The sequence below is a fragment of the Bacteroides sp. 44_46 genome (genome assembly GCF_001915465.1).
In the GTDB taxonomy this organism is placed as follows: domain Bacteria; phylum Bacteroidota; class Bacteroidia; order Bacteroidales; family Bacteroidaceae; genus Bacteroides; species Bacteroides clarus.
The window spans coordinates 57,672-173,014 of sequence record NZ_MNQO01000013.1 but is presented as its reverse complement, the minus strand read 5'-3'; the positions used below and the strand labels follow the sequence as shown (position 1 = coordinate 173,014).

Annotated in this window: 76 protein-coding genes and 1 tRNA gene (2 of these 77 cut by a window edge); 42 read left to right on the top strand and 35 right to left on the bottom strand. The window is 45.3% G+C overall.

Going from position 1 to position 115,343, the window contains the following annotated elements; genetic code table 11:
* Positions 1 to 423: the 3' portion of a dihydrofolate reductase gene (locus BHV73_RS05925; RefSeq protein WP_373129858.1), read on the top strand. 33 nt of this gene lie to the left of the window's left edge; the window shows 423 of its 456 coding nt (coding positions 34-456); its start codon lies beyond the left edge, outside the window; it ends in the stop codon at positions 421 to 423.
* 2 nt (positions 424 to 425) lie between these two features.
* Here BHV73_RS05925 and BHV73_RS05920 read toward each other — a convergent pair whose 3' ends face one another.
* Positions 426 to 902 (bottom strand): Lrp/AsnC family transcriptional regulator, encoded by a 477-nt coding sequence (locus BHV73_RS05920; RefSeq protein WP_009123202.1) that lies wholly within the window; start codon positions 900 to 902, stop codon positions 426 to 428.
* Between the two features lie 189 nt (positions 903 to 1,091).
* Here BHV73_RS05920 and BHV73_RS05915 point away from each other — a divergent pair, with 189 nt between their 5' ends.
* On the top strand, positions 1,092 to 2,369 hold the full coding sequence (locus BHV73_RS05915; RefSeq protein ID WP_087412722.1) for an IgA Peptidase M64: 1,278 nt from the start codon (positions 1,092 to 1,094) through the stop codon (positions 2,367 to 2,369).
* Between the two features lie 29 nt (positions 2,370 to 2,398).
* Complete coding sequence (locus tag BHV73_RS05910; RefSeq protein ID WP_087412658.1) at positions 2,399 to 2,932, top strand: GNAT family N-acetyltransferase; 534 nt, start codon at positions 2,399 to 2,401, stop codon at positions 2,930 to 2,932.
* A gap of 56 nt (positions 2,933 to 2,988) precedes the next feature.
* Here the strand turns inward: BHV73_RS05910 and BHV73_RS05905 are convergent, their stop codons facing one another.
* The 9 genes from BHV73_RS05905 to BHV73_RS05865 all read right to left on the bottom strand — a co-directional run bounded on the left by BHV73_RS05905 (position 2,989) and on the right by BHV73_RS05865 (position 8,917).
* The gene (locus tag BHV73_RS05905; RefSeq protein ID WP_018666314.1) at positions 2,989 to 3,453 is read right to left on the bottom strand and encodes an ExbD/TolR family protein; all 465 of its coding nucleotides are present in this window, start codon (positions 3,451 to 3,453) and stop codon (positions 2,989 to 2,991) included.
* The gene (locus BHV73_RS05900; protein WP_022218969.1) at positions 3,453 to 4,046 is read right to left on the bottom strand and encodes an ExbD/TolR family protein; all 594 of its coding nucleotides are present in this window, start codon (positions 4,044 to 4,046) and stop codon (positions 3,453 to 3,455) included. The genes BHV73_RS05905 and BHV73_RS05900 overlap by 1 nt, the downstream gene beginning before the upstream one ends.
* 15 nt (positions 4,047 to 4,061) lie before the next feature.
* Complete coding sequence (locus tag BHV73_RS05895) at positions 4,062 to 4,544, bottom strand: hypothetical protein (protein ID WP_022218968.1); 483 nt, start codon at positions 4,542 to 4,544, stop codon at positions 4,062 to 4,064.
* Between the two features lie 12 nt (positions 4,545 to 4,556).
* Positions 4,557 to 5,336, bottom strand: a complete 780-nt coding sequence (locus BHV73_RS05890) for a MotA/TolQ/ExbB proton channel family protein (RefSeq protein WP_286737353.1) — start codon at positions 5,334 to 5,336, stop codon at positions 4,557 to 4,559.
* 79 nt (positions 5,337 to 5,415) lie between these two features.
* Positions 5,416 to 5,503, bottom strand: a tRNA-Ser gene (locus BHV73_RS05885).
* 162 nt (positions 5,504 to 5,665) lie between these two features.
* On the bottom strand, positions 5,666 to 6,445 hold the full coding sequence (locus BHV73_RS05880; protein ID WP_087412656.1) for a TatD family hydrolase: 780 nt from the start codon (positions 6,443 to 6,445) through the stop codon (positions 5,666 to 5,668).
* Positions 6,442 to 7,155 carry a hypothetical protein gene (locus BHV73_RS05875; protein WP_022219504.1) on the bottom strand — a complete coding sequence of 238 codons (714 nt, stop codon included), beginning with the start codon at positions 7,153 to 7,155 and terminating at the stop codon, positions 6,442 to 6,444. Before BHV73_RS05875 ends, BHV73_RS05880 begins: the two co-directional genes overlap by 4 nt.
* A gap of 22 nt (positions 7,156 to 7,177) precedes the next feature.
* Positions 7,178 to 8,152, bottom strand: a complete 975-nt coding sequence (locus tag BHV73_RS05870; RefSeq protein ID WP_087412655.1) for a polyprenyl synthetase family protein — start codon at positions 8,150 to 8,152, stop codon at positions 7,178 to 7,180.
* A 78-nt stretch (positions 8,153 to 8,230) separates the two neighbouring features.
* Positions 8,231 to 8,917, bottom strand: a complete 687-nt coding sequence (locus BHV73_RS05865) for an energy transducer TonB (protein ID WP_009123193.1) — start codon at positions 8,915 to 8,917, stop codon at positions 8,231 to 8,233.
* Between the two features lie 267 nt (positions 8,918 to 9,184).
* Between BHV73_RS05865 and cmk the strand changes: the two genes are divergently transcribed.
* The 3 genes from cmk (at position 9,185) to pfkA (ending at position 11,801) form a co-directional block, all read left to right on the top strand.
* Positions 9,185 to 9,874 carry a (d)CMP kinase gene (cmk, locus tag BHV73_RS05860; RefSeq protein WP_009123192.1) on the top strand — a complete coding sequence of 230 codons (690 nt, stop codon included), beginning with the start codon at positions 9,185 to 9,187 and terminating at the stop codon, positions 9,872 to 9,874.
* Positions 9,875 to 9,890: 16 nt separating this feature from the next.
* Positions 9,891 to 10,754, top strand: a complete 864-nt coding sequence (locus BHV73_RS05855) for a 4-hydroxy-3-methylbut-2-enyl diphosphate reductase (RefSeq protein WP_195620772.1) — start codon at positions 9,891 to 9,893, stop codon at positions 10,752 to 10,754.
* 66 nt (positions 10,755 to 10,820) lie between these two features.
* Positions 10,821 to 11,801 carry a 6-phosphofructokinase gene (gene pfkA / locus BHV73_RS05850; RefSeq protein ID WP_009123190.1) on the top strand — a complete coding sequence of 327 codons (981 nt, stop codon included), beginning with the start codon at positions 10,821 to 10,823 and terminating at the stop codon, positions 11,799 to 11,801.
* A gap of 58 nt (positions 11,802 to 11,859) precedes the next feature.
* Here pfkA and BHV73_RS05845 read toward each other — a convergent pair whose 3' ends face one another.
* From BHV73_RS05845 to BHV73_RS05830, 4 genes are read right to left on the bottom strand one after another with little or no spacing between them, the layout of a single operon-like run.
* Positions 11,860 to 12,699, bottom strand: a complete 840-nt coding sequence (locus BHV73_RS05845) for an SDR family oxidoreductase (RefSeq protein ID WP_195501303.1) — start codon at positions 12,697 to 12,699, stop codon at positions 11,860 to 11,862.
* A gap of 47 nt (positions 12,700 to 12,746) precedes the next feature.
* Positions 12,747 to 13,973 carry an NADH:flavin oxidoreductase gene (locus BHV73_RS05840; protein ID WP_286737352.1) on the bottom strand — a complete coding sequence of 409 codons (1,227 nt, stop codon included), beginning with the start codon at positions 13,971 to 13,973 and terminating at the stop codon, positions 12,747 to 12,749.
* Between the two features lie 12 nt (positions 13,974 to 13,985).
* Positions 13,986 to 14,759, bottom strand: coding sequence for a DUF1295 domain-containing protein (locus BHV73_RS05835; RefSeq protein ID WP_087412650.1), 774 nt, complete (start codon positions 14,757 to 14,759; stop codon positions 13,986 to 13,988).
* A 60-nt stretch (positions 14,760 to 14,819) separates the two neighbouring features.
* The gene (locus tag BHV73_RS05830; protein WP_087412649.1) at positions 14,820 to 15,203 is read right to left on the bottom strand and encodes a DUF4469 domain-containing protein; all 384 of its coding nucleotides are present in this window, start codon (positions 15,201 to 15,203) and stop codon (positions 14,820 to 14,822) included.
* 532 nt (positions 15,204 to 15,735) lie between these two features.
* Here BHV73_RS05830 and BHV73_RS05825 point away from each other — a divergent pair.
* Together BHV73_RS05825 and BHV73_RS05820 are read left to right on the top strand one after the other, a co-directional pair.
* Entirely contained in the window at positions 15,736 to 16,695 is a 960-nt protein-coding gene (locus BHV73_RS05825) for a hypothetical protein (RefSeq protein ID WP_009123184.1), read from the top strand.
* 247 nt (positions 16,696 to 16,942) lie between these two features.
* Complete coding sequence (locus BHV73_RS05820) at positions 16,943 to 17,905, top strand: hypothetical protein (RefSeq protein ID WP_087412648.1); 963 nt, start codon at positions 16,943 to 16,945, stop codon at positions 17,903 to 17,905.
* An 82-nt stretch (positions 17,906 to 17,987) separates the two neighbouring features.
* On the opposite strand, the gene BHV73_RS05815 is transcribed toward BHV73_RS05820, so the two are convergent.
* The 9 genes from BHV73_RS05815 to BHV73_RS05775 all read right to left on the bottom strand — a co-directional run bounded on the left by BHV73_RS05815 (position 17,988) and on the right by BHV73_RS05775 (position 32,616).
* On the bottom strand, positions 17,988 to 18,947 hold the full coding sequence (locus BHV73_RS05815; protein ID WP_162609566.1) for a FimB/Mfa2 family fimbrial subunit: 960 nt from the start codon (positions 18,945 to 18,947) through the stop codon (positions 17,988 to 17,990).
* A 130-nt stretch (positions 18,948 to 19,077) separates the two neighbouring features.
* Entirely contained in the window at positions 19,078 to 20,691 is a 1,614-nt protein-coding gene (locus tag BHV73_RS05810; protein ID WP_022219515.1) for an Mfa1 family fimbria major subunit, read from the bottom strand.
* 42 nt (positions 20,692 to 20,733) lie between these two features.
* Complete coding sequence (locus tag BHV73_RS05805) at positions 20,734 to 22,242, bottom strand: DUF3868 domain-containing protein (RefSeq protein WP_087412646.1); 1,509 nt, start codon at positions 22,240 to 22,242, stop codon at positions 20,734 to 20,736.
* A gap of 9 nt (positions 22,243 to 22,251) precedes the next feature.
* Positions 22,252 to 22,824 carry a DUF3575 domain-containing protein gene (locus tag BHV73_RS05800; protein WP_087412645.1) on the bottom strand — a complete coding sequence of 191 codons (573 nt, stop codon included), beginning with the start codon at positions 22,822 to 22,824 and terminating at the stop codon, positions 22,252 to 22,254.
* Between the two features lie 16 nt (positions 22,825 to 22,840).
* A complete protein-coding gene (locus tag BHV73_RS05795) occupies positions 22,841 to 24,682 on the bottom strand; it encodes a DUF4906 domain-containing protein (protein ID WP_164470625.1) in 1,842 nt (613 codons plus the stop codon).
* Positions 24,679 to 27,438 (bottom strand): fibrobacter succinogenes major paralogous domain-containing protein, encoded by a 2,760-nt coding sequence (locus BHV73_RS05790; RefSeq protein WP_286737351.1) that lies wholly within the window; start codon positions 27,436 to 27,438, stop codon positions 24,679 to 24,681. The genes BHV73_RS05795 and BHV73_RS05790 overlap by 4 nt, the downstream gene beginning before the upstream one ends.
* 420 nt (positions 27,439 to 27,858) lie before the next feature.
* Positions 27,859 to 29,202 (bottom strand): citrate/2-methylcitrate synthase, encoded by a 1,344-nt coding sequence (locus BHV73_RS05785; RefSeq protein ID WP_087412643.1) that lies wholly within the window; start codon positions 29,200 to 29,202, stop codon positions 27,859 to 27,861.
* 18 nt (positions 29,203 to 29,220) lie between these two features.
* Positions 29,221 to 30,369, bottom strand: a complete 1,149-nt coding sequence (gene icd, locus BHV73_RS05780) for an NADP-dependent isocitrate dehydrogenase (RefSeq protein WP_087412642.1) — start codon at positions 30,367 to 30,369, stop codon at positions 29,221 to 29,223.
* Positions 30,370 to 30,372: 3 nt separating this feature from the next.
* A complete protein-coding gene (locus tag BHV73_RS05775) occupies positions 30,373 to 32,616 on the bottom strand; it encodes an aconitate hydratase (RefSeq protein ID WP_087412641.1) in 2,244 nt (747 codons plus the stop codon).
* Between the two features lie 135 nt (positions 32,617 to 32,751).
* Here BHV73_RS05775 and BHV73_RS05770 point away from each other — a divergent pair, with 135 nt between their 5' ends.
* Complete coding sequence (locus BHV73_RS05770) at positions 32,752 to 34,647, top strand: AAA domain-containing protein (RefSeq protein WP_087412640.1); 1,896 nt, start codon at positions 32,752 to 32,754, stop codon at positions 34,645 to 34,647.
* A 64-nt stretch (positions 34,648 to 34,711) separates the two neighbouring features.
* On the opposite strand, the gene ilvC is transcribed toward BHV73_RS05770, so the two are convergent.
* From ilvC to ilvD, 5 genes are all read right to left on the bottom strand, one after another.
* Entirely contained in the window at positions 34,712 to 35,755 is a 1,044-nt protein-coding gene (gene ilvC / locus BHV73_RS05765; protein ID WP_009123170.1) for a ketol-acid reductoisomerase, read from the bottom strand.
* A gap of 51 nt (positions 35,756 to 35,806) precedes the next feature.
* Positions 35,807 to 36,556 carry an acyl-[acyl-carrier-protein] thioesterase gene (locus BHV73_RS05760; RefSeq protein WP_087412639.1) on the bottom strand — a complete coding sequence of 250 codons (750 nt, stop codon included), beginning with the start codon at positions 36,554 to 36,556 and terminating at the stop codon, positions 35,807 to 35,809.
* Positions 36,556 to 37,116 (bottom strand): acetolactate synthase small subunit, encoded by a 561-nt coding sequence (gene ilvN, locus BHV73_RS05755; protein ID WP_009123168.1) that lies wholly within the window; start codon positions 37,114 to 37,116, stop codon positions 36,556 to 36,558. The genes BHV73_RS05760 and ilvN overlap by 1 nt, the downstream gene beginning before the upstream one ends.
* Before the next feature lie 126 nt (positions 37,117 to 37,242).
* Complete coding sequence (gene ilvB, locus BHV73_RS05750) at positions 37,243 to 38,937, bottom strand: biosynthetic-type acetolactate synthase large subunit (protein ID WP_087412638.1); 1,695 nt, start codon at positions 38,935 to 38,937, stop codon at positions 37,243 to 37,245.
* Between the two features lie 37 nt (positions 38,938 to 38,974).
* Complete coding sequence (gene ilvD, locus BHV73_RS05745; protein ID WP_087412637.1) at positions 38,975 to 40,777, bottom strand: dihydroxy-acid dehydratase; 1,803 nt, start codon at positions 40,775 to 40,777, stop codon at positions 38,975 to 38,977.
* Between the two features lie 502 nt (positions 40,778 to 41,279).
* On the opposite strand from ilvD, the gene BHV73_RS05740 reads away from it, so the two are divergent.
* Positions 41,280 to 41,858 (top strand): FKBP-type peptidyl-prolyl cis-trans isomerase, encoded by a 579-nt coding sequence (locus tag BHV73_RS05740; RefSeq protein ID WP_087412636.1) that lies wholly within the window; start codon positions 41,280 to 41,282, stop codon positions 41,856 to 41,858.
* Between the two features lie 86 nt (positions 41,859 to 41,944).
* Here the strand turns inward: BHV73_RS05740 and BHV73_RS05735 are convergent, their stop codons facing one another.
* Positions 41,945 to 43,228 (bottom strand): L-cysteine desulfidase family protein, encoded by a 1,284-nt coding sequence (locus BHV73_RS05735; RefSeq protein WP_087412635.1) that lies wholly within the window; start codon positions 43,226 to 43,228, stop codon positions 41,945 to 41,947.
* A gap of 169 nt (positions 43,229 to 43,397) precedes the next feature.
* Here BHV73_RS05735 and BHV73_RS05730 point away from each other — a divergent pair, with 169 nt between their 5' ends.
* Together BHV73_RS05730 and BHV73_RS05725 are read left to right on the top strand one after the other, a co-directional pair.
* Entirely contained in the window at positions 43,398 to 44,537 is a 1,140-nt protein-coding gene (locus tag BHV73_RS05730) for a PCMD domain-containing protein (RefSeq protein ID WP_087412634.1), read from the top strand.
* 8 nt (positions 44,538 to 44,545) lie between these two features.
* On the top strand, positions 44,546 to 45,331 hold the full coding sequence (locus tag BHV73_RS05725; RefSeq protein ID WP_009123162.1) for a porin family protein: 786 nt from the start codon (positions 44,546 to 44,548) through the stop codon (positions 45,329 to 45,331).
* A 146-nt stretch (positions 45,332 to 45,477) separates the two neighbouring features.
* Here the strand turns inward: BHV73_RS05725 and BHV73_RS05720 are convergent, their stop codons facing one another.
* Positions 45,478 to 47,013, bottom strand: a complete 1,536-nt coding sequence (locus BHV73_RS05720) for a PCMD domain-containing protein (RefSeq protein ID WP_195620760.1) — start codon at positions 47,011 to 47,013, stop codon at positions 45,478 to 45,480.
* A gap of 371 nt (positions 47,014 to 47,384) precedes the next feature.
* Between BHV73_RS05720 and aroC the strand changes: the two genes are divergently transcribed.
* Genes aroC through BHV73_RS05700 form a run of 4 tightly spaced genes read left to right on the top strand, consistent with a single transcriptional unit; the run spans position 47,385 to position 51,484 of the window.
* The gene (gene aroC, locus BHV73_RS05715; RefSeq protein ID WP_009123159.1) at positions 47,385 to 48,461 is read left to right on the top strand and encodes a chorismate synthase; all 1,077 of its coding nucleotides are present in this window, start codon (positions 47,385 to 47,387) and stop codon (positions 48,459 to 48,461) included.
* Between the two features lie 20 nt (positions 48,462 to 48,481).
* Positions 48,482 to 49,834: a dipeptidase gene (locus tag BHV73_RS05710; protein WP_195620756.1), complete on the top strand. Its 1,353-nt coding sequence runs from the start codon at positions 48,482 to 48,484 to the stop codon at positions 49,832 to 49,834.
* A 1-nt stretch (position 49,835) separates the two neighbouring features.
* Positions 49,836 to 50,915, top strand: coding sequence for an anhydro-N-acetylmuramic acid kinase (locus BHV73_RS05705; protein ID WP_195620755.1), 1,080 nt, complete (start codon positions 49,836 to 49,838; stop codon positions 50,913 to 50,915).
* 5 nt (positions 50,916 to 50,920) lie between these two features.
* Positions 50,921 to 51,484, top strand: coding sequence for an NUDIX hydrolase (locus BHV73_RS05700; protein WP_195620753.1), 564 nt, complete (start codon positions 50,921 to 50,923; stop codon positions 51,482 to 51,484).
* A 13-nt stretch (positions 51,485 to 51,497) separates the two neighbouring features.
* On the opposite strand, the gene BHV73_RS05695 is transcribed toward BHV73_RS05700, so the two are convergent.
* On the bottom strand, positions 51,498 to 53,657 hold the full coding sequence (locus BHV73_RS05695; protein ID WP_195620752.1) for a DNA topoisomerase 3: 2,160 nt from the start codon (positions 53,655 to 53,657) through the stop codon (positions 51,498 to 51,500).
* A 338-nt stretch (positions 53,658 to 53,995) separates the two neighbouring features.
* Between BHV73_RS05695 and BHV73_RS05690 the strand changes: the two genes are divergently transcribed.
* The 24 genes from BHV73_RS05690 to BHV73_RS05575 all read left to right on the top strand — a co-directional run bounded on the left by BHV73_RS05690 (position 53,996) and on the right by BHV73_RS05575 (position 107,798).
* Entirely contained in the window at positions 53,996 to 55,399 is a 1,404-nt protein-coding gene (locus BHV73_RS05690; protein WP_195620751.1) for a sulfatase family protein, read from the top strand.
* A 98-nt stretch (positions 55,400 to 55,497) separates the two neighbouring features.
* On the top strand, positions 55,498 to 58,128 hold the full coding sequence (locus BHV73_RS05685) for a DUF4962 domain-containing protein (RefSeq protein ID WP_286737348.1): 2,631 nt from the start codon (positions 55,498 to 55,500) through the stop codon (positions 58,126 to 58,128).
* Between the two features lie 282 nt (positions 58,129 to 58,410).
* Complete coding sequence (locus BHV73_RS05680) at positions 58,411 to 61,611, top strand: SusC/RagA family TonB-linked outer membrane protein (protein WP_286737346.1); 3,201 nt, start codon at positions 58,411 to 58,413, stop codon at positions 61,609 to 61,611.
* A gap of 23 nt (positions 61,612 to 61,634) precedes the next feature.
* Positions 61,635 to 63,299 carry a RagB/SusD family nutrient uptake outer membrane protein gene (locus BHV73_RS05675; protein WP_187366653.1) on the top strand — a complete coding sequence of 555 codons (1,665 nt, stop codon included), beginning with the start codon at positions 61,635 to 61,637 and terminating at the stop codon, positions 63,297 to 63,299.
* A gap of 65 nt (positions 63,300 to 63,364) precedes the next feature.
* Positions 63,365 to 65,914: a DUF4962 domain-containing protein gene (locus tag BHV73_RS05670; RefSeq protein WP_009123148.1), complete on the top strand. Its 2,550-nt coding sequence runs from the start codon at positions 63,365 to 63,367 to the stop codon at positions 65,912 to 65,914.
* Between the two features lie 290 nt (positions 65,915 to 66,204).
* Positions 66,205 to 66,948: a DUF3575 domain-containing protein gene (locus BHV73_RS05665; protein WP_009123146.1), complete on the top strand. Its 744-nt coding sequence runs from the start codon at positions 66,205 to 66,207 to the stop codon at positions 66,946 to 66,948.
* A gap of 12 nt (positions 66,949 to 66,960) precedes the next feature.
* Positions 66,961 to 68,016, top strand: coding sequence for a DUF6562 domain-containing protein (locus tag BHV73_RS05660; RefSeq protein WP_009123145.1), 1,056 nt, complete (start codon positions 66,961 to 66,963; stop codon positions 68,014 to 68,016).
* A 51-nt stretch (positions 68,017 to 68,067) separates the two neighbouring features.
* Positions 68,068 to 69,807 (top strand): DUF6562 domain-containing protein, encoded by a 1,740-nt coding sequence (locus BHV73_RS05655; protein WP_009123144.1) that lies wholly within the window; start codon positions 68,068 to 68,070, stop codon positions 69,805 to 69,807.
* A 208-nt stretch (positions 69,808 to 70,015) separates the two neighbouring features.
* A complete protein-coding gene (locus BHV73_RS05650) occupies positions 70,016 to 72,604 on the top strand; it encodes a DUF4962 domain-containing protein (RefSeq protein ID WP_009123143.1) in 2,589 nt (862 codons plus the stop codon).
* Positions 72,605 to 72,743: 139 nt separating this feature from the next.
* Positions 72,744 to 75,749 (top strand): polysaccharide lyase family 8 super-sandwich domain-containing protein, encoded by a 3,006-nt coding sequence (locus BHV73_RS05645; RefSeq protein ID WP_009123142.1) that lies wholly within the window; start codon positions 72,744 to 72,746, stop codon positions 75,747 to 75,749.
* Positions 75,750 to 75,777: 28 nt separating this feature from the next.
* The gene (locus BHV73_RS05640; protein WP_286737345.1) at positions 75,778 to 77,187 is read left to right on the top strand and encodes a sulfatase family protein; all 1,410 of its coding nucleotides are present in this window, start codon (positions 75,778 to 75,780) and stop codon (positions 77,185 to 77,187) included.
* 33 nt (positions 77,188 to 77,220) lie between these two features.
* Positions 77,221 to 78,441 (top strand): glycoside hydrolase family 88 protein, encoded by a 1,221-nt coding sequence (locus BHV73_RS05635; RefSeq protein ID WP_286737344.1) that lies wholly within the window; start codon positions 77,221 to 77,223, stop codon positions 78,439 to 78,441.
* A 210-nt stretch (positions 78,442 to 78,651) separates the two neighbouring features.
* Positions 78,652 to 82,698: a hybrid sensor histidine kinase/response regulator transcription factor gene (locus tag BHV73_RS05630; RefSeq protein ID WP_286737343.1), complete on the top strand. Its 4,047-nt coding sequence runs from the start codon at positions 78,652 to 78,654 to the stop codon at positions 82,696 to 82,698.
* A 36-nt stretch (positions 82,699 to 82,734) separates the two neighbouring features.
* A complete protein-coding gene (locus tag BHV73_RS05625; protein WP_009123138.1) occupies positions 82,735 to 86,766 on the top strand; it encodes a hybrid sensor histidine kinase/response regulator transcription factor in 4,032 nt (1,343 codons plus the stop codon).
* Between the two features lie 140 nt (positions 86,767 to 86,906).
* The gene (locus BHV73_RS05620) at positions 86,907 to 89,675 is read left to right on the top strand and encodes a glycoside hydrolase family 95 protein (RefSeq protein WP_009123137.1); all 2,769 of its coding nucleotides are present in this window, start codon (positions 86,907 to 86,909) and stop codon (positions 89,673 to 89,675) included.
* Between the two features lie 46 nt (positions 89,676 to 89,721).
* The gene (locus BHV73_RS05615) at positions 89,722 to 92,229 is read left to right on the top strand and encodes a DUF4962 domain-containing protein (RefSeq protein WP_009123136.1); all 2,508 of its coding nucleotides are present in this window, start codon (positions 89,722 to 89,724) and stop codon (positions 92,227 to 92,229) included.
* A gap of 168 nt (positions 92,230 to 92,397) precedes the next feature.
* On the top strand, positions 92,398 to 95,457 hold the full coding sequence (locus BHV73_RS05610; protein WP_009123135.1) for a SusC/RagA family TonB-linked outer membrane protein: 3,060 nt from the start codon (positions 92,398 to 92,400) through the stop codon (positions 95,455 to 95,457).
* A 12-nt stretch (positions 95,458 to 95,469) separates the two neighbouring features.
* Positions 95,470 to 97,071: a SusD/RagB family nutrient-binding outer membrane lipoprotein gene (locus BHV73_RS05605; protein WP_009123134.1), complete on the top strand. Its 1,602-nt coding sequence runs from the start codon at positions 95,470 to 95,472 to the stop codon at positions 97,069 to 97,071.
* Between the two features lie 117 nt (positions 97,072 to 97,188).
* On the top strand, positions 97,189 to 98,853 hold the full coding sequence (locus BHV73_RS05600) for an alpha-L-fucosidase (protein ID WP_009123133.1): 1,665 nt from the start codon (positions 97,189 to 97,191) through the stop codon (positions 98,851 to 98,853).
* 12 nt (positions 98,854 to 98,865) lie between these two features.
* Positions 98,866 to 101,157 (top strand): alpha-galactosidase, encoded by a 2,292-nt coding sequence (locus tag BHV73_RS05595; RefSeq protein ID WP_009123132.1) that lies wholly within the window; start codon positions 98,866 to 98,868, stop codon positions 101,155 to 101,157.
* 192 nt (positions 101,158 to 101,349) lie between these two features.
* Complete coding sequence (locus tag BHV73_RS05590) at positions 101,350 to 103,581, top strand: glycosyl hydrolase family 95 catalytic domain-containing protein (RefSeq protein WP_009123131.1); 2,232 nt, start codon at positions 101,350 to 101,352, stop codon at positions 103,579 to 103,581.
* 4 nt (positions 103,582 to 103,585) lie between these two features.
* Positions 103,586 to 104,278 (top strand): DUF6250 domain-containing protein, encoded by a 693-nt coding sequence (locus BHV73_RS05585; RefSeq protein ID WP_039951099.1) that lies wholly within the window; start codon positions 103,586 to 103,588, stop codon positions 104,276 to 104,278.
* 213 nt (positions 104,279 to 104,491) lie between these two features.
* Positions 104,492 to 105,760 (top strand): DUF4995 domain-containing protein, encoded by a 1,269-nt coding sequence (locus BHV73_RS05580; RefSeq protein ID WP_009123129.1) that lies wholly within the window; start codon positions 104,492 to 104,494, stop codon positions 105,758 to 105,760.
* 97 nt (positions 105,761 to 105,857) lie between these two features.
* On the top strand, positions 105,858 to 107,798 hold the full coding sequence (locus BHV73_RS05575) for a heparinase II/III domain-containing protein (protein WP_118468011.1): 1,941 nt from the start codon (positions 105,858 to 105,860) through the stop codon (positions 107,796 to 107,798).
* Positions 107,799 to 108,022: 224 nt separating this feature from the next.
* Here the strand turns inward: BHV73_RS05575 and scpA are convergent, their stop codons facing one another.
* Together scpA and mutA are read right to left on the bottom strand one after the other, a co-directional pair.
* The gene (scpA, locus tag BHV73_RS05570; protein WP_009123127.1) at positions 108,023 to 110,170 is read right to left on the bottom strand and encodes a methylmalonyl-CoA mutase; all 2,148 of its coding nucleotides are present in this window, start codon (positions 110,168 to 110,170) and stop codon (positions 108,023 to 108,025) included.
* Positions 110,171 to 110,254: 84 nt separating this feature from the next.
* Positions 110,255 to 112,156, bottom strand: a complete 1,902-nt coding sequence (mutA, locus tag BHV73_RS05565; RefSeq protein ID WP_286737340.1) for a methylmalonyl-CoA mutase small subunit — start codon at positions 112,154 to 112,156, stop codon at positions 110,255 to 110,257.
* 22 nt (positions 112,157 to 112,178) lie between these two features.
* Between mutA and BHV73_RS05560 the strand changes: the two genes are divergently transcribed.
* Both BHV73_RS05560 and BHV73_RS05555 read left to right on the top strand, forming a co-directional pair.
* Positions 112,179 to 112,403: a hypothetical protein gene (locus BHV73_RS05560; RefSeq protein WP_281960322.1), complete on the top strand. Its 225-nt coding sequence runs from the start codon at positions 112,179 to 112,181 to the stop codon at positions 112,401 to 112,403.
* Between the two features lie 21 nt (positions 112,404 to 112,424).
* Entirely contained in the window at positions 112,425 to 114,086 is a 1,662-nt protein-coding gene (locus BHV73_RS05555; RefSeq protein WP_009123124.1) for a putative transporter, read from the top strand.
* A gap of 171 nt (positions 114,087 to 114,257) precedes the next feature.
* Here the strand turns inward: BHV73_RS05555 and BHV73_RS05550 are convergent, their stop codons facing one another.
* Entirely contained in the window at positions 114,258 to 114,887 is a 630-nt protein-coding gene (locus BHV73_RS05550) for a cytidylate kinase-like family protein (RefSeq protein ID WP_286737338.1), read from the bottom strand.
* Positions 114,888 to 114,969: 82 nt separating this feature from the next.
* A protein-coding gene (locus BHV73_RS05545; protein WP_286737337.1) for a sulfatase family protein crosses the window boundary here: on the bottom strand, positions 114,970 to 115,343 show its 3' portion. The gene runs 1,231 nt beyond the window's last position; 374 of the gene's 1,605 nt are visible here — the last part of the coding sequence; the start codon falls outside the window, past its right edge; its stop codon occupies positions 114,970 to 114,972.

The following is a 115,343-nucleotide window of genomic DNA, read 5'->3' as shown; positions in this document are numbered from 1 at the left end:
TGGCTCCCCAATGACCTGAAACGCTTCAAAGCGCTTACCACGGGAAATACAATCATCATGGGACGAAAAACGTTTGAGTCACTCCCCAAAGGCGCCTTGCCAAACCGCCGCAATATCGTCTTGTCTACGCATCCCGACACCCAATGCCCGGGAGCAGAAGTGTTCCCCTCTCTTGAGGAAGCCTTGAAAAACTGCGAGCAGGATGAGCAAGTCTATATCATGGGCGGAGCCAGCGTGTACCGTCAGGCGCTCCCTCTGGCAGATGCACTCTGTCTTACTGAAATAGATGCTGAAGCTCCCCGGGCGGACGCTTACTTCCCGGACGTAGACCTCGAAATCTGGCAAGAAAAAAGCAGGGATGCTCATCCGATAGACGAGAAGCATCCCTGCCCTTATGCTTTTGTCGATTATATCCGCCGATAGGACTATTCTTCCTCATCGTCTATTACTATCGGCATCTGACGTTTAATCGCTTCATGGAATGAAATCAGCGTTTCCGTACGTGATAATCCCAACGGTTGCAGCTTATCATGAATAATGCTCAACAGGTGATGATTATTCCGTGCATACAGTTTAATAAACATATCGTACTTACCTGTAGTAAAGTGGCACTCCACGATTTCGGGAATAGCCTCCAACGCTTTTGTCACGGCATCAAAAGTAGCGGGATCTTTTAAATAGATTCCGATATATGCACAAGTTTCATATCCTATCTTCTCCGGATCTATAACGTATTCCGAGCCTTTCAATATTCCCAGATTGGTGAGTTTCTGGATGCGCTGGTGAATAGCCGCTCCAGAGACATTGCAGGCTCTGGCTACTTCAAGGAAAGGAATGCGCGCATTATCGGCGATCAACTGCAGTATTTGCTCGTCTAAAGTATCCAATTGATGATGTCCCATTTCTAATCTCAATAATTAATTAAATGAATGATTTCACCGTATTCCGCTACGGCAATGTGCAAAGTTAGCCATTTTTTCTCCAATAAAAATACGAATTATAACTTTTCTTGCTAAAAAGAGAATAATCGCATATACCGGGTTATACAGACAAAAATCGTATCTTTGTGAAATGATTAAATTATAATGGATATGAAAAAGTATATTGTACTCTTACTCTGTTTAATAACTGTCGTGCCCATTTATGCACAGGTCTTCACCGCCCTTTTTGCAGATAAAACTCTTCGTATAGATTATATCTTTAACGGCAATGCATCCGAACAAAGTATCTGCCTGGACGGATTATCTTCTCTTCCCGCCTGGGCAGGACGAAAGCATCATCTGGCAGAGCTTCCATTGCAAGGCAACGGAAAGATTGTTATGCGTAATATAGCCGATGGAAAGATTATTTATACCACATCCTTCTCTTCGCTCTTTCAGGAATGGCTGGAAACCGATGAAGCCAAAAGTATAACCAAGGGATTTGAAAATACGTTCCTTCTTCCCTATCCGCTTCAGCCGGTGGAAATAGAAATAACCCTACTCGACCCACGCCGTAATGTTCGTGCCTCTATGAAGCACATTGTGCGCCCGGATGATGTTTTAATAGCGCAAAAAGGTATCTCGCATATCACTCCGCACAAGTATCTGCTACAAAATGGCAACCCGGGAAAATGTATTGACGTAGCCATTCTTGCAGAGGGATATACTCCTCAAGAAATGCAGACATTCTATGAAGACGCCGGCATTGCCTGTGAAAGTCTTTTTGCGCATGAGCCTTTCAAATCTATGAAAGAGCGGTTCAATATCGTAGCTGTAGCCAGCTCTTCCATCGACAGCGGAGTCAGCGTACCAAGGCTGAACGAATGGAAACACACCGCCTTCGGTTCTCATTTCAGTACGTTCTATTCCGATCGTTATTTAACTACATCGCGCGTAAAAACAATTCATGATGCTTTAGCCGGAATACCCTATGAACACATTATCATATTGGCTAACACAAAAGAATATGGCGGTGGCGGTATCTATAACTCATATACCCTCACTACGGCCCATCATCCGATGTTCCGCCCGGTAGTGGTACATGAATTCGGACATAGCTTCGGCGGACTTGCCGATGAATACTTCTATGACAATGATGTTATGACAGATACTTATCCTCTGGATGTAGAACCATGGGAACAAAATATCAGTACGCAAGTGAATTTTACATCAAAATGGAAGGATATGCTTGCCAAAGATACTCCCATCCCTACTCCAACCGGTAACAGTGAGAAATATCCGATTGGAGTGTATGAGGGTGGCGGCTATTCGGCAAAGGGCATTTACCGTCCTGCCGATGATTGCCGCATGCGTACCAACGAATACCCTGCTTTCTGTCCCGTGTGCCAACGTGCCCTGCGTAGAATAATCGAATTTTATACCGAATAACAATAATCAAACTTCAAAAGACTGACCCTATGATTAAATTTCAACGTATCGCAACTTCGGATACAGCCTTGTATGATTACATGGAAAAACTGATGACAACCTCTTTTCCTCCGGAAGAATATCGCTCATTGGCAGAACTACGTAATTATACAGATGCCAAACCGCATTTTTATTGCAATATCATTCTCCATGATGACAATCCAATCGGTTTGATTACATACTGGGATTTCGGACATTTCTATTATGTAGAGCACTTTGCTATCGATCCGTCCCAACGCAATGGCGGTCATGGCAAGAATGTTCTAAGCCATTTGTGCCAACAGATAAATAAACCTATCATTTTGGAAGTAGAGGCACCGGAAGAGGAAATGGCAATACGCCGTATTAATTTCTATAAACGGCATGGTTTTACCTTATGGGAGAAACCGTATATGCAACCTCCCTATAAACCCGGAGATGGCTATCTTCCCATGCTGTTAATGGCTTATGGCAGTCTGGAGTGCGAAAAGGATTTTGAATACGTAAAAGAACGTATTTATCGGGAAGTATACAATGTACAGTAAAAAATAAAGGCCGCTTGCTACAAGCGGCCTTTATTTATATAGTCTGAATTAACTTCTTACTGACGCGGTTGCGCAGAATAGTTAATCTTCAATGCATAAGCTTTACGAAGAGCCTCTTTGATATCTGTTACGATACCCATCTTTGTATCTTGGTCAACTTTCAAAGACACTGTCATTTGCGGCTGATCCTCTTCTTTCATACTGGCACGTTCACCAATAATATAGTCTTGGATAGCAGCAACTTCAGCATAGCTGTCATTCAACTGGATACGGCTTTCATTACCTAATTTCTTGCGGAATTCAGCAGTAGGTTTTCCTACATAGATAAACGTAACCAAAGACTTCTTTTCAAGTTTTTCCAATTCTGTACCTTGCGGAACCTTAAACTCAACCTTTAATGTTACCTCACGCATAGTTGTTACAATCATAAAGAAGAACAACAGAGTGAAGATAAGGTCAGGCAGAGAAGAAGTGTTCAACGCAGGCATTCCGCGCTTTCCGGTTTTATTAAATTTTCCCATTACTTCTTTTCTCCGTACTTTTTAGGTTCTGCCTCAGAAATCTTCTGAGGATAAATATCACGAATTGCTTCTTGTTGTGCCTCGTCTAAATCCGCATATTTCTTCTGCCATTTTTCCTGAGCCAATTCGTCGCGCAATTCATTGTACGCCGCAACCAACTCATTCTGCACAGCTATATACGTTTTATAAGAGGTACCGCGGTCACATCGCAAAGATACTACATGCTTTTCCGTAACCATCATATTGCCAAAGAACGGCACATCTTTAGCGTGCTTTTCAGGCTTTGTTTCATCGTTATACGGATTAGCAATAAATTCTTTTGCCTTTTGACGCAATTGGTCTACACCAATATAATCGTTACCACACATCAACTGGTCATTCATATTAACAAAGACCTGCAGAACGTTGCGTTCTTTCAACTTAACATCGTCATTGTTTTTCTGATTCTGCTCCGGTGGTGGCGGCAAACGTCTTGCCAAACCACGGTCAGTATCCATTGACGTTGTAATCAAGAAGAAAATGAGCAACAAGAAAGCAATGTCCGCTGTAGAACTAGAGTTGATTTCAGGTACTTCTCTTTTCTTTTTAGCCATCTCAGTTTCCTTTTATTATTTAAACTTTTTAGCTATACCAAAGCCAAATATCAACAGAATCATTGCACCCATCATAATATAGATAGTGTACAAGAACATATCTGTCAACTTCAACCAGAACGGAACATTTTCTGCACCATCATAGCCAGGCATTACCAAAGGTTGATCGCTTCCCATAGCCCATGATATAACCAATACCACGATAATGAGAATCAAGCCTAACAATGATTTAATTGCAGTCATAGGAGAATCAATGAATCCTGTTACAAATTGATAAATAGCAGCTGCGATTGTAATAATAACAGCTATTCCAAACAGGATATACATCCAGTATATCAAAGCATCTGTTTGTGCAGGCTCCTCCATTGCAGTATCTGCGACCAAACGCTGATCAAGCGGGGTTTCTCCACCAAAGAAGAACATACCCAGAATGACCAATGTAATGGCAAGCATCACATACAGTACAGTACCTGAAACTTTTTGAATTCTTACTTTCATATCGCAGATAAATTATTTTTTGTATTTCAAATCATATTTAATAACCATATCCAACAAAGTGATAGAAGAGTCTTCCATATCGCTGGTCAAAGCTTCAATCTTAGACAGAATATAGTTATAGAATACCTGCAAAATCAAGGCAACGATCAAACCGAAGATAGTTGTAATCAAGGCAACTTTCATACCACCTGCTACAACCGTCGGAGAGATATCACCTACTTGTTGGATTTTGTCGAATGCCTGCACCATACCGATTACAGTACCCAAGAATCCTAATGACGGAGCCATTGCGATGAACAGTGTAATCCAAGAACATCCTTTTTCCAAGTAACCGGCTTGTACACCACCATAAGAAACAACTGATTTTTCAACAACGTCGATACCTTGATCAATTCTCATCAAACCTTGGTAGTAGATGGAAGCGATAGGACCTCTTGTGTTACGTGCGATGTCTTTAGCAGCTTCAACATCACCTTTTTCCAAAGCAGCTTCAACAGCAGCAATGAACTTTTTAGTATTGATTTCAGCCAAGCTCAGATAAATGATACGTTCAATACAGAAAGCAAGACCGATGACCAATGCTATGGCAACGAAACTCATAAAGAAAGCAGAACCTTCAATAAACTTTGTTTTCAACTCTTTGTGGATACCACCTTCTGCCTCTTCAATAGTAGCAGGAGCTGCAGCTTCGTCAGCAGGAGCTGCTTGTGCTGCAGGAGCAGCTTGTTCAAGTTGAGTTGAGCCAAATGTTAAGACTCCCATCACAGCAACAATTGCAAATAACTTTTTCATTGTGTGTCTAATTTTTAAGATTAATTAATTAAATTACTTATTATGTTTATTTATTGTTTTTCTCTTATCTTAAATCTTGCGGAGAGACGGGGATTCGAACCCCGGATACCCTTTAGGAGTATACACGCTTTCCAGGCGTGCCTCTTCAACCACTCGAGCATCTCTCCAATCTACGCCTTCCTTGAAATCGGGTGCAAATTACAAAAAAAATGCGAACCACAAGCGTTTTCAGCTACAAATGTATTCTTTTTTTTGTTCTTCCACAGCATTCTCAAAGTTTTATCCTCAATAAAATCTCAAAATTAATAAACTTTAAAATCTTTGGAACGTTATTTGAGTATTCCAAACACTTTTAAGGCATTTTCAGAAGTGATACAACCTACTTCCTCAGGCGACTTACCGTATATTTCCGCTACTTTTAACAGAGTATCCTTTACATTTGCGCTCTCGTTTCTCTTCCCCCGATTCGGCACAGGAGTAAGATAGGGAGAATCGGTTTCGAGAACAATCCGTTCCAAAGGAATATTTCGCAAAACTTCCGGTAAGCCCGATTTTTTGAATGTTACCACACCATTGATACCAATAAAGAAATTAGAAAACTCCAATATTCGAAGGGCCTCCTCCAATGTTCCCGTAAAGCTATGAAAGACGCCTGCCAAAGGAGAGGCCTTATAAGGTTTCAACACATTATATATATAATCGAATGCCTCACGACAATGAATGACTATAGGTAACTTATACTCCAAGGCCCATTGTATCTGCTGCTCAAAAACGATTTGTTGTTCCTTCAAAAATGTTTTATCCCAATACAGATCCATTCCGATTTCACCAATTGCCACATAGTCATTCGGCATTACCAAATATTCGGACACAACGGCCAATTCTTTCTCATAATCGGCATTCACAGATGTCGGATGCAATCCCATCATCGGGTAGCAATAACCTTTATAGTCCGAACAAACACGAAGCATCGGCTCTATGGTCGTACTATCGATATTAGGCATAAAGATATGACTTACTCCCGCTGCCTGAGCACGCTCCATTACTTGCGGCAAATCAGATTGAAATTCTTCCAGGAAAAGGTGGGAATGTGAATCTACTAACCTCATTTCGCTATCTCTTCTTTCGTTTTTTCACCGGTACGGTAATAATAAATCAAACCATAGCCGCGACACAAATCCAAGCGTTTTTCATTCGGCATCACCTCGGCATACTTCCGTTCTACCTGATTCCAGATATCTAAAATCAGAGTATCGGCCTCGTCTCGCATGGAAGCAAGAGTTTCCAGACTGCGAGCTGTCAAAGCCTGCAAATTCTTCTGTTTCTCATAACTCTCCATAAAAATATCATAATGAACTCTGACTTTAGCAATGGTAGGATTATAGATAGGAATCCCCCCTTGAGAAGTACGTCTATTCTCACCGTCAACGACCTTACGTCCCCATTCCGCCAAAGCTGTCTCTGTAGATAAATCCGGAACATTATGATTTTTAATATCCAATCCGTAATATTCTTTATGAGCGGTACGCACTTCCGAACGAATCACGGCCAGGTTCAGGACTTGAATGAAATGCGAAATATAAAGACGGGCAATCTTTACATTCGACTGATGCTTACGTCCCGCTTTTGCCTGACGTTCAAAACATTCCGCATAATAAGCCTGTGCAGCTTCAAATTTCATCAAGAAGTTCCGGGCATCCGTAAGAGTCTTTAAAGACACTGCCAAATCATATACGTTATATATATCACCTTTCGCAACTACGGCCTTTAACGCCCGTATTCTTGCTTGGTCTGTATTTGGTAATCTCCTATAAGGCATTTGCTAATCGGATTAATATCAGTTACACTTCCCGGTACATCAGCTCTTTTATAAGCTTCTCAAGCTCTTTTTTCTTTTCATCCGCTACATTCACAGCCACCAGACTATCCATCGCCCTATTGCTGTATTCCGTTATTTTATTCTCACAAAGAGTTTTAACCCCTATCTGATTATACAAATCGGTTACAGCTGTAATCTTCTCGGCCGGATTAAAATCCACAACAGTTATCCAGTGTTGTAACCGGCTTGCCTGCTCCTGACTCGCATGCTCCAAAGCTTTAATCAACATATAGGTTTTCTTATTACACAGAATATCTCCACCGATATTTTTCCCAAAGACAGCAGCATCACCGTACACATCCAACAAGTCATCTTTCAGCTGAAAAGCCACTCCCGTATTCATTCCGAAATCATACAAACGTGCCGCGTCATCCGCAGAAGCTCCTCCCAACAATGCACCGATTTTCAAGCTCGCAGCCAACAACACGGATGTTTTCAGGCGAATCATCTCCAGATATTCCTCCTCTTTTACATCATTCCGTTGTTCAAACTCCATATCCATTTGCTGTCCTTCGCATATTTCAAGAGCAGTCAGACTGAATAAATCCATTACTTCTTTCAAATGCTCTACCGGACACTGCGCCATGAACTGATAGGCCAATACCAACATTGCATCCCCCGAAAGAATAGCCGCATTATCATTCCATACCTTATGTACGGTTTCTTTTCCACGACGTTTATCGGCACGATCCATCAAGTCATCATGTAGCAATGTATAATTATGATATACTTCAATACCTGTTGCCGATGAGAATGCAGGTTCAACATTTTCTTTATAAAGATTATAAGCCATCAACATCAGTACGGGACGAATTCTTTTCCCACCCATTGACAAAACATAGGTGATAGGATCATACAAGCCCTTCGGGGTGCGAACAAATCGCAAATCCGCAATATGAGAATTTATTTTTTCGAGAAGCTCGGAAGCTGTAAACATAAGTATTTCAATTTAGGAGTGGTGGAGAATGAAAAGAGGCTGCTTTTAGGCAGCCTCTTTACGCTATAAATAATTTTATTACTGCAATCGGAACATTACAGGCACCGTATACTTCACACGTACTGCCTTACCACGTTGCATACCCGGTTTCCATTTCGGCATTGAGCTAATCACGCGGATAGCTTCCTTATCCAAATACGGGTCAACACCTCTAAGCACTTTAGCATCTACGATACTACCGTCTCTGTTAACAACGAACTGTACGGTCACACGGCCTTGAGTTCCGTTTTCCTGAGCGATAGTAGGATATTTGATGTTCTTGCTCAAATACTGCATCAAGCCAGCCATGCCACCGTTAGGGAATTCCGGCATCTGCTCTACTACCTCGAAGATAGTCTGTTCTTCCGGTTCTTCCTCTTCAACAGCTACGGGAACATACTTGATTTCTACAGCCTGATTGGTTTCCTCGGATGTAGCGATAGTAGTTTCTTCCACATCGGCATCATCATCCACGATTGTCAAAGTTTCTGCAATCGAAGGAGCTTCGGGAGGGGGAGGAGCTACCTGCTCGGGTTGTTCCGTAATAGGAATGATTTCCTCTTCAAATACAAGGTCGGTAATAGCCTGGCTCGTATCAATCTTGATATCACGTTTGGTCCATTCGAATGCGATGAACATAAACGCGAGCACAATCACGTAACCGACGAGCAGCCAAGTTGACTTTTTGTTCTCCAAGTCTGCCTTAGGTGTCTTTTTAATTTCCATAATTTATAATATAATTTTAGTGTTTCTCATTTGTGGCAAATATAGTACTTTTCCCACGATTGTTCTTGCTTAGCTGTGTTTTTTTACACAATAAGCAGTGCATTTTCATTTTTTTAATTCTTCAAAAGCCCTCATCAGCTTTTGTGCCACAAATGTAACGAGATATTTTAAAAATACCGTATCTTTGGCAAGAATTTTAGATGAAACATTCAAAATTTTCTATAAGGAAGAGTTTTTCTATATAAATATAGTATAAAATCATTTCATATGAAAAAGATAACAATCGCAATCGACGGCTTTTCATCATGCGGAAAAAGTACCATGGCCAAAGACCTTGCCCGTGAAATAGGTTATATTTACATAGACAGCGGAGCCATGTATCGTGCCGTTACTTTATATAGTATAGAGAACGGTATATTCACAGGTAACGACATCGATACGGAGAAACTGAAAAAGCAAATTAAGGATATTCATATATCTTTCCAACTGAACCCGGAGACGGGACGCCCGGACACATATCTGAACGGAGCCAATGTAGAAAAAAAGATTCGTACAATGGAAGTGTCTTCCCGCGTCAGCCCCATTGCCGCTCTCGACTTTGTACGTGAAGCGATGGTGGCCCGGCAGCAGGCGATGGGAAAAGCCAAAGGTATTGTAATGGACGGCCGCGACATCGGCACAACCGTATTTCCGGATGCCGAACTTAAGATTTTTGTAACGGCCTCCCCCGAAATCCGTGCACAGCGCAGATACGATGAGCTAAAAGCCAAAGGAGAAGAGGCAGGTTTCGATGAAATTCTGGAAAATGTGAGACAACGGGATTATATAGACCAGAATAGAGAAGTAAGTCCGCTTCGCAAAGCCGATGACGCGCTGTTGCTGGACAATAGTCACATGACCATTTCTCAACAAAAAGAATGGCTGGCCGAGCAATTCGACAAGGTTTGCAAATCATAATCCTAAAACCTGCAATATGGCAAAAGTTGAAATAGATGAAGGTTCCGGTTTCTGCTTCGGAGTAGTTACCGCAATCAATAAAGCGGAAGAAGAATTGGCCAAAGGCGGAACATTATACTGTTTGGGAGACATTGTACATAACAGCCGTGAAGTGGAACGTTTGAAAGCAATGGGGCTGATCACCATCAACCATGAGGAGTTCAATCACCTGCACGACGCTAAAGTATTATTACGGGCACATGGTGAGCCCCCCGAAACCTACATAACCGCTAAACGTAACAATATTGAAATAATCGACGCCACCTGTCCGGTAGTTCTTCGCTTGCAAAAGAAAATCAAGCAGGAGTACACTCAGGAAGATTATGAAGAAAAACAAATCGTCATATACGGGAAAAACGGGCATGCCGAGGTACTGGGATTGGTAGGGCAAACCACAGGGAAAGCAATCGTTATCGAAAAACTTGAAGAAGCCAAAAGCTTAAATTTCAGCAAGAGCATCCGTCTTTATTCCCAAACCACCAAATCACTGGATGAGTTCCAAAAGATAGTGGAATATATAAAGGAACATATATCTCCGGACGTTACTTTCGAATATTACGATACCATATGCAGGCAAGTTGCCAACCGCATTCCTCATATCCGAAAATTCGCCGCTTCCCACGACTTGGTGTTTTTTGTCAGCGGAAAGAAAAGTTCCAATGGAAAAATCCTGTTCAACGAATGCAGGAAAGTCAATCCGAACTCACATCTGATTGACAGTGCAGAAGAGATAGACAACCAGTTACTCATTGGTGCAGAGTCCATTGGCATCTGTGGAGCGACTTCCACGCCCAAATGGTTAATGGAAGAAATATCCAAGGCAATAAAATCACGAATTTAAAAAGCTTTTGTTATCTTTGCCAGCAGATTTTCAAGGTAATTATTAACACTAAACAAGGAGATTGTTATGGGAACAATTAAGTGTATCGGTATTTTAACATCGGGCGGTGACGCTCCGGGAATGAATGCGGCGATTCGTGCGGTGACACGCGCAGCTATTTACAACGGACTTCAAGTAAAAGGCATATATAGAGGTTACAAAGGTTTGGTAACCGGTGAAATCAAAGAATTCAAGAGCCAGAATGTAAGCAATATCATCCAATTGGGCGGTACTATTCTGAAAACAGCGCGTTGCAAGGAATTCACCACTCCCGAAGGACGTCAGATTGCATACGACAACATGAAGAAAGAAGGCATTGACGCCTTGGTAGTTATCGGTGGAGACGGTTCTTTGACAGGCGCACGTATCTTCGCGCAGGAATTCGACGTACCATGCATCGGCTTGCCGGGAACTATCGACAACGACCTTTACGGCACAGATACAACCATCGGCTATGACACCGCCTTGAATACGATTCTGGGTGCTGTGGACAAGATTCGCGATACGGCAACTTCACACGAACGTCTTTTCTTCGTTGAAGTTATGGGACGTGACGCCGGTTTCCTCGCCCTGAACGGCGCTATCGCATCCGGAGCAGAGGCAGCCATTATCCCGGAATTCAGCACCGAAGTAGACCAACTGGAAGAGTTCATCAAGAACGGTTTCCGCAAATCCAAGAACAGCAGTATCGTACTCGTTGCCGAAAGCGAATTAACCGGCGGCGCCATGCACTATGCCGAACGTGTGAAAAACGAATATCCTCAATACGACGTACGTGTTACAATTCTCGGCCATCTACAACGTGGCGGCAGTCCTACGGCGCACGACCGTATCCTTGCCAGCCGTTTGGGTGCGGCGGCAGTAGATGCCATTATGGAAGGACAGCGCAATGTCATGATAGGTATAGACCATGATGAAGTGGTTTATGTACCTTTCACAAAAGCCATCAAGAACGACAAGCCTATCAAAAAAGACTTGGTCAATGTATTGAGAGCACTTTCCATTTGACAAAGACCTGTAAAATATAATGCAAAAGGCGCAAGATTCCACTCTCGCGCCTTTTGCATTATAACCACTTCTCCACAATCCTCTCCGTACTGTCCCACAACTCCTGCATCTGCACATGGTCGGTGAACTTTCCGGAAAGCGGTTTCGGACGGCAACTTACATTCAGAGTACCCGTACGTTTTCCCGCATCCTCATCCAGCAGCAGATGAACAGCCGTTGCGGCCCCTTTCCCGGGAGTACGGATGAAAGGACGGAAAAGAATATCCGTCAACGGGTCGAACCACATGTGCATCGTTATGATATTGGTGGAAACAATGCCCGGGTCAGCCGCATTAACCACAATGCCTTTTTCTTTAAGACGGGCAGCCAGATTAAGAGTAAACAAAGTCAGCGCCAGTTTCGTATTACTGTACACAGGAATACGCCAGAAGCCTCCTTTCCTTCCCCGAAGAAAGAAATCGGGAAAGTCGAGACATCCGACAGCATAGGTACAAGATACCATATTAACGATACGGCTTCCCTCTCCCATCAGAGGAAGAAGCTTGCGTGTCAATAAATAAGGAGCGACATAATTAACGCTTACCGTACGTTCCAAACCATCCTCCGTGATACGGCGGCACGTTTCCATCGTCCCCGCATTATTCATCAGCAGACTGACAGCATCGCCACGTTTCAAAACGGTTTCGGCAAAAGCCGCCACAGACGCAAGCGAAGACAAGTCTACGCCCAATACCTCAAGATGCGGATTACCTGTATCTCGCACCAACATTTCCCTCACCTTCTCCGCCTTTTCCGGACGGTAACAAGCCATAATAATCTTATATCCGGCCTTAGCCACAGCGCGCGTTATTTCCGTTCCCATACCGCCGTCTGCACCGGTTATGATAGCAAGTTTCACGTTTATCTGTTACAAATTATAAATTACAAAATCCAAGAAGACGGTAATCACCCTTTCGCTTCTATTCTCTCAATCTCCCGCTTCAAGCAAGCCGGAAGCTCCTCGCCCAAATGCTGATGACAAGCCATTTCAATGGAGTACATCCGTGCTATACAATAGTTGCTATGCCTGCAATTACAGCGCACGTTCTCCTCATCACGCATACGGTTCACAAAGCCCGGTTCATTAAGTAGCGCACGCGCCATTTGTACGGCATCAAAACCATCGTCCAAAACCTCGTCTATTTTGGAACGCGACACCAGTCCGCCTACGTATATCAACGGCATCTTCAACTCCGCACGGAACTTCAAGGCATCTTCCAGGAAATAGGCTTCTTTAAACGGCACAGCGGGTATCATCCACTTACCTGCCATGCGTACTCCGTACTTCAACCACCAGCACGTCATATAATGCGTCATGCTGCGAATCGGCATTTCCCCACGCATCACATACATAGGGGCTTTGCTTACAAACCCGCCGCTCAGCACCAGCCCGTGCGCTCCCGACTGTTCGAGACGCTTGGCCACCTGCATCGTTTCGTCCATCTCCATGCCACCCCGGAATCCGTCACGCATGTTCATCTTCACAAGTACCGCCATATCACTGCCGGCAGCCTTCATCACCTCCTCCATTACCATATCCATAAAACGCATACGGTTCTGCAACGAACCGCCGAATTCATCTTTACGATGATTGGTAGAGGGTGAAAGGAACTGGCTGATAAGATAACCATGCCCCGCATGGATTTCCACAGCATCAAACCCCGCCTCACGCGCCAGATTCACCGAACGCCCGTAGGCACGCGCCATCTCCGGCAATTCATCGGCACGCAGCCCTCGTACAAAAGTGGGTGAATACAGGTTAAAGCCACCGCTTGCACCGACAGGAGTACATCCGCAAATACTTTTATGCGACATATTCCCGCAATGCCCCAACTGAATGCCGGCAGCAGCGCCCTCCGCGTGTATCGTATCAGTCAGCTCGCGAAGTCCCGGAATGATTTCAGGACGCATCCACAACTGGCGGTCAAAAGAAAGGCCGCTCCGGGTAACGGCGGCATAAGCCACGGTAGTCATACCGATACCGCCCGCCGCGACCGAGCGATGATAGTCGAGCAGCATATCCGAAGGCGCATTGCCCGGACACATACTCTCAAAAGCGGCCGAACGGATGGTACGGTTGCGTAAAGTCAGCGGTCCGAAAGTGACCGGTGTGAATAATTTTGAGTTTCCCATTATTCCTTATCTTTAATATACAAAAGGTATAATACGTTTTCTTTTTCCTACGGCCTCAACACCAAATTCCGCACGATAGTGTTTATTAATCGCATCTGCGCGGGGTACCAAATTGGCAAATGTCCACCACACAAAAACCCAGGCAGCCGGAGAAGCCGTCAGCACTGCAAATCCCACCCATTCCACCAACTCACCGAAATAGTTGGCGGACGTGATATATCGATAAAGACCTTTATTCGGAAGATAATGTCTGGTATCCCCGGGCTTACGCAAATGGCGTATCACATAATCGGAATGCAGGTTTATCCCCATTCCTATAAAAAACAGCAATAATCCCCCAATCCCCCGAAAAGAAAGGAAATAGTGCCAGCCGGCAGCATATTGCTGCCCTGCCACGGTGAAATAGAAAATGCCGCCCGCCTGCATTATCCCGTTCAGCAGATTAAAAACAATACCCATCGCCATGATGGCGACCGGCATGCGGGACTTACCTTTTAATAATAGCGGAAAGATAAACGAACGCTGAAAATAGTGCAGTAAAAATAACAACAGAAAAATAAATTCCGGTACGGCAGTACCCGTTCCACTATACGCCCAAAGAATCAACATCACAAAGAAAACGGGAGACTCCATCAATATCCAGGCTGACTTGTTATCAATAGATACACCCCACGAAGCTGTACGAAACATTCCATAACCGGCCTTAATGAAATAAAGCGCAATAAAAACGAAAAGAGCCGTTAAGCCCATCGCACATAGGAACACTTGAAATGTTTGTTGACTCATATTATTCAATTTAAGTGCAACAAATATACGGAAAACTCACGAAACCGGTATCAATGCCGTTCAAATAATCTTATTGCGGTAATATCTAATCGAATAATCAACATCACCCTCCCTGCAAACTCTCCATACCACCGGAAAAACATAAACAAGCACCAGCTTCCCCGCCTCATATACTTGTAACACCGGAGAATATGTACCCGGATCCAAATTGGGAAGAACTACCAACAATTGCGTATCCGTATATTTACAGACATGACTGATTTGTATCAGACAACCGCTATTTTCAAGCGGGGCAAGTCCTAACACAGTTTCCTCCAAAGCGGATAAACGCAAATTCTCACCGGTCACTACAATAGGCGCACTCGGGGTAATAGTACCGTCGTGAGAACCTGTCAAAGGATCATATATATCTTTTATAAACGGTGTATTCAGCATCTTCTCCATATTTACCACACTCTTTAATGATATTTTCCATGCCCATCCCACCTATACGGTCTTCCGGGCTGCATGGCAAAATTACTCCACAGCCGATAAAGTTCCATGGCTAAAAGAATGTCTTTCCAGCCTCTCTTTTTTCTGATAGCGAACATTCCATGAATATTGATTCCGGAGTTCATTAATTCGTCAGACTTAATAGATATGTTGCATATTTCGAAACAAGACTGATGAGATAAGTGTTAAATAGATAAATCATATATGATTCTCCGCAATAAATACCCCTTGAACGAGAAAAAGGCAGATGGAAGATAAGATACACTTACGGCTGAGATATTATTAGAAGCCTTACAATATGATATTAAAAGCCTTATAATATAGTATTGAAAGCCTTTTAATATCAATCTAAAAGCCTTTTAACAGTCAATCACCATAGGGAAGAGCTTGGCAGATGCAGCAAAGGAAACATCCTAAATCATACCAGTTCTCATCCAGAGGTATAAACAGGGATAATCATATAAATATATAACTCACAAAAATCATGATTACAGACGAGCTAAGCACAGGAATCATTGAAGCTGTCAAAACCAAACTTCCGCAAAAAGATAATTTGGCAAACACTTTAATGGATATTCTTTATATAGGGAAAGAAGCCACCTATCGCCGTTTAAGAGGCGAAGTACCCTTTACGTTGGCCGAAGCGGCTATCCTATCAAGGAAATTAGGTATATCCCTGGATACTATTATAGGAACGAGTTTCCGGGAAAATGCCGTATTCGACATGAATATCGTAGACTATCAGAACCCTTTCGAGACTTATTTCACAATTCTCGACCGATACGTGAAACTGTTCCATACCATAAAAGGGGATACGAGTTCGGAAATGGGAACTTCATCGAACATCATTCCACTGACTCTTTCAATGAAGCACGATATACTTTCCAAATTCAGGCTATTCAAATGGATGTACCAAAACGAAAGCATGAGATGCAAGCATTTCGATGAACTGGAAATACCCCAAAAGCTCATCAACGTACAAAGAGAATTTACCCGAATGACATCTCACATACATTCCAGAGATTACATCTGGGATAAAATGATTTTCAGTAATCTGGTAAACGATATTCAGTATTTCTCGGATATCCATTTACTGTCAGAGGAAAATAAAGACAACATCAAAGAAGAGACGCTTTTATTGATTGACGAACTGGAGGAACTCGCCGGCCGGGGAAAATCCGAGACCGGTAATGATATAAGAATCTATATATCCAATATAAACTTTGAAGCGACTTACAGTTATCTGGAAACAACTTCCATGCACTTAAGTATGATTAGAGTATATGCCATCAATTCTATCACAACGCAAGACAATGAAATGTTCGGCGATTTCAAAGAATGGATTCAATCATTAAAGAAGTTCTCCACCCTGATATCGGAAAGCGGTGAGATGCAGCGTATCCTGTTTTTTAAAAAGCAAAGGGAAATTATCAACGCGCTTTAATTCCCTGTTTGCCGAAATCTGAAAAACCAAACCTCAAATGTGTCTGATAATGAAAGACAGATAGAATTTCTACCTGTCTTTTTCATTCGACAATGTTTTATCCTTCCAATCCTTTCAAATAGAAAAAGACACCATCCTCCATACATGATATAGTTCACCAATGTTTCATCATCTAATTCTATATTTGCAGATACCACAAATCTTTATGCCAAGTCTCGAATTAATAACTAAATATGGGAAGTGAATTATGAATAAGAACTATATTGTAACAAACCTGATTGATGAAATGAAAGAGAGAATGCCCCACGGACAGAATTTGGCCAATTATCTGGCAGATACCCTATGTATGGGAAAAGAGTCCGTTTACCGCAGGCTGCGCGGAGAAGTCGCGTTCACTTTCGATGAGATAGCAATGATTTCCTGTAATTTCGGGATTTCCATCGACCAGATAATAGGAAATCACCTTCCTAACCGCGCCACATTCGATGTAAACCTGTTACTCTCACCGGACCTGTTTAAGAGCTATAATGAAATTATAGAACATTACCTGCAGGTTTTCAACTTCGTAAAAGGAGATAGCAGTACCGAAATATATACAGCTTCCAACACGATTCCTTTCACTCTCTACTCTTCCTATGAATATCTTTCCAAATTCAGGTTATGCCGCTGGATGTATCAGTATGAAAAGATAAAAACGCCGAATACCTTAGCGGAAATGCAGGTTCAGGAAAAAATCGTGGCCGCTCATAATGAGTTAAGCAACAGCATGAAAAGATGCGGAAAGACCTATTTCATATGGGATACGGACATATTCCATTCACTCGTGAAAGAAATAAAGTACTTTGCCGAACTAAACCTAATCTCAGCCAATGACGGCATCCATCTAAAGGAGGAACTGTTACAGTTGCTCACCGAACTGGAAAGGCTGTCCGTCAAGGGACAATTCAACAACGGTCATGAAGCCTCCATCTATTTATCAAATATAAATTTTGAGGCAACATACAGCTATATAACGAAAAAAGATTTCCAAATCAGTCTCTTCAGAGTATATTCCATCAATTTCATGGATTCGCAAAATCCGCATATCTGCCAAATGCAAAAGGACTGGATACAATCTTTGAAAAGGCATTCCACACTTATTTCTGGAAGCGGAGAAGCACAACGCATCGCTTTCCTTGAAAGGCAAAGGAGGATAATCGAAACTTTATAGCTGCACTCGAATAAACGTTCAAAAGGGTAAACCGGGATATGCCGGTTTACCCTTTTGAACAATAAGTCATCTTATCCCGTATCTACATCTCTTCCTCCGGCTGAATATAATGAGTCCAGCCATTGATATTAATTTGGACGGCATGCCATGGTTCGGAAAAGAAAAAGACTATTTTATACTCATCCTGACGGTCAAGATATTCTTGCACTCCCCAATTGTTGCCTTCCATATCCGTCATTGCCAGATAATCAATCAGATTTATGTTAAACACCTTTTTCCTTGTATTTTTTTCAGTCACGACAAAACGGGTCTGACGATCCGACATCAATCGCATTGTATTCAACTCAACAGCGGCCGCCGAAGGGTTTCTTTGCTCCATATGATACGGACGGAAACTCAGGACATCATCATCCAACAATGAATTATCATGTCCCAAATGCCCGTTGGATTCTATGATTTCGTAATCATAATCCTCCACATTCAGTTTCCAGCTATCATCCGAGTACCCCTGGAATATAAACCTTACTTTATTGGTATCCTTTATCAAATTAATAGTCTCCACCTGATTATCTGTTCCTGTAAACGCAATATTATGAATCTCACCATACCAAAGCGGCTCCAACTCATGCAGAACAATCAAGGATTCTTCCCGTTTTAATTGTAATCTCAACTCTGTAATAGAAGAAACTCCCGGAATCAAAGAAACGATATCATACGAATCACGTGCGCCTGCCCATGCCATAAATTGGTACTCACCGACAGACAGTTCTACTTCCATCCGGTAATTACCCGTTGACAGAGCATCACCTTCTTCCATCTGCTTAAATAAGAACAACCCCTCTTTGTCAAACACATAAAGCTCCACTTTATCCACCTGCGTATGAAACGCATCTGTAAAAAGCATATTATAATCATATTTGAATTTGACAAACAAACGGCATTCCGGCAAATGTTCATTGAAGCTATTGCAAGAAGTTATCATCCACGAAGTAACGATAAGCATCCCGGTAACCATGTAACGCACAAGTATTCCCTGTTTCATATTTTCCTTTTTTACCATTTTCAAATTTCTTGAGAATCTTCCGAGAACCTTCCCATCAAGATAAAAGTATGGGAGAAGTTCTCTCCTCCCTACCTTTATACAGTATGAAGATTGCTTTACCAAGCTGTCGTCACAGTTCCTCTGTCTGAGTATACCAAGTCCAAGGATTCACATTAATCTTGATTGACAGCCAACCGTCCTCGTCTTCATCTTCCTCACCCGGATCCGGTTTGGGCACGTCGGGATAGCCAGGATTATTGAATTTGTTGACATTAATATCGTAAACCGAGTTACGGACAACGCCAAACTCTCCCAGCTCATTCACCGCCAGGTCGGTGTCATCATGCTTAATCATAATCTTATAATAATTGAAGGCATTTTTATAATACGTAAGGCTGCCTACAGTTTTTCCTCTGTCCTCAACGCCAATAACCGAAGCCCTTTTTCCGGTAAACTTATTCACCAAGTCTCCTATTTCAGTATCATCAGCGGCATCCGGCAAAGTAACCTCACCGACATTTACTCCATCCGCTCCTAAATACTTGTTATATGCAGTAGTAAGAGGAGTAGTTATCGAGGTTGGAACAGCCTTGCTATATTTATATTTCAATTCGGCTTCAATCCATTCCGTTAAAGTGGCAAAAGTGTAGTAACCGCCATCAATCAGCATCCAGTCTCCCGTTGCATCCTGGACATCGGTGTCCGTCATATCAGCTTTCTTATATTTCTTAGGTATAAACTTGGCTCTCAACAATACGTGGGTGGTATAAGCATGTACATTTCCTGCTTTATCCTGGGTATTTTCAAGACAGTATTCACTGGTGTTCGATACATTCCAAGTACCGGGGTCGGTAGTAATGTAAGTATAATCCACTCCGGAATGCGGAGCGTCATAATTAGGGTCTTTCCTATAAGAACCTTTTTTATACTGGTCGAACGGCGCACGGAAACCACCGGCCGGATTCAGTTCAAACCAAGTGGAGATTCTTTCCGATGTCGGATAAAACTTCGTATTGGTAGCGTTCAAAAGCCAACCTTCATTTTCGATGGAAGCCACATCACTTGCTTTAGTGATGTAAACACGGACTTTTGCAACCACACGGTCTATATTAATAACCAACGGATTGGCTACCGCTCCCGTCGCATTTTTATAGAGGGTCAGGTCTACCGGGTCGCCCAATCCCGGTTCTTCGGTCTTGGAAGGTTCCAAACCTCCTTTGGCATTAGACATCATAAAACCATCGGTAAAGCTTAAAACTCCGTTCCCGGTGCTAAGAACGAGCGCATCGTTAACCGTAGCGTAAGGAGTACCACCGCTCCAGCCGCTTGGCGCCCTGTCTTTAAACTCTTTGGAAGCGTTGGCTACAATCAAAACACGTTTGGAAGCAGCCGGAACTTTGAATGCTTCCCCGGCATTTCCGGTGGGCTGTCCCGAAGCGTTTGCTCCCGCCTGCGACAAAGTAAGTTCAATATCGGCAGTCACGGTAGGGCTTGCTCCTGATGTGAAAAATATGGCTCTAACAGATTTAATCTCTGTTTCGGCAGGTGTACCATTTTCATGGTCGGGTATGTGCAATCCACGAGTAGACGCCAAAGACGGCGGTCTGACATTCAATGCCACCCATGCATCACCGGTCGGTTCAGTAATGATTCCATTGTCTACATCCGCTACAAAATCATCATTACTACATGCAGCAAATGCCATCGATGCAAGTGCTAACAAAAAATAATTTCTTTTTCTCATTTCTTCTACATTTTAATTAATACTGTTCAATCTACGTTTATTCTATCTGTTCCCTCTCCGGGATTCAATTTCAATGGCATTAGCCTTTTTCTCCGCCAATTCCTTTAAATTCTCTTCGGCTATCGCCATTCCCAGCTTTACAGCTGTCCTTAAATGTTTCTCCGCCTGTTCATAATCTCCTTTCAATAATGCAAGTACTCCCACGGCATTGTTATACTCCGGTAAATACTTATCCGATTTCACTTTTTTCAAATAACGCTCCGCGGAAAGCATATCACCACGCAGAAGGCATGCAGAAGCCGCGTTGATATTGGCAACTTCATCTTCCGGATATAGCCTTACAGCCGTTTCAAAGACCTCTATAAATTCCTGCGAACCTTTAGGGTAACTATCAGCTACCAAGAACAATTCATTCAGACTCAGATTCTGCGGACGTTTTTTTATCATATCTTTCGCTTCATCCATACTGAAATTCCTAATATCATAATTCACTTTACAAATGGCTACACGAAGTCCCGGAAATATGTTCTTCAGGAGATACCGATAGGGTACTCCACCGTGCAGCCGCATCAATTTCGTTTCCCGCCCTTCTTCGACAGACGTATTCTTTATAATCTCCAGCACCTCATCCTTATAATCCATGTCAATGGTATGGAGCGCTTTGACCAAACCCTCCCAGTTTTCACCGCCAAAAACGATATGATACAGATTTCGTGGAAAATCATATCGGGCAGTCAGATAACGGCGTAATGCCATCGCCCGTCCCTCGGATAACCGCTTGTTTACAGCCAATGTCCCTTCAGGAGAAGCATAGCCGATTATCTCCAAACGCTGTACTTCAATACTTTTATCCGATTTCAAGTCATCAATTGCCGTATGAATCTTAGTCAGTTCCACAGGATTATTCATATATTCGGGACGGATGTCCACTTTGTTCACCTCAAAATCCAAGAAACACTCTACTTGTATTTCTCTGTTTTTCACTTTCTCCGTTACCGGTTCCACATAAGTCAAATGAGGAACTACAACATACGGAGTCAACAAACGCTCAAGCACAACTTTATCGGTAACCGTCTGCATATTCATAAATACTGTTTCTCCGCAACCGCATTCTTCACTCCGGATGTCAAGGCGGGCGTCAGCCATCCAGGGTTCATAAGGTATCGCGCATAGGTAGCGAAGCGTATCGTTTCGTATTCCATAGCCCCTTTGCACAGCATAAGGTTTCTTTAAGTCTGTGCTTTTTTTAGCCGATATGGCGAGTGTACGCTCATAGGCCAAAAACTCATTCCGCCCTTTAAAAGAGACTTCCGGAAGATTACAAGTATCCGACGAAGAAATCAACCGGGGGGTAAAATTCACACTGCGCACGGATTTCACTTTCATACCATCCGTAATGAAATTCATTTCTATATGAAGAAAATCGCCATGCTGCTCAAACCTCACCGGTTCTATATTTATAGTTCCACTGTAAGGACGTTTCTGAGCTGCAGCTTGGCTCAAGCATAAAGCAAAGAATACGAATAGGATAAATTGTATATTTCTCTTCATTTTTCTATTCTATTTAATTACATAAATCAATGCCACACTTGCCTTGGTAGGCCCGAAATAATTTTTATTGCCATCTTTCAACTTCGTGCCACATGTAGCACACGGATATTTTTCGTATACAATATGCGCATATCCCAACCCCAAAGAAGCCTCTATACTCCAACGTTTCTTCAATATCCAAGAATGTCCTATCGAGATACCGCCACCGTACAAATGTCCCTGGTAACGGTTACGCTGCATATTCTTGCTTATGAAAGACCAGTCCGGCCAGCCACCGACATTGAAATCGGCATAATGCCCGTGTAGTCCTACAAAGGTGCGGTTGAAACGTTCACAAAACCAATAACGGGCTTCCGGTTGTATCCCCCAATGCCGCAGGCGTCTACCGCTATCCGGCTTCCACGGATTATAATTAACCGGCACTTCTAATGTCCATTTACGTCCCAAGCCTATCTCTACTCCCAAATTCAGAGTTCCGGTAAAATCATATAGAAGATTACTCTTCAAAGCAATTTTCTGCGCTTTACCCTCCGAGATAAAGCATCCCGACATCAACAATATGAATATCAATACTTTCTTCATTTATATTTTTATTAGGTTATGAAATGCTTTTCCCTAATTGGGTGACACTTACTTTAATCCGTTGAGTAACATGGCTTCCAACCGATCCGTCAGGGTCTCTTATTGTAACCAAGTATATAATACCCGTTCGCGGCGCAGAAGCTACATTGGGTAATATTTCAATATGTATCTTCCCGTCATCCACCGTTATACTTTCCGTATCATCCCTTACTGCTCCGGTGGAAGGACGGAGTTTTATCCAAGCCGGCGGATTATCACTACCCTTCTCCACAAAGGCTGAAAGACAATAATAATTCATTTCATGCACGGCAACATCCGTATTTCCGGTCGGCATATATTTCAAGGTCATTCCCCCTGCCGGAAGGGCATCCCTTTGTCTGATATGAACGGATTTTACAAGATTACCCAACTTAAGCGTTATATATGCGTTATCTCTTCTCACACCTTGATAGTATTGGGTATCTTCATACCATTTTAACCAATTGGAAACATATACTTCCACTGCCGTTTTACGCGGATCGGTTGTTTCTTGATTCACGATAGGTATAAGCCCGTCAATCGGTTTTCTCAAGCCGAATACACCGCCGGCCAGCATATTCTCATTATCACGAATTGTTTTTGCCTCCGGAAAATCAGTTTTACAATCAGTGATAAACTCGAAGGCCTCATGGTCTTTATTCTCATCCGTATAGGCAATGAACACAGAATTGCTTACTCCCAAATAGTAATCGTTATTGGCAACTACCTCATACGTATTACTATCATCTATCAAGATGCTATAATCAATATCGACATTGGATGCTTTCGATGCCTTGGCATCCGCTACCGTATCATATCCCGGTCCGTTCACTGTATTAATTGTGAATGCATAAGCATGATTACGCAGTATATCCAGCATATGTTTGCCGCTACCGATCAATGCCATTTTATAATAGTAATCTTTACCTTCGTAAGTCCCTTGAAGAATGAGATAAGTATTATTTTGCATACCTGACTCGTACAAATAAACAGGACTGTTTTCCGTATGTTGCCAATCGTTAACCGTTTCCGGCGTTATCAAAGGAGCCGAGTAGCCGGCATCAGCTCTGTATTCGGTCAGATTAGAAGTATTGTCCATTATAGAATTTCCCCAATTATGAAGTTGCCCTTGTCGGGGAACATTGACCACTGCGGTAATTCCTTTCAGTTCAAAATTAACGGCCTTATTGGTAACTGTCATTTTAGCGATAGAACGAACAAGCAATAACGGACTTCCGTCAGCATTGCCTATTTGGGTCGTATTATCCACTCGGTCTACTTCCAGTAAATAGCTCATCGGAATAGTTGCGCCACTATAATTAAACGGCATAACCGCAAGCGCAGGAGTTATCAATGGTTCTGTCAGCAGATTCTCACAAACCTCAGACAAGGTCACAACACCCGGCTTCATCTTTCCTAACAGTTTTTCCATATTAAACTCATAACCGTTCACCGCATCACCATAATAAAACTCCACCTGGGGATTAGCCAATATCAATAGTTGATATTTACTATCATCAGCTTGTTTCGTCAGGAGTACATATCTTTTCTTTATCATCTCAAAAGCTTGTACTACTTCTATCAGCCGGGCATTTCCGCCTGCTCCCTTAAACACAAATACCCACGGGGTTTTGCCAACGGTTTCCTCATCTTCCAATCCTCTTGTCGCCGGAAGTCGATATGAGTTGACACGGGTAAAGATTTCAATCTGTACCTTTTCTTCCGCAACTGTCTCCCCTTCCGGGTTCTCCACCAAAAGCGTCTCATGTTCACATGATGCCGTCAGCATGAGAAAAGTCAAACTGAACAAACGGATTATATGTATTATAACTTTCTTCATCTTTTTACACATCGAATTGAATGAGCAAACTGATTTATAACCGATTTGGCCTGGGTAGCCACATAATTGAACTCCATAGTCCAAATATTAGCATAAGGCGTACCTATCGTATTACCTTCATTATCTTTTCCCACCCATCCCGGAGCTACCGAAGAAGACCAGTAATAACCTGTTTCACCGGCAAACTCCAAACTGCCGTCATCATGCCATCTTCTTCCTGCCGATGGAAAAAACAATGACGCATCAGTTGCCGAATTGACGATAAGCGTTCCGCCATAAGCCGCATCTGCACTATTCAGAGCCACTCCCTTATATCGGGTAACAGTACCGTTCGCCCTATCCAGCCCATCTATCATTGCTTCCGTTTTTATAGGACGTCTGTCAAAAAAACCATCCGCATAGAATCCATACATCACTTCATTCAGGATTTTAGGGACGTACAGTTCCGTCTTTACAGTCGGATCGATAGGCTGATATACAGTCGTAGGGCTTCCGTCTCCCTTCATCGGCTCATTAAACAAAGACATTCTCCATTCGGACTGATACACTTGATCGTAGCCAAAACTATTAGTTGCGATTTTATTTATCGGACCATCTGTGGGGCGATAATACCCCGGAGGGCATATTTCCAACGAATCTTTATACTTGAATCCTGTAGCAGGATCCCAAAGAGGCGGACTATCCGTATAGAATTTCGGCCAATCGGGTATGCTCCAACCGGATGATACGTTCTTATTCGTAGGATGATAGGCTCTATTAGCCAATCGGGTATGTCCTTTGGCAAGCCCCCATTGAAAATGTGCGCCGGCTTGAGTGGGATAATCCACAAACGCCACTTCATTTCCGAGATTGGATATATCGACTCCATACCATTCGGCAATACTGCCCGGGTTGTTTTTATATGCTTTAGCCGTCAAGTTATATGGAGAAAACTTTCTTCCGAAAGAACTCCCCGAACTTCCGCTTCGCATCAGATAATCCGGAGCCTCCCCCTGACGTACATAGACTTTAGTCTTGTAGGTAAGAAAGTTTCCACTATCGTCATTACCCTCATAGGTAAGTTCTACGACTCCGTATCTCGGTTTATCGATATCGGTATTCCTGCTTTTGAGTCCTATCCGGAAATAAATTCTCCCTTTTCCATGTACAAAGTCTCCGGTTTCACCTCTATATTCATTGGGAATAACCGGATATTTCTCCGGGTCGCCCGGTAGAGCCGTACCTATACCCGGATCAAAACTGGGTGTAGAGCTCAATACAATAAAATCCTTATAAGCGTCAGGAACTTTTGCCGTCCACTGATGCCAATATGTATATCTCAGGCCGCTAATCACTCTCTCTCCCGTTTCATTATTCTTATAGAAAGCGCCTACATAAGGCTGGGACCAGGGATATTTCTCCGAGTTTGCAATAAAATCAAAGCGTTTCCTCTCTTGCTTTACATGTACGGTAACAGTCTTTAAAAGCTTATTCTTTCCATCATAATCTTCCGCAGCCATCAACGTTATTTCATAAGTTTCCTCCCCTATTTCATTAGGCCAGTCCAACAGAATGTCCATATAACCTGCTCCCGTTTGAGGATTGTATAAGAATCTCTCGTCATTATTCACATTCCAACTTTGAGATGCCAATGCATTAAATACTACATTCGTATCTTCCTGCCGATTGGAGCTTCTCACTTTTACGGTTTCCAGAACTCTCACTACCGGCATATTTGACCAAAATGAAATACGTGCCCCATTAAAATCGGTTATGCTGACTTCCGTATGCGAAACATTCAACATCCTATTTCCCGCTATCTCCCAATCATTGGCGATGTAATCCCATTCGGAGGCTTTTATATTCACTTCAAGCGGTTCCTTGATAATCGCTGTCAAATCCAGTTTGGTATTGAGCGGCAATCTGTAATCAAGTGGTTCTTTACTAATCTTCAACTCACAAGAAGGGCTGTAATTGTCCCCCATATCAATAATAAAGTTCACAGCCTTTCCCTTATCATCCTGTTCCATCAGTCCACTGGAAGGCAGTATGATACGATTCACTTTCTTAGCCCAATTGGCTCCCTCTGTAACAGGTACAGCATCCGAAAAATAATTTCCATCTTCATTTTTAGTAAATGCGCGTATTACTGTCCGTTCAATTGCAGGACCGCTATATCCGGCAGTGAGAGGAACTGAATTCGGTACATTACTGAAAATGATACCATTAAATGTTTCATCGAAATTATCTGCAGATTCCACTGTAACATCGACCCGCACTCCAAGTCTGTCAAGAGCCAGTTCCAATACGGAAAATTCCGTTCCATCACTCAACCGGATTCCTTTTCTACCGGACAAGACAGTTACATTTTTAAGTTCCTGTATCATTGGAATTATCTGTTCCGAAGAGAAATACTCCGCTGGATAAGCAATCCTATCCAAATCAGCATATTTCTCAATACCGTTCAAGGTATTCACAATATCCTGATGTAAAGGCTCGTTTACCAAAAATACAAAATCGTAGACTCCCGGAGAAACCGCATGATGAACGATATCACCCAACCATGCATTATAACGAATATTAGTAGTAAGATTACCTGTGGAACGTTCAAAGGATAAGATACGGAGAAAACGGACTACATTATCATCCGCTTCACCCGAATGTGTAGTATTCATAAGTTCCATCCCTCTCACAGAAATAGATGAGACGTCTATACCATGAGTATGTATTTCATCTATGCAGGAGGACAAAGCCGCCAGCAATAAAATGAATATCACACTCTTATTTATTATAGATTTCTGTACCATCATAGTTCAACATATTTTGTGACATGAGACCAACTCGAATCTCATATCACAAATATCGTTGAATTAAAGAAGAGAATGAATTATATCCATTTCTGATATAGACAATGGAAATATGGATAGACAACTAATTATACTATTACCGCAAGAAGATGTCTTGAATATAGAAAAGAACAGATAGCAAATAGGAAATATTGCATTATCTGCACCAATCGGAAACAAAAGTTTTGATAATCGAAACCGAAGGCTTATAATTTACAAACAAAATACACTAACTTTCCGCCTTATACTTTCTACGGGGAACTTGTCAATTATACCACTGACAAATTCCCCGTAGGAAAAAAGAAATGAAATACATAACCATCTTCAAATGATTACGAACACTGTTATTCTCTAACGTTTCTTGATAGGAATATAAGTCACATCATCCAATACATTCTTGTACGCCGGGCGGATGATACGTTTACCCTCGAAGTTCAGTTCCTCATTGCGGTGTGCACACCAACCTACGATACGAGCCATAGCAAACAGCGGTGTAAAGATTTCCTGCGGCAAACCAATCATCTCATATACAAAGCCGGAATAGAAATCAACATTGCTCGAAACGGTCTTTCCGTTATTCTTCACACGTCCAAAGACTTCGATAGCACGTTCTTCCAGCAGTTCCAGGAACGCGAACTCACGTTCCTTGCCTTTCTCGCGAGCAAGGTCGCGGGCAAGTTCCTTCAACAGTATGGCACGCGGATCGGAAATGGTATAAACGGCATGACCGATACCATATATCAGCCCCGTCTTGTTGTAAACCTCCTTGTTCAACATACGGGTAAAGTAAGTATCAATCTCATCCACATTTGTCCAATCCTGAATGTTCTCCTGCAAATGGTGGAACATATCGGCAACCTGAATATTGGCACCGCCGTGAAGCGGCCCTTTCAAAGAACCGATACCCGCTGCAATAGAAGAATAAGTATCCGTTCCGGTAGAAGAAGTTACACGTACAGTAAATGTAGAGTTGTTACCGCCGCCATGCTCTGCCTGCAACACCAGCAACAGGTCGAGAGTACGAGCATCCAGTTCCGTATAATCCTTTTTCAGCATATACAAGAAGTTTTCTGCGAGAGAAAGATTTTCCTGTGGATGACGGATGTGCAACGAACGACCATGAGTGGCATGGCGAAGCATATTGAAGGCGTAGGCTATGATAGTTGGGAACTTTGAAATCAGTTCGATGCTTTGGCGCATCAGGTTATCTCGGGAAGTATCATCGGCATTCGGGTCGAAACGATACATCTCAAGCACACTACGTGCCAGAATGTTCATAATATTGTTTCCCTCGAGTTCAATGATATTCATCTTCGTTTTCTGTTCCAACGGCATATTATCGTTTATCAGTTCGCGAAAGGAAATCAACTCTTCCTTATCGGGAAGACGACCGGAAAGCAACAGATAGGCTACCTCTTCAAAGCCAAAACGTTTTTCTTTAAGAATGGCATGCGCCAAATCCTCAAGGTCGTAACCACGATAGAATAATTTACCCGGAATAGGCTTTAACCCACCGCCCGGAATACGTTCGTAGCCTACTACATCACCAATTTTGGTCAATCCGACCAATACCCCCGTTCCATCCTCATTACGCAAGCCGCGTTTTACATCAAACTTCTTGAACAGTTCGTTCTCAATCCTGGTCGCTTCTTTCAGGTCCTCAGAGAGCTTGTAAATCAAATATTCCTTCTTCATAATTATGTATGTTTTATATTATTTTTCGATTCTTTCCACAATTTCCCGTGTAAAAGCAGATGTAGACAATGAGACACCACCCTGCATAAAGCGAGCTAAATCGGCAGTGGCACGACCTTCCGTAAAACTATTCTCCAATGCTTTCTCTATTAGCAAAGCCGCTTCTTTCCAGCCCAGATGTTCAAGCATCATCACCGCTGAAAGAATGATAGAACATGGATTTACAACATCTTTTCCGGCAATATTTGGAGCCGTACCATGAGTAGCTTCAAAAATAGCGTGACCTGTCTTATAATTGATATTGGCGCCCGGAGCGATACCGATACCGCCCACCATGGCAGCCAGTTGGTCGGAAACGTAATCGCCGTTCAGGTTCAGTGTTGCAATGACCGAGTATTCTTCGGGAATAAGCAGCGTATTCTGCAAAAAGGCATCAGCTATACAATCTTTGATAACAAGACGCCCGTCCTCTATTTCTTTGCCAAATTCACGTTCCGCCACTTCGTACCCCCATTTCTTGAAACCGCCTTCGGTGAATTTCATAATGTTGCCTTTGTGCACCAATGTCACAGAAGGCAGATTTTTTTCGAGTGCGTACAGGCAAGCTGCGCGTACCAACCGCTCCGTACCTTCTTTAGACACAGGTTTTACACCAAAAGAAGAAGTTTCGGGAAAACGTACTTTAGTCACACCCATTTCATCATGCAAGAAACGGTAGAACTTATCGGCTTCCAGTGTTCCGGCTTCCCATTCGATACCTGCATAAATATCTTCCGTATTCTCACGAAATACACACATATTTACCTTCTGCGGTTCTTTCACCGGAGAGACTACGCCTTTATACCAACGCACAGGACGCAAACAAACATACAAATCGAGCGTTTGGCGTAATGCCACGTTCAGCGAACGGATGCCTCCGCCGATAGGGGTAGTCAGCGGACCTTTAATACCAACCTTATAAGTTCGGAATGCTTCCATCGTTTCTTCCGGTAACCAGGAACCTGTTTCATTAAATGCCCGCTCACCCGCCAACACTTCTTTCCATTCGATACTCCGGCTGTCTCCATAAGCTTTTTTCAGAGCTGTATTCACAACAGCCTGCATAGACGGGGTTATCTCCGCCCCTACTCCGTCACCTGTAATAAAAGGTACAGTAATCTTTTCCATATTCTATCGTGCATTTAATGCAGAACCGGCACGAAACCAGCCTATCTGCTGTTCATTATACGTATGTTGTACTTCAAAACTTTCTTGACTTCCGTCCTCGTGACGGAGTACCACCGTCAAGTTGCGTTCCGGAGCAAAATCTTTCAAGCCCACAACAGACAGTAAATCATGCTCCTGAATCTTATCATAATCCGCCTTATCGATAAAAGTCAGTGCCAGCATGCCTTGTTTCTTCAAATTCGTCTCGTGAATACGCGCGAAGCTTTTAGCCAAGATAGTACGTACATTCAGAAAACGAGGTTCCATAGCAGCATGCTCACGACTGGAACCCTCACCATAGTTTTCTTCGGCAACGACAATGGAAGGAATCCCTTCCGATTTATACAATTTAGCCGTACCGGAAACTGTTCCGTATGTGTTTGTAGAGCGGTTCCATACTTTATTTGTTTCTCCATTGAAAGCATTGACGGCACCCATTAACATATTATCCGAGATATTCTCCAAGTGTCCGCGAAAACGGAGCCACGGACCTGCCATTGATATATGATCGGTAGTACACTTGCCCTGCGTCTTAATCAACAGAGGCATATTCAGTAAGTCTGCGCCATCCCAGGCAGGGAAAGGAGTAAGGAGTTGTAAGCGCTGTGACTGAGGCTCTACCACAATATCCGCCTTTACATTGGAAGGTGCGGTATATCCCTCACTTCCTGCCGTAAACCCCTTTGGAGGCAGTTCTTCGCCTACGGGTTCGGAGAGCTTAACCCTTTCACCGTCGGCATTCACCAATGTATCTTTCAGCGGATTAAAACACAAATCCCCGGCAATGGTCAATGCCATGGTCAGTTCGGGAGAGGCTACAAACGCATATGTATTCGGATTACCGTCCGCCCGTTTGGCAAAATTCCGATTGAAAGAAGTTACGATAGAATTCTTGCGGGTAGGATCATCAGTCACACGCTTCCACTGTCCGATACAAGGTCCGCAGGCATTTGCCATAATTGTAGCGCCTATTTTTTCAAAAGCGTCAATCATACCGTCACGCTCTGCTGTCGCACGTATGCGTTCCGAACCCGGATTGACAATCAAAGGAGCGGCCACATGTAAATGTTTCGCCGTTACCTGACGCGCCAAAGATACCGCACGACTCAAATCCTGATAAGATGAATTGGTACAGGAACCAATGAGCCCCACTTCCATCTTACGAGGATAACCGTTCTTTAAAACTTTCTCGGAAAATTCAGAAATAGGCGTAGCCGCATCCGGAGTAAACGGTCCGTTGATATAAGGTTCCAATGTAGAAAGGTCTATGTCGATAATACGGTCATAGTACTTCTCCGGATTTGCAACCACCTCGTCATCGGCACGAAGCCCTGCGGCAACGGCAGTAGCCATATCCGCCACTTCCGCACGTCCGGTAGCTTTCAGATAAGCAGTCATACGCTCGTCATAAGGAAAAAGAGAGGTAGTGGCACCTACTTCCGCACCCATATTACAAATCGTAGCCTTTCCGGTAGCCGAAAGCGAAGCGGTACCCGGCCCGAAATATTCGATAATGGCATTCGTTCCGCCTTTGACTGTCAGAATTCCCGCCAACTTCAGAATAACATCTTTAGGAGCCGCCCATCCGTTTAATGTTCCTGTAAGACGGACACCGATCAAGCGGGGCATTTTCAGTTCCCATTCCATACCGGTCATTACATCCACCGCATCAGCACCGCCTACACCGATAGCCACCATACCCAAACCGCCGGCATTCGGAGTATGAGAATCGGTACCTACCATCATACCACCGGGAAAAGCATAGTTTTCCAACACAACTTGATGAATGATACCTGCTCCGGGTTGCCAGAAACCGATACCGTAACGGGAAGAAACATCCCGAAGGAACTTATACACTTCCTCGTTCGTTTTGGTTGCAGTGGCAATATCTTCTTTTGCCCCTTTGTAAGCCTGAATCAAATGGTCACAATGTACGGTCGAAGGAACCGCCGCCTCATCACGACCGGCATTCATAAACTGCAATAAAGCCATCTGCGCAGTTGCATCCTGCATAGCCACACGGTCGGGACGAAAGTTTACATAGTCTTCGCCGCGTTTATAGTTCTTCACATGCTGCTCATCATACAAATGAGCATACAAAATTTTTTCCGCTAAAGTCAACGGACGTTGCAATATAGTCCGAATACGTTCTATTTTCCTCTCATAAAGTGCATAAAACATTTTGAGCATTGTTAAATCATATACCATAACCACTCTTATTTTTTAGTTTTTCAATATTGTAAAGATTACAAATTAATATAATAAACAAATTAAAATAAGGAAAAGTTTAACAAAATAAAGCATTTCTTCCCCTAAAGACTGAGATTTATTACCTTTGCAGATATGAAAGAACAAGATACAAACAGTCCCATTATACATCTCCAACGGCAGCAGCTCCTGCTACGTATGGAATACGAATACGAAAAAGAAGAATTCAAACGACAAACAGAGAATATGGGTGTCGCCCGAAAAATCAAACGGGGACTTTGCTGGTATCCTGCCTCACCGGGTCGAAGTTACTATAATTCGTTGAATCAATTAGTAATAGAAATTACACATATCGAGAATACCGATATAGAACATAACTTTGAATTCGGACGTCCCGTCTGTTTCTTCCGCCAATCCGCCGATGGAAAAATCACTTACTTTAATTTTACAGCCACCGTCAGTTATGCAGACGAGGCACACATGGTAGTGATTATGCCCGGTGCGGGAACTATCATGGATATACAATCCGCCGATAATCTCGGAGTTCAGCTTTATTTCGACGAAACCTCTTACCGCACGATGTTCGAAGCGCTGGAAGATGTCCTTCGTGCAAAAGGCAATCGTCTTGCAGAATTGCGGGATATTCTGTTGGGTACGGTCAGAGCCGGATTCCGTGAACTTTACCCGGAACGTTTCCCTTGGTTGAATTCTACTCAAGAAACTGCCGTAAACAAAGTATTATGCGCTCGCGATACAGCCATCGTACACGGTCCCCCGGGAACAGGAAAAACCACTACGCTTGTAGAAGCTATCTACGAAACTCTACATCGTGAACCTCAAGTATTGGTATGCGCCCAAAGCAATATGGCTGTCGATTGGATTTCCGAAAAGTTGGTGGACAGAGGCGTAAACGTTCTACGAATCGGCAGCCCCACACGTGTCAATGACAAAATGCTGTCTTTTACGTACGAACGCCGTTTTGAAAACCATCCGCTTTATCCTGAATTATGGAGTATCCGTAAAGAACTACGGCAATTGGGCGGTAAAGCCCGCCACGGCAGTTACGATGAACGCGAAGGAATACGCAGCCGCATGAGCCGTCTGCGCGACCGTGCCACAACACTGGAAATACAAATCAATGCCGAACTGTTCGATAGCGCCCATGTCATCGCTTCTACGCTTGTAAGCAGCAATCATCGCCTTTTAAACGGGCGCCGTTTCGGTACACTGTTCATTGATGAAGCCGCCCAGGCTTTGGAAGCCGCTTGTTGGATAGCCATCCGTAAGGCAGACCGGGTAGTGTTGGCAGGAGACCACTGCCAGCTCCCTCCTACCATCAAATGTTATGAAGCCGCACGTAGTGGACTGGAACAAACTTTAATGGAAAAGGTGGTAGCCAACAAACCGTCTGTCGTATCTTTACTGAAAGTGCAGTATCGCATGCATGAGGATATCATGCGTTTCTCCTCAGATTGGTTTTATGACGAAGCACTGGAAGCGGCTCCCGAAATACGCCACCGGGGAATATTAGATTGGGACACACCCATTACTTGGCTTGACACCTCCGAAATGGATTTCAAGGAAGAATTTGTCGGAGAAACATTCGGACGTATCAACAAAGAGGAAGCCCACTTATTACTAAAAGAACTGGAAGCTTACATTCAACGAATAGGCGGTAGCCGCATTCTCGAGGAGCGAATCGACTTCGGACTAATCTCGCCCTACAAGGCACAAGTACAATACTTGCGGGGAAAAATAAAAAGTAGCGCTTCATTACGTCCTTACCGCAGTTTGATAACAGTCAATACCGTTGACGGGTTTCAAGGGCAGGAACGTGACGTTATCTTTATCAGTTTGGTACGTGCCAATGAAGAAGGACAAATCGGTTTCCTGAACGATTTACGCAGAATGAATGTAGCAATAACAAGGGCGCGCATGAAGTTGGTTATCCTGGGAGAAGTAACGACGCTAAGCCACCACACTTTCTATAAGAGGCTGCTTGAATATGTAAGAACTATTAATGACAAGTAATGAAAAAACCTCTCTCAACATAAATTGAAAGAGGTTTTTATTATTCTCTGATTTATATCAGGAATCAGTTATTTTCCGGACGGAGTTTACGAACCGTTACAGCAGTCTGCCACATTTCACTTTCACGCAACGCTTTTAGTTCTTCGTTCAGTTTCTCACGATAATCAGGCTTAGAGTTACTGTCGATAGAAATCTGAGCTTCGTTACCGGACTTAACGCTCTGATACAATTTCTGTACAACCGGTTTGATAGCATCGTGGAACGGAGTCATCCAATCCAACGCACCGCGTTGAGCTGTAGTAGAACAGTTGGCGTACATCCAGTCCATACCGTTCTTTGCAAACAACGGCATCAATGACTGAGTCAGTTCTTCAACCGTTTCATTGAAAGCTTCCGACGGAGTATGGCCGTTTTCACGCAAAACCTCGTATTGAGCCAACAGTAATCCCTGGATAGCGCCCATCAAAGAGCCGCGTTCACCTGTCAAGTCTGAAGTAGCTTCACGGATGAAAGTAGTTTCAAACAAATAACCGGAACCGATACCGATACCCAACGCAAGCGTTCTGTCCAAAGCCTTGCCGGTAGCATCCTGATAGATAGCGTAAGAAGAATTCAAGCCGCGGCCTTCGAGGAACATTGTACGCAATGACGTACCCGAACCTTTAGGAGCAACCATGATAACATCGATATCCGTAGGAGGAACTACACCGGTACGATCGCTCCATGTAATAGCGAAACCATGAGAGAAGTAAAGAGCCTTTCCGGGTGTCAGGAACGGTTTCATGGTAGGCCATACGGACATTACGGCTGCATCAGACAAAAGACACATAATAATAGTACCTTTTTGGCAAGCATCTTCAATGCTGAACAGAGTTTCACCCGGAACCCATCCGTCTGCAACAGCTTTTTCATAAGTCTTACCCTGACGCTGGCCTACGATTACATTGAAACCATTGTCGCGCAGGTTACAAGCCTGACCGGGACCTTGTACACCGTAACCGATAACTGCGATTGTTTCATCCTTTAAAATCTCACGTGCTTTTTCCAAAGGAAATTCTTCGCGGGTCATTACATTTTCAATAACACCGCCAAAATTCAATTGTGCCATTTTTTGTTTTAATTTTTATTTATGGCTTACGCCAACTAATTGATTAATAAATTATTTTCCTACAAATATCACTTTAGAACGACAAACCACTTCGTTACCATTCTTTCTAACTTCCACATCATACGTGCCGTCACCGACATAATCCTTATAAAAAGTAAGCTCGTCATCGTAATAACTCTCGGCTACATACGCCATTTCAAAACGACGGATACGGCTCTCCTTATACAACTCTATCGGAAATAAATCAAGAATATGCTCGATATAACGGATGCTGTTTACGTGCCCGTTAATATCAATATCGCTATATCTGGCATTCAGGGAAGAAGCCGGTTCCATAGAAGTCACTTTTATGCGCGAAGGTTTTTCGATGGGGCAAGGTTCGTCGCACACATAGTCCACGATACTGCCGCCATGCAAAGCCAGCAAATCGGCAGGCTTACGGGTATTGAGACTAATCATCGCCCATACGGAACGAGCATACCCTATTTTCTTTCCATCTTTATTGATAATGGCAAAGTTACGGTCGGTAAAGAGGCGGTATACATTCTCCACCCAAGTCTGGATAGAGAAATCCTCGTATTGATACGGCATCTCGTCCAACTCGATAGCCAAACGCGACAGCACCCACGTATAATTATCCTCATTCAAGGTTGCGATACCGAAACCGCGTTCCGTAGCATGAAACCCTGCACAATTCAACAGATGGTTACCAAGCACACCCATTGTCAGGCGCCCGGTAAAGTCCACATGAAACGGTTCCGCAACAAACCTATAAGTTCCTATTTTGTTATTCTCACTCATTATTCTTGTTGTTCTTTACTCCGGCGATATTTCGCTTCACGATCCGCCAAATATTCATTTACACGTTCAAAGCAACTTGTTGTGATAGCCACACGGCCGGAACGTACAAACTGGAGCACACACTCCAACGCACGCAGCTCCTCATAGAGATTGGTTATCTCTTCACTCATGCCGTTCTTCTCTACAATAGAGAATACGGAATTTACCTCCACGATACGCGCATTGTATTTACGGATAATTTTAGATACTTCCGGCTTCTCCTCCAAGGTGGGAGTCGTTATCTTGTAAAGCGCGATCTCATGCTGATAGATTTCATCATCCGTAAAATAGTGCGCCTGCAGCACATCTATCTTTTTGGTGATTTGTTTTGTCACCTTCTCGATAGTATCCTTGTCCGTCCAAGCTGTAATGGTATATTTATGTACCCCCTTGATGGAGGATGCCGAAACGTTCAAACTCTCGATATTGATTTGTCGACGGGTAAATACCGCCGTTACCTGATTCAGCAAACCTGCAAAGTTCTCCGAATGAACGATAATTGTATATAATGTCTTGTCCATACCTTTTTTAATTAAGAATGAAAAATGAAGAATTACATTTTGTATATATCTCCTTAATGAAGAATGTAGAATAAAAGAGAAACATCCCGGAATTCTTCATTCTTAATTCTCAATTCTTCATTTATATTAGCATTCCAGCAACATCTGATTCACAGAGCCACCCGGAGGTGTCATCGGCATAACATTTCCTTCTTCTTCTACGCAAGCTTCCAACAGGAACGGGCCGTCTGCCGCAATCATCTCATCAATGGCTTTCATCAGCTCTTCGCGGGTAAATACCCGACGTGCCGGAATTTCGTATGCGGAAGCGATCTTCATATAGTCAGGGTTTATCATTGGAGTAAATGAATAACGGTGATTGAAGAACATAGCCTGCCATTGACGAACATTACCGAGGAAGTTATTGTTCAGCAAAATCATCTTAACGGGAGCTTTCTGCTCCATTACCGTACCCAGTTCCTGCAAGTTCATCTGCAAACCGCCATCACCCATAAAGACGCAAACCGTACGGTCGGGGCGTCCGAAAGTTGCACCGATAGCGGCAGGAAGACCGAAGCCCATTGTGCCCAAACCACCGGAAGTGACAATACTGCGTTCCCTGCTATATTTAAAATAACGAGCGGACATCATCTGGTTCTGGCCTACATCCGTTACCAAAACAGCCTCGTTATTCGTGGCCTCACTAACGGCACGCACTACTTCTCCCATGCTCAATGTATCACCTGTCGGATGCAGCTCGGGACGGATTACTTTCTCCTCCTCCATCTGTTCGTAGGGCAGGAAACTTTCCAACCACTCTTTATGTTCGGCAGGTTTCAGCAATTCGGTTACTGCGGCAAGAGTATCTTTACAGTCACCCAATACAGCCACATCCGTTTTTACATTCTTATCTATCTCCGCAGGATCGATATCGAAATGAATTACTTTTGCTTGTGACGCATAAGTAGATATTTTACCCGTAACACGGTCATCAAAGCGCATACCCACCGCAATCAGCACATCGCATTTATTGGTATTGATATTCGGACCCAGATTACCGTGCATGCCCAACATACCTTTATTCAATGGATGGTCCGTAGGTAATGCGGAAAGTCCCAGCAAAGTGCAACCGGCAGGCATACCCGCTTTTTCAATGAAAGCGCGTAATTCGTTCTGCGCATTGCCGAGCTCTACACCTTGTCCCACCAACACCAACGGACGCTCCGCCTCATTTATCAAATCTGCAGCCTGTTGTATGGCTTCCTGTTCCATTTCGGGTACCGGAAGATAACTGCGTACATAATCCACTTTGGTAGGAGTATATTCCGTCTTATCCACTTGGGCATTTTTGGCAAAGTCCAGTACAACCGGACCGGGACGTCCGCTCTGTGCAATATAGAAAGCGCGGGCCACAGCCCATGCAACGTCTTCCGCACGACGAATCTGGTAACTCCACTTCGTGATAGGTTGTGTAATGCCTACCAAATCCACCTCTTGAAAGGCGTCTGTTCCGAGAAATCCCGTAGCGACCTGTCCGGCAATGACAACGATCGGTGTACTGTCTATCATGGCATCCGCAATACCTGTAATGGTATTTGTTGCGCCCGGACCGCTGGTGACCAGACATACGCCGACCTCACCCGATACACGTGCAAAGCCTTGTGCTGCATGAGTAGCCCCCTGTTCATGGCGAACAAGGATATGATTCAGATTCTCTCGGTGGTCGTATAAGGCATCGAATACCGGCATGATGCTGCCACCCGGATAACCGAAAATGGTCTTTACTCCCTGATGTTCCAGAGAGCGCATCAACGCTTCTGCGCCTGTTATTAAGTTTTCCATATCTATTTATTATTGTTTTCGGGCACGGATTCCTAAATTATTCTATCAGCCTTACAGCCCCTTTATCTGCCGAACTTACCATACTGGCATACGCTTTCAACGCTTTCGACACTTGGCGGTCTCGGGTTACCGGTGTCATAGGACGGGCAGCCAACTCTTCATCCGTCAGCTTCACATTAATAGAGCGGTTCGGTATATCTATTTCGATGATGTCACCGTCCTGAATCTTACCGATATTACCACCCGCAGCAGCTTCAGGAGAGATATGTCCGATGCTCAGCCCGGAAGTACCGCCACTAAAGCGTCCGTCGGTAATCAACGCGCACTCCTTACCTAAATGACGGGATTTGATATAAGAAGTAGGATAAAGCATTTCCTGCATACCCGGACCGCCTTTCGGACCTTCATGAGTGATAACGACAACATCGCCGCTGACAACCTTTCCACCCAAAATACCGTCACAGGCAGCTTCCTGTGAATCAAAAACTTTGGCAGGACCGGTAAACTTCCATATACTTTCGTCCACTCCGGCAGTCTTGACCACGCAACCGTCCTGCGCTATATTTCCTTTCAGTACAGCCAATCCGCCGTCCTTGCTATAAGCATGCTGCAGGTCACGGATACAACCTTCGGCACGGTCTGTGTCCAATTCCTTATAATAAGCATCCTGCGAACCGAGTACCAGATTGAACTTTCCGGCAGCGGCACTGGAATATTTCTTGATTGCTTCCTTACAAACATTCAGGCCGGTGATGCAATACCGGTCTATTTCCTCAGCCAACGTCATTCCGTCTACACGGCGTACATTCGTATCCACCAAGCCGCCTTTGGCAAGTTCGCCCATAATGGCAACGATACCGCCTGCACGATTTACATCCTGTACATGATATTTCTGGGTATTGGGAGCTACTTTACACAAGCAAGGAGTCTTACGAGACAACATATCGATATCATCCATTGTGAAATCCGCTCCGGCTTCATGGGCTACCGCCAGCAAATGAAGCACCGTATTGGTAGAACCGCCCATTGCAATATCCAATGTCATGGCATTCAGAAAAGCTTCACGAGTGGCAATGCTGCGGGGAAGTACGCTTTCATCTCCTTCCTCGTAATACTTATAAGCGTTTTCAACAATCAGTTTGGCGGCATCTTTAAACAGTTCCTTACGATTTTCATGAGTAGCCACAATCGTACCATTACCCGGAAGCGCCAACCCGATAGCTTCGTTCAGACAGTTCATGGAATTGGCGGTAAACATACCCGAGCAACATCCGCAAGTGGGACAAGCGTGCTGTTCAATCTTGGCAACCTCATTGTCACTCACGCTCTCATCAGCCGACTTAATCATAGCATCAATCAAATCGAGGTGCTGTCCGTTCCATTCTCCGGCTTCCATAGGACCTCCGGAAACGAATACCGTAGGGATGTTCAGCCTCATCGCAGCCATGAGCATACCCGGAGTAATCTTGTCGCAATTGCTGATGCAGACCATGGCATCCGCCTTATGCGCATTCACCATATACTCCACACTATCGGCTATAATATCGCGTGAAGGCAATGAATACAGCATACCGTCATGCCCCATCGCAATACCGTCATCAATGGCAATCGTATTGAATTCGGCGGCAAAGCAACCTTGCTTTTCTATCTCTGCCTTTACAAACTGGCCTATTTCATGCAGATGCACATGCCCCGGTACAAACTGGGTAAAAGAATTGACTATCGCGATTATGGGCTTACCCATCTGTTCTTTCTTCATACCGTTGGCTACCCACAATGCGCGGGCACCTGCCATACGGCGACCTTGTGTACTGAACGAACTGCGTAACTGATGTTTCATCTTATCTGTCTCCTTTTATGAAAAAAGCCTTTCTCACCGTAATGAGAAAGGCTTATTATAAATATCTTTACCGTACGAATACATACACAACCTTTCTCACGCTCTTGATGCCACCACCACGACGCGAATAATATGCAGGACTGCCAGGTTAATAGATGTATGCAAATTCATAACTAAAGTATCTTTATTGTTCTTTTATTTGTTATTTCATATAAATATGCTGCAAAGGTAAGTGCTTTTTTATAAACTCCAAACAAATTGAAGAAAAAAAAGATATAAACATGAATAATCGTAAGGAAACCGTGCCTTAAAATCTTATTTTATCACTTATTAGTTTCAGATAAAACCATTCGGACGCTTTCAGAGGAAGGTATGAATCAATTACAAAGCACTTAATAATCTGAAAATTACCGGGACGCTTCCCCCTCTCGAAGCAAAATATTCGTATCTTTGCACACTGTAAAGACAAAAACAGTATTTACCAATAGAAATAACAAAATTAATGGAAACAGTAGAAAACAAGTACATCACCTTAGCATATAAGTTGTACACAATCGAAAACGGAGAAAAAGAATTCACAGAAGAAGCTCCTGCAGAACATCCGTTTCAATTCATCTCCGGTTTAGGCCTGACATTGGAGTCTTTCGAGAACCAAGTGAAAGATTTGAAGAAAGGCGACAAGTTCGACTTTACAATCAAAGCCGAAGAGGCTTACGGCGAATATGACGACGAGCACGTTATCGATCTCCCGAAGAATATTTTCGAGATAGAAGGTAAGTTCGATAGCGAACGTGTAGTAGAAGGCGCTGTAATTCCTTTGATGACCTCAGAAGGTCAACGCATCAACGGAAGTGTAGTAGAAGTAAAAGACGATGTAGTAGTAATGGACATGAATCATCCCTTGGCAGGTTGCGACTTGAACTTTGTAGGTGAAATCACAGAAAACCGTCCGGCTACCAACGATGAATTGTCAGAAATGGCACGCATGATGAGTGGCGGCGGATGCAGTGGCGGATGCGACTGTGGAGACTGCGGCGGCGGATGCGGCGACCATGAATGTGGAGACGGATGCGGCCATTGATAAATTGAGAATTGAGAATTAAAAATTGAGAAATAAATGCTGCGCTATATGCTGCATAGTATTTCTCAATTTTTAATTCTCAATTCTCAATTTTTATTCGTCATTATCTCCAATACCAGTCTATCCGTTTCATCCATTCCTTTAGAACCTATCTTTGTCAGGTTACGGATACTTTGGTCTACATCTTCATCAATAATTCCTTCAACGGAAGTGACACAACGATTTTCCATTGCCATGATGGCGGAAAGAACGGCGGTAGAAACACCGGTAGTTACTTTCAAAGCGCAACTGGGCTTGGCGCCGTCACAAATCATTCCGGTAAGGTTGGCAATCATATTCTGAACAGCAAAGGCTACCTGTTCGTAAGTACCGCCCATCAGCCAGGTAATACCGCAACTGGAGCCTGTGGCAGCTACCACGCAACCGCACAGGGCGGACAGGCGTCCCAGACTTTGTTTGATATAAATCACGGTCAGATGACTAAGCATCAGGGCGCGAATCAGTTCTTCTTCCGATTTACCGTTCTCCTCGGCATAGACAAGAACGGGTAATGTAGCGGAGATACCCTGATTTCCACTTCCCGAATTACTCATTACCGGTATCATGGCACCTGCCATACGGGCATCGCATGCACCGGACGTATACGAGAGGATATGGGAGAACACGCTATCACCCAATATCTTATGTTCATAAGTACCACGCAGCATCCTGCCCAGTCCGTGACCGTAATTCCCGTCGAAAGACCGTTCGGCAGCGGCTTTATTCAAACGGGCAGTCTCGAGAATGAAGCGAATTTCGTCCAATGGAGCATTCATGGCAAAGTCGTACACTTTTCTCAAGGTCAAATCTACGGTTTGCTCTTCCGTCTCTCCGCAACTTGTATTTTGCTTGTTTAAAAAGACATCATCGTTACGGGCTATATATATAAAGGTGGTATGACCTCCGGCTATAATGGCGGTAGCCTTGTTACCCGCTGCCTCGCAACAGACTTCGATATAGAGTTTCTCCGTGATATCCTCTTTCAGGGATATATTGATACGCTTTTCACCGATAAACCGCTTTCCCTCGTTCACGGCATCAGGGTTACTGTCTTTCAGCACTTCCAGTTGATATTCCGATTTACCGATTAACGCTCCCAAAGCTACGGCGATAGGCAACCCGATCATGCCCGTACCGGGAATCCCGACACCCATTGCGTTTTTCAGAATATTGGCGCTCAACAGGACATCTATCTTTTCCGGCTTTGCGCCCAAGGTTTCGGTTGCTTTTGCCACACATAAAGCAACGGCGATAGGTTCCGTACATCCAATGGCAGGAACTACCTCACGCTGCACCAAGGCAATAATCTGTTTCCTTTCTGTTTCAGTCATATTATAGACATATATTTTATTCGATATTTATGCAAAGATAGACGGAATAACAAATAAATAACAGACTTTATCGCACTTTTTTCATCTTGAATCTGTTATTACAAAATAATAGCGTATTTTTGCAACTCACTAAACTATATCAAATTATCAACTTTCAAAAAAGAAGTATATGAACTTTAAGAAGTGGACTACTGCCCTCATGCTTGCCTTAGCCGTCTCGTCCTGTATACAGGATGAAGCGCTTAACTCCGAAGCAGCCATTGATGCCTGTACGGGCGCGGATGTACAATTAGCTCACATCAACAGTGACTCGAAAGAAATAAATATATATGTGCACAAAGGAGCGAATTTATCGAAACAACAACTGTCGTTTACATTGCCTGCCGGTGCGACGCTCAGCGCAGACCAACATTATCCGGACGACATAATGAATACCTATGACTTCAGCAACGAGTCGCGCTCACGTACCTTTACCGTAACTTCCGAAGACGGCGAATGGCACTCTACTTATACCGTAAAGATTATACCGACCGAGGTTCCCGGTTCTTTTCATTTTGAGGAATTACTTCCATCGAACAATACCGAATACGATATTCTTTATGAGTTCGAACCCGGAACTTCAACCAGCGTGTCACGCGTTCTGCAATGGTCAAGCGGCAACCCCGGTTTCAAACTAACCAGCATGGCCGACGGCCGTACCGGTTATCCTACCCAGCAAATCACCGATGGCTATCGCGGCAAAGGATTAAAGCTGACAACCTGCGACACCGGCAGTTTCGGTGCCATGGTGAAAATGTATATCGCGGCAGGGAACCTGTTTATCGGTTCTTTCGACCTGGCGAATGCTTTAAAAGACCCATTACGCGCCACTAAATTCGGTATACAATATTATAAGCGTCCCGTATCTTTAAAAGGCTACTATAAGTTCAAAGCCGGAGAGGTTTATACCGATGAAGGCGTCGTCCAGAAAGACAAAAAAGACCGTTTCGATATTTATGCCATACTATATGAAGCTGATGATAACACTTTCATGCTGGATGGCGGTAACAGCTTAGATTTGACTTCCGGCAAACTCGTGTCTATCGCCCGTATCAAAGAAGCAGATGCTAAAGAAACCGATACATGGACAGCATTCGACTTGCCTTTTGAAGCGGTAAACGGTAAAAGTATCGATACCGGCAAATTGCAGAATGGTAAATACAAATTAAGTATTGTCCTTTCTTCCAGCGTAGACGGCGCTTACTTCAAAGGAGCTGTTGGCAGTACATTGTATGTAGACGAATTAGAACTTATAAGCCAAGACAACTAATATACAGTATGAAAAAGTATCATTTTATTTGCATCATAGCCGTTCTGCTGGCAATGGTTACCGGCGTACAGGCACAAGAAGAAAGAAACAAAAGTCTTATCAACTCCTATCTGCATGGTTGGGAATACGGTATAAAGGCCGGATTCAACATCGGCGGTACATCCCCCATCCCTCTGCCTAAAGAGATACGTAAAATAGACAGTTACGCACCGGGTATAGCCATTGCCATCGAGGGTAATGCCACCAAGTGGTTTGACAAAGACAAGAAGTGGGGACTTACATTAGGCCTGCGGTTAGAGAATAAAAATATGACTACCGAAGCCACCGTAAAGAACTACGGTATGAAAATCATCAACACCAACGGTGGAGAATTGGCAGGTCTTTGGACAGGCGGTGTCAAGACCAAAGTGAAGAACTCTTATCTGACGATTCCTATTTTGGCAAACTACCATATCAGCAAACGCTGGATATTGTCCGCCGGTCCCTATTTCTCCTATCTGCTGGAAGGTAACTTCTCCGGACACGTTTACGAAGGACATCTGCGTACTCCCGACCAAACAGGTTCAAAAGTGGAATTCACAGGTGAAAGTATTGCGACTTATGACTTCTCCAATGATTTAAGAAAATTTCAATGGGGCTTACAACTCGGTGGAGAATGGAAAGCATTCAAACACCTTACCGTCCATGCCGACCTGACATGGGGATTGAATAATATCTTCCAGAAAGATTTTGATACGATAACGTTTAACATGTACCCCATTTATCTGAATTTAGGATTCGGATATGCATTCTAAACAAGAATTTCTTATTTTCCTCATTACTCGTCACTTTTCATAATAACATATTTTAAAAAGGAATTATCGAGTAATAACAATCATAAGTAAAGGGGCTGTCCAAAAAGTCGGATAGCCCCTTTTCAAATATCTAAATTATAATATTATCATTCACCGATAATTTCTAACTCATCTACAATAAGAGTACTATTTACAGCACCCTTAAATTTATCACCATCTTTACTTGAAGAACACACAATAGCTATCATATACTCTTTTCCTTCTTCATAAGATTTACCATCAAGATACTTAAACGGAATATTAAAAGAAGTCCACTCAGCCTTTTCAGAACCATCTTGTAGTAAAGCAACAGCAACACGGCGTTCTGATTCATTTATATCCACCCCGGTCAGAGGAATATTGCTACCATTCTCGTCTTTTTGTACCTCATATAATACCGCCTGAATAGAACATTCATCAATAACATCCAAGTTGTCTTTTACATTTTCTTTATCAGAGCCATCTATATAGTTGTCCCCTGCTTTATAAGTATATACTCCCTTAAAAAACAAAGGTTTTTGAGCATATGGAATACCAAACTTTATCAGTAACAGCGGATTTGACAGAGCTGTCATAAAATCAAATTCAAAACTACCTGTAAATAAAGAGCCTGACGTAATAGGGGCTACTCCATCCATATACGTCCTTGAATCCAAGGTTATTAGCTTAGCGGCATGTCCTTCAAATCCATTTACCTCCTCCACAACAGGAAAGCCTAATTTCGGTTCTCCTCCATTAAAAAAGCCAGCTCCCCCATTTGAAGTAGCTAATCCTTCTTCAGATGGAGTAGGATAAACTATTTGTCCTAAAAATAAGTCCGTTGTCCAAGAGTTTAAATTATACTTTATAGCTGTCAACTTTACTTTAACTGGAGTTTTCACAACATACTCTACCGCAGTGCCATCTTCTGCCGTCACAGTAATAGTTACATCCTGTGAAAGATTCATAGTCTTACCACTTTCAACTGAAGCAGTTGCTTTATCAGAAACAATGAAAGTAGGAACTAAAGTTTTCAATACATTCGCATCAGCTTCTACCGCAGCCTCATCTACTCTAAATGTAATTGTATTATCATCATTAATGACAGGTTGTTCAATAACAATCGCATTTGCTTCATTAGACATATCAAAAGAGAAAGTTTTAATCTTAGCCTCACTGCTTTCAGAACCTGTCAAGCGAGTACCTTCGTATATAACTTTTACACTCTGCTTCAAACCGCCTACAGTAGCATCAATATCCATATCAACCTTTACAGCACCGTTTGTAACAGTACCTTTGGCATTAATTGTACAAGACAAGGCATCAACCTTTAATTCCTGAGTACCGGTAAATGTATAAGTATCACCATTTTGAGACAAAGCGCAATTCTTCAATTCCACATCTCCGATAGCAATTCCCATAAAGCTAAAATCAGCCAAAGAAAGATTTATAGCGGAAGGACTTGCCTTTTCAATCTTAATCTTTTGGGGCTCGGAGGGCATCGTAGTTCCCTCTACTGTCACAGTAAGGGATCCTTTATAATTACCTGCTATTTCGCTTTCGATGACTTTAGAGTAATCCGGTGCGTCATCATCGTCGCTACAAGCAGTAAACAAACTCATTGAACAGATCAATGCAAATAAATAAAACAAATTTTTCTTCATACTAAGTACTTGTTTAGTTAATAAATTCCCCATATAGTTAGGGGATACATAATACTCTCTTTTTTATCAAGGGCACAAAATAACAGTTTTTAAAACCTTTAAACAAGGTCTTTTCTATAAAATAGATGTTCCTTTTTTCAGATAGGAACAATTATAAAGTTTCTTCACATTCTTAAATACTTCTATGTATTTTAAGGCGGAATCCATGCTTTGAACCGATAATCGGCGTAACCAAAAGCCCGGAAATAAAAGATTTATTGTCATTTTTGAAACGTTTTACAAAAAAAATTGTTACCTTTAAAAAGTCAAAGCCTCTTATAGCAAGGCAAATTGGCGCATTAACCTCATTATAAACTCTTAAAGCAATTGATATGTTCAACTCATTCGGCAATATTCTCCGTCTTACCAGTTTCGGAGAATCACATGGTAAAGGCATAGGCGGCGTAATAGATGGATTCCCCGCAGGAATTACCATCGATATGGACTTCGTGCAATCGGAGCTCGACCGTCGCCGTCCGGGACAATCACGTATCACTACCTCACGAAAAGAATCTGATAAAGTAGAATTCCTATCCGGCATTTTCGAAGGTAAATCTACCGGATGCCCCATCGGATTCATCGTATGGAACGAGAACCAGCACTCTAACGATTATAACAATCTGAAAGAAGTATACCGTCCCTCGCACGCCGACTATACATATAATGTAAAATACGGAATACGCGACCACCGTGGCGGCGGACGTTCATCGGCGCGCGAGACCATTTCGCGTGTTGTAGCGGGAGCTTTGGCCAAGTTGGCTTTGAAACAGCTTGGCATCCGCATCACAGCATATACTTCACAGGTAGGCCCCATCAAGCTGGAAGAAAACTATACCGCTTACGATCTCGACCTGATTGAAACCAATCCGGTACGCTGCCCCGACCCGGAGAAAGCGAAAGAAATGGAAGAGCTTATCTTCAAGATAAAGGGCGAAGGCGATACCATTGGCGGCGTGGTGACTTGCGTAATCAAAGGATGCCCCATCGGACTGGGACAACCCATTTACGGTAAACTGCAATCAGCCCTTGCTGCCGGCATGCTCAGTATCAATGCCGCAAAGGCATTTGAATACGGCGAAGGATTCAAGGGTTTGAAGATGAAAGGTTCCGAACAAAACGACGTGTTCTTTAATAACAACGGACGCATCGAAACGCATACCAACCACTCCGGCGGTATTCAAGGCGGCATCAGTAACGGACAGGACATCTACTTCCGCGTAGCTTTCAAGCCTGTGGCCACCGTACTCATGGAGCAGCATACCGTAAATATGAACGGCATAGACACCACACTCAAAGCCCGCGGACGCCACGACCCCTGTGTACTGCCCCGTGCCGTGCCTATCGTAGAAGCCATGGCCGCCATGACCCTGCTCGATTTCTACTTGATTGACCGTACTACGCAATTATAATAAATACCGCTTTACATTATATGGAAATAAAGAAATATATTGCAGAGAACGAGTCCAGGATGTTGGAAGACCTGTTCAGCCTTATCCGTATTCCCAGTATCAGTGCCAAACCCGAACATCACGACGATATGCTGGCATGCGCAGAACGCTGGGCCCAACTGCTGCTCGCAGCGGGCGCGGACGAAGTGTTGGTAATGCCTTCTGCGGGCAATCCTATCGTATTCGGACAGAAGATTGTAGACCCGGAAGCTAAAACAGTATTAATATACGCACATTACGACGTGATGCCCGCCGAACCGCTGGAGCTTTGGAAAAGCAACCCCTTTGAACCGGAAGTACGTGACGGCCATATCTGGGCACGTGGCGCGGACGATGATAAAGGACAGTCTTTCATTCAGGTAAAAGCGTTTGAATATCTGGTAAAGAACAACCTGCTGACACACAACGTAAAGTTTATCTTTGAAGGAGAGGAAGAGATTGGTTCACCCAGCCTCGAGGGCTTCTGCCAAGAGCATAAAGAGCTGTTGAAAGCCGATGTAATCCTCGTTTCCGACACCAGTATGCTGGGCGCAGACCTCCCCTCACTGACTACCGGCCTGCGCGGACTTGCCTATTGGGAAATAGAAGTGACCGGCCCGAACCGCGACCTGCACTCCGGACACTTCGGCGGTGCGGTAGCCAATCCCATCAATGTACTTTGCCGGATGATAAGCAAAGTAACGGACGCCGACGGACGCATCACCGTTCCCGGCTTCTACGATGATGTGGAAGAAGTACCGCAGGCAGAACGTGAAATGATAGCGCGCATCCCGTTCGACGAGGAGAAATACAAAAAAGCCATCGGCGTAAACGCCCTTTTCGGAGAAAAAGGGTACAGCACGCTGGAGCGTAACAGTTGCCGTCCGTCTTTCGATGTATGCGGCATCTGGGGCGGCTATACGGGCGAAGGTTCCAAAACCGTACTCCCTTCCAAAGCCTATGCCAAAGTATCGTGCCGGCTGGTTCCGCATCAGGATCACCATAAGATTTCGCAACTGTTTGCCGATTATATCATGGCTATCGCTCCCGACACCGTACATGTAAAAGTCACTCCCATGCATGGCGGACAAGGCTATGTATGCCCCATCACGCTCCCCGCATACCAGGCGGCGGAGAAAGGCTTCACCAAAGCTTTCGGCAAGAAACCGTTGGCAGTACGTCGCGGCGGCAGTATTCCTATCATCTCCACATTCGAGCAGGTATTGGGAATTAAAACCATACTGATGGGCTTCGGTCTGGAATCCAACGCCATTCACTCTCCCAACGAAAATATCCCGTTGGATATTCTGCGCAAAGGCATTGAAGCAGTTGTTGAATTTCATCTGAACTATTGATATGGACGACTTTCAGATACAAGCTATCGGTCTTATGTCCGGCACGTCGCTCGACGGGCTGGACGTTTGCTGTTGTACCTTCCGCCGTAAAGCGGGCAAATGGTCATTTCACATCGACTGCGCCAAAGGTTACGGTTATCCGGAAGAACTGAAATATAAACTGGGTACAGGCGCGCAAAATATGAGCGCGCTTGAATTCATCACCTTTCACAGCGCCTATGGCTCATTTCTCGGGAAGCGCGTCAACGAGTTCATGCAGGAGTTCGGCGTACGGCCGGACATCATCGCATCGCACGGGCATACCATCTTCCACGAACCGCAAAAGAAAATCATGTACCAGATTGGAGACGGTGCGGCCATTGCCGCCGAAACCCGTATTCCCACGGTATCCGACTTCCGCAGGCTGGACATCATGCTGGGCGGGCAAGGCGCCCCGCTCGTACCCATCGGCGACCGCCTGCTCTTCGCCGACTATGACTACTGCCTGAACATCGGAGGATTTTCCAATATCTCGTTCGAGCAAGACGGCAAACGTATCGCTTTCGACATAAGCCCGGTGAATTACGTAATCAACCACTATTGCCGCCAAATCGGTCTGGAGTTCGACCGTGACGGAGAGATTGCCCGCCGTGGCGCTATCTGCCGACCGTTGCTGGACGAACTGAACGGAATGGAATTCTACCACCAGTCCGGCCCTAAATCATTGGGACGTGAGTGGGTGGAAACACAAGTCTACCCCATGCTGGAACGATACGGACTGAGTGTGGAAGACAAGCTGCGTACTTTCTACGAGCACGCCGCTTTCCAGATATTCCGCATCATCAACGCCAATCCGTCTTCAGCGGGTAATGGCAAACTGCTGATTACAGGCGGCGGAGCATTCAATAAATTCCTCGTAGAACGGATTGAAGCCTTATGCCCCTGCCAAATCGTAATCCCCGGCCGACAGATTATAGAATATAAAGAAGCATTGATATTCGCCTTTCTCGGTGCGCTCTACATGGCAGACGAACCTGGCTGCCTTGCATCCGTCACCGGAGCGTCGATGGACAATATAGGCGGAATGTTATTCAAAGTATAAAAATCATGAAACCTATGAACGATTCCGACAGCCCCTGGGAAATCATTTCCAGCGAGTACCTGCATAAAGCCCCGTGGCTCACCGTACGCAAAGACCATGTAGTCTTGCCGAACGGTAATCATATCCCTTCCTATTACATATTGGAATATCCCGATTGGGTAAATACCATCGCCATCACGTGCGACGGGCAATTCGTTTTTATCCGCCAATACCGACATGGCCTGCAAGAGACATCCTATGAACTTTGTGCCGGCGTATGTGAGGAAGAAGATGCCTCTCCGCTGATTTCCGCACAGCGGGAGCTGCTTGAAGAAACCGGCTACGGCAACGGTACGTGGCAGGAATACATGCAAATCTCCCCCAACCCGAGTACCCATACCAATATTACGTATTGCTTTTTGGCTACCGATGTGGAAAAGATTTCGGAGCAGCATTTGGAAGATACGGAAAGCCTCAGCGTACATCTGCTTACGCTTGCAGAAGTAAAGGAACTGCTGCAAAAAGGAGAGATAAAGCAAGCGCTGATGGCCGCTCCATTGTGGAAATATATAGCCGAGAAAGGACTATAATCCGGCTACCGCTCTACTCAAACGGCTTGCGGAATGTACAGCCGCCTTTCCATTCGGAACAGCCGTAAGCCGTTTTTCCTTTAATAATCGTTCCTTTTCCGCAAAGCGGACAAGGTGTGCCAACCAATGCATCGGCAGGCTGATTCTCACCGGCCGTTTGCTCCGTTTTCTTTGCCGCGGACTTTCGCGGCGCTCTTTTCTTTGGCTCTTTTTTCGGTTTACCGGAAGCGGAAGCCGATGCGGCAGATGTCTTTTCGCCCTTTTCCGACACAGGGGCTTGTATGCTGATATGGCGGTTGCTGTTATCGGAGAGGACGCTCATCACAATCTCCGATACCATTTGCTTCAGTTCTTCCAGAAACTGCGAAGCGTTGTAGGTACGCTTTTCTATTTCACGCAATTTCTTTTCCCACATACCGGTCAGCTCGGCAGATTTCAACAGTTCCTCGTGAATAATCTGAATCAGCTCCACACCCGTAGGGGTGGCTATCAGGTTCTTTTTCTCCTTACGGATATAGTTACGCTTGAAGAGCGTTTCGATAATGGCGGCACGCGTGGAAGGACGGCCGATGCCGTTTTCTTTCAAAGCGTCGCGCAGTTCGTCGTTATCCACCAGTTTACCGGCGGTTTCCATGGCGCGCAGCAAGGTAGCCTCGGTATAAGGGCGTGGCGGTTGCGTCCACTTTTCGTACAAATCCGGCAGATGAGGGCCGCTCTCTCCCACCACAAACGCAGGGAGCACGTTTTCATCTTCTCCGCCTTTCTCCTCTTTTTCTTCTTGCGAGCGTTCCGAGAGCGTACCGAACACCACACGCCAGCCGGGCTCCAATATCTGCTTACCCGAAACTTTGAACTCAATCTGTTCCACCTCACCTATTACGGCAGTCGTCGCAAACAGGCAGTCCGGATAGAATACGGCAATGAAACGGCGTGCAATCAGGTCGAATACGCGACGTTCCATATCCGTCAGGTTCTGAGGGGGCTGGCCGGTAGGAATGATGGCATGGTGGTCTGTAACCTTCGAATTGTCGAACACTTTCTTCGACTTCGGCAGCGTAGCTCCATCCAGCGGGGCGGTCAATGTCTGATAATCACGCAAACCTTTCAGTATGCCGGGGCATTTGGGATAGATGTCGTCACTGAGGAAAGTAGTATCGACACGCGGGTAGGTCGTTACTTTCTTCTCGTAAAGCGACTGTATGGTTTTCAACGTTTCGTCGGCGGAGAAAGCAAACTTCTTGTTGCACTCCACCTGCAGGGACGTCAGGTCGAACAAACGGGGCGGAGCCTCTTTGCCGTTCTTACGGGTGACGTTCGTTATGGTAAAAGGAGAATCCTTTATCTGCTCCAGCAGAGCCATTCCGCGCTCCCGGTCGGTGATGGGTTCTATCCCCCGGTTTTCTTCGGGTTTTGCGGTTTTGGCGGCGGTTCCCTCTTTCTGCTTTTCCGCTTCCAATACCAGTTCTTCATCACTTTTGCGGAGAATGGCGGAGAAAGTGGTATCCCGATACACTGTCTTCAGCTCCCAGTATTGTTTGGGAACAAAATTCTGTATTTCGAGCTGACGGTTTACGATTAGCGCAAGCGTAGGCGTCTGTACACGTCCGATAGAAAGCACCTGCCGGTTCTGACCGTACTTCATGGTGTACAGACGGGTGGCATTCATACCCAGCAGCCAGTCGCCGATGGCACGCGAAAGCCCTGCCTCGTACAACGGCTGGAAATCGGACGCATCCCTCAGCTTGGCAAATCCCTCGCGGATGGCTTCTTCCGTCAGCGAGGAAATCCACAGACGCTTCACCGGACAACGCGCACCGGCTTTCTGCATCACCCAACGCTGAATCAGCTCTCCCTCTTGTCCGGCATCACCGCAGTTTATAATCATGTCGGCATGCTGCATGAGGTTCTCAATCACGTGAAACTGGCGTTCGTACGTAGGGTTACTGATAAGCTTGATACCGAAACGGGGCGGAACCATAGGCAGGCTGCCCAAGCTCCACGATTTCCAGTTGGGCGTGTATTCGTGCGGCTCCTTAAGGGTGCAGAGGTGGCCGAACGTCCAGGTCACCTGGTATCCGTTTCCTTCGATGTATCCGTCTCTCTTATCTTTCGCTCCGAGTACATCGGCTATGTCACGCGCCACAGAAGGCTTTTCGGCAATACAAACTATCATTCACTTTTCTTTTTAGGTGCGGCAAAGATAATGCAAACCGAGAGCAGAAGCAAATGAAATCATCCCGCGGGACAAATAAATTCGTCTCACGAGATAAATAAATCCATCCCGTGAGATGAATAAAACCGTCCCGCAAGACGAAAAAAACCATCTCACGAGACGGATTCAAGCGGTTGTAAGAGCATTTAGCACAAATTTAAAAGCTGACTGTACAAAATTGACAATCAAATAAACATTCCGCATCATAAAAAAAACATTAGAGTTCGCAGATACATGGAAAAAGGCGTAATTTAGCAATCGAGGAAACAATCTCCGAAATCAATTATAAAACTAATAATATGGTAAAACAAATCTCAATGAAGCACATAGCCTGCCTATCCCTGCTCAGCTCATCAATGGCATACGCTGCCGAACGTCCCAACATCATTTACATCTTTACCGACCAGCATACGGCAAACGCCATGAGCTGCGCCGGAAATCCGGATTTGCACACGCCCAACCTGGACAGACTGGCTGCCGCCGGCATCATGTTCCAGAACGCTTACTGTACCGCACCGCTGAGCGGTCCTTCACGCGGCTCCATGTTTACGGGGCATTATCCCGATGCGGTAGGTTTGTCGGTTAACGGCTCTCCGCTTCCCGACTCTCTCAAGACACAGACACTGGGTACGCTCGTCAAAAATGCCGGATACGAGTGTGCATACGGCGGCAAATGGCATGTGCCCGAACTCGATATTCCCGACAAGCAATACGGTTTCGACCAGATATACAAGCACAGCGACGACGGACTGGCCGAAGCTTGCGTGAAATTCCTGTCCAAGAAGCACAACAAGCCCTTCTTCCTGGTAGCGTCGTACGATAACCCGCACAACATCTGCGAATATGCGCGCAGCCAGAACCTGCCTTACGGCAATACAGACACACCGGAACTGCGTAACTGTCCGGGACTTCCGCCCAACTTCGCCAAGAATCCGTACGACGCCGATGTCATCGAAAACGAAAGAGCCAACAACTTCAACGTGTACCCCACCGCTACCTTTACTCCCGAAGACTGGCGTATGTACCGCTATACATACTACCGCCTGGTAGAGAAAGTAGACCATGAAATCGGTAAGATTGTCGATGCCATCGACAAAAACAACCTGTGGGAAAATACCGTCGTTATCTTCTCCAGCGACCACGGAGACGGCATAGGCGCTCACCATTGGAATCAGAAATCGGCCTTATACGAAGAAGTGGTCAACATTCCGTTTATCGTAACCCTGCCCGGCAAGAAGCACGCAGGCGGGAAGTTGCCGCAACTTATCAGCAACGGCGTCGACTTCTTCGCCACCATCTGCGACTGGACAGGAGCCAAACTACCCAAAAGCGCTGCCGGAAAATCATTCCGCAAAATAGCCGAAGAAGGTAATCCGCAAGCTCCCCATCAGGATTACGTCATTACCGAAACACGTTTCGACGGAAGCAAAACACGAGGCTGGATGGTACGTACCGAGCGCTACAAATATGTACTGTACGATAAGGGAAGACACCGCGAACAGTTGTTCGACATGAAGAACGACAGAGGCGAAACAAGAAACCTGATGATGGAAAACGCTTACGAGAAAGTGGCGCAGCAACATCGTGACATTCTCGAGAAGTATATGAATACGTATAAAATCAGACCGACACGTCCCAAATTGCATGACGTACCGGGAAAGGTGCTTCCCAAAACGGCCAATTACCAGACGGCGTATAAATAACGGTTCGTATGGCGAGACACGGAGACACAGCGTTTTCCCTGAATGACAGAGAACATACATTTTCTTTCACTCATCTCATTTTTGCAATACCCGATTATATGAACAAGACTCTATCCATTACTCTCCTCTCCTTTCTGCCCCTCTGCGCACAGGCGCAAACTGCCGGAAAGGCCACAATCAAGCTCTCCGACACGACGCTGATGCACGAAATGCGCGCAACTCCCTCACCGCTGAACGGCGCTACGGTCAGTGATCGCGCCGTATCTTTTCAATGGCCGTTGCCCGCAAGCCTCAACATTCTGCGAAGCGGGTTGGACGGCGCGGAAGAGAATACCCCCAAAAAGGAAATAGACAAGAGTAAATTGCGCTACTTCCTGCGTTACTCACAAAGCCCGGCATTCGGACAGGAAAATACCGTGCAAGCGGAAACACGCTGGCCTTTCTTCAATCCCGAACAAGATTTGGCTCCAGGTACATGGTACTGGCAATACGGCTACGTTACGGACGGAAAGACCGAATGGAGCGATACGTTACAGTTTACGGTAGAAGCCAATCCGCATAAATTCTGTCCACCCGCTCTGAAAGTCGTACTTAAAAACCTGCCCGCACACCATCCCCGCGTATGGCTTGACAAGGATGAATGGGACGGTTTCATAAAGCGCAGCGAGGGAAAGATTGAACGCAAGACTTACCTCAAACGTGCCGACAAGGTACTCGCTACGCCGATGAAGTCCGTAAACGACATCAATTCGGACTTGGCGAAGGGACTGACCAACGAAGTGCAGAAGAACGCCATGCTCACTCGTGAAAGCCGCCGCATCATCGACAGCGAAGAAGCCAACACAGACGTACTGATTCGCGCCTATCTACTCACCAAAGACCGCCGCTACGCCGATGAAGCCGTGAAGCGTGTCAAGGAAATGGCTACGTGGGGAGACAACAAGAATGTGGTGGGCGACTTCAACGAAGCTACCTTGCTGTCTCTCTGCTCCATGGCATACGATGCGCTGTATGATGTTTTGGACGATGCCACACGCCAGTTTCTGCTGAATGAAATAAAAGATTTCGGCAGCAGCATGTACAAGCATGACATCAACCGTCTGGAAAATCACATTGCCGACAACCATGTGTGGCAAATGACTTTCCGTATCCTGACCATGGCAGCCTTTACCATTTACGGTGAATTGCCCGAAGCCGACGAGTGGACGGACTACTGCTATAACCTGTGGCTCGCCCGTTTCCCCGGTCTGAACAAGGACGGAGCCTGGCACAACGGCGATTCATATTTCCATGTCAATCTCCGTACACTCGTAGAAGTGCCTTATTTCTATACCCGTCTTACCGGTTATAACTACTTCTCCGATCCGTGGTATCAGGGAAATGCGCTGTATGTCATCTACCAGCAACCGCCATTCTCCAAATCGGGCGGTAACGGCAGTTCGCATCAGAACATCCTGACTCCAGGCGGTACGCGTGTAGGCTACGCCGACGCTTTGGCACGTATGACGGGAAATACGTATGCCGCAGACTATGTGCGCCATATCAGCGCCCGCCAGCCCGATATACTCGAACAAGGAAGCACCTCGAAAGCCGGTGGCCTCGCATGGTTCCGCCTGCAATGCGACAAACCTTTGCCAAACGGACCGGGCTTGAAAGACCTGCCCATGGGACATGTATTCCCGCAAAGCGGCCTGGCTTCGTTCTCCACCGATTTGGACGACACCGGCAAAAGCGCCATGCTCAGTTTCCGCAGCAGCCCTTACGGCAGTACTTCGCACGCCATAGCCAACCAGAATGCCTTCAATACTTTCTGGAACGGTCAGTCGCTCTTTTACAGCAGCGGACATCACATCAGTTTCACCGATAAGCACAGCATTTATTGCCATCGCGGTACCCGCGCCCACAATACTATCTTGGTAAATGGCATGGGACAACGTATAGGAACGGAAGGTTACGGCTGGATTCCACGCTACTATGTCAGTGACAATATCAGCTATGTAGCGGGGGATGCTTCCAATGCTTACGGAAAGGTTATCTCTCCGCTATGGCTGCTGCGCGGCAAGCAAAGTAACCTGGAATATTCTCCGGAAAACGGTTGGGACGATACAGGACTGAAAACGTTCCGCCGCCACATCGTAACGCTGGGCAAAAGCGGGTATTCTTTCATATACGATGAACTGGAAGCTGCCGAGCCCGTAACTTGGAGTTACTTGCTGCATACTGTCACCAATCCGATGAATGTAGATAAAACCAAAGAGTATGTACACGTACAGGCCACCAGCAAAGACGGCGTATCGGACGCTTATCTCTTTTCGGCCGGAACCGTAAAGACGGATACCACCGACCAATTCTTCGTGCCTGCCGTCAACTGGCTGCGTGCAGACGAGAAAGGCCGGTTCAAGCCCTATCCCAACCATTGGCACTTCACCGCCACATCGGATAAGCAAAAGGTGTATCGTTTCGCAACGATTGTGTATACGCATGCCAAAGACAAGAATGCGGAAGCCGGACAGGTTGCCCCCAAAAGACTGAAAGACGGTAGCATTCAGATAGGTGACTGGAATATCAAAGCGAATATCTCCACCGGCGGGAAACCCTCTTTCGAGGTGCGGAACACACGCAAAGGATGCGATGCAAGCGTAAGCTATAAAGATTACGGTGCAACGGTGGTACGCGACAACGGTAAAACGACGGAACTGAAAGACGAAGTTCCCGAACTGGAAATATAAACCCGATTGATAGTATAAGGAGTATTTATCCTTTATCTATCCGCATATAAATATAAGCAACAGAAAGCCCTTTTCCAAGACTCGGAAAAGGGCTTTCTGTTGCTTATACCATATATATTCCCCTGTTTGTACAGAAATGAAAGCCGGATGCACAAAACTGAAAGTTAAATCAACATACCGATAACATCAAAATACATGGGGAAAAGTCCTGTATGGAGAAAAGGCATAATTTAGCAACCGGAAAATCAGTGATTACAAACATAATACTATAAGATTCTAAATATGGAAAACATTCGAAAGATTCTCCTGTTGACATCGTGCCTCTTCATAACCTTAGGCACGTATGCGCAAAGTATCAACGTCACCGGAAAAGTCATAGATGAAGAAGGATTGGAAGTAATCGGCGCCAACATCTCAGTCAAAGGAAGCGCGGGCGTCGGTACCATTACCGATTTAAACGGACAATATACGCTGAAAGTAAACAATCCGTCCAAAGATATCCTTGTCTTTTCGTTCATCGGAATGAGAACCCAGGAAGTACATGTAAAGGGGAAAAAACGGATTGACGTAACGCTGCAATCGGACAGTAAATTGCTCGACGAAGTAGTTGTCATCGGTTACGGTACATCCAAGCGCAGCGACCTTACCGGTTCCGTCGTATCGGTAAAAAGCGAGGATTTGATGCAAACTCCCACTTCCGACGTGGCGCAAGCTCTGGCAGGACGTGTGGCGGGTGTACAAATCTCACAAAGTGAAGGCGGTCCGGGTTCCTCTATTTCCATTAATGTACGCGGTGGCATCTCCATGACTCAAAGCAACGAACCGCTCTACGTCATTGACGGTTATCCCAGCGAAGACGGTATGTCCGGCCTCGACCCTGGAGAGATTGAAAGCATCGACATCCTGAAAGACGCTTCTTCCACCGCTATCTACGGTGCGCGCGGCGCCAACGGTGTAGTAGTAATCACGACCAAGAAAGGACCCAAAGACACAAGCAAGATGAACGTCAGCTTTGACAGTTATATAGGTGTCAGTAAAATAGCCAGAAAGTTGGATGTACTGTCTCCCAAAGAGTTTGCACTGCTCGACTATGAACGCAACTATGTTTTGGACGGCAGCAAAGGGGTGACCGGTTTCCAAAACCGTTACGGTTCTTTCCAAGACATCGACGAAAACTATGCCAACCGCAAAGGTATCGACTGGCAGGAAGAAGCGTTAGGACGTATCACCACTTCTCAAAACTATCGCGTTAATATATCCGGGGGTACTAAAGAACTGAAATACGGCATGAGTTACAACTACTTCAAAGAGTTGGGAGCCATGGTATACAGCGGCAATTACCGTCACAACATATCTTTCAATATCTCTCACAAGGCCTCGTCACGCTTTCAGGCAAACGCCCGTTTCAATTACAACCAAGGCAAAACCTACGGTATGGGTACTTCGGGACAAACTACGCGTTTCAATAAGATGGAACATATCCTCCAATACCGTCCCATGAGCGGTATCAAAGGTACCGATACGGACTTGCTCTCCGGTGAAGACCCCATGTTCGAGGATGAACAGGACAACCCGATGCAGAACCCCATCATCTCAGCACAGGAAGAAGCCAGAACGCGCTTTACCCGCAGCCTGCAAGCCAATGGCGGATTCACATTCAACTTTTCAAAGAGACTGAGTTTTCGCAATACCATCGGTACCCGCTACCAGCTGAACCGCAACGACCAGTTCAACGGTGACTTGTCCGCTATCGCCAAACGTTCCAGTATCGGCGGATACATACAATATTCTGAAAGTAACAGCTTCCAAACCTCCAATGTACTTACCTTTAATAATTCCTATAAGAAAAAGCACCGCCTCACTTTGATGCTCGGTCAGGAATGGATAGGCAGCTGGAGCAAATCACTCCGTGCGGATGCCTACCAGTTTACCAACGACGACTTGGGATTGAACGACATGGGCGCAGGTGTTCCCACTTCCATCTCCTCAAGCTATGTCAACAGCAACCGAATGATTTCTTTCTTTACACGTGCCAACTATAACTTCAAAGATAAGTACCTGTTCACAGCCACCTTGCGTGCCGACGGCTCTTCCAAGTTCAGCTCCGGACACAAATGGGGCGTCTTCCCATCCGTATCAGGAGCCTGGCGTATGGCGGAAGAACCTTTCATCAAAAAGCTGAACATCTTCTCCGACTTGAAACTGCGTATCGGTTACGGTCTTGCCGGAAACAACCGCATCGGCGACTTCATGTCACTGGAAACTCTGGACTCCGTAAAATACCCCAACGGCTCTGACATCATTACAGGTTATGTTCCTTCAGGCATCCCCAGCATCGACCTGCAATGGGAAGCCAATAAGACGCTGAACATCGGTTTGGACATGGGTTTCCTTGCCCAACGCCTCATCGTCACACCGGAGTTCTATCTGAACCGCAGCGACCATTTGCTGCTGAACTCACGCGTTCCATCCTCTTCCGGTTTCACCAATATGATACGTAATGTGGGCGAAACGCAGAATATAGGTTTCGACCTTGCCATAAGCTCTTTCAACATACAGCGGAAAAAGTTTTCATGGAAAACGGATTTCAACATCTCATATAACAAGAACACGATTCGCGCGCTCTCGGGTGAAGACTATTTTTACGAAGAGTACGCTTTCGGTTGGCAACAGAAGACTCACAAGATTGAGGTAGGCAAGGCCATCGGACAATTCTACGGTTACAAAACCATCGGTCTCTATCAAGTGGATGAATTCGACTATGACCCCGATACTCAAAAATATACCCTGAAAGAAGGTATTCCCTATAAAGGAAGCGACCGCAACAGTGTGCGTCCCGGCGATTGGAAGTTCGCCAACCTCGATGACACAGGCGACAGCAAGGGAGTGGTCTGCGAGAAAGACAAAACCGTTATCGGCAATGCCACCCCCGACTTTTACGGAGGTATCAACAATACATTCAGATACAAGGATTTCGATTTGAATATCTTCTTCAACTTCAGCTATGGCGGCGAGATTCTGAACGCCACCAAGCTTTCCAATACCCAAAGCGGCAAAAGAAACTACAATGTGTTGGGCATCTGTGATATAGACAGCCGCTGGACATACATCAACAAACAGACAGGCGAACTGATAACCGACCCTGCCCAACTGGCAGCCGTCAATGCCGGACGTACCATAGCCAGCGTATACGATATGGAGCAGGGAGACAAATACATCCACTCCTGGGCAGTGGAAGATGCCTCTTTCCTGCGCTTGAAGAATATCTCCCTGGGGTATACCTTCCCCAAAAAGCTCATCAGGCAACTTTCCATCCAGCGGTTGCGCCTCTACTTCACAGCCAGCAACCTCTTTGTATGGACTCCTTACAGCGGATTCGATCCCGAAACATCCGTATCAGGTAACGGTCTGACGCGCGGTGTCGACTTCGGTTCCTATCCACGCAGCCGTTCCTTCGTTCTGGGATTCAACCTTACTCTATAAATCTTATAAAAACAAATGCCGATATGAAACGAATTAAATACCTATATTTTTCAAGCATGCTCTTTATGGGAGCCATATCCATATCCGCCTGTACCGATATGCTTACGGAAAAACCGGAAAACACCTACGAAAAGGACGGATATTTCATCAGAGAAGAAAATGCCGAAATGGCAGTAATCGGTACCTATGAAGGGTTGACCGAGGACTACAATCTTTGGGGGTCGGACGATATTTACTACTCCACCCGTGTACAGAACGACAATGCCAAAGATGCCATCTTCAGTTACATCATGACTCCCGCCAATCAGATTGTCAACACCGCCTGGAAGGCCAAGTACAAAACCCTGAACCGTGCCAACTATACGATTGAAGGCATTCAGGGGATGGACGGATACCGGAACAATGAAATATTACAGTCTTATGTAGCGGAAGCCATGTTCATACGTGCCATGGTTTCTTTCGACCTGGTGCGTATGTGGGGAGACGTACCCTACGCAACCGAATACAGTAAGAGCTACGAAGCCACTTACAAACCCCGTACCGACCGTGAGCTAATTTATGACCGGATAATCAGCGACCTGACCTTTGCCAAGCAACATCTGGCGTGGGGTACTGCCTCATCCTCACCGGAACGTGCCACACAAGGGGCAGCAAGAGCATTGCTGATGCGTGTGCTACTGCAACGTACCGGTTACAGCCTCCAAATGGACGGTACACTAAAACGTCCCGACAACGACAAACGTCAAGAATACTTCAAAGCGATTATAGAAGAATGGAAAGCCTTTCAAGAAGAAGGAAAGTTCCACGGATTCTACGAAGACGACGCTAACAGTTATGAAGCCCTATTCAAGAGTTTTTCCGGTGAAATACTGAATAATAAAGAAAGCCTGTTCGAGATAGCTTTCCAATATCCCAACCGCAAAGGCAGCCTCGGCTCAATCATAGGCGTACAAGTAGCGCAAGCCATCGTTTCCGGCAATGAAAAGAACAATGTCATGGGACGCGCCTCCGTACAATACCGTTGCCTGCCCGAATGGGGCAACTTCTATGAAGCGACAGACCAGCGCCGTGAGGTTATGGTTGCCACACACGTTTGGAACTGGGACAAAGAAAAGCATACACATGTCAAGAAAGATATTTCCGGCTATGCATTTGTAGGCAAATGGAGACGTGAATGGATGCCTTTGGGATACGATGAGCTGAATGCGACCGATGTCAACTTCTGCTACATACGTTATGCCGAAGTAGTATTATCGGCCGCTGAAGCGTACAACGAGCTGGGAGAAACAGCCAAAGCCTGGGAACTGATCAACAGGGTACGTGACCGTGCAAAAGCCACGAAATTAAATGCCGGCAATTACAACGAACTGATGAAAGCCCCGCAGGTATTAAACCTCGATTTCATAGACGACTCCAACGAAGCCGGAAAAATACGTACCGTTCTCTATTGGGAACGCGCTTTTGAACTTGCCTGCGAAGGGGTACGCAAATACGACCTTATCCGTTGGGGCATCTTGAAAGAGGCATTGCAGTTGATAGGCAGCCAAACCAGTGTCAATACCGATAGAAATACACCTTTCCCTGCCGGAAACAACTTTCAGAGTGGTAAGCACGAGCTTTTCCCTATTCCGGAAGACGAAATGCAGGTCAACTATACTCTGAACGGTAAGAATAACCCGGGATACTAAAGAAACCGGAAGTTGAAAGTCATAAGTCGAGAAATCATAAATCAAAAACTACAAATCATAACGTCATGAAGAAACAATTCATCCGCCAATGGACACTGCTGCTTCTGTTCGCATTGGCTATAACGCCGGCTGCACTGGCACAGAAAACCGGTTTAGAGCGAGTGCACGAGAATGTACGTGTCACACCCTATCCCCAGCAAGACAATCCGCTTTACCTGAATCCTTCTCCACTGATAGTACCGGTGGAGATGCGCAAGGCGGACTATTTGGAATTTCAACTGTCACAAGAACAGACTTTTCCTAAAGGAAAGACCCTACAATCCAAGCCCCTTGCCTGGTGTATGTTCAATCCGCACCGTGTGTTGGAGAACGGCACCTGGTACTGGCGTTTCCGCTCGGTAGACAAAGCCGGGAAAGCGGGTGAATGGAGCGCTACCTATAACTTCAGTGTCAGCGAAGACATCCCACAATTCGTGACCCCTACCTTCGACGCCTTTATGAAAAACATGCCGAAAGGTTACCCGCGTATATACTGCTTTTTGGAAGAGGGACTGAAGAAAGCGAAAGGGAATATCCAGACAAGTCCGGAATACAAAGACCTTACAAACAGAGCCCAAAGAGCCTTGAACAATAACTACGAGACCCATCCCACCCCCTATAAAGCGGCCAATTTGATGGGGCAGGACGCCAACCAGCTCTATACCGCCTATCGTGCCACAGGCGAGCAGAGATATGCCGACAAGATGCTGGCATACACACGCGCTTTGCTGGCAAGCACCCCCGACCCGAAACTGATTAATGACTTCTACTGCGGTGATGTACTGTTCCTCCTCACCCACACCTACGATGCCTGCTACGACCGATTGAACCGGGAAGAGCTCCAGAAAATAGAAGACCTCACCTTTCAAATTGCCAAATATCACCACAACGTACAACGTAAAGGAAGGGTAGAAAACCATATTTTCGACAACCACTATTGGCAGCGTGCCTACCGTGAGATGTTGCAGATAGGCCTGATGTTTGCCGACAAGAACGATACGGCCAAAGAAATACTGGAATACTGCTACGAGCTCTGGACTGCCCGTGCCCCGGCATCCGGCTTCAACCGCGACGGCGAATGGCACAACGGACAGGGCTACTTCCATTCTAACGTGAAAACCTTGTGGTACGTTCCCTCGCTGATGTCCTACGTCACAGGCACCGACTTCCTGCAACACCCTTTTTACAAAAACCTGGGCAAAGCGCTTGTCTATGCCTGGCCTCCCCGGAGCATGAGCGCCGGCTTCGGTGACGGTAACGAAAGTTTCAACTACGTATCCCGCCAGCGCGCGGCTCTGGCAGACTACATCGCCCGCGAAACCGGAGACCCTTACGCTATCTGGTATTGCAATGAAAACAAGACCGCGACAGCCGATATGGATATGCGTATCTACCGTATAGCCAGTGCAGACAAAATGTACCCTGCCGGCACACCACTTCCCGAAGATGCCCCCAAAGCCCTGTGGATGCAAGATACCGGAGAGATGCTGGCACATAGCAACCTCAAGCGTTATCGGGAGAACACTTTCCTCAGTTTCCGCTCCAGTCCGTTCGGTTCGGGCAGCCATACGCTTTCCGACCAAAACAGCTTCAACCTGCACTTTCGCGGAGTACCCGTATACCGCTCCACCGGCTATTACCTGCACTTCAGCGACCCGCACAACCTGCTGTCCTACCGCCATACCCGCGCCCATAACACTATTTTAGTGGACGGCATCGGACAACCTTTCACAACCCGCGCCTACGGAAAGCTGGTACGCATGTTGTCGGGAGAAAACATCTCTTATGCCTGCGGTGACGCCTCGAACGCATATTGCGGCCTGACGGACTATCCTATGTGGCAAAAGAACTTCAAGAATGCAAAAGTAGAGGAATCCGTAGCCAACGGCTTCGGCGAAACACCGCTAAAAAAGTATCGCCGCCACATCCTGTTGCTGCACCCCAACATCGTGGTCATCTACGACGAGCTGGAAGCCGGCAAACCCGTACGCTGGGACTGGCTGCTTCACAGTCCCGTACAATTCAAGTTCGATGAGAACGGCAAGGACAAGATTCTCACCACCTACTATCCCGAGAAGAAGTTCACCTCTATCGCCCGGATATTCAGCAACTCCGACTGCAAACTGTCGCAGACAGACCGATTCTTCTCGGCTCCCGACCCCAAGAAGATGCGCAAAGGCCGGGAATATCCCAATCAATGGCACATGACCGCCGCCTACGAAAAGAGTGCCGCCAATCGGATTCTTACCGTCATCACCCTGCAACCCGACGGAGCCAAGCCCCTTAACGTAATACACGATAAGAACGGCAATCCCAATGACTTCGTCCTTGCCGGAAAGTGGAAGCTCAGAGCCCAACTGGATCCTTCACAACCTGCCGAACTGCTGATACGTGATCCTAAAACCGGCGTTCTCTTCAGCTTAGGTAATAAAACACTCCAGATTGAAGGTGAGGACTACAAACGCGAACCGAGCACCTCCGTGCTATTCGATGTAATGGACGGTAAATGGACCATTCATGAAATGTCCGATATAGAACCTATGCCAACAGGGAAACTACATCATGACCAACCGTAATGAAATACCGGAAGCATGGATGAAACGGCCCCCTGCCCGAACACACTTCGGCATCGCGTTTTATCCCGAAACAGTAAGAAATCATGCTATATATATCTGTAAGCCCTTCAGTATGCACAATACTGAAAGGCTTCTAAACAGAATTGTAAGCTAATTCGCCGGCTTCGAACGAAGAGTAAACAAAACAGAAACCCTTTTTTCTGCGGAACATATACATTTGTCAACAGGAAAAGTAACGAAAAACATAGCGACTGAAAAACACAGTTATAAACTATGAACAATACCAGTATATGAAACTGAATACCTATTTATTAAGACAAGTAATCTTGATACTATGCCTCACAATGGTTTCAGCCACTTGGGCACAAGATACAAAGAAGACGGTTATCAACAAGAAAACCGTCATCAACAAGCTGGTTGTCAAAGAACAAAAGGCCGCCCCCAAAACGGCGACGCCAACCTCCAAAAAACAGACATCCGCCAAAGTTAAAGCCGCTCCAAAAAACGACAAAAAACGTAAAGTACAGCCTGTCAAGAAAGTCAACAACAGTCGTTACATCGCACTGAAGACCAACGTTCCTTTCGATGCGCTTGCCGTACAGAACCTTGCCCTGGAAGTACAACTACACAAACACATCACCATAGATTTCCCGATAATGTGGAGTATCAGCGATATTGAACGTGAGCACGCCATCCGTGGCATAGCTTTACAGCCCGAAGGACGTTGGTGGCTGAAAAAAGCAGGAACGGGACATTTCTTCGGACTGCACACTCACCTGGCATGGTTCAATGCCAAATGGGAAGACAACCGTTACCAGACAGCCAAACGCCCCCTTGCCGGAGCCGGTATCAGCTACGGTTACAAAGCAGACCTCTCTGCCCATTGGGGAGTCGAATTCAATATCGGAGCCGGTTATGCCAATATGAAGTACGATACTTTCTATAATATAGAGAACGGAGCCTGGCTCAACACCCGTATCCGTCATTACTGGGGCATCACTCGCGCAGGCCTCTCATTAGTTTATCGTTTTTAAAAAGGAAGAACCATGAAAAAGAAACTCACTACATATCTACTGTACTTGCTGTTGCCTGCCTTGATGACAGGTTGTTTGTACGAACACCCAGTGATGACCGAAGACGGAGAAATAGGCATAGACCCTACATCCGTGACACTGAATGCCAAACTAAAACTCAACCTCAAGATGCCTGCCGCCGAAGAAGGCGGCGAGGCCTTGCTTCGTCCCGAAGCCGGAGAATCCCCTCAATACCGCCACCGATTCATCATCGACGCTTACTTGAACCGTATATGCGTGGCGCGTCAGGTGATTTATCAGGACATTGCCAACGGACGTGATGAGTTGACTATCCCCGTCAATATGAAACTCCATGCACGCAATTACGAGATAGCCGTATGGAGCGATTATGTGCAAATGCCTAATGAAGAAAACGATATTACCGGAACGGAAGACTACTTTTACAATCCCACCGACAACTTTCTGCTCACCGTATACGGCAGCGAAAGTTACCGTAGCAACAACGAATACAAAGATGCTTTCTGCGGTATGGCGCAACTGGACCTTGAAGAGTATCGTGACAAGTGGAATACCCAGGTGTCGCTCGACATGGAATTGACACGTCCTGTTATGCGTTACCAACTTGTGGCAAACGATGTACAGAAGTTCCTGAAGCTCTTTAGCGACGGCAAGCTGAAAGGTGACAACTTCATAGTACGCGTCAAATATATATCTTACCTCAAAATGGGCTATAACGTACTGGAGCGTATACCCCGCCACGGGCTGATGTTCCTACAGCAGGAACGTACCATAAAGAACAGTGCCTTGAAAGACCAAACCACCTATCCGCTAACCTTCGACTACGTATTTGCCGATCCCGATGCCCTGACACGCATCCCTGTGACGGTGGAAATCGAAGTCAATAAAAAGATAGTGGCATCCGCCACTTTCAATGTCACCGGATGGGCAGGCAAGAATACTACCGTTACCTACGGTTTCCTCACGGCCGATCCCAATGGCGGTATCGATTTCAATCCCGACTTCGACGGAGAAGACGAGATTGTGGTTCCCGTATATCCCACTAAGTAACCAAACTAACTATATAATGAAATTTATTAACCAACTAATATCACATTGATTATGAAAAAGAATTTCTTATTCACAGCAATGGCATTCGTAATGGGGTTGATAGCAGCTTCATGCAGCCAGGATGAAATTATCTCAAGTAAAGACCAGACAGGAGGTGGTACTGTATCGATAGCGGTAAATATTCCGGTGAACGATCCTGTGACACGTGTAGCACCCACTATCCCCGACGGATATAAACTGCGCTGCATTCTGCAATTAGTGAAATCAAGCGACAACAGCGACATTACAGACGGAAGATATGTACAGGAAGTTGCAGCAGGAAGCGAGAAGGTGACTTTCACTTTCAATGCACCAAGTGATGCTTACAAATGCCTTTTCTGGGCGGACTATGTGAAAGGAACAGTGGCGGATGTTGCCACAGACGCTGATAATATCTATAATACGGCTGACTTGAAAGCTATCAGCTATACAGCCAACGCCGGAAGCGAGATGTTCAAGGGCGATGTAGCTGATGCTTTCTACGCCTGCTCGCTGGAACCTGTCACAGGAAACGGGTCACTCGCATCAATCACGATGAAGCGCCCTTTCACTAAAATCACATTCAAGGACGGTCAATCAGCTTACGATGAGTACACCAAAATCATAATAAAAGATTTACCCGCTCCCACCGGTTTCAACGTAATGACGGGAGAGACTGCCGGACATGCCGGTAAAGACAACTATGCAAGTATATCTTCTTCCGAACTCACTGTTGAGAACGGAAAATGGTTCAGCGTATACCTATTTGCAGGCTTAAACCAAGGTAGCTTAGGTACAGGCAATGACATCACATTCGAACTGAAGAACGATGACGGCAGCGCAAGTAGTGGAGAACTCAAATTGAACGGTACAAGTATCACGCTGACCGGAAACACAGTAGTAGAAGCCACTGTAGAGCCACAAAAAAACGGAGATACCTCAATAGACGTAATCTTCCCCGATGGCATGGTAGACCCGAACGCTTTAGCAGTAGGTGATTTTATCAATAAAAACGGTACTTGGAGCAAAACATATTCAGACCAAGCGGTAGCTATCGTGTGGAAATTGGTAACAGACGGTGGCAAATCAGTAAACGATGCAGCAAGTAACTATACCGAGTCTGCTAATGGAACTGACATGACAAGCAAAACGATTGCAGGCTATGCGTTCGCAATTGACTGTCCCAGCCGTGCAAAATTAAAAGGAGACGATGAACTTCCGACATTGAACGGAACGAAAGAGGCCACTGAAATCTTTGGCGATGACGTATATGGAATAACCCAATCCAACAGCTTCTTGGCACAATTTACGGACTATGCTTCCCCTGTATTAACCGCGCTCGAAGCATGGAAAACAGAAAATGTTTTAGCATCCACCGAGAACGTTAGCACATGGTATATACCTACCGCTGCTCAAACAAGGGATATAGTTGGTGTAGTTCTCAATGGAGAAAATGTACAACTTCAAAATAAAGGAGCAGGTGAGTATCCTTTCCCTGCACAGATAGCAGCCATATATACTGCATGGCTGGCAGCCAGAGGCGAAAGTAAATTCCAAAACTCTTCCGGTGCAAGTTATCTTCTCACATCAGGCAGCATTATAAAAGATAATACAGACCAGCTTGCTATTATATCAGTACAGGAAGATACTCAAATAACAGTAGGAGAAGAACAACTTATCGGAAACAAAATAGGTTACCGTACCGAGAATATCGGTCAGTACACTATCCGCCCCGTCCTCACTATCTTTGATGGTATCAGCAAGGCACAATAAGAAGTTGCAGCCCACTGACAACAAGATAATTAATCATCCCCGTCTCACCCGCCGTAGCTACGAACGCGTGTGGGACGGGGTTCTATCAGTACCCCCGTACAGAATGAAGTTGTTTCAAAATATAAGAAACCTTTATCTTGTACCCATCAGTTCCGCAGCCTCCTGCAAGCACTTGCAGACGAAAACATTAATCACCTAACAAAACCATATGAAAACACCATTCTCCCCCCTCTGCCGCCATGCCGCTCACCTCTGCCTTGCAGTACTGTTACTCTCGCTCTCCGCCTGTCACGACGATGTACCGTCCGTTTCCTCCGAAGAGCCCGGCACCGAAGGAGAAGAAACAACCGAACTCTCCGATGCCTATCATGACAAAATACGTACCGCCCCTTACCCCAAAATAGATAACGAACTCTATCTGAACCCGCCCCCCCTCATCGTACCTCAAAGTATGAAGACAGGTGAGCGTCTGCTGTTCGAACTTTCACGCAGCAAAGATTTCAACACCACAGAAACCATGCGTTCCGAAGCCGATGAATGGTGCATCTTCAACCCTCACCGCAAGTTGGAAACAGGTATCTGGTACTGGCGTTTCCGCCAAGCGGACACCCACGGTACACCTCAAGGCGAATGGAGCGAACCCTATCACTTTGAAGTACCGGACGAAACACCCGTATTCGTCACCCCCGCCTTCAGCGAATTCCAAAGCCGTATGCCGCACAGCTATCCGCGCCTCCACTGCTATTTAGACCCGAAGATAGAAACTGCCCGCCTGAACGTAAAATCACACCGCGAATACAAGATGCTGACAGGTCGTGCACAAGACGCGCTCAATACCGACTACACCACGATGAACCCTAACGAAAATACCGGAACACTGTGCATACACACGCAATCGCTCTACGACGCTTGGCACCTGACACAGGACGACAAATACAACGACTGCATGTACCGGCTGCTCCGGCAGATGCTTGCATACCCTGTAAGCGACGCACTGCTGTTCGCGTCCAACTTCGCCTCTACCGACATTGCCATCTGCTATGCCCGTATCTACGACCAGCTCTATAACCGGCTGACACCGGACGAACGCGCCGCCATCGAGAAGTTGATGATGCGCGTGCTTCGCTGGTACTACCCCCAACATTGCGGAACACAAGAAAACCATATCTTCGACAACCACTTCTGGCAGCAGAATATGCGCGTAATTTTCCAGTGCGCCTTGCTGCTGTACGACAATACTGTCTATGCCGACGAAGTGCTTCCCATGCTGAAATACTATTACGAACTGTGGACGGCACGTGCCCCGGCCTCGGGCTTCAACCGCGATGGCGTATGGCACAACGGCAGTGGATACTTCAATGCCAACCTCGAAACGCTGCACTACATGCCGATGCTCTTCTCCTACGTCACAGGCACCGACTTCCTGCAACACCCGTGGTACAAGAGCGCAGGCCGCTCGCTTGTCTACACCTGGCCGCCCCACTCCAAAAGCAGCGGTTTTGGCGACGGCAGTGAGCAGGGCGATGAGCCCGCACGGCAGCGCGTCGCCTTTGCCGACTTTCTGGCACGCGAACTGAACGACTCCTATGCCGGATGGTATGCCTCGGAATGCGACGATACCATGCAGGGAGACCGGCTCTTCCGCTTGTACCGTATGTGCTCCACACGCCGCTACGACACCTCTCTGCCTGCCGATGCCGCCAAAATGGTGTGGTACGAAGACACAGGCGAAGTCACTATGCATAGTTGTCTGACGGATACGGAGAAAGACGTGAACCTGTCGTTCCGTTCCAGTACCTTCGGTTCAGGCAGCCACACCACATCAAGCCAAAACGCCTTCAACCTATTGTTCAAAGGAAAAGAGATATATCGCAGTTCGGGCTATTACCTGAACTTCAATGATGCCCACAACCTGATGTCCTACCGCCACTCGCGGGCACACAACACCATTTTAGTGAACGGCATCGGCCAGCCCTATTCCACCCGGGGCTACGGCAACATTATGCGCACACTTGAGGGCGCACACATCACCTACTGCCTGGGCGATGCCTCGAAAGCCTATTGCGGCATCTCGGACGACCCTATGTGGGTGCAAGCCTTTGAACGGGCAGGTATCACGCAAACCCCGGAAAACGGCTTCGGCGAGACACCGCTTACTAAATACCGCCGCCATGTACTTATGCTACATCCCGAAGGTATCGTCCTCATCTACGACGAACTGGAAGCATCGGAACCCGTCACCTACGACTGGTTGTTGCACAGCCCCTCGCAATTGTCTCTCAACAAAGAGTTACTTACAATCAACCATGCCGATTATAAATCCGGCTACACTGTCGTGACCCAACTGTTCTGCAATAACCCCGTCAGCATGTCGCTGACCGACCGGTTTCTCGTCAATCCCGACCCCGCCACCATGAAAGCGGGAGAAACATATCCCAATCAGTGGCACATGACGGCACGTATCGAAAGAGAAGATAAAACCCGTATTCTCGCCGTAATACAAGTGAATGCCGGCAACACGGCTCCGCAAATCATCCGTAAGACAGGCGGCACGCTGACAGTAGGTAAATGGACAATCAATGTCGAACTGGATGCCTCGAGACCTGCCGCTCTCAACATTATCCATTCGGATAATCCCGTACATTTCAGTTACGGTAAAGAAAGCCCGACACTAAACGGTGTACTCTACCCGAGGGAACATAGCATGTCGTCTCTACTTTACGATGAAACAGGCGGTGAATACAAAGTTGTAGAAGTGATTGATCAGCTGCCCGCATCCACCCGTATAGCCCGTTAACAACAAGATTATAATTTCATCGCACACAATTGTAATGCAATAGAAGAATATTATTATCCTTAAAAACAACATTATACTCCCGTTTCGAGTGAATACGTTACTTTTGTTTCGCAAGAGAAACTATAAAAACCAAAACAGCATGAAAGACAAGATTCTTCATTTATTGATTGTATTATTCATCTTCCCGGCTCTGGCATCCGCCGCACCAAAGGAAGAAAAAGTATTTGCCAATTACTTTGACATCCCGGTAAACAGCCCGGAAGGAACGGAAGTTATCGGCCGTATTCATTTGGAAAGGAACAAGGATGTGCTGACAAACCCTATTCCTGCCGGTTATCACTTTGAGATTCTCAAACAAGAGGACGGAATGTTCAAACTGGAAACCCGATACGACTTATCTAAACGTATAATGGGCGTACTCACCGTGGCCCAAGGGCAGAACACCGGAAGCACCCCTTCCAATCATCGCCTGACCATTGCCCTGAAGGACGGTGACAAACAACTGAAAAAGTTCAATATCAACGTCAAAGTTGTAAAGGAAACCTTATGGAGTTTGTTCAACAAGCGATATACCCCGAAAACACTTGAGAACAAACGTCTATACGGACGTATCAAATACACCGATGATGAAGTAGCCGCCAAGATTGACGAACTGAAAAACAACGGCTGGAAATTTGCCGGACTGGAGAAATGTTACCAAGGGCGTCCGCAAGACTATGTAGCCAAGCTCGACCCGACCAACGACCATGCGCCGAGCGGAACCATAGAATACGACTGGGCGGAAGTCGCCAACCGGATAGGCGGACTGGGTTATTCCTACGCCACTTCCAAGGTATACGGGCCTAAAGGCGACCCCGAAAAGCGAAATGAGTTAAAAGAGACCTTGTATCAGGCAATATTAACCTATACCAATTCCGTGCCCGTAGAGGGAAACGAAGTCATGGTAAATGGAAAGCCGATCGGCAATTGTACCGGTGACGGTTTCGGCATGCTGCAAGCGCACAACATGGCAGGTATGCAGACACCCACTCACCAATGGACACTGACCGACCCATTGGTAGTGCCCGTACTCCATCTGATGCCCGAACTGCTGAAAGGCATGCGCAATCAGGATGAAACCTGTCTGAAAGTGCATAACGCCCTGATACGTTACCTGCAAATCTTCTTTGCCGAAATAGAAAGCCGCCGCGCCATCGACAATCCCGATGGACGCTGGGGCGAATTGCAAGACACCATCTACTCGTCCGGTGCATGGGCAGACGCCAACCTCGGACACCGTTCACGTACATTATTGGCGTTACCCATCATCTGGGCAGACTACAACCGTCCCTTGACTTACGTACAGTATTGGTACAGCGATTTCTACCACGACCAGCCATTTAAAGGATTCAGTTTCTCACCGGGTTGGAGCCCTCACGGCATTGTACCGGACCTCAGCCGCTGGATGACCAAATATAATATTATAGCCCACAAATATATACAGTCCGGGTTCCAGCCCGACGGAACCATCTCCCACCATATAGGCAATGCGACCGATGCCGCCATGGTAGCCTATGGCTTCGAATGGTTGACGGACTGTAACAGCGGATACGGCTATTTCAAGAACACGAAATTCAAAATAGCCGATAAATACTACCAGTTCCAACTGGACCGCCTGCTGAACGTATATCCGAAACTATTCTACAAGCAGCGAATGGACTTCCTTGTTGCCGGACGTTCCTTCCTGGATGACCTGCGCGCATTTACCACCAAAACCTATACCAAGGCGGTGAAATCTATGCTCAATGCGCAGAACAAAGGCTCCAAACTGGCCGGAGTAGAACAGTTGAACACAATCTGCCGGCAACTGAAGGACAATACATTTGAATATTCGGGTACGGATGCCTATTGGGTAAACGAATATCTGGTACACCGCCGCGGTGAAAACGAAATGCCATTTTACGCTTCGCTGAAGCTGAAATCGGAACGTACCGTAGGCGCCGAGGATTTCAGTAAGAAAGTCCGCCGCTCTTGGCACATGGGATATGGTATCTTGCAAGTTAAAGTAAAAGGAGATGAATATTCCGACAAGGTTATCTGCAACTTCGACTGGCACGCCCTGCCCGGACTGACGGAAGAATGGCGTACCGATCCGATGCCGCTGGGACATGCGCAGGCATCGCTGCCGGGACTGAACAAGATTTCGGGTGTACTGGCAGACGGCAAAACCGGCATGGGTATCTATCACCATCTGCCGAAAGAAACATACAGTTCGGCCACCGCGTTCAAGAGTTACCATTTCATCGAGGACAAAATCATCGCTTTGGGAAGCGATATCGCCCGCCTGCGTCCGGGACAAGGAAATGAGATTACAACTTTCATCGACCAAACCGCATTGAACAGTCCGTTGACTTGGTGTGCGGGTGAAGAAATACAAACCGTAGAGCCCGGACAGTCAATAAACCTCACACAGGAAATAAAAGATGTATGCTGGCTGCATCAAGGCAGCAAAGGGTATGTTATCTTACCGGTAAAACAACTGTCATTACAGATAAAGAGCGGTAAGGAAATAAATATCACCGACCGCACGATAGCCGATAAGAAACCGAATTTCATTATCGCCGTAAGCCATGGAGTGCAACCCGGACAAAACCGGGATAACGCCTACCGTTACATACAGCTTCCCAACGTCAGTGCGGAAGAAATGCCGGAACGAGTGGAAGCCTTGTTGAAAAACCTGGAATTCACCATGCAAGACGGTGCCGCACATGCGGTATATTCCGATACGGACAAAACCTGGCAGTATGCTTTCTTCAAGCCGGGAAGCATTTCCGTAGGCAAAACCACGGTAACTTCCAATGATGTGGCACAGATTATGCTGCGTGATAATGGATCGGAATGGGTATTGTCCGTAAACAACCCGATGCCGGACGGGCAGAAACAAACTCTGACTTTCAGCACATCCGCCAAATTGCCCGCCGGAACCTATACCTATCAAACCAAAGGCGTATACCCGCTCGAAGGCGAAACCGTTACGGTAACATCAGAAGGCAAAGGCAGCAAGGTTACGGTAGAATTGCCGGACAGCCGCGATGCAGCAAAATACAACTATCAATCGGACTTGTACGCAGCTACGCCGATAATAGTGAACATCCCCAAAAAGTAACATGAAGAAGTACTTAAAATAACGCACAATGAATAAACTATCCATAGTATGTTTGGCTGCTGCAGGATTATCATCCTGCACCGGCTCCCAAACAACGCAATCCGAGAGCGGAAATGCAGATAACAAATCCGCCCGCCAACCCAATATCGTAATCCTGCTGACCGACGACCAGGGATACGGCGACATGAAATGTTATGGCAGTCCGCACCTGCAAACTCCCAACCTGGACCGATTGGCTGCCGAAGGAACCCGTTTCACCAATTTCTACGCCGGAGCAGCCGCTTCCACCCCTTCCCGTGCCGCCTTGCTCACCGGACGTTACGCCGAGCGTGTAGGAGTACCGGGCGTAGTAGACGATACCTCGGAAAACGGTATCAAACGCAGTGAAATCACTCTGGCGGAATATTTGAAACAGAACGACTACGCCACAGGAATCGTAGGCAAATGGCATTTAGGATATCAGCCTGAATATCTGCCGCTGCGCCACGGCTTCACCGAATTCTTCGGTCTTCCCTATTCCAATGATATGTGGCCTTACCACCCGGCACCCGACCATGCCTATCCGGCGCTGCCGCTCTACGACAACGACCGTGTGATAGAATACAACGCTCCCGTCAACCAAATGACCACAAGACTGACCGAGCGTGCCATCCGGTTCATCAACGACCACAAGGCGGAACCGTTCTTCCTTTATCTGCCCTATACCCAGCCTCACGTGCCATTGGGCGTATCGGACAAGTTCAAAGGAAAATCCGGTGAAGGCCTTTATGCCGACGTAATCATGGAAATAGACTGGAGCGTAGGCGAAATCATGAAAACCCTGAAAGCCAACGGGCTGGACGAAAATACCATTGTCATGTTTACTTCCGACAACGGCCCGTGGCTGAGTTACGGTAATCACGGCGGCAGCAACGGCGGACTGCGTGAAGGTAAAGGAACTACTTTCGACGGCGGACAGCGCGTACCTTTCATAGTCCGTATGCCGGGCGTAATCCCCGCAGGCAAGGTGAGCGACCAGTTCCTCTCCGCCCTCGACATCACGCCGACATTGGTAAACCTCACCCAATCGCAGATGCCCCGCATGAATAAATTCGACGGACAAGACGCTTGGGGTATCCTTACCGGAGAGGAAACAGGACACCGGCCTTTCTACTTTGTATACAACGGCGTAGTGGAAGCTCTGCGCGACGGAAAATGGAAATGCGTAGTTCCGCATAGCTACCGCATCGTAAAAACTCCCGGCAAGGACGGACTGCCCGGCGAACAGATTGCCAAAGGCGGAAACATCGGCCTTGCCCTCTTCGACATGGAAGCCGACCCCAAGGAGAGTAACGATATGGCAGCACAACATCCTGAAATCGCAGAGCAGATGTACGCCCGAATCAAAGAGTTCCAAAAAGAGATAGACGAAGAAATGAAATATCTTATAATTGAATAAAATACACTCGTATAAACAAAAACGAATCGTATCATGAAAAGACCCGTACTGCTATTGGCATTAACCCTGCTGGGTTGCCAAAGTATCCTGACAGCCCGGCAAATGCACCCTCTTCAGGTGAAGGTGGTGCCCGCATGGGTGGCAAATGCCTTCACGGTGGCGCAAACACAATCGGAAGCCATGTACAACGAAGTTATGAAAACCGGACTGCTTCCACGCTCTATCCAACGGGGATTACAACCCAAAACAGACTGGACGGCAGGCTTCTTCCCCGGTACGTTATGGTATCTGTACACCTACACCGGAGAAGATACATGGAAAACGCGTGCCGAGAAAGCCACCGCCTTGATGGAAGGAGAACAGAACAATGCTTTCGACCATGACATAGGTTTCAAAATGTATTCATGCTTTGGAAACGGTTATCTGCTGACCGGAAACAAGGCCTACCGCCACATCATCTTCCGTTCTGCCAAAACGCTGACCTCACGTTACTCGTACAAAACAGGACTTATCATGTCGTGGGAACCGGATGTAAAACGAGACTGGCTCTTTCCGGTCATCATAGACAACATGATTAACCTGGAATTACTGATGGAAGCCTACAAAATGTCCGGCGATACCACACTCAGGCATATCGCTGTCTCCCATGCGGACAAAACCATGAAATATCATTACCGCAAAAACATGTCCTGCCCGCATGTTGTGGACTACGAACCGGAAACGGGAGCCATGCGCAAGTACGATTGGAACAACGGTTCGGACGACACGGCGAACTCCACTTGGTCTCGCGGCCAATCTTGGGGGCTCTACGGCTTTACGATGATGTATCGCGAAACAGGTGACCGGAAATATCTGCAACACGCAGAAAAGATTGCGGATTTCCTGCTAAGTCACCCCAACATGCCCGAAGATATGATTCCTTACTGGGATTACTCCGCTCCCGAACGCTCAAAGATGCGCGATGCATCGGCAGCAGCCGTTATGGCTTCCGCATTAATGGAACTCAGCACTTATTCCGCCCGGGGAAAGAAATACTTTGAAGCCGGAGAAAAACAGCTGAAAAGTCTGTCTTCTCCCGCCTATCTGGCAAAACCCGGAACCCATAAAAACTTCATCCTGATGCATGCCACCGGAAACTTACTGCGTAACAGTGAGTTGGACGGCGCGCTCTCGTATGCCGATTATTATTACATGGAGGGATTGTTGAGATACCTGCGACTTATCAATGGGAAAGAGCTGTATAAGGTGATATAGTTGTTTTTGTTACTGCGCATACTTAGAATTAAAGTTTAGTTTATAAGAATCAAAGTTTAATTCATAAGAACCAAACTTTAATTCTTAAAGATAAAAGTTCAATTCTAAGTATGCGTAGTACCAAAAGCAACTATTCTTTTCGGCGCAGGCATGTTCATATAGAGTTTTTTCGTACCTTTGTTGTTACAAAACCTTATCAATCAATGAACCATGACAAAGCCTATCATATTATCCGTATTACTTTGGCTATTCATATATCCGCTTCACGCACAGACTGCCGCACCGATCAGTTTCGTCCATATCGGATTGGACGAAGGCTTGTCACAAAGCACCGTATTCGATATTGCCCAGGACAAATACGATAATATGTGGTTTGCCACCTATAACGGACTGAACAAATATGACGGTTATACATTCACCGTATATCAGCACAATGAAAAAGACCCGCTAAGTTTAGGCTGCGATATCGTCCGTTCGTTAAAGACTGACGACCAAGGCAGAATATGGGTCGGAACTTATGAAGGCCTTTCATTGTATGACAGCGACAAGGAGTGTTTCCAAAATTTCCAATACACGAAAGAAGGTAAAAACATGCCTGTCAATAAGATTGTAACAGTCAACGGGGAACTGTTGCTTATCTATACGGATGAAGAGCTTATCCTGTTCAACACCCGCACGCAATCATTTTCCAAGTCCCTGCTGAATCCCGATTTGTTTACCATCACTCCCACATCCGTCAATCGTCAGGGAGACTACATCTATATAGGAAGCCGGGAAGGCCTGTTTTCTTACTCCGTCCCGGACAACACGATCGGAAGCATCGCACCTGAGGTATTTAAAGAGAAACGCATATCCGCCGTATTGCAACAGTCTCCCACCCAGTTATGGGTAGGTACCGAAGGTAACGGACTATTCCTCATAAACCCGCTGAACGGCGACGTCAAACAATATACGGCAACACCGGGAAGCACACGCCCGATCAGTTCAGACTATATACGCGTGCTTTCGTTGGATACGCAAAACAGGCTATGGGTAGGCACTATCAATTCTCTCAACATATATCAAAAGGAAACCGATTCGTTTTCGATATACAAGAGCAACCCTCTGAGGAAAGGCAGTCTGTCGCAGACTTCCATTCGCAGCATATTCACCGATTCGCAAGGCGGAGTATGGCTGGGAACCTTTTTCGGCGGTCTGAATTATTACCACCCGTTGAAGAACCGCTTTCAAAAGATACAGTCTGTTCCCAACCGTAATTCTTTAAACAACAACATAATAAACTGCATAGTAGAGGATGGGGGAAGTAATTTATGGATCGGTACAAACAGCGGTGGCGTCAACTTCTATAATTCCAAAACCAATACATTTACCCACTATACTCAGAAAGACGGCCTGGGGTCTGATGACGTAAAGACAATCTATGTGGATGAGCAACAGAACAAAGTCTATATCGGTGTACATGCCGGCGGAATCAGTGTGTTACACCGCAACACCGGCCGCATCGAAACCTTTACCATCCCGTATCCGTCGGGCATTGCCACAAAAAGCATCTATGCCATCGTACCCATCGGTAACGGTGAATATTGGGTAGGAACATTGGGAGGGGTGGTACGTTTTAATCCCGCGCTGAAGACGTTCACTCCCGTTACTACCGAAAAGAACGGCCGACCGTTTAAAAGTACGCGAATCACCACCGTATTCAAGGACAGCAAGCAGCGCCTCTGGTTCGGAAGCGAGACAGGCCTCATCGTCTATACACAAGACGGAAACGAATTGCAAAGCATTCCCGTACTGTCTTCGGACTCCCCGCTTAATCATCGTTTTATCAACTGCATATACGAGGGAAGCAACGGTATCTTTTGGATTGGTACCCGTAACGGTATTTACCGCTTTGATGAAACGGATAAAACAAGTAAACAATATACTACTGAAGAAGGGTTACCTAACAATGTCGTATTCGGCATATCGGAAGACTTTGAAGGAAAGCTGTGGATAAGCACGGATAAAGGATTGAGCTGTTTCCAGCCCAAGACTGAAAGGTTCCGTAATTTCACAAGCAACGACGGATTGCAAAGCAACCAGTTTACAGCATCCGCCTACTGCCGTACCGCCAATGGAAAGATGTACTTTGGCGGAATCAAAGGCATCACGGCCTTTCAACCGGAAGAAATCGTAGACAATCCGTATACTCCTCCGGTCATCATCACTCACCTGCGGCTTTTCAACAAGAAAGTTACACCGGGTGACGGTACACGCATACTGAAAACCAATATCCGGGAAACCCGCAGCATAACCCTTACCGCGAGACAATCCATGTTCTCACTGGACTTCGTAGCGCCCAACTACATATCAGGCCAACACAATACTTTCGCCTATATGCTGCAAGGATATGACAAAGAATGGTATTACACAGACAATCAACGTACCGTGTCCTACTCCAACCTGCCGGCAGGGACATACCGCTTTCTGGTGAAGGCCGCCAACAGTGACGGTAAATGGAACGAGAAACCGACCGAACTGGAAATCACCGTATTACCGGTATGGTATAAAACATGGTGGGCCGTGCTGATGTTCACCGCGGCTTTCATCGCGGTTACAATTTTCATATTCCGCTACTTCTGGATGCGTAAAAGTATGCAGGCCGAGCTCCAAATGGAACGGGTGGACAAAGAGAGACAGAAAGAAGTGAACGAAATGAAGCTCCGTTTCTTCATCAACATCTCGCACGAACTGCGCACGCCACTGACCCTGATACTCGCCCCCGTACAGGAAATGATGGATAAGGTAAGTGACAGATGGCTGCACAAGCAACTGGAACATGTACAAAAAAACACCAACCGGCTGCTGCATCTGGTGAATCAGCTGATGGACTACCGGCGTGCCGAGTTGGGAGTATTCAATCTCAAGGTCAGACGTAACCCGATTCACAAAGTCATTGAAAAAGACTTCTTATTCTACGACCGGCTGGCTCAAAGGAAAAGAATAGCCTATAACCTTTCTTCAGAGGTAGAGGGAAAAGAAATCCTTTGCGACCCCAACTATCTGGAACTGATTGTCAACAACCTGCTATCGAACGCGTTCAAATACACCGATGAGGGAAAAAGCATTACAGTGGTACTGAGGGAAACCGGTAAGGAACTGCTGCTGCAAGTAAGAGATACCGGAAACGGAATACCCATCGACAAGCAAGCTAAGATATTCGAACGTTTCTATCAAGCGGACAACGAACACATGGGAAGCGGAATAGGCTTATCATTGGTACAACGCCTTGTAGACTTGCATCACGGACGAATCGAGCTGGAAAGCCGGGAAGGTGAAGGAAGCGCCTTCTCCATTTATCTACCGACAGAAGAAACGGCATATCGACCGGAAGAAATAGCAACCCGGACAAACGCCATCGGGGAACAACAGGTGTACACCACCAACAATCAGGATATGTACATCGTTGACACGGAAGATGAAAAAGAGGTAATAAAAGAAGAAACGGCAGAGAGTGACGGGACACGGAAAGAAAAGATACTCATCGTAGAAGACAATTTCGATATTCGTCGATATCTGAGTGATGAGTTGGGAAAAAGTTACCACATATCGGAAGCGGGTAACGGAGAGGAAGCATTGGCGCTCATGAAGGAGCAAGAGGCGGACTTGATTCTTACGGATGTCATGATGCCCGTTATGGACGGCTTGCAACTGTGCAAACAGATTAAGCAGAACCTGCGCACCTGTCATATACCTATCATCATACTGTCCGCCAAAGCGGATTTGAAAGAGCAACTGGAAGGATTGCAGGTAGGTGCGGACGATTATATCCCCAAACCGTTCTCGATGGCGGTGATTACCACGAAAATCAGAAACCTGTTCCGCACGCGTTACCGGGCTATCGAGCATTACTCCAACTCTTTGGAAGTAGAGCCGGAGAAAGTGGCGCTCAACGTAATGGACGAAGAACTGCTGAAAAAAGCGGTAGCCATTGTTGAGAAACACATGGATGACGTGGAATTTTCCACCGATGATTTTGCCCGTGAAATATGTATGAGCCGTTCCAACCTGCATCTAAAGTTAAAGGCGCTCACCGGAGACACAACAAATGACTTCATACGTAAAATCCGTTTCAACCGGGCATGCAAACTGCTTAAAGAGGAACGGTATACAGTAGCTGAAATCAGCGCAATGGTAGGTTTCAATACTCCTTCTTATTTCTCAACGAGCTTTAAGAAGTATTTCGGCTGTCTGCCTTCGGAATATATCAAGTCGTAACAAGATATCCATACAAAAAACTTAGAAAAACAAAATATGACAAAGTACTTCACCTTCCTTATAGCAACCATTATTGCATTGTTATCACCGCTTCATGCACAGCCTGCGGAACATATCAGTTTTGTGCATATCGGAGTGAATGAAGGGTTATCACAGAATACTATTTTTGACATAACCCAAGATAAACAGGGCAATATGTGGTTTGCCACCCATGACGGTCTGAACAAGTACGACGGTTATGATTTTACCGTATATCAACATGACGAGCAGAATCCATACAGTATCGGAAGCGATATAACCAGAGCGTGCATGAGCGATTCACAAGGAAATATATGGATAGGTACGCAGGAAGGCTTATCGCTCTATGACGCAACACAAGATAAATTCTACAATTACACCTACCCGAAGAATAAAGCCAATACCCCAATCAACGGTATGGTGGAAATCAATGAAAATCAGTTGCTCCTATTCGCAGGCAAAGACGAGAATCTTTTGCGGTTCGATACCGGAACCCGCCGATTTTCCGATACTCCGCTGCACCCTTCGCTTTTATCCATATCACCTACCGCTATCAGCAGACAAGGAGACAATATATACATCGGAAGTTATGAAGGAATGTTCGTCTACTCAATCTCCCGCAACACGCTCGAAAATGTCCTGCCGGAGAAGCTGAAAGGAAAACAAATACTCTCTATTTTACAGCAATCCCCGGTCTGCCTATGGGTGGGCACAGAAGGAAACGGATTATACAAAATCAATCCCCGGACAAAAGAAGCAATCAATTATACCCACATCCCCGGAAAGAAAGGAAGTATCAGTTCCAATTATATCCGTTCACTGATACTCGACTCGCAAAATGTTTTGTGGATAGGCACTATCAACTCTCTGAATATCTATAACGAGGCTACCGACTCCTTTAACAGCTATACCAGCAATTCAGAGGTCAGCGGAAGCCTTTCGCAAACATCCGTCCGTGACATTTTCATGGACACTCAAGGAGGAATGTGGTTAGGAACCTATTATGGCGGATTAAACTATTACCATCCGTTGAAGAATCGCTTTCATAACATACAATCCGTTGCAAAAGAAAATTCGTTAAACAGCAATACCATAGGCTGTATCAAAGAAGACGCACAAAAAGGTATCTGGATAGGTACCAATAACGGCGGTCTGAACTATTACAACCCGCAAACGCAAAAATTCACACATTATACACAGAAAGACGGCCTCGCTTCCAATGACGTAAAAGCCATACATATAGATGAAGCGCAGAATCTGGTCTATATCGGAACCCATACCGGCGGGCTCAGTATTCTGCACCGGAATTCCGGCCATATCGAAACGTTTAACAGTAGAAATACGAGAAACGTATACGACATCCGGCCGGCCGCCAACGGTGACTTATGGCTGACCGGCATGACGGTTCTTTTACGTTTTGACACCCGGCAGAAAACATTTACCCGCGTAACTCTCCAAAGTAACGGCCGCCCTTTGGAGCAGGAACAATTTACATACATATTACGTGACAGTAAACAACGCCTTTGGCTGGGCAGCGAAACAGGACTGAACGTGTACACGGAAGACAATAACGGACTATTAGTCTGCCCTATACTCCCGGACAGTTTTCCGGTACGGCGTAAGGCAGTCAACGCCATATACGAAGCACGGAACGGAATTTTCTGGATAGGAGCGCGAAACGGGCTCTACCGTTTTGACGACAGTACAAAGGAGTATAAACAGTATACCACCGCTGACGGACTGCCCAACAACGTGATACACGGAATCTTGGAAGATGCATCCGGCAGACTGTGGCTAAGCACGAACAAAGGCCTGAGCTGTTTTCAGCCCGAAGCTGAAAAATTCCGTAACTATACGGACAATGACGGGCTTCAAAGCAACCAATTTACGAATAATGCCTACTACCAAGCGTCAGACGGCCAAATGTATTTCGGCGGCATCAACGGCGTCACTACATTTCATCCGGAACAGATCGTAGACAATCCGTACACTCCACCGGTTGTAATCACCCGATTGCACCTGTTCAATCAAACGGTATTTCCCGATGACGATACCGGCATATTGAAGAAAGACATCAGCGATACGAAAAGCATCACACTATCGAGCAAGCAATCCATGTTTTCACTGGATTTCGTGGTATCGAACTACATATCGGGTAATCATAATACGTTTGCCTATATGCTGCAAGGCTATGACAAAGAGTGGTACTACTCCAATATCTTGCGTACGGTATCTTACTCCAACCTGCCGGCAGGAACCTACCGTTTCCTTGTAAAAGCAGCCAACAGCGACGGGAAATGGAATGAAATACCGACAGAACTGGAAATCACGGTATTGCCCGTTTGGTATAAAACATGGTGGGCTATCCTGTTATTCATCATCGCCTTTATCTCCATCGTCATTTTCGTCTTCCGTTACTTCTGGATGCGCAAAAGTATGGAAGCCAAACTGCAAATGGAACGCGTGGACAGTGAGCGGCAAAAAGAAATGAATGAAATGAAACTGCGTTTCTTTATCAACATTTCCCATGAATTGCGTACTCCGCTCACTCTGATTCTCGCTCCGGTACAGGAAATGCTGGATAGAGTAAGCGACCGATGGCTGCACAAGCAATTGGAACATGTCCAGAAGAATACCAACCGGCTGCTACACCTGGTGAATCAGCTGATGGACTATCGGCGTGCCGAATTAGGCGTGTTCAATCTTAAAGTAAGACTCACCCCGATACACGATGTTATCGAAAAGAACTTTTTATTCTACGACCGTTTGGCGCAACGCAAGCGAATATCCTATAACTTCAACTCCAATGTCGAGGGACGCGAGATTCTCTGCGATCCGGATTATATGGAACTGATTGTAAACAACCTGCTTTCCAACGCCTTCAAATATACCGGTGAGGGCAAAAGCGTCACTGTTACATTGCAGGAAGAGAACCATGAACTGCTTCTCCGGGTAAAAGATACAGGAAACGGTATTCCCATCGACAAACAGGGAAAAATATTCGAACGCTTTTATCAAATAGATAATGAGCATTTGGGCAGCGGCATCGGATTATCATTGGTACAGCGACTTGCAGACTTGCACCATGGACGAATCGAACTGGAAAGCGAAGAAGGGGCAGGAAGCACTTTCTCCGTCTATCTGCCCACAGAAGAATCGGCCTATCTTCCGGAAGAGAAGCAATCCGCATCAGACCCCATGGAAGAACAGAGAATGTATACCACCAACGACCAGAATATGTATGTAATCGATACGGAAGTAAAGGAAGTGACAGAGGAAACAACGGAAGCAGACAGGCAACGTAAAGAAAATATCCTGATTGTAGAAGATAATACGGACATCCGGCAGTACCTCTGCGAAGAGTTAGGCAACAGCTATCACATCCTGACAGCAGAAAACGGTGAAGAGGCGTTATCCATCGTGAAAGAACAAGAGATAGACCTTATACTGACCGACGTCATGATGCCCGTTATGGACGGCTTACAGTTATGCAAACAAATCAAACAAAACCTGCGTACCTGCCATATACCTATTATTATCCTGTCTGCCAAAACCGATTTGAAAGAGCAATTGGAGGGCTTGCAAGTGGGTGCGGACGATTACATTCCCAAACCTTTCTCAATGGCAGTGATTGTTGCGAAAATCAGGAACCTGTTCCGTACCCGGTATCGGGCTATTGAGCATTATTCCAACTCATTGGAAGTGGAACCGGAAAAAGTGGCGCTCAACCCGCTGGACGAGGAGTTATTAAAGAGAGCAATAGAAATAGTGGAACGAAATATAGATAATGTAGAGTTCTCCACAGATGAATTTGCCCGTGAGATGTGCATGAGCCGTTCCAACCTGCATATCAAGATGAAAGCGCTGACAGGCGAACCGACCAATGACTTCATTCGTAAGGTACGTTTCAACCGGGCATGCAAGCTGCTGAAAGAAGGAAGATACACAGTAGCAGAAATCAGCGGAATGGTAGGTTTTAATACCCCATCGTACTTTGCCACCAGCTTTAAAAAATACTTCGGTTGCCTGCCGTCAGAGTACGGAAAGTAACTATTCGGACAGAATTAAAATACAATTCGACAAAAGTGAGACAGGTTTGCACCTGCCTCACTTTTTATTACACGCTACTATAAGCCGAAAAGTATTTGCTTGCCTATATTTGCTTTGAACAAAAAGGCAAGAATACATATATGAAAAACAGGAAGAAACTCTTAATCGTTCTATTATGCCTCTTTTATATAATCAATGTACAGGCACAACATGAAAACATAAAACGTTTGACCTCCGATTATGAACTTTGGTACGACGAACCTGCAAGCAACAAAGGCGGCCTGATTCCCGCCAATGAATCGGAACGTCCCATAGATATAGATTGGGAACGTTGGTCGCTACCCATCGGAAACGGTTATATGGGAGCCAGTATCTTTGGCGGTACAAGTACCGAAAGATTGCAACTGACAGATAAAACTTTATATATACGGGGACTTTGGGGGGCCGAAACACAAACGTCATTCGGTGATTTATATCTGGACTTTTTCCATGACCTCCGAAGCGATTACCGTCGCAGCCTGAACTTAAACAAAGGTATCGCCGAAGTCAGTTACCAATACCAAGGCGTAAAATACCACCGCGAATATTTCATGAGTTATCCGGACAATGTACTGGTCATCAAGCTGACCGCCGACAAACCCGGAAGCCTCACTTTTACCGTTCGCCCGCAAATCGCACATTTAGTACCTTTCGGACCTCTGCAACGTACGGATACCATGACCATAGGTTACTTGAGCGGTCCCACGCAAACCCGCTTCAGCTATAACGGACGTGAAGGTAAGGTGTTCGCTAAAGATGATATGATTACGCTGAGAGGACAAACCGAATATCTGAAACTGATTTATGAAGCGCAAGTCAAAGTGATTCCCATAAATGGCAGTATGTCCGCTTGGAACGACTCTAACGCAGACCATGGTACTATCCGAGTAGAGAATGCCGATTCGGCCGTTATACTCTTGGCTTTAGGAACCAACTACCGATTATCGCCTCAAGTATTTGCCAATAAACCTGCCGAAAAGCTGAAAGGATATCCCGACCCGCATACAGAAATATCCCAACGCCTTATAAAAGCCACCCAGAAAGGATATAGCCAACTGCGCACCACTCACATTAACGACTTCTCCTCGCTTACCGAAAGGGTGCAACTGAATATCGGCCCCAAAAGCTATCTTCCCACCGACCGCCTGTTGGCTGCATACAAGGCCGGAAAGCAAGATACGTATCTGGAAGAGTTGTTTTTTCATTACGGACGTTATCTGCTTATCAGCAGTGCCCGCAAAGGTGCTCTCCCACCCACTTTGCAAGGCGTATGGAACCAGTACGAGCTGGCCCCCTGGAACGGTAACTATACCCACAACATCAACATACAAATGAACTATTGGCCTGCTTTCAACACCAATTTGACCGAACTGTTTGAGAGTTATTCCGATTACCATAAGGCTTATAAACCTATGGCCGAACAATTTGCATCAAAGTATATCAAAATACACCACCCGCAGCATTTCTCTGACGAACCCGGTGGCAATGGCTGGACTATGGGTACAGGAGCGGGAGCCTATATGGTAGGAATGCCCGGCGGACACTCCGGTCCCGGCATGGCAGCTTTCACCTCAAAACTTTTTTGGGATTATTACGCTTTCACCAATGACAAACAAATCCTAAAAGAGACATCCTATCCTGCCATACTGGGAGTAGCCGATTTTCTGAGTAAGGTTACTACCGATACGCTCGGTCTTTTACTTGCCAACCCTTCTGCTTCACCCGAGCAATATGCTAAAGCCACTAACCGTCCCTATCCCACTATCGGTTGCGCTTTCGACCAGCAGATGATATATGAAAACCATCAAGATGCCATTCGTGCCGCAAACCTGTTGGGCGAGCATAACGAAAATATCCGTCTCTTTAAAGAACAGAGTAAGCGTTTAGACCCCGTACAAATAGGGTACTCCGGTCAGATAAAAGAATACCGTGAAGAAAAGTACTATGGCGATATCGTGCTGGAACAGCATCACCGTCACCTATCACAACTTATCGGTCTTTATCCGGGCACACTGATAAATGAGAATACTCCCGCATGGCTCGATGCCGCTAAAGTAACGCTCAACCGTCGCGGCGATGTTTCTACCGGTTGGTCTATGGCCCATAAGATAAATCTTTGGGCACGTGCCAAAGAAGGTAACCGTGCACATGATCTCGTAGCTGCCTTGCTGACAAACGGTATTCGCGAAAATCTTTGGGCAACCTGCCTTGCCGTACTGCGTTCACCTTTTCAAATTGACGCCAACTTTGGCGGGACGGCCGGCATTGCGGAAATGTTGTTGCAAAGCCATGAAGGATATATACATATACTGCCTGCATTACCCGATGCATGGAAAGACGGTTCATACAAAGGGCTTACTGCACGCGGCAACTTCGAAGTATCCGCCAGTTGGAAGGAAGGACGGCTCACAGAAGCCAAAGTGTTGTCAAAACAGAATAACACTTGTGTCTTGAAATACCCCGGCATTGCATGTGCAGAACTGAAAGATACCACCGGTAAAATGATAAGATACAAATCGCTTGGTAAGGACAAAATATCATTCCCGACAAAAGCCAACCAAACATATACAATAAGTAATGTGCCGCAACACACTGTAACGGCAGCCCCACAGGATTTGACAGCCGGTTTCAACGAAGATACCGTTTCCCTTCAATGGAAACCTGCCAAAGATGCTGCCGCCTATGCCGTATACCGTACTCGCGGCAACAATCCCGATTACGAACTGATAGCAACCGGCGTGAAGCAACCGTCATACAAATATACCTCGTCAGAACTTAAAACTACCGATTTTCTGATTTTCAAGATTGTATCACTCGACCGGAAAAAGAATGAAGGAAAGGCAACAACTATCTGTGTTGAAAAGAAATAAATAACAAACCTAATAAAAACAGTTTTTATACAAATAACTATCCAACATGAAAAAACAACTCTTACTCTTCTTGACATTCTGCCTGATACCGCTTTCTATTCAGGCTGAAAACATCCAGTGTATCCACGAAAATGAACGCGAAACGCCGTATCCGCAACAAGAGCATACTTTATATATAAACCCTTCGCCACTGCTGGTTCCAAAAAGCGTCAAGCAATCGGATTTCCTGCAATTCAATCTATCAAGAAGCAAAGACTTCTCGGATGCAAGTACCGTGCTGTCCCAACCCAAGCCCTGGTGTATGTTCAATCCGCACAAAGTATTGGAAAACGGTACATGGTACTGGCGTGTGCGTTCGGTAAGCAAAGAAGGTAAAGAGTTTTCCTGGAGCAAGACATACAGTTTTACCGTAACCGATGACATACCCCGATTCGTAACACCTGAAGCCAATGTTTTTTTGAGTAGCATCCCTCAAGCGTATCCCCGCATCTATTGTTTCCTGAACGACAATCTGGAGAAAGCGCGCAGGAAAGTACGTTCACATCCGGAGTTCGAAAACATGATTACCGACTCGCGCAATGCGCTCGGTTCAAACTATGCCAACGATACCAAACCATACAGACAAATCACCCGTATGGCGGTCGAATGTGATAATCTGAATACTGCCTATCAAATGCTGAAATTGGATGTATACGCAGAAAAAATGGTACAAAACGTACGCTGCCTGTTGGCCGTAGAACCTGACAAGAAGGTTATCGGCAATGATTTCAATGCCGGAGAATTGATTTACACATTGGCATGTACCTATGAGAATTGTTACGACCGCTTCAGTTCACAAGAGCGTAAACAGATAGAAAGTATCATTATGGATGTACTGTCACTCTATTATAAGAGCCATATTCTGGAAAATGAAGAAACCCATATCTTCGACAATCATTTCTGGCAATTCGCATTCCGCCACTTCATGCAAGCCGCATTGGTGATGTACGGCAAATATCCGCTTGCCAAAGAATATCTGGAATACAGCTACGAACTTTGGACGGCACGCGCCCCGGCCTCCGGTTTCAACCGCGACGGTTCATGGCATAACGGAACAAGTTATTTCAGCGCCAATGCTGTTACCCTATCTTATGTACCCACCCTGTTCAGCTATCTGACAAAAACAGATTTCATGCAACATCCCTGGTATAAAAATGCCGGCATCGGCATGCTGTATAGCTGGCAACCCCGGGCATTGAGTGCGGGGTTCGGCGACGGACACGAAAAAAATAACGGCAAGCCCCTGCGCATCCGCAGTGCTTTTGCCGATTTCATGGCACGCACTACCGAGGACCCGTACGCCGCCTGGTATTCGTCTATCAACAACCGTTATAAAACAGAATCAGAAACGCGCCTCTACCGTATGGCATGCGGCAAACAACGTCCCCGACAAGCCGAATTACCGGCAGATGCTCCCAAAGCCGTATGGTTCAAAGATACCGGTGAAATGATAGCCAACAGCGATTTGAAGGACTATAAACATAACATCAGTCTCAGCTTCCGTTCCAGTCCGTTCGGTTCCGGCAGCCACACGCACTCCAACCAGAATGCTTTCAACTTGCACTATGGCGGAAAAGCCATTTACCATGCGGTAGGTCATTATATGAACTTCTCCGACCCGCATAACCTGTTGTCTTACCGCCATACACGCGCCCACAACACCTTATTAATAGATGGCATCGGACAACCGTTCACCACACGTGCGTATGGAAACATTGTACGCATGTTCAACGGGGAGCATGTCTCCTATGCCTTGGGAGATGCTTCCAACGCCTATTGCGGCATCAGTGAATACCCCATGTGGCAAAAGAACTTTGCCGGCCACAATCTTGAACAGTCACGCGAAAACGGTTTCGGAGAAACTCCCCTGAAGAAGTATCGCCGCCATATCTTCCTGTTGCACCCCAACATCGTGGTTATCTACGACGAATTGGAAGCAACTAAAGCGGTAAGTTGGGATTGGCTGCTGCACAGTCCGGTAAAATTCCAGATAGACGAAGCAACATCAACGTTGACAACCCGTAACAAAAAAGACAAATATATTTCTGTCGCCCGCTTGTTCAGCGAACAAAAATGTACTATCAGCCAAACGGATAAGTTTGCCGCCGAGCCAAACAGGCAAATAGGTGTCCGCGGTGAAGACTTTACCGCTCCCTGGTCGTTGACAGCCAGTTATGAACCCGGTAAGGCCAATCGTATACTTACTATTATTCAAGTGGAAGCGAACGAAAACCGAATTGTAAATATAGAACGTTCCGGCAATAACAGTTTTCAATGCGGTGACTGGAAGATTGAAGCGGAGCTGAATACCAAGCGTCCGGCAAGTCTGTATATTTGGAACCGTAAAACACAATCGACATTCAGCTATGGAAAAAACAGGCCTGTTATAAACGGTAAAATGTATAAAAACAAAAGAAAGGATTCCTCTATCTTATACGATAGCTTCAATGGGACATGGGAAATACGGGAAATGAGAGACAGGCCTGCACTCTATACAGGTGGAATACAAAAATAGCATATACCGTTGCAAATAATTAATATATTTTAATAATATCTACCGCAATATTAATACATTTGCATTTAAATCAAATATATATAACATGCATACTTATTCAAGATTGTCTATATAAGACAGATTATAATACTTTAAATTCCTTATTGTTTAACTTAAAAACAAAGTCGTATGAAAAAACACATTAGATTACTTTTTGTAACAATGATGTCTTTCATCTGTTTCGTTGCCTTTGCGCAAGAGCAACGAAGAACCATTACAGGTACAGTGAAAGATGTAAACGGAGAATCCATTATTGGTGCCAATGTTTCAGTGGAAGGAACCACTCTTGGAACAATAACAGACATTGACGGAGCTTTCAAATTAGATGCTCCGGAGAATGGTAAACTTATTATCTCATTCATTGGATATGAGAAACAAGAAATCAGTATCAACAAAAAAACCAATTTTTCCATTACATTAAAAGAAGATAGCGAAATGCTTTCTGAAGTCGTCGTAACGGCATTAGGTATTAAACGAGAAAAGAAAGCATTAGGATATGCCATGCAAGAAGTAAAAACAGACGTTTTCTCAGAAAACCGTTCTACCAGTGTTTCAAACCTACTGCAAGGTAAGGTAGCCGGCGTACAGATATCGCAATCCGGCAGTGGCGTAGGTGGGCCAACTCGTATTGTGCTCCGTGGTCTGAACTCTTTAAGCGGTAATAACACACCGCTTTGGGTAGTTGACGGACTACCTGTTCTGGATAATTCCAACAGCAATACACAGTTCTCATATTCTTCCGGAGCTGCCGACATCAACCCTGATGATATCGAAAGTATTTCAGTATTAAAAGGTGCCAATGCTGCCGCTCTTTATGGTTCAAGGGCACAAAATGGTGCAATTGTCATCACTACCAAAAAGGGTAAGGAAGGAAAATTGCAGTTGGAATATAATGGCTACGTTTCTATGAGTAAAGCCTACGACTCGTACGAATTCCAAGATGTATATGGCCAGGGTACCAATGGACAATATGCACTGGAAGCCAGTGGTTCATGGGGTCCCAAGATGACAGGACAAATGATTCCCAACTGGCGTAAAGAACTTTATGGAGATGAGTCCTACAAAGAATACGCCATGTTACCTCAGAAAAACATCATTGATGATTTCTTCCGCACAGCTTTAAACTATGTAAACTCAGTCAGCGCAACCGGCGGTAACGAGAAAATGAATGCGCGTTTCTCTTTCACCGACACCCGTAACCAGGGTATTCTGCCCAATGAATCCATGAATAAACAGAATTATAACTTAAATGTGGAAATCAAAAACAAATATCTGACCATTGGCGGTAAAGTATCTTATTTCCGTGAAAAAGTAAAAAACCGTCCGGAAACTTTCTATACCGGTGTATGGTCACATTTGATCCGTTTACCACGGAATATCCGTTTACAAGACTTACAAAACCCGGTAGGTATTGACGGTTATGTTGTGAACTGGCATGGAGAAGATACCGAATACAGAAATCCATACGGACTTATTGCAAACGGAAATGGAAACGAATTGAACAGAGACAGGTTCCAAGGCCAGGTAACCGTAGTAGGTAATATCACCGATTGGCTGAAAATAACCGGACGAATCGGTTTGGATAGAATTTCAGACAACGTAGAAACCTATATGCCTTATCATGCAAAAGCGGAAAGTCCTAAAGACTTAATGACCGTTACCAACACCGCAAGCGAAGAATTAAACGCAGACCTGATGCTGAACTTTGACAAACGATTTAAAGATTTCTCCTTAACAGCCAATGTGGGGATTGCCACCAACTACAACAAATTTAAATCTTTAGCCGGTGAAAGCGGTAAAGCAATCATTCCCAATTTCGTAGCATTAAGTAACGGTGAAAGCAAACTGGCTATTCAGGACTTTTCATCGAAACGCATCAACTCGGTTTTAGGAAATGCTACTTTGGGATATAAAGGATATGCCTTCCTTGATGTTACAGCGCGTAATGACTGGTCTTCCACCTTGCCTTCATCCAATTGGTCTTATTTCTACCCGTCTGCAAGTTTAAGCGGAATTCTGTCCGACATATTTGAACTGCCCAAAGAGTACTTTTTAAAAGTACGTGGTTCTATTGCACAGGTCGGCAACGACACAGCCCCCTATGCGCTCTATAACGTATATACTCTGGAAGCGTTAGGTAACCATACAGTAGGAAGTAGCTCTAACACATATCCATTGGCCGACCTTAAACCCGAGAAAACTTTATCATGGGAAGTAGGTGTAGACTACCGCATGTTCAATAACCGCCTGGGCATTGACTTTACTTATTATCGTTCTACCACAACCGACCAAATTCTGTCAATGACTGTTCCCGGTTCCTCCGGATATGCCAGCAAGAAAATCAATGCAGGAAAAATGGAAAGTAAAGGTGTGGAATTAATGGTAACCGGTACTCCTATCCAAACCAAAGACTGGCGTTGGGACGTGACTTTGAATTGGGGTAAAAATACAACTCGCAATGTAGAGCTGGATGAAAAGAACAAACGCTATGTATTCCCGCTCACCACCAATGTACGTGTAGGAAAGGTTGTCATTGATGAAGGTGGAAAATTTGGCGATATTGTATCCACTGCATACAAAAGAAATGAAGATGGACGTATCTTGGTAGGAGACAACGGTCTGCCTCTCATTGACACTAAATCCGAAAAGGTCATCGGTAATATGATGCCTGAATGGACAGGCTCCTTTGGTACCACACTATCTTGGAAAGACATTGTATTCAGCGCTCTTATAGACGTAAGATACGGCGGCCAATTCCTCTCAATGACCGATGCTTATGCTACCGGTGCCGGTAACTCCAAGAGAACATTGAGTGGACGTGACGGCATGGTAGTAAACGGTATTGTCGAATCAACCGGACTGGAAAACACCAAGCAGGTAACTGCTCAAGAATATTATGCTACTATCGCCGGAACTTATCCTGTAGGAGAAGAGTTTTTACACGATGCCACATACGTAAAACTGCGCGAACTCTCTATCGGCTATACACTGCCAAAAATCTGGTTCAGAAACACTCCGATAACCAATGTAAAAGTTTCTATCGTAGGACGTGACTTATTCAATATTTACAAGGCCGCTCCCGTAAATGCCGAGTTTGCACAAAACAGCCAAGACGTATTCCAAGCTTTCGAACTTGCCGCTCTTCCGTCAACAAGAACAGTAGGTTTCTCACTTAACGTAAAATTCTAAATAAATATTATTATGAAATTACATAAGATTCTAATCACACTACTTTCCGCCATTACCATCAGTAGTTGTACAAGCGGATTTGAAGAAATGAACAAAGACCCAATGGCAGTCAATGAAATATCTCCCAGTCTGTCACTGCCCAATATGCAATATCATGGTTTCCACATTGTCTATGGCGATTACCAGAGAGCCGCTCTGTTATATTCTTTCCTGTATTGCCAATATCTAGCCAATACAAGCAGCTCTTTCACCTCTGGCAATTATGTATTTAACACTTCATGGGCCGAACGCGGACTTTGGACGCCTTATTACCAACAAATGGTCAAAAGAATCCGTGAAATAGAGCCCACATTAGAAAATCATCCGGAATACAACGACATGTATCAAATCATGCGTATCAACTTAGCTATTAGCACTATAAGGATGACAGATACTTTCGGGGACATTCCCTATTTCAAAGCGGGAATAGGAGAAACGCTCATCCCTTACGATAGCCAGAAAGATATCTATTATGACGTTTTTAAGGAACTGACCGAAGCCGTCACAGAACTAAAACAGAAAAAGAGTAATCAACTCCAATATAATACTGAGGACTTAATTTACCAAGGTGATGTAGACAAATGGATCAAGTTAGCCAACTCCTTACGTTTACGTGCCGCCATGCGTCTCTCATTCATTGATCCCGATAAAGCTAAAGCCGAAGGAGAGGCTGCCTTAAAGGAATCCCTTATAGCCTCCAACAGTGACAATGCCGGTGTAACCCCGCCACAACCGAATCGCTGGGCAAACCCGTTATTACGCAGTTTGGTTGTCGATGAATCCCGAGCCAGTAAAACGATGGTTGACATGCTTACAAGCTATGGTACGGTGACCGATCCGCGTCTCACCTTAATTCTGTCTCAAAGCGGAGCGTGGGTAAAAGGAGAAGCGGACGCAGTACAATATCGAGGAGTACCCAATGGACTGCCTGTTACAGACCTTTCGCTACCCGAATATGATAATAGTCATAACTCCTGTATTTGGGGATATATGTGGGGATACGATTGGAATTCTGCCGCAAAAGGTTCTAATGTTGCAAAACCCAATACAGACGCCAACTTTACCCCATTAGGATTAATGAATTATTCTGAAGTATGTTTCCTAAAAGCTGAAGCCGCCTTACGAGGTTGGCAAGGGGCAGGAGATGCTCAGGCAAACTATGAAGAGGGGATCCGTGCTTCATTTGAAGAAATGAGAGCATTAGCTCCTGAAGGGTCCTACTCCACAACCGATGACAACACGTACATTACAACCGGACAAGTAGCTTGGAACAACGCTGATGATTTTGAAATAAAATTAGAGAAAATTATCACACAGAAATGGATAGGAATATATCCTAATTCAGAAGAGGCATGGGCTGAATTCCGCCGTACCGGATATCCTAAGCTTAATCCTGTTAAACAAAGTCTGGAACCTACGATTAATCCGGCAAATAATGAATTTATCAAAAAGCTGCGGTACGTAGACAACGAATTAAGCAATAATAAAGAATACGCAACAGACCCGACCTTAAACGGCGGCAAAGGCGATGGTCTTTCCGTTCGTGTATGGTGGGATACAGCACGGTATAAATAATTTCAAATAATCTGATTTAGGTGAAGGTATATTATTATATAGCCAAATTAAGATTATATAGTCATATACCTTCTCTTTTACAAAAAAGATACCAAATCCACAGACAAAACTGCTACCATGAATATTAAAATCTTACTACTCATCCTCTCATGCTACACCCTTACTGTCCAAGCACAGCATGATGACTTCGGTCAAGACGCCCTTATCAACCCAAGCGCAACAACTTTCAAATTCAACATCGCGCCAGGACCAATAAAACCTACCGATGCCTCTATTGCGGCGCACTATCAATGTCCCGAGTGGTTTCGTGATGCCAAATTCGGTATCTATATGCACTGGGGTATCAACTCTATTCCGGGTTATGACGGACATTACGGCCGATGGATGTACTGGTATCAGGAACCAGACTCCGCATTACGCAAATATCCCATATTGGGTTACAGAGCACATGCGCCTAAGGTATACCAACATCATTTGAAAACTTACGGACACCCTTCCAAATTCGGCTACAAAGATTTTATACCTATGTGGAAAGCCGACAAGTTCAATGCCGACTCATTGGCAGCCTTCTACAAAGAGGTTGGCGCCAAGTTTATCGGTGTAATGGCCGTTCATCACGATAACTTCGACTTATACGATTCAAGCCACCAACCTTGGAACTCCGTAAATATGGGGCCGAAGATAGACATCGTAGGAGCATGGCAGAAAGCATGCAAAAAGGTAGGCGTACACTTTGCCATTTCTTCCCATCTAAGCAACTACTGTCATGAACATATGTTTTACCAAGGTACAAATGCCGACCCCGAAGGTCCGTATGCCGGTATACCTTATGACTATATGGACCCGGCTTACGAAGGACTATACGGTAAACGTACCTCTGACCGTATCATGCGGCTGGAACCAGAATTTGCCCAATCATGGTATCTCAGAACTAAAGAACTGATAGATAAATACGAACCCGAATTACTCTATTTCGACGGTCCCCTGCCCAACGGTATATACGGCCAACAATTGGCAGCTCATTTCTACAACAAGAATCTCTCGCGCAAAGGTGTACAAAATGGCGTACTCACTATCAAAAGAGTGAGAGAAGGATATACTTTAGACCGTGAATGTTCCGGTGAAGATGATTTGCAGAAGAATCCGTTTTTGGTAGATACCACTGTCAATCCCGGCTGGTTCTATATGGGAAACTCTCTAAACATAAGCAAAGAAGGCGGGGATGCCGGTATGGGGTCAGTCGTGCAAGGAAAGACTAAAGACAAATTGCGCATGACGGCAGGACAAATTGTAGATAACCTGATAGATATCGTCAGCAAGAACGGCAATATGATGCTCAATGTAGGATTGCGAGCGGACGGCAGCTTGCCCGAAACATTCAGAGATGAGCTTATAAAGATAGGTAACTGGCTGAAATTGAACGGAGAAGCGATTTATGATACACGTCCCTTCAAAGTATACGGTGAAGGGACATTCAGCATAAATGCCGTAGCGGGTAAGAAGAAGTATGCGGACTACATGTATACGTTCACTGCAAAAGACATACGCTTCACCACCAAGGAAAATACAATATATATCTTTATATTGGACTGGCCGGGAAACGGCAAAAATATAAAGATACAAAACCTGAACAGTAAGGAGATAAAGAACATTCAATCCGTTTCATTCTTAGCTTCAGGAGAAAAAATAAAATGGGAACAAGATGAAAACGGATTGTATATCACAATGCCATCCCACCCCATAGGTGAATATGCCTATGCTTTCAAAGTAACAATCAAATAAACATTGACCGGTATGAAAATCCAGATTACTATATTTTTGATATTATCAACCCTGATAAATTTATCCAATACAAACGCTCAAACTGTAAGTATAGAGAATAATCTGCTTACCTTGCGGATACACAAACAACAAATTACAATAGAGAATAAAAAACTTCCCGATCTCAAAGTAAAAAATATACTTCTACCGGGGCAAATCATTACCTCTGAGAAAACAGAAACGTCCGACCGACTGTGGGGAGAAGGACAATCATTGGAAACTCATTATAACGATGGACGTAAGGTTACATTCACTTTATATGGCAATAATCCTTTTCTCTACATCCATACAGTAATGAAAAACCGCTCAGGACAGGATGTACGAGTAAGTCGCCTGGAAATAGCATCCGTAGAAATGAGTATAGGTGAAATGAACCAACCATTAAATACTTTGGGAAGCGGTGGATTTGCTCCTGTCCAACAGGCACAAGGAAGTTATACCTACACTCTATTAGCTGAACCCGATAGTCGGCACTCTATTCTGACGGCTTGGCTGACGCAGAAACAAGGTATAGGAGTTATGACTCCGAAACTGGACAAAGGAAAGAAAACATACAAAGTAAAAGCTGAACTGGAATTCGGCAATTATTTGGTAAGGAATGGCAAAGAAAGAGGCACCGATATCCTACTGATAGGCTTTTTCGAAGATGGAAGAGAAGGACTGGAACTATATGGAGAGTATCTTGCCAAAGCATATCAGATACAATTACCGGCAAAGCCGGAAGTTTATTGCACCTGGTATCACCGCAACCTAAACGGCTCGGGAGCTTCCACCGAAAAGATGTTACAGGAAAATGCCAATTTCGCAAAAGAAAATCTGGCGGACTTCGGACTGAATACCTTCCAAATTGACGACCATTGGCAAAATTCCATGGGTATTCCTAAAAACAGGCTGGGCTCAGGTCCTTTAAAAACTTTTGCCGAAAGTAACGAAAATTTCCCATCGGGAATGCAATATACAGCCAAGCACCTGAAACAAGTGGGATTTACTCCCGGACTTTGGTTCATGCCTTTCTCCGGTGACATGCACAACCCTTACTTCCCCAAAGAAATATTTGCAAAACATCTTTGGTCTGACGTTCCCTATGACGTAAAAAAATGGTCGGGTACTTGCATCGACGCCACAAACCCCGCAGGTGAGAAGTTTCTACGCGAACGCTTCAAAAGAATTTACGATTGGGGATACCGCTATTACAAAATCGACGGCCTGCATACCGGTGCGCCTTCAGAAAATATCTATGTAACCAGAAGCTATGACGGAGTACCTGTATACGGAAGCGCACGTCTTTATAACGACGAATATACCTTCACACAGTGCTTCCGCAAGGGACTATCCATCTTGAAAGAAGAAGCTCCGGGCGTTTTTCTTTTAGGATGCGCCGCTACTCAGAACATGAGTTCTTTCGCAGCATCCTTTGGTATGGTAGATGCTATGCGCGTAGGTCCCGATAACGACGGTGCCATACAGGGAGCATGGGGAAAAACCACAGCCGGAGCGGACTATGCAGGCAACCTGTACTTCCTGCACAACAAAGTCTGGTACAACGATCCCGACCCTTACTTTGTACGCAGCTCCAACCCGCTGAATAAAGCCCGCTGGATGATATCTTGGCAGGCCATATCCGGAGCGATGAATACGACAAGCATGCAATATGCGGAGTTAGCTCCCGAACGTTTAGACATGATAAAGCGCGCACTGCCCACCCACAACCTAAATGCCCGTCCTATTGATATTCTCGAAAATAATAAACCCCGAATCTGGATGGTAAAAAATGACAGACAGATTGTTTTGGGATTATTCAATTGGAACGAACGACAAAACACGCAAATTGATTATAGCCTGAAACGAATGGGGCTGAACGATTCAGAGAACTACGAACTGTTCGACTTTTGGGACAATAAGTATTTGGGGAATATCAAAAGCAAACTATCTCAAACATTAGCTCCTGCATCTTGCAAAGTATTGGCTGTGCGCCCTCGCAAGGTCTATCCACAAGTCATCAGCACATCCCGTCATATAACTCAAGGACTGATGGATGTAAAAGAAGAATCATGGAATCCCGACAAGAGAACCCTATCCGGAACAAGTGCGGTTGTGAAAGGAGACAGATATGAGCTCCGCATTATAGTACCGGAAGAATTTAATATTAAAAGCGCCAAGAGTAACAGCGGTAAAATGTTTATCCAAAAAGAAGGGAAACTAATACGAGTATCATTTACTCCAAAAAAATCAGGAACGATAAATTGGAATATAGAATTCAAATAACCAAAATAAGAGTGTGTAATAAAAAACGAAGAGATTTGGACAAAATCAAAAGTTCTTCAAACAAATTTACGCATACGTCAAAGTATAATGTAAGACCTTTCGACATTATCAAACCTTATTTCACAAATAATCACTTACCTTTGCTACAAGAGAAAGAAACATACCATAAAAAGATTAAAAAAATTATAACACATGAAAAGATTTCTATTATTCTCTATTGTAGCATGGTACATAACAGCCAGCTGTTTCTGCCAGATAGATTGGAAAAATTTTATGTCTCAGCAAGACATGATTTGGACTCGCCTGCCTCAAACTTGGTACGAGGCTCCTTTTATGGGCAACGGCAGTATGGGAACCTATATCTGTAAAGAACCCGGTAAAAATGCTATACGGGTAGATGTCGGTAACAGCATGGTGCATGACCATCGCACAAATGATAGAGGTGTCTACGGAAGATGCCGGTTGCTTATCGGCTACTTCCTCTTGCATCCTGCAGGAGAAATAAAATCCGGGGATATGAGACTGGATTTATGGAATGCAGAAACTACCGGATGCATCCGTACTACCTTGGGAGAAATAAAACTGAAAGCTTACGTCACTTCCGAAAGCCCTTATATCGTTGTCGAAGCTGAAGCTACGGAAGGTGAGAAGGATTTCACATGGAAATTCTATCCGGAAAATACAGACTCTCCAAGGCAATTGAACGCCATCCAAAGAAATAACAAGAAACACCTGAAAAAAGGATACGTATCGAATCCGGCGTCACAGTTATCCGTACGTAACGGAGTGAACTATTGTTGGCAGCCTTTACTGGCCGGCGGCGGTACAGCCACTGCTTGGAAAGAAATAAGAAAAAATAATACAAGTATCCTTCTTATAAGTAACGCACACTCATATCCGGAAACAGATGCATTACAAAAAGTAGAAACAGCATTGGCAAGTCTGCAAACAACCGATTTGCCCATTCTTCAAAAAGCACACCGGGACTGGTGGCATAATTACTATCCGCAAAGTTTCGTAAGTCTTCCCGATAAGAAAATGGAGAATTTCTATTGGGCGCAAATGTACAAACTTGCATCCGCAACACGCATTGGCGGCGGTCTGCTGGATAACAGCGGCCCCTGGCAAGTGCTGACTCCCTGGCCTAATGCATGGTGGAACTTGAATGTACAACTGAGTTATTGGTCTGTATATGCTTCCAACCGTCTGGAATTGGGAATGCCGCTGGTCAATGCAATCGGCAGCAATCTGAACAATCTGATAAACAATGTTCCCGAAGCTTACCGGAAAGATGCCGCAGCACTGCCTGTCGCTACCGATTTCAATCTGATAGGAGAAACCGTGAATATTCCCGGTACGGAAAAGAAAGCCCAAGTAGGAAACCTGCCGTGGATTTGTCACAACCTTTGGTTGCAATACCGTTTCAGTATGGACGAATCGATATTGAGAAATACTATATTCCCAACACTGAGACGCGCCATTAATTTCTATCTCCCCTTCCTGAAAGAAGATAAACAAGAAAAACTACATTTGCAAAGAACCTTTTCTCCTGAATATGGTATCGCTGAAGATTGCAATTATGACATTGCGTTATTACGCTGGGGATGTAATACGCTGCTTGAAACAACTAAAATTCTATCCATTGACGATGAACTGATACCTCGCTGGAAGCAAGTTATAGAGAAGCTGACCGACTATCCGCAAGACGCAAACGGCATGATGATAGGCAAAGATGTGCCTTTCAGCCGTTCACACCGCCATTACTCACATCTGTTGATGTTCTATCCGCTTTACTTGCTGAATGCCGAGCAAAACGGCAGTAAAGAACTTATGGAAAAATCTGTGGAACATTGGCATAGCCTGCCGGGTAACATCCTCGGATATACCTATACCGGAGCCTCTTCGCTATATGCCGCATTTGGTGAAGGAGACAAGGCTTTGGAAAAGCTGAACGGTTTGTTTGCCCGTACCCTGCGTCCCAATACCATGTATATGGAAAGCGGTCCGGTTATTGAGACACCGTTGTCCGGTGCACAGTGCATACACGATATGTTGTTACAAAGCTGGGGCGGAAAGATACGCGTATTCCCTGCCATACCTTCCCGATGGGGAGATGTGCAGTTCCAGAATTTAAGGACAGAAGGCGCATTTCTCGTATCCGCCAGCCGAAAAGAGGGAAAGACAACCGGTATTCGCATCAAAAGTCTCGCAGGAGAACCTTGCATCTTACGTACGGATATGGTGAACCCGATTGTCAAAGCAGGTAATGTAACGCTTACTCCAATAGGCCAAGGGGAATACTCATTAGACTTAAAGAAAGGAGAAACCGTTGTCCTGACTACCGCAGGGGGAAACATTCCTATGATTAGTCCTGTTGACGGGAAAGGACAAAACTTCTTCGGATTACAACAAGCTAAAAAATAACCGTATGACAAGAAACACCTTACACAAACTCGTATCAGGAAGCATACTGATGTTACTTCCGCTTATGGTTCAAGCGCAAATCGCTTTAAAGAACTGGACAATCGAAGACCACTCAGGCGAAGTGAAAATCATCGTATCGGGCGACACATTAGAAATTACAGCCCCCAAAGGCCTTACCTTATGGTATAACCAACGCCTTACAAGTGATTACGAAATCAGTTATCGTGTGAAAATGTTGATGCAAGGCGGCAAGTATGACCGCCTTAGTGACTTGAACTGTTTTTGGGGTGCCAACGACCCGGAACACCCCGGCAATCTTTTTGCACGCAGCGAATGGAGAAACGGCATTTTTCAACACTATAAAACGTTAAGTTTGTTCTATGTAGGATATGGTGGAAACCATAACTCCACCACCCGCTTCCGCCAATACTTTGCCAAAGCAGCGGATACCAGTGATGCAATAGCCCGCCCTGTTATCAAAGAATATACGGATAAATCGCATTTATTATTCCCGAATAAATGGTACGACATCCAAATCCGTGTGGAAAAAGGAATCACTACATATCGTATCAATGGTGAGGAATTATTCCGGTTAACCATAAAAAACAATGAAGGAGACGGACATTTCGGACTCCGCTTATTGGAAAATCACACGTTATTTACAAACTTTCAGGTCAAAAGTCTGAAGAAGAAATAACTTACAATAAATCTGATTCGGAAGTATTATTTTTACCGTTTTACAGGGTAAAAGTAATACTTCCGTTTAAGAAAATACAGAATTAAAACAGCATTCGACAAAAGTGATACACCTTTAAACTGCGCCAAAGTTCCTTTCAACAATCTTGTACAAGATATTTCCTAAATATCCATATTTTTGTCAACGAACGAAAATAACTAAAAGCTTAATAACATGAAAAGAAACTCTCTGTTATTTGCAACCGCCCTACTCATCGGTCTGACCGGTTGCAAAAACACTCCGGTTCAGAAAGAAGCCTGGATAAGCAACGCACTCGATGCCGCTTCCTATCAATTGAAATTAACCGCCGAAGAACTCTCCGGAACAAACAAGTTGCCACGCTCCATATACTCCGGTTATGATGTAAATTTCCTCGACGCACAGCTACAACGTGAAAACAAAGCGTATATCGACTCTTTGCGTCCTAATCCGGCAGCCTTGCAATTAGGACAAAGACATCTTTGCGGAATTTCCGACTGGACCAGCGGTTTCTTCCCCGGTAGCCTTTGGTACGCTTATGAAATGACCGGAGACGAGGAATTGAAGAAACGTGCTGTCGAATACACTAATATACTGAATCCGATACGTGAGCTGAAAGGTACCCATGATATAGGTTTTATGATGAATTGCAGTTACGGCAATGCTCTCCGCCTCGCTCCCAACGATACCATTAAAGCCGTACTCGTGGAAACGGCGGATAATTTATGCGCTCGTTTCAATCCGGAGATCGGTTGTATCCGTTCATGGGATTTCGGAGCATGGAACTTCCCCGTAATCATCGACAACATGATGAATCTGGACTTGCTGTTCAACGTATCCAAGTTGACAGGAAACGAAAAATATAAGAATGTGGCTGTAAAGCATGCGCAAACCACCATGAAAAATCATTTCCGTCCCGACTATACTTCCTACCACGTAGTCAGCTACAACAACGACGGAAGTGTGGAAATCAAACAAACGCATCAGGGTAAAAATGCAGAGTCAGCTTGGTCGCGCGGACAAGCATGGGGAGTATACGGCTACACTTCTTGTTATCGTGAAACTCAAGATACCGCTTTCTTACAGGAAGCTGTTCATATCGCCGGCATGATTATGGAACGTGTAAAGACAGACGACCTTATTCCTTACTGGGATTATGACGCTCCGGCAGGTGAAAAGACTCCGCGTGACGCATCGGCTGCCGCCGTCACCGCATCAGCATTTTTGGAACTCAGTACATTTATACCTGACGGAAAGAAATATTTTGACTATGCGGAAACGATTCTGAAAAATCTCTCAAGTCCTGATTACCTGTCGGCAAAAGGCAGTAACCAAGGCTATGTACTGATGCACTCCACCGGTTCGTTACCGCACGGTTCCGAAATCGATGTACCGTTGAATTATGCAGACTACTACTACCTGGAAGCGCTGAAAAGATACATAGATTTACAAAACAAGGGATAAAAGTTAGGTAAAAGGTTGTTTTTTATTAACTTTGACGAACGGGGATAATCGTTTATCCTTATTCTCTATTTATAAACGCATCTAATACATACTGCAAATGTCAAAAATAAAAAGTCTGTTATTGACAGGTTCATTACTTATCACAATTATCTGTACCGGTTTTTCCGCCAACGCTACAGAAAGACATCTTCTTGAGCAAACCATTTCTTATGAAGACTTAGGAACCGCCATCCTCTACCACCAAAGCTGGGTGGATTATCCTAAGTATACCGACCGTAAGTCCTGGCAAGAGAAAGTGGACCCGGAAATCAGAAAGATTATCATCAAAAACGGAGAACAAGCCTTGAAACACGAATGGAAACCCGACCTCGCTTCCGACTACCTTGCTTTTAAACGTACCGGTGAAATCCGTACCGGACGTGCCAACCACAAAGCCTTGCAAGCCCTTACCATCGCTGAATTGGTAGAGGGACAAGGAAGATTTATGGATGCTATCATAGACGGCGTGTGGTTTCTGTGCGAAACCTCTTGGATACACTCGGCACACCTCGGTTTTCAGAAAGACCGCTCCGGACTTCCCGACCGGAATGAACCGACCATTGAATTGGTAGTAGCCGACATCGGCGCACAAATGGCATGGACCTACTATTTCCTGAAAGACGAATTCGATAAAACAAGCCCTCTCATCAATGAACGAATTGTAGAGGAAGTCAATAAAAACCTAATAAATCCTTACTTCGCACGGGATGATTATTGGTGGATGGGATTCGGCGGCCAGCAAGTCAATAACTGGAATCCATGGGTTAACTACAATGTACTGCAAGCACTGATGCTGATAGAAAGGAGCCCGGAACGTATCCAACAGGGAGTGTGGAAGCTGATGAAATCTACAGACTTCTTTTTCAGCATGTATCATGAAGACGGTGCGTGTGACGAAGGTCCCACCTATTGGAGCGGAGCATCCGGCTATGCCTTGAAGTTTTTGGATTTATTGGCTAAAGTAACCGGAAATAAAGTGAACATATTCAGCTCCCCGCTCCTGCGCAATATGGCGCAATACATCTACCGGGTACACATCGGCGGTAATTATTTTGTCAACTTCGCCGACTCCGCACCCATAGTAAGCCCAAGTCCCGGTATTCTATATCAGTATGGTAAACTGATAGGAGACCCGGCAATGATGAAATTCGCCTCATTGATGGCACGACAAAACCAAAGTTTCAAGAATGGGGTAAACGGCTATTTCGCTTCCGCCTTAGATGAACTCTTTATGTACAAAGACATTATCAACTATCCGCAAGGCGAGCCGCTGATTGGCAGTTACTGGTTTAAAGATACCCAAATTTGTGTAGCGCGTGATACCGAAGGAAAAAGTGACGGCTTCTTTTTCGCTGCAAAAGGCGGGAATAATCAGGAGAGCCATAATCATAACGATGTAGGTTCGTGCATTCTTTACTACAATTCCAAACCGTTACTTATAGATGTAGGTGTGGGAACATATACCCGACAGACCTTCGGACCGGAACGATATACGATATGGACCATGCAATCCGATTATCATAACCTGCCTCTCATTAACGGAACAGCACAAAAGAACGGCAGAGAGTTTGCGGCGTACAATCAACAATACAAAGCCACAGCCAAAACCATATCTTATCAGATAGACATAGCCCGGGCTTATCCGCAGGAAGCAAACGTGAAAAGCTGGACCCGCAACTATACATTGCACAGAAAAAAGGATTTCACAATCACCGACAGATGGGAATTGGCAGCCTACGAAAAACCAAGCATATTAAGCCTGATGACTTGCAACGAAGTTGAGATTGACAACGACAAGAACATCATCCTGACAGGAGAAGCCGGTAAATTCAAACTGGAATACAATAAAAAGCTTTTATCGCCCGAAGCAGATATCATCGAATTGACTGATCCTAAATTAATTCACTCATGGAGCCAGAAAAAACTTACGCGTATCCGTTTTACAATATTATCGCAACAAACTACCGGTGAAAGCAAACTGATGGTGAAGAAACTCTGATTTTGCTCCATACGTAACGTACGGGCATAAAAAAAGGAGTACCGCTGTACTCCAACCTTTGTTAACCTTAAATCTAATACTATGAAAAACACATTGCAAAGATACGGACAATTGAGAAATTTGCAAATTATCCAAGAAAAAAAGTATGTTTTATAACACAGATTAAGAAAAAAGGACGGATATGCAAAAGCATTCCGTCCTTTTTTAACATTTCCTTTTACGGATTATTCCTCATCCAATAAGATTTCAAGAATCTGGCAAGCAGCCTTCGCTACCGGAGTTCCGGGGCCGAATATAGCGGCTACACCTGCTTTATAGAGGAAATCATAGTCCTGCGCGGGAATCACACCACCTGCGATAACTACAATATCCTCACGTCCCAACTTCTTGAGTTCTTCAATAATCTGCGGAACCAGTGTCTTGTGTCCGGCAGCCAATGAAGAAACACCCACTACGTGAACGTCATTTTCCACAGCTTCACGAGCCGCTTCGGCAGGAGTCTGGAACAACGGTCCCATATCCACGTCGAAACCGCAGTCCGCATATCCGGTCGCTACCACTTTGGCGCCACGGTCGTGACCGTCCTGTCCCATTTTAGCTACCATGATACGAGGTTGACGCCCCTCTTTCTTCGCAAACTTCTCAGCCAACTCACACGCTTTGTGGAAGTCGCTGTCATTTTTACTTTCTGATGAATACACGCCTGAAATAGTTCTAATTACTGCTTTATAACGTCCTACAACTTTTTCGCAAGCATACGAAATCTCACCCAATGTGGCACGAACACGTGCAGCTTCCACTGCCAATTCCAACAGATTGCCTTCTTTCGTTTCCACACATTTGGTAATGGCTTCGAGCGCTTTCTGAACAGCAGCTTCATCGCGACCTTCCTTCAATGTCTTCAGGTTCTGAATCTGCTCCTGGCGAACAGCCGTATTATCAATCTCAAGAATATCGATGGGGGCTTCTTTCTCCAAACGATACTTATTTACACCTACAATAGTCTGTGAACCACTGTCTATACGGGCTTGCGTACGTGCGGCAGCCTCTTCGATACGCATCTTGGGAATACCGGTTTCGATAGCCTTCGCCATACCGCCCAGTTTTTCCACTTCCTGAATCAATTCCCAAGCCTTGTGCGCCAGTTCATTGGTCAGAGACTCTACATAGTAAGAACCGCCCCATGGGTCGACATTCTTGCAGATATAAGTTTCTTCCTGAATATAAATCTGCGTATTACGTGCGATACGCGCGGAGAAATCGGTAGGCAAGGCGATAGCCTCATCCAAAGCATTGGTATGCAGAGACTGTGTATGTCCCAAAGCGGCAGCCATAGCCTCAATACAGGTACGGCCTACGTTATTGAACGGGTCTTGCTCGGTCAGTGACCAACCGGAAGTCTGGGAGTGTGTACGCAAGGCCAGTGATTTCGGGTTCTTCGGATTGAATTGCTTCACAATCTTAGCCCACAACATACGCGCGGCACGCATCTTGGCGATTTCCATAAAGTGGTTGGTACCGATAGCCCAGAAGAATGACAGACGAGGCGCGAACGCATCAATATCAATACCGGCGGCAACACCCGCACGAAGATATTCCAGACCGTCAGCCAGTGTATAGGCCAACTCGATATCCGCCGTAGCACCGGCTTCCTGCATATGATAACCGGAGATAGAGATAGAGTTGAACTTAGGCATCTTCTGAGATGTATATTCAAAGATATCGGAGATAATCTTCATAGAGAATGCAGGCGGATAGATATAAGTGTTACGCACCATGAATTCTTTCAGGATATCATTTTGGATAGTACCCGCCATTTCTTCCAGCTTAGCGCCCTGTTCCAGACCGGCATTGATGTAGAATGCCATAATCGGAAGTACCGCGCCGTTCATAGTCATAGACACAGACATCTTGTTCAAAGGAATACCGTCGAAAAGTACCTTCATGTTTTCCAGTGAACAAATAGATACACCTGCCTTACCAACATCACCAACTACACGCTCGTGGTCGGGATCGTAGCCACGGTGGGTAGCCAAGTCGAATGCAACGGACAGACCTTTCTGTCCGGAAGCCAGATTACGGCGATAGAACGCATTGGACTCCTCGGCAGTAGAAAATCCGGCATACTGACGGATAGTCCATGGACGCAAGGTATACATTACAGAATACGGACCGCGCAGATAAGGCGGAATACCTGCCGCATAGTTGAGGTGTTCCATACCTTCGAGGTCTTCTTTGGTGTAAACAGGCTTCACTTCAATGTGTTCCGGAGTTTTCCAGTCGGCTTTGATGCCGTTAGCCTTTTGCCACTCAGCGCCATTGGCAGGCTGAAAAGCGGCATATATATCTAAGTTTTTAAAATCTTTTCTCATCTTCTTAAAAATGATGAACAAAGAATGACGAATGAAGAATTACCATGCGGAATAAATGCTCAGCCTATTCTTCATTTTTCATTCTTAATTCTTGATTAATATCTTGTTGAATTCCTTTAATGTTTCCAGAACGTTGACACGAACATGGATAAAGTTCTCGATGCCTGCCGCTTTCAGCTCGTCCATGCAGGTAGGAGCACCGGCAACAATGAACATAGCGCGACCATTCAAAGCTTTGAAAGCAGGAACGGCATATTCCGCATATTCATCATCGCTCGAACAGAGAACCACAATATCGGCTTTAGCTTCCATCGCAGCTTCCACACCCTCCTCTACGGTCGGGAAACCGAGGTTGTCAACAACTTCATATCCGGCGCAAGCCAGGAAGTTACAAGAATATTGAGCACGTGCCTGGCGCATTGCCAAGTTACCGATAGTCAGCATAAACGCCTTAGGACGCTTGCCCGAAGCTTCCGTTTCCAGACGCAATGCTTCAAATTCGCTGGCGGCACGGTCGAAGTTCAGTGAAGGAACATCCTTTTCGCAAGTGCTGTGTCCGCCACAGCAACAAGAGGCTTCCAAAGGTTTCTTGTCGCCCGCCTTTTCGTTGAAGTTCGGGAACTGGTTAGTACCCAACAACACTTCCTTACGCTTGGCAACAGCCGCATGACGAACCGTATTGCTTTCGTTCACGGCTGCCTGTACCTTACCGGATTTTACAGAGGCATAGAAACCACTCTCTTCTTCCACTGCAAGGAACAGTTCCCAAGCTTGCTTGGCAATAGCCACGGTCAGATTCTCGATGTAATAAGAACCGGCAGCAGGGTCAATCACCTTGTCAAAGTGAGATTCCTCTTTCAACAGCAACTGTTGGTTGCGCGCCAGACGTTCCGAGAATTCATCGGGAGCGGCATACGTCTTATCGAACGGAACCACTGTCATAGAGTCAACGCCCGCAAGAGCAGCGCTCATAGCCTCAGTCTGCGTACGCAACAAATTTACATGTGCATCGAACAAAGTGAGGTTGAAAGTCGAGGTTTCCGCATGTATTCTCATTTTGGCAGCACAGCGACATTCATTGTGTTCGCCTTTGTTTTCGCAATCGCGCAGACATTCCGGATTATAAGAAGCTACGATATTGGCCCACAACATACGGGCTGCACGGAATTTTGCGATTTCAAGGAAATAATTGGAACTGATACCGAAATTAAACTTAATCTTCTTGGCTACCAGAGCTGCCGGCAGTCCGGCATCGGTCAATTGGTTCATGTATTCATTACCCCAAGCCAACGCATAGCCCAATTCCTGATAGATATATGCACCCGCATTGTTGAGTGTCAGCGCATTTACATTCAGCACGCGATATTTCGGAAGAACGGAAGTAGCTTCAATTAAGGCTTTGGCAGTAGCTACCATATCACCTTTCTCTTTACCCTTAGCCAGCATCTTGTTGAAATAATCGTAGTTGATAGAACCCTGCAACTTCGTAAGATCATAGTCTTTCTTTTGGAAATAAGCGACCAAAAGTTCCGCCAACTCCACCACATGTCCCTGGCAGGTGGAGAAGTTCAATTCCACACATTCCGCGCAGATGTCTTTCAGCAAAGTCTCGATATACTCCGCACTCAGTTCTTTGGCTTTCACGTGGAAAGAGAGTGAATCGATGCCCTTATTCAGGATATCCAATGCCTTGGCATTGGCTTCTTTAGGACATTCCACCTTTATTTCCTGGCGAACGAACCACTCATTGTTGTTTTTCTTTGTACCTCTAAGGTACGGGAACTCACCGGGAAGAGCATTTGTGGTCTTCAAACCTTCGAGGTCTTCCATGCGATAGAAAGGTTTCACTTTGAATCCTTCATTCGTCCTCCAAACGAGCTTTTTCTCAAAGTCCGCACCTTTTAAGTCTGCGGTTACTTTCTCCATCCACTGTTCCGTAGAAACCGGAGAAAAGTCCGAGAAGAGTTTTTCTTTACTGTCTGCCATAGTTTATTTAAAATTAAAATAGATGAATAGTATTCATTTTGTCATCAAGAGACTTGCAAATATAAGGAAATACTTAAAACAAAAAGGCTTTTTAGAGAAAATTGCACTTACTGATAGCACTATGTTCATCTTTATTCAAGACATATTCCCCGCATACCCCACGCTTTTGCAAAGTTGGTATTACAAAAAGAAAGGCAAACCTTTTGTTACCTCCCCTTTATTAAGTAATTTTGCGCAAAATTTTTAAAGCAATATATAATAAGGTACTATGAACTGGTTAGAAAGTCTTCTTTGGGACCCGACATCCGTTGCGCATATCGTCTGCTTATACGCATTCGTTATATCCGTAGGGGTACTGTTGGGCAAGATTAAAGTTTTCGGAGTATCGCTGGGAGTGACGTTTGTACTCTTTACCGGTATTCTGATGGGGCATTTCGGATTTACAGGTGAAACACACATTTTGCATTTCATCCGAGAATTCGGTTTGATTTTATTTGTATTCTGTATCGGTCTGCAAGTGGGGCCGTCGTTCTTCTCCTCTTTCAAGAAAGGGGGTATGACGCTAAACATGCTTGCCGTAGGCATTGTGGCACTGAATATCGTTGTCGCATTGAGTATTTACTTCATTGACGGTAATATAGACCTTCCGATGATAGTAGGTATTCTGTACGGTGCCGTGACCAATACTCCCGGTTTGGGTGCCGCCCAAGAAGCGCTGAACCAGCTGAACTATACAGGTGATCCTATTGCATTGGGATATGCTTGCGCCTATCCGCTCGGCGTAGTGGGTATCATCGGCGCTATTATCGCCGTACGTTATATCTGCCGCATCAATCTGAAAAAGGAAGAAGAGCAACTCAATACGCAAGAAACCGATATGAAACACATGCCGCATATGCTGCATCTGGAAGTGCGTAATGAAGCTATCGACGGTAAAAAGCTGATTCAGGTGAAAGACTTCCTGGGACGTTCTTTCGTATGCTCCCGCATTCGTCACGAAGGGCATGTCAGCATCCCGAACCAAGACACGGAATTCCACATCGGTGACCAGTTGTTCATCGTATGTTCCGAGGAAGATGCCGAAGCCGTAACAGCCTTTATCGGTAAGGAAATCCAAGTAGACTGGGAGAAGCAGGATACTCCCATGGTTTCACGCCGTATCTTGGTTACCAAGTCGGAAATCAACGGAAAGAAACTGGGAAGCATGCACTTCCGCAGTATGTACGGTGTAAACGTAACACGTATCAACCGTTCGGGTATGGACTTATTTGCCGATCCTAATCTGGTACTCCAAGTGGGTGACCGCGTAATGGTTGTAGGGCAACAAGATGCCGTAGAGCGTGTAGCCGGCGTATTGGGTAATCAGCTGAAACGTCTGGATACGCCGAATATCGTTACAATTTTCGTAGGTATATTCCTGGGTATCTTATTGGGCAGCCTGCCTATTGCATTCCCCGGCATGCCAACTCCGGTGAAATTAGGTCTGGCAGGCGGTCCGCTGGTAGTGGCCATCCTTATCGGACGCTTCGGGCACAAACTTCATCTTGTAACATATACCACCATGAGCGCCAACTTAATGCTGCGTGAGATAGGTATCGTACTGTTCCTTGCCAGCGTGGGAATAGAGGCGGGAGAGCATTTTGTACAAACAGTAGTGGAAGGAAGCGGTTTGTCTTATGTGGGTTATGGTTTCCTGATTACCACCATTCCGTTACTGATAATCGGCATTATTGCCCGACTTTATTGCAAGGTCAATTACTTCACGTTAATGGGTCTGATTGCCGGCAGTAATACCGATCCGCCCGCACTGGCATATTCCAATCAGGCATCGGGTAACGATGCGCCGTCAGTAGGTTACTCTACGGTTTATCCGTTAACGATGTTCCTGCGTATTCTGGCGGGACAAATGATATTACTGGCAATGATGTAAAGATTAGTTCAAGGAGCGCTTTCAAGCTATAAATAAAATCGGGGAGAAATTTACTATAATTTTAGTAGGATTATAGTAAATTTCTCCCCGATTTTATTTAAAATGATTATTGAGCTTATTCAGAGGGCTTTTTTATGTGATGATATATTCCCATTCCAACGAACTCGCAAACTACAGTTTCAGTTTCTTCCTTATGAACTCTTCTATATAGCTGACCGTTTCGTCAATACCCAATACGGATGAATCAATACAAAGATGATAGGTAGCAGCCGCTCCCCAAGTCTTATAACTATAATAGTTATAATATTCCGCACGCCGCTTATCCGCTTTATTCATTTTCTCCTCTGCCGCGTTCTCCGAAATAGAGTGCAGACAGCATAAACGGGCTATCCGATCTTCGCGCGATGCGGAAATAAAGATATTGACACAACGCGGATTATCCCGCAAGATGTAATCGGCGCAACGCCCTACGAACAAACAGGACTTCTCGGAAGCAAGCTTCCGTATCACATCACTTTGCACCTTAAACAATGCATCGTTGCTCAAGCAATTGGTTGCAGGCATGGCTCCGTCACTTATGAACGGAAAACGCATACCAAACAAACCACCTATAATTCCCTGTGAAGCCTTTTCATCCGCTTTCTCAAAGAATTCCCTGCACAATCCGCTTTCTTCGGAAGCAAGGTTAATCAGTTCCTTATCATAAAAATCAATGCCCAAGCGAACAGCCAGCTTCTCTCCGATTTCTCGTCCGCCACTACCCAACTGGCGACCTATATTTACTACAAATTTATTGTCCATAGATATATTTTATGAATGATTGGTAGCAAATATAAGTATTCTCCTGTTAAATATCAAGTTCGGGCAAAGAATCCTCTATTTTTCACCGATTCTCCATAAAACGCCTGTCACCTTTAAACAATTCCGTTATCCTCTCATCAGGGTCATTGTCCTTATATTGTTCCTGCACTTCTTTCAGTAACAGCATAAGTTCGGCTTGTTTAGCAGTATATTCAGGATTACCGTATAGATTATTCAACTCGTGCGGATCATTCTGCATATCATACATTTCCCATTCATCCACATCATTATAGAAATGAATCAATTTAAAATCAGTCGTACGAATACCATAATGGCGTTTCACCGAATGTTCGGCAGGGTATTCATAATAATGGTAATAAGCTGCCTTCCGCCAATCAGCTGGCGCATTCCCCTCATTGGTAAGAACTGGTTTCAAAGATTCTCCCTGAATATCAT

Coding starts and splice junctions, on each gene's coding strand:
- BHV73_RS05680 (WP_286737346.1), top strand. CDS start 58,411: ATGGAAAACATTCGAAAGATTCTCCTGTTGACATCGTGCCTCTTCATA.
- BHV73_RS05560 (WP_281960322.1), top strand. CDS start 112,179: ATGAATAGTATTCATTTTGTCATCAAGAGACTTGCAAATATAAGGAAA.
- BHV73_RS05810 (WP_022219515.1), bottom strand. CDS start 20,691: ATGAGAAAAAGAAATTATTTTTTGTTAGCACTTGCATCGATGGCATTT.
- BHV73_RS05625 (WP_009123138.1), top strand. CDS start 82,735: ATGACAAAGTACTTCACCTTCCTTATAGCAACCATTATTGCATTGTTA.
- mutA (WP_286737340.1), bottom strand. CDS start 112,156: ATGGCAGACAGTAAAGAAAAACTCTTCTCGGACTTTTCTCCGGTTTCT.
- BHV73_RS05590 (WP_009123131.1), top strand. CDS start 101,350: ATGAAAAGATTTCTATTATTCTCTATTGTAGCATGGTACATAACAGCC.
- BHV73_RS05760 (WP_087412639.1), bottom strand. CDS start 36,556: ATGAGTGAGAATAACAAAATAGGAACTTATAGGTTTGTTGCGGAACCG.
- BHV73_RS05615 (WP_009123136.1), top strand. CDS start 89,722: ATGAAAAAACAACTCTTACTCTTCTTGACATTCTGCCTGATACCGCTT.
- BHV73_RS05670 (WP_009123148.1), top strand. CDS start 63,365: ATGAAGAAACAATTCATCCGCCAATGGACACTGCTGCTTCTGTTCGCA.
- BHV73_RS05605 (WP_009123134.1), top strand. CDS start 95,470: ATGAAATTACATAAGATTCTAATCACACTACTTTCCGCCATTACCATC.
- BHV73_RS05805 (WP_087412646.1), bottom strand. CDS start 22,242: ATGAAGAGAAATATACAATTTATCCTATTCGTATTCTTTGCTTTATGC.
- BHV73_RS05685 (WP_286737348.1), top strand. CDS start 55,498: ATGAACAAGACTCTATCCATTACTCTCCTCTCCTTTCTGCCCCTCTGC.
- BHV73_RS05870 (WP_087412655.1), bottom strand. CDS start 8,152: ATGTTTACAGCTTCCGAGCTTCTCGAAAAAATAAATTCTCATATTGCG.
- BHV73_RS05710 (WP_195620756.1), top strand. CDS start 48,482: ATGGAAATAAAGAAATATATTGCAGAGAACGAGTCCAGGATGTTGGAA.
- BHV73_RS05865 (WP_009123193.1), bottom strand. CDS start 8,917: ATGGAAATTAAAAAGACACCTAAGGCAGACTTGGAGAACAAAAAGTCA.
- scpA (WP_009123127.1), bottom strand. CDS start 110,170: ATGAGAAAAGATTTTAAAAACTTAGATATATATGCCGCTTTTCAGCCT.
- BHV73_RS05550 (WP_286737338.1), bottom strand. CDS start 114,887: ATGGACAATAAATTTGTAGTAAATATAGGTCGCCAGTTGGGTAGTGGC.
- BHV73_RS05665 (WP_009123146.1), top strand. CDS start 66,205: ATGAAACTGAATACCTATTTATTAAGACAAGTAATCTTGATACTATGC.
- BHV73_RS05595 (WP_009123132.1), top strand. CDS start 98,866: ATGAAAATCCAGATTACTATATTTTTGATATTATCAACCCTGATAAAT.
- BHV73_RS05585 (WP_039951099.1), top strand. CDS start 103,586: ATGACAAGAAACACCTTACACAAACTCGTATCAGGAAGCATACTGATG.
- BHV73_RS05920 (WP_009123202.1), bottom strand. CDS start 902: ATGGGACATCATCAATTGGATACTTTAGACGAGCAAATACTGCAGTTG.
- BHV73_RS05800 (WP_087412645.1), bottom strand. CDS start 22,824: ATGAAGAAAGTATTGATATTCATATTGTTGATGTCGGGATGCTTTATC.
- icd (WP_087412642.1), bottom strand. CDS start 30,369: ATGGAAAAGATTACTGTACCTTTTATTACAGGTGACGGAGTAGGGGCG.
- BHV73_RS05915 (WP_087412722.1), top strand. CDS start 1,092: ATGAAAAAGTATATTGTACTCTTACTCTGTTTAATAACTGTCGTGCCC.
- BHV73_RS05695 (WP_195620752.1), bottom strand. CDS start 53,657: ATGATAGTTTGTATTGCCGAAAAGCCTTCTGTGGCGCGTGACATAGCC.
- BHV73_RS05815 (WP_162609566.1), bottom strand. CDS start 18,947: ATGAAACAGGGAATACTTGTGCGTTACATGGTTACCGGGATGCTTATC.
- BHV73_RS05910 (WP_087412658.1), top strand. CDS start 2,399: ATGATTAAATTTCAACGTATCGCAACTTCGGATACAGCCTTGTATGAT.
- BHV73_RS05600 (WP_009123133.1), top strand. CDS start 97,189: ATGAATATTAAAATCTTACTACTCATCCTCTCATGCTACACCCTTACT.
- BHV73_RS05830 (WP_087412649.1), bottom strand. CDS start 15,203: ATGGAGAAGATGCTGAATACACCGTTTATAAAAGATATATATGATCCT.
- BHV73_RS05895 (WP_022218968.1), bottom strand. CDS start 4,544: ATGAAAGTAAGAATTCAAAAAGTTTCAGGTACTGTACTGTATGTGATG.
- BHV73_RS05770 (WP_087412640.1), top strand. CDS start 32,752: ATGAAAGAACAAGATACAAACAGTCCCATTATACATCTCCAACGGCAG.
- BHV73_RS05580 (WP_009123129.1), top strand. CDS start 104,492: ATGAAAAGAAACTCTCTGTTATTTGCAACCGCCCTACTCATCGGTCTG.
- BHV73_RS05660 (WP_009123145.1), top strand. CDS start 66,961: ATGAAAAAGAAACTCACTACATATCTACTGTACTTGCTGTTGCCTGCC.
- ilvC (WP_009123170.1), bottom strand. CDS start 35,755: ATGGCACAATTGAATTTTGGCGGTGTTATTGAAAATGTAATGACCCGC.
- BHV73_RS05690 (WP_195620751.1), top strand. CDS start 53,996: ATGGTAAAACAAATCTCAATGAAGCACATAGCCTGCCTATCCCTGCTC.
- BHV73_RS05555 (WP_009123124.1), top strand. CDS start 112,425: ATGAACTGGTTAGAAAGTCTTCTTTGGGACCCGACATCCGTTGCGCAT.
- BHV73_RS05575 (WP_118468011.1), top strand. CDS start 105,858: ATGTCAAAAATAAAAAGTCTGTTATTGACAGGTTCATTACTTATCACA.
- ilvN (WP_009123168.1), bottom strand. CDS start 37,116: ATGGACAAGACATTATATACAATTATCGTTCATTCGGAGAACTTTGCA.
- BHV73_RS05730 (WP_087412634.1), top strand. CDS start 43,398: ATGAACTTTAAGAAGTGGACTACTGCCCTCATGCTTGCCTTAGCCGTC.
- BHV73_RS05840 (WP_286737352.1), bottom strand. CDS start 13,973: ATGGGAAACTCAAAATTATTCACACCGGTCACTTTCGGACCGCTGACT.
- BHV73_RS05720 (WP_195620760.1), bottom strand. CDS start 47,013: ATGAAGAAAAATTTGTTTTATTTATTTGCATTGATCTGTTCAATGAGT.
- BHV73_RS05655 (WP_009123144.1), top strand. CDS start 68,068: ATGAAAAAGAATTTCTTATTCACAGCAATGGCATTCGTAATGGGGTTG.
- pfkA (WP_009123190.1), top strand. CDS start 10,821: ATGGGAACAATTAAGTGTATCGGTATTTTAACATCGGGCGGTGACGCT.
- aroC (WP_009123159.1), top strand. CDS start 47,385: ATGTTCAACTCATTCGGCAATATTCTCCGTCTTACCAGTTTCGGAGAA.
- BHV73_RS05705 (WP_195620755.1), top strand. CDS start 49,836: ATGGACGACTTTCAGATACAAGCTATCGGTCTTATGTCCGGCACGTCG.
- BHV73_RS05795 (WP_164470625.1), bottom strand. CDS start 24,682: ATGAAGAAAGTTATAATACATATAATCCGTTTGTTCAGTTTGACTTTT.
- BHV73_RS05635 (WP_286737344.1), top strand. CDS start 77,221: ATGAAAAGACCCGTACTGCTATTGGCATTAACCCTGCTGGGTTGCCAA.
- BHV73_RS05905 (WP_018666314.1), bottom strand. CDS start 3,453: ATGGGAAAATTTAATAAAACCGGAAAGCGCGGAATGCCTGCGTTGAAC.
- BHV73_RS05610 (WP_009123135.1), top strand. CDS start 92,398: ATGAAAAAACACATTAGATTACTTTTTGTAACAATGATGTCTTTCATC.
- BHV73_RS05825 (WP_009123184.1), top strand. CDS start 15,736: ATGATTACAGACGAGCTAAGCACAGGAATCATTGAAGCTGTCAAAACC.
- BHV73_RS05645 (WP_009123142.1), top strand. CDS start 72,744: ATGAAAGACAAGATTCTTCATTTATTGATTGTATTATTCATCTTCCCG.
- BHV73_RS05640 (WP_286737345.1), top strand. CDS start 75,778: ATGAATAAACTATCCATAGTATGTTTGGCTGCTGCAGGATTATCATCC.
- BHV73_RS05875 (WP_022219504.1), bottom strand. CDS start 7,155: ATGCCTTATAGGAGATTACCAAATACAGACCAAGCAAGAATACGGGCG.
- BHV73_RS05835 (WP_087412650.1), bottom strand. CDS start 14,759: ATGAGTCAACAAACATTTCAAGTGTTCCTATGTGCGATGGGCTTAACG.
- BHV73_RS05650 (WP_009123143.1), top strand. CDS start 70,016: ATGAAAACACCATTCTCCCCCCTCTGCCGCCATGCCGCTCACCTCTGC.
- BHV73_RS05725 (WP_009123162.1), top strand. CDS start 44,546: ATGAAAAAGTATCATTTTATTTGCATCATAGCCGTTCTGCTGGCAATG.
- BHV73_RS05855 (WP_195620772.1), top strand. CDS start 9,891: ATGGCAAAAGTTGAAATAGATGAAGGTTCCGGTTTCTGCTTCGGAGTA.
- BHV73_RS05890 (WP_286737353.1), bottom strand. CDS start 5,336: ATGAAAAAGTTATTTGCAATTGTTGCTGTGATGGGAGTCTTAACATTT.
- BHV73_RS05880 (WP_087412656.1), bottom strand. CDS start 6,445: ATGAGGTTAGTAGATTCACATTCCCACCTTTTCCTGGAAGAATTTCAA.
- BHV73_RS05740 (WP_087412636.1), top strand. CDS start 41,280: ATGGAAACAGTAGAAAACAAGTACATCACCTTAGCATATAAGTTGTAC.
- BHV73_RS05630 (WP_286737343.1), top strand. CDS start 78,652: ATGACAAAGCCTATCATATTATCCGTATTACTTTGGCTATTCATATAT.
- BHV73_RS05675 (WP_187366653.1), top strand. CDS start 61,635: ATGAAACGAATTAAATACCTATATTTTTCAAGCATGCTCTTTATGGGA.
- BHV73_RS05785 (WP_087412643.1), bottom strand. CDS start 29,202: ATGAAGAAGGAATATTTGATTTACAAGCTCTCTGAGGACCTGAAAGAA.
- cmk (WP_009123192.1), top strand. CDS start 9,185: ATGAAAAAGATAACAATCGCAATCGACGGCTTTTCATCATGCGGAAAA.
- BHV73_RS05735 (WP_087412635.1), bottom strand. CDS start 43,228: ATGACTGAAACAGAAAGGAAACAGATTATTGCCTTGGTGCAGCGTGAG.
- BHV73_RS05775 (WP_087412641.1), bottom strand. CDS start 32,616: ATGGTATATGATTTAACAATGCTCAAAATGTTTTATGCACTTTATGAG.
- BHV73_RS05700 (WP_195620753.1), top strand. CDS start 50,921: ATGAAACCTATGAACGATTCCGACAGCCCCTGGGAAATCATTTCCAGC.
- ilvD (WP_087412637.1), bottom strand. CDS start 40,777: ATGAAACATCAGTTACGCAGTTCGTTCAGTACACAAGGTCGCCGTATG.
- BHV73_RS05620 (WP_009123137.1), top strand. CDS start 86,907: ATGAAAAACAGGAAGAAACTCTTAATCGTTCTATTATGCCTCTTTTAT.
- BHV73_RS05820 (WP_087412648.1), top strand. CDS start 16,943: ATGAATAAGAACTATATTGTAACAAACCTGATTGATGAAATGAAAGAG.
- ilvB (WP_087412638.1), bottom strand. CDS start 38,937: ATGGAAAACTTAATAACAGGCGCAGAAGCGTTGATGCGCTCTCTGGAA.
- BHV73_RS05900 (WP_022218969.1), bottom strand. CDS start 4,046: ATGGCTAAAAAGAAAAGAGAAGTACCTGAAATCAACTCTAGTTCTACA.